The sequence below is a fragment of the Streptomyces sp. RK9 genome (genome assembly GCF_045070545.1).
Lineage (GTDB): Bacteria > Actinomycetota > Actinomycetes > Streptomycetales > Streptomycetaceae > Streptomyces > Streptomyces alboflavus.
This window is the reverse complement of record NZ_CP173704.1, coordinates 249612-363682: the sequence shown is the minus strand read 5'-3', so window position 1 is coordinate 363682 and position 114071 is coordinate 249612. Positions and strand designations below refer to the sequence as shown.

Genomic DNA, 114071 nt, shown 5'->3' with positions numbered 1-114071 from the left:
GCGGCGCCGGCCACGGAACCCGATCAGACGGCGCCGGAATCCGATCAGGCGGCGCCGGAACCCGATCAGATGGCGCCGGAACCCGGTCAGACGGCGCCGGAATCCTTCCGCGCCCCCGCCAGCACCGCGTCCAGCAACCCCGGATACCGCGCGTCCAGGTCCTCACGGCGCAGCGACAGCAGGTTCTCCCGGCCGGACGGCTCCTGCCGGATCACACCGCTCTCGCGCAGCACCCGCCAGTGGTGCGTCATCGTCGACTTCGACGGGGCGCCGAGGGTGTTGAGGACGCTGGTGCAGTTGTGGTCGCCGCCGGTCTCGTCGAGGAGCCGGACGACGGACAGCCGCAGCGGGTTGCCGAGGGCGGTCAGGACGCCGTCGACCCGGATCTGGTCCCGCTCGGGGTGGCGGTAGCTCATGGCGTCAACGGTACCTCTGTACGGCTACATACGGACTTTCTCCGTCGCCCGCCCCTTGCCGCGCACGGCGATCGTACGTAAGGATGCGTACGGTTAAGAGTACGTAAGAACACGTACAGTCGTACGGAAGCGTTCTGAGCACCCGAAAGGGCACCCTCGTGTCTGACAAGCGCCGTCCAGGCCTGATCCTCGTTCTGCTCGCCCTCGCCCAACTGATCTACTCCCTCGACCTGAACATCGTCTTCGTCGCACTCCCCGAGATCGGCTCCGACCTCGGATTCCCGGGCCAGACCCAGCAGTTGGTGGTCAGCGCCTACGTCGTCCTCGCGGGCGGCTTCCTGCTGCTCGGCGGGCGTGCGGCCGATCTGCTCGGGCGCCGCCGGATGTTCGTGCTCGCCCTCGTCCTGTACGGCCTCTCGTCCCTCGCGGGCGGCCTCGCGGACAGCGCGGGCGTCATCGTGGCGGCCCGCGCGGTCCAGGGCGTCGGCGGCGCGCTGCTGCTGCCCGCCACCCTGTCGCTGATCGGCGCCCTCTTCGAGGAGGGGCCGCGGCGCAACCGCGCGCTCGCCGTGTGGGGCGGGGCGGGCGCCAGCGGCCTGACCCTCGGCGCGCTGCTCGGCGGCGTCCTCACCGAACACTTCGGCTGGCCCGCCGTGTTCTTCGTGAACGTCCCCCTCGCCGGCCTCGTCGCCCTCGCCGCGCTGTACGTGATCCCGCGCGACGCGGCCCGCACCGAGCGCCGCCGCTTCGACCTGCCGGGCGCCCTCAGCGTCACCGGCGGCTCCACGCTCCTGGTCTTCGCCCTCGTCGAGGGGCCCGAACTGGGCTGGAGCGACCCGCTGGTGACCGGCGCGCTCGTCCTCGCGGCCGTCCTCGTCGCCGTCTTCCTGGCCGTCGAGGCCCGCAGCGTCGACCCGTTGATGCCCTTCCGGCTCTTCCGCAACCGCAGCCTCACCGTCGGCGCGAGCGTCACGTTCGTCTACATGGCGACCTTCGGCGTCCTGCCGTACTTCCTGACGGTCCTGCTGCAGAGCGTGCACGGCTACAGCGCCCTGCAGACCGGCCTCGCCTTCCTCGTCCCGTCCGTCGCCATCGCCGCGGGCACGCAGCTCGGCGAACGCCTCGCCACCCGCACCGGCACCCGCGCCACGCTCCTCACGGGCTTCGCGTCCGGCGCCGCGGGCACCGCCGTGCTCGCGCTCGGCTTCGACGCGGACGCCGGGTACGGGCTGCTCGCGCCCGGGCTCGTCCTCTCCGGCCTCGGCCAGGGCGTCGTCTGGACGGCCATGTGGATCGCCGCCGCCACCGGTACGCCCGCGCGGGAACAGGGCGTCGCCAACGGCATCGCGTCCACGGCCCTCAACATCGGCAACGCCATCGGGCTCGCGGTGTTCACGGTGGTCGCCGAGACCGGCACGGAGGGCAGGACGGGCGCGGCGCTTCGGGCGGCGACGGCGGACGGCGGCTTCGTCGTGGTGCTGCTCACGGCGGCGGGCATGGTGGCGGGCCTGGCCCTCACTCTCGCCCTGCCGCGCTCCCGGGCGGCCCGCACGGTGGACGGGGGAGCGGGGGCGACCCCGGCCGCGGCCGAAGGCCCCGAGACCGCCGCGACGAGCGCGACGACAGTCGCCCCCGCGACGCTCAACGCCCCAGGAAAATCGGGTTCGTGAGCGCCTTCATCGGCCCCGGGAGCGGCGGCGTCACCGCCGGCCCCCGGACCTCCGCGCGGACGTACGCCGCGTACGAGGCAGTCGTGCGCCACTCGGCGGACCCCGTCCCCGACTCGGGAATCACCGGGCTGGTGAACAGCACACCCTGGTCCGTGATGAACCGGACGGTGCAGCCGGGCACGCCCTTCACGTCGAGCCGGACCGTCACCGGGTCGTCGGCGTCGACGCGCAGCCGCCCGCCGATGCCCGCGTGCCGCCCCTTGCCGCCGGACGCACCGAAGGTCAGCTCGATGGCCTTGGACTCCGTGAGGTAGGAGCGGCCCGCGCGGATGCCCTCCTGGATGGCCTCGCGGGTCAGGTCGTCGGCGAGGACGACGGTCTGCGGGCGGCCGACGGGGTCGGGGTCGCGGTGGGCGTCGCTGTTGCCCATCGCCGGGGTCCAGCGGCGGCCGCCCCGCGCGGCGGCGACGAGCGCGTTGTCCCACTCGGAGATCGCCACCTCGTCCTCCGGCGAGAACGCGCCGTTCCACACCTCGACCGCGTCGGCCTCGCCGAAGCCGAACTTCCAGTTGCAGCCGACGCAGGTGGCGTGCGGGTGGGCGGGCACGACGAGGCCGCCGGAGCGGCGGATGTGGCGGGCGTAGTGGCCGAAGCGGTTGTCGCGGGCGCGGTAGCGCCAGTCGACGAAGGTGCCGGGGTCGGTGCCGAGGGCGAGGACGTGGCCGTTGCGGGTGGTGATCTCCTCGCCGAGCAGGACCAGCAGGTCGTCACCGGCGACCTCGGACCAGTGGGCGTGCGCGGAGTGGGTGTTGTGCTCGGAGGAGTTGATGAAGTCGAGCCCGGCGGCACGGGCGAGCGCGCCGATCTCGGCGGGCGTGCGGCGGCCGTCGGAGTACCAGGTGTGCAGATGGCAGTCGCCCCGGTACCAGGCGCGGCCGCGCCCCTTGGCGCGCTCCGGCGGGTACTTCGGCTTCGGCGTGCTCCCGGGCGCCCCGTACGTGAGGGTGATGGTCACCTCGTACGGCAGGCCCTGCGGGGCCACGGTGTAGGGCCCGAGGGCGATGTTCCAGGTCCCGGCGCGCACGGGCCCCGGGATGTAGCCGGGCGTCGCGTCGTCGGCCCGGATGAAGAACTCCGTGCGCGCCCCGCCCGACCAGCCACGGAACCCCTTGCCGCCGAGGGCCGTGCCGCGCTCGTCGAAGATGCCGATGTCGAGGGCGTTGCCGACGGTCCCGGGCGGCACCGTCACCCGCTCGTAGGCGTACGAGACGTGGATCTGCTGGACCCCGCGCGGGATCTCGACCGGCAGATACACGAAGTCGGGCGAGCCGGTGGGCAGCGTGCCCTTGACCGTCTTCGTCTCCTTGCCGGTCCGCCGTTCCTCGGCGCCGGCGCTGCTGGCGAAGGTCACACTGCCCAACGTAAGGGCGGTGGCCGCCCCCGTCACGAGCAGCGCGCGTCTGTTCAGGTGGCTTTCGTCCTCGCACATGCTGCGGCTCCCCAGGGATCGGCGTCGACGGCGTCGAGCGGTGCCCGACGGTGACTGCGTGGCGCGGGTGGTGCGTGCAACTCTGGTATTGAGCCGTGAACTCCCTTGTAAGGGAAGAGGGTCGGGGGGTTGCGCGCAGTCGTCGGGACGGGCTGTGGGGGTGGGGCCGGGGTGGCGGCCCCACCCCGGTCCCACCCCGGCCCCGCGCGGTGCCCCGGTGTTCCGGCCACCGGCCCCACTGCCTGTCGGATGTCGCTCGTATGCTCGGTGGCATGACCAACAGCGCCCCGCAGGATCCCGACCGGGCAGCGGCCCGGCCCACCGCCAACGCCATGCGGCGGGCGCTCCGCCGAGCCAGGGACGGGGTCGCCCTCGACGTGGCGGAGGCGGCGGTGCTGCTGCGGGCGCGGGGGGCGGACCTGGAGGACCTGTCCGCGTCGGCGGGGCGGGTGCGGGACGCGGGGCTCGCGGCCGAGGGGCGCGCGGGCGTCATCACGTACTCGAAGAGCGTGTTCATACCGCTGACGCGGCTGTGCAGGGACAAGTGCCACTACTGCACCTTCGTGACCGTCCCCGGGAAGCTGCGCCGGGACGGGCACGGGATGTTCATGTCGCCGGACGAGGTGCTCGACATCGCGCGCCGGGGTGCCGACCTTGGCTGCAAGGAAGCCCTCATCACGCTCGGCGACAAGCCGGAGGACCGCTGGCCCGAGGCCAGGGAGTGGCTGGAGGCGGCGGGGTACGACGACACGATCGCGTACGTACGGGCCATCTCCATCCGGATCCTGGAGGAGACCGGACTCCTTCCGCACCTCAACCCCGGGGTCATGAGCTGGACCGACTTCCAGCGGCTCAAGCCCGTCGCGCCCAGCATGGGCATGATGCTGGAGACGACGGCGGAGCGGCTGTGGAGCGAGCCGGGCGGGCCGCACCACGGCTCCCCGGACAAGGAACCGGCGGTCCGCCTGCGGGTCCTTGAGGACGCGGGGCGCTCGTCCGTGCCGTTCACCAGCGGGCTGCTCATCGGCATCGGGGAGACGTACGAGGAGCGGGCCGAGTCGCTGTTCGCGCTGCGCAGGGTGGCCCGGTCCTACCACGGCGTGCAGGAGCTGATCATCCAGAACTTCCGCGCCAAGCCGGACACGGCGATGCGCGGGATGCCGGACGCCGAGATGGACGAGCTGGTGGCCACGGTCGCCGTGGCCCGGCACATCATGGGCCCCTCCGGCTGCATCCAGGCTCCGCCGAACCTCGTCGACGGGGAGTACGGACGCCTCATCCGCGCCGGGATCGACGACTGGGGCGGGGTCTCGCCGATCACCATCGACCACGTCAACCCCGAGAAGCCCTGGCCGCGGATCGAGGAGCTGGCCGCGCGGTCCGAGGAGGAGGGCTTCCGGCTCGCGGAACGGCTGTGCGTGTACCCGGAGTTCGTACGGCGCGGCGAGCCGTGGCTCGACCCCCGGCTCCTTCCGCACGTGCGGGCGCTCGCCGACCCGGAGACGGGCCTCGCCGACCCCGACGCCCCCGTGCGCGGCCTGCCCTGGCAGGAGCCCGACGAGGGGTACGTGGCCTCATCGGGCCGGACCGACCTGCACCGCACCATCGACACGACCGGCCGCACCACCGACCGACGCGACGACTTCGACGAGGTGTACGGCGACTGGGAGGCGCTGCGCGAGCAGGCCGCACCCGGCATGGTGCCCTCCCGCATCGACGGCGACGTCCGCGCCGCCCTCGCCACGGCCGCCGACGACCCGACGAAGCTCACCGACGACGAGGCCCTCGCCCTGCTGCACGCCGACGGGCCCGCCCTCGACGCCCTCTGCTCCGTCGCCGACGACGTCCGCAAGTCCGTCGTCGGCGACGACGTCACGTACATCGTCACGCGGAACATCAACTTCACGAACGTCTGCTACACCGGCTGCCGCTTCTGCGCCTTCGCGCAGCGCCGCACCGACGCCGACGCCTACACCCTCTCCCTGGACCAGGTCGCCGACCGCGCCGCGCAGGCCTGGGACGTCGGCGCGGTCGAGGTGTGCATGCAGGGCGGCATCCACCCGGACCTGCCCGGCACGGCGTACTTCGACATCGCGCGCGCCGTGAAGGAGCGCGTGCCCGGCATCCACGTGCACGCCTTCTCGCCGATGGAGGTCGTCAACGGCGCGACACGCACGGGGCTCTCGATACGTGAGTGGCTGAGCCGCGCCAAGGAGTCGGGCCTCGACTCCATCCCCGGCACGGCCGCCGAGATCCTCGACGACGAGGTCCGCTGGATCCTCACGAAGGGCAAGCTGCCGGCCGCGACGTGGATCGAGGTCGTGAAGACGGCCCACGATCTTGGCCTGCGCTCCTCCTCCACCATGATGTACGGCCACGTGGACCAGCCGCGGCACTGGCTCGGGCACTTCCGTACGCTCGCCTCGATCCAGCAGGAGACCGGCGGCTTCACGGAGTTCGTGACGCTCCCCTTCATCCACACCAACGCGCCCGTGTACCTGGCCGGGATCGCCCGCCCCGGCCCCACCACCCGCGACAACCGCGCGGTGACGGCCATGGCCCGCCTCCTGCTCCACCCGCACATCCCCAACATCCAGACCAGCTGGGTGAAGCTCGGGGCGGAGGGGGCCGCGGAGATGCTGCGCTCCGGGGCGAACGACCTCGGCGGCACGCTGATGGAGGAGACCATCTCCCGGATGGCGGGCTCCAGTTACGGCTCCTACCGGTCCGTCGCCGACCTCGTCTCCATCGCGGAGGCGGCGGGGCGGCCGTCGCGGCCTCGGACGACGCTGTACGGGGAGGTCCCCGAGGAGCGGGTGCGCGCGGCGGCGGCGTCGGACGGGCATCTGCCGGAGCTGTTGCCGGTGCTGGACGTGTAGGTCGGGCGGGGGCGCCTGGATCCGCGAGGGCTGGGTGTCCCGTTCGGGTGGGACAGTCCTCCCCCGTACCGGCGCTCCGCGCCTCGTCCTCAATCGCCGGACGGGCTCTCTCCCACCCACCCGCCCCCACCATGCGTGCGATCGGGCAGTCGGCACCTTCAGGCCCGCCCCGCACCCTTCAGACTGCCCCGGCTGTATTTCAGCCCGTCCGGCGTTTGAGGACGAGGCGCGGAGCGCCGATAGCGGGGGAGGACTGTCCCACCCGCCACGGGACACCCACCCCCGGGGTCCAGGGGCGCCCCGCCAGGAACCTCAGCCCCGACCCACGTCCTGGCCGAACGTCGCCTTCACCTCCGGCGCCCCCAACCCCTTGGGCCCGAAGGACACGACCCCCGTCGCGGTGAGCCCGCCCCGCGCCCCGGGGAACACCCAGGCAGCCCCGGAGTCCCGGTACGTCCCGTCCTCACCGTGCGCGGTGACGGTCAGATCGGCCCGCCCGTCCCCGTCCACGTCGGACAGCAACACCCGGTGCCCGAACCGGTCCTTGGCCTCGGAGGCCCCCGGTACCCCCGGCTTCGACTGGTCGAAGGCCTGCGCCCCGGCCCCGCTCAGCCCGGCCCGGGCCCCCTTGAGCAGCACGAAGGCCCCGGCGTCGGCGACCTTCGCGGAGCCACTGCCGATGTCCTCGTTCGGCACGCCCACGGCGACATCGGCGTACCCGTCCCCGTTCACGTCCCCCGCACTGATGTCGGCCCCGAACTGGTCCCCGGTCTCCCCGACCCCGGGCACCCCCGCCGAGTCCTGAGTGATCTTCGCGGTGCGCCCGGCACCGGGCCCGTCCTTGCTGCCGTAGTCGACGCGGACGGTGCCCTTGTCGCTTTCGTTGTCGTCGTTGTTGGAGCCGTTGTCGCGGGTGACGAAGTCCCCGTACCCGTCCCCGTCGACGTCGGCGATCGCCCCGCCCAGCGAGGACTTGAGCTTCGTGGTGTCCTGGCTGAGCCCGTCCTTCGTGCCCTTCCAGACCCGGCTCGGGTACGCCGACTCCTCGAAGCCGTGGCTGGTGACGAGGTCGTCGACGCCGTCACCGGTCACGTCACCGGGGATCAGGTCGATGGGCCCGAAGGTCTGCCCGGTGTGGACGGCCTCCTGCCGCGCGGGCTCGCCCCCGCGCGTGAACGGCCCGTACGACAGGGTCATCCCGGCCCGGTCGTCCTCGTTCTCGGGGAAGTCGTGCGAGACGAGGTCCCGGTGGCCGTCGCCGTCGAAGTCCCCGGTGCCGAACCCGGCGGAGGTGGCGGGCAGTTCCGCGGCCCCCGCCCCGGTGAGCCCGTTCCGCGACCCCCACAGCACGAGCAGCTTGTCCCCGTACCCGCTGCCCACGACCAGATCGGTGAACCCGTCCCCGTCCAGGTCCCCGACGCTCACCTGCGACCCGAAGTTCCCGTCCTGGGTGATCTCGCCCGGCACCCCGGCGGTCCCGCGATCGATGATCGTCGGGTGCGCCGGGTCGGGGCCGTCCTTGGAGCCGTGGACGACGGTGACGTACCCGGCGTTGGTCTTGCCGCCGAGGGTGGCGTACGGGGCGGAGATCGCGAGGTCGGCGTAGCCGTCGTGGTCGAAGTCGGTGAGCGGGGTGCGGGGCGGGACGGGGGCGGCGGGCGCGGCGACGGCGGTGCCGCTCGCCGCGAGGGGCACGGCGAGCGCGGCGGCGGCCGTCGCGGCGGTGATCGCGAGGGCGGTCCTGAGGGAGCGTCGCACTGGTCCTCCTGTGACGGTGGGGGTTCCTGTGGGGGACGGGGGCTGCCACCTGAGGAGACGTGCGGGGCGAAGGGACGGTTGTACGGGGGTGAAGTCGCGGTGTACGGCGGGGCGTTCGTCGGCTCGGTCAGCGCAGTACGGCCGCCAGCAGATCGCTCCCCAGGGCCGTCAGGTCGGGCAGCTTGAGGGTGTAACGGACGTAACGGCCGTCCCGCTCGGTCGTGAGCAGCCCGGCGCGGCGCAGCACGGCCAGGTGCCGGGAGACCTCGGGCGGCGAGAGCTCCCAGGCGTGGGCCAGCTCGCGGGTGGTGTGCGGGCCGCGCGCGAGGGTGCGGAGGAGTCGGAGTCGTACGGGATGGGAGAGCGCCTCCAGGCGCAGGGTGACCGTCTCCAGGGACACCGGCTCCGCCGGGCCCGGCTCGGCGACGGGGTACTGCACCACCGGCTGCCACCCGGGCGCGTGCACCACGACCAGGTGCGGGCGGTTGAAGACACTCGGGATGAAGGTGACGCCACCGCCCTGGGCGGAGGTCGCCTTGTCCTGGAGCTTGTCCACGACGACGCAGTCCCCGTCCGGCGCGAGCGCGACCGCGCCGGACACCGACGCGAGGGCCGCGCCGAGGCCCTGGCGCCGCCGCAGGTCGTTCTTGAGGCGCAGGTCGGTGGCGAGGCGCACGGCTGCGCCCGCCCAGGCGGCGTCGAAGAAGGCGTCGGCGCACAGTTCGAGGGTGTGGCGCACCCGTGCCCGTACGGCGGCGGGGTCCGCGAGCAGCCGTTCCGCGAACGCCTCCTGGCGGGGGCCGCGTGCCTGCGCCAGGTCCAGCGCCCGCTCGCGCGCGGAGGCGTCGGTGAGCGGTGACGGGGCGGCGAGGTGGGCGCGGTTGCCGCCGCACGTGGTGATGAGCGCGGCCGTCACGTACGCCTCGTCGTCGATCAGGTCCACGTCGTCCAGCTCCTCGGCGAGGGTCCGCCGGGGGCGTGCGGGCAGCAGGAAGTCGGCCTGCGAGGACCGCCACAGGAACTCCGCCTCCCGCAACCGCTCGGCCGGCTCCTGGGCCAGGCCCGCCCATACGTCCGCTGCCCAGTCCGCGAGGTGCGGATGGTGCTCCGGCTCCGCCAGGACGTGCAGCATCGCGGTCAGTTCGGCGAGGGGGGAGGCGGCGAAGCGGAGGCCCTCCGGGGGGAGGCCGCTGATGTCGATGCGCAGCGTCATGGCGACATCATCGCTGGCCGGCTGGCCGGGCGGGGGTGGGTGTCCCGTGGCGGGTGGGACGGTCCTCCCCCGCAATCGGCGCTTCGCGCCTCGTCCTCAAGCGCCGGACGGGCTTTCTCCCACCCGCCCGCCCTCACCTGTTCGTTCGGTCGGGCAGAGGGCACCTTCAGGCCCGTCCCGCAGCGCCTCTCCGGCTCGCCCCCGGGGACGTGGTTTTCAGCCCGTCCGGCGTTTGAGGACGAGGCGCGGAGCGCCGATCGGGGGTGACCCCGGCCCACCCGAAGGGAACACCCACCCGGGGCCCAGGGGCGAAGCCCCGGTTTCGGGAAGGGGCGGGACTGGGGAAAGCCCCGCAGGGCCTACCCGGCCAGACACCCCCACTCCCGCCGATTGACGGTGTCCGTCAACCCACGGGCAGGGACCGGCGCCCCACCGCACCGTTGCCGCCATGCCAACCACCACCAAGACCCGCCCCCAAGCCCTGCTCAGAGCCTCCGGCGGCCCCCGCTACGCCACGGCCCTGGCCGTGGACTCCCTCGGCACCGGCCTCCTGCGCCCCTTCCTCCTCCTCTACGGAGTGACGGTCCTCGACCTGTCCGCCCCGGCCACCGGCATGGCCATGACGGCCGGCATCGTCGTGGGCCTGGGCTGCATGCCCGCGGTGGGCCACTGGCTGGACCGCGGTGCCCGCAGCGCGGTCGTGGCGGCGTCGATGCTGGTGCGAGCGGCGGGCGTGGTGCTGCTCCTGGCCACCCCGACGGGGCACGTCTGGCTGTTCGGGGCGGCCGCACTGGTCCTCGGCGTCGGCAACCAGGCCTGGCCCCCGGCCCACGCGGCGCTCGTGGCGACGGTGGCCCACGGCCGCGAACGGGACGCGGCACTCGCGGCGGGCCGGGCGCTGCGCAACGCCGGGATGGGGGTGGGGGCGCTCGTCGCGACGGCGTGCCTGGCGGGCGGGGCGGGGGCGTTGCAGGTGCTGGCGGGGCTGACGGGGGCGGCGTACCTGTGCGCGGCGGGGCTGGCGTGGTCGGTACGGGTGGATGCACGGGTGGATGCACGGGTGTCGGCCGGGAACGCCGGAGGCGAGGGCTACGGGAAGGTCGAACGCGAGGCCAACGCCGGACGCGGAGGCCAGCGCCACGGGGACGTCGGCCCCGAAGACACCACAGACACCACCCCCACCCCCCGCCTGCGCAAACTCCTCACCGCCAACATCATCTACGTCTTCTGCCTCAACGTCCCCGAAATAGCCCTCCCCTTGGTCCTGGTGACCCAACTCAACGCCTCCCCGGCCTGGTCGGCACTCATCTTCGTGGCCAACACGGTCCTCGTGGTCACCCTCCAGGTCCCCGTCACGGTTCTGATGTCCCGCCGCTTCACCCGGCGGACCGTCCTGGCCCTTGCCGGAGTCGTACTCACCGTGTCGTACGCGGGTTTCCTCGCGGCCACATCGCTGGGAGGCGGCTGGGGCGCCCCGGCCGTCGCCGCGGTGTCGGTGGTCTGCACGCTCGGCGAGATCGTGTACGCGGGCAGCGCCACCGCGCTCGTCACGGCGCTCGCCCCGCCCCACGCCCTGGGCCGCACGCTCGCCCGCTTCGAACTCTCCACGGGCTTCGGCCTGGCGGTCTCCCCGGCGGTGATCACCGCGCTGGCCCCGCACGGCCCGACGGCGCTGTGGGGAAGCCTGGCGGCGGCGACGCTGGTGTCCGCGTCGGCGGTGGCGACGGATCGAGACCTGACGCGAGAACCGACCTGAGAACCGCCCCGAGAGCTGACCCGAGAACCGCCCCGAGAGTTGACGCGAGAACCGACCCAAGAATTGACCCACAATTCAGCCTCTAGAATGACCTGTCCCAACGGTCACTCCGACGCATAGAGTCATGGTCATGAACACGGACAAGAACGCGAACGAGACCACGACCACCAGCGGAAACGCCCTCCTGACCCGCAGCGCGGAGGCCGAGACCTGCGCCGACCCGAGCAGCGTCATGACCCTGCTCGGCGAGTCGTCCGGCGCCGCCGGCTTCACGAGCTACCGGTCGACCTTCACGACGGGCGCGGTGGGCGCGCCGGCCCACTTCCACACCAAGGCGACGGAACTCTTCTTCGTCATCAGCGGCTCGCTCCAGGTCCTCGTGGGCGAGGAGATCACCGTCCTGAACGCGGGCGACTTCCTGGCGGTGCCGCCGCACACCCCGCACGCCTTCGCCGCGGCCCCCGGCTGCGAGGCGGACGTCATGTTCGTGTTCACGCCGGGCATGGACCGCTTCGACTACCTGCGTCTGCTCGGCCGGGTGCTGCGCGGCGAGGCGGACCCGAAGGAGATCGCGGAGTCGTCGGAGCGCTTCGACAACCACTACGTGGACAGCCCGGTGTGGCGCGCGGCGCTGGAGTCGGCGAAGACGGCGGCCGCGAAGACGGCGGACGCCGACTCCGAGGCCAAGAAGGCGGAGGCCGCGAAGTGATCACCCCCACCACCCACATCCGCGTGGCCCGCCCCTCCCGCGACATCGCGGCCGCCGAACGCTTCTACGTGGACGGCCTCGGCCTCGACGTCCTGTGGCGGACCACCGAGCGCGTCTCCGGCAAGCACGACCTGATCATGGTCGGCCCGCGCGGCGGCGGCTGGCACTTCGAGCTGACGAACGACCCCGAGGCCCCGCTGGACCCGACCCCGACGGTGGACGACCTGTTCGTGGTCTACCTCGGGGCCCCGGTGGACGAGGAGTTGGTGACCCGCCTGACGAGCAACGGCGGAACCCGCGTGGCCGCGCACAACCCTTACTGGGACGAGTACGGGGTGACGGTCGAGGACCCGGACGGCTACCGCCTGGTCCTGTGCGAACGCACCTGGGGCTAGGGCCTGTCCGGCCCGGCCGCCCGGTTTCCCGCTACGGCGCGGAGACCGGCGTGTTCTGCAAGCCTCGTACCTCAAGCGAGCTTGAGGTCAAGGGCGCCTCGGCGCGACGGCGAACGGGAATCGGATCGCCAGCAACGGGGTTGGTGGGGGGACGAGCCGACATTGGAGGGTCATGCGAGCGATTCAGGTGTACGAAGTGGGCGGTCCCGAGGTGCTGCGGGAGGCCGAGGTGGACCAGCCGCGGCCGGGTCCGGGCGAGGCGGTCGTGGAGGTCGCCGCGTCCGGGGTCAACTTCCTCGACGTCTACCACCGCGAGGGCCGGTACAGCCTCCCGCTGCCCTTCACCCCGGGCACCGAGGGCGCCGGCACGGTCGTCGAGGTCGGACCCGGCGTCGTTGACGTCGCGGTCGGGGACCGGGTCGGTTGGGCGGAGATTCCCGGCACGTATGCCGAGCGGGCCGTCGTGGACTCCTCCCGGCTGGTGCCGCTGCCCGACGACATCGGCTTCGAGACAGCCGCCGCCGTGCTCCTCCAAGGCATGACCGCGCACTATCTCGTCAAGGACGCCTACCCGGTTCAGGCGGGCGACACGGTGCTCGTGCATGCGGCCGCCGGTGGCATGGGGCTGCTTCTGACCCAGCTCATCACCCATCTCGGCGCCAGGGTGATCGGCACGACGTCGACCGCGGCGAAGGCCGAGCAGGCGAAGCGTGCCGGGGCCGCCGAGGTGATCGTTTCCTCCGCGGTCGACGATCTCGCAGCCGAGGTGAGGCGGCTCAACGGCGGTCAGGGACTGCCGGTCGTCTTCGACGGCGTCGGCGCGCACACCTTCGACGCGAGCCTCGCCAGCCTGCGAACCCGCGGCCGTCTCGTGCTCTTCGGCGCGGCAAGTGGTGCGGTGCCGCCCTTCGACCCCATGCGGCTCGCCCAGGGCGGTTCGCTGACCCTCATCCGGCCCAGCCTCGGGGACTTCATCGCCGATCGGTCCGAACTGCTCCGACGGGCCGCCGATGTGTTCGGGTGGGTGCGCTCCAAGGCGCTCGAGGTCACCGTGACGGGCCGCTACGCACTGTCCGAGGCCGCCCGGGCCCACAGCGATCTGGAGGCTCGGCGCACCACCGGCAAGCTGCTCGTCGTACCCGGTGCGGCCGCCGTGGGACGCCGCGAGGAGACGCAGAGCTGATCGCTCGGCGGAACACCTAGCGCACCGGGAACCCGAAGGAGTACCCCTGCTGCTTCAGCCAGGGCAGCAGCCGCCGCAGCGCCTCGACGGTCTGGGCGCGGTCACCGCCCGCGTCGTGGAAGAGGATCGTCGGGCCGTTGGCCACCTCCTTCTGGACCGTGGAGACGATGGCGTTCGTGCCGGGGAGTTCGAAGTCCTTGCTGTCCACGTTCCAGCCGAGGGGGCGCATGCCGCGGGAGGCGGCGAGCTTGCGGCTGTCAGGGGTGAAGGCGCCGCCGGGGGCCCGGTAGTACATCGGCCGGACGCCCCCGGACGCCTTGGTGATCATGCGCTCGGCGTCGAGGATCTGCTTCGAGCGGTAGGCGGCGGACTCCTTGTCCATGGCGGTGTTGTGCGACACCGAGTGGTCGCAGAGCCGGTGCCCGGCGGCGACGACCTTCTTGACGAGGTCGGGGTGGGCCTGGGCCTGCGTGCCCACCATGCAGAACGTGGCCTTCACCTCGTACTGCCGCAGCAGGTCCAGCATCTGTGGGGTCCACTTGGGGTCGGGGCCGTCGTCGATGGTGATGTTCACGCCGCGCTTGCCTGCGTCGGAGGCGTGCACGATGGTGTCCTCGACCGGCTTCACGGCACTGCTCGGCGTGCTCGGCTTCGGCGTCGGCTCGTCCGCGTCCCCGGCCTGCGCGGTCCACACGGACGCCCCGGTGGCGAGCATCATCACCCCGAGCGCAGCCCCGATGACCTTGCCGTACCAGCCCCGCCCGCCGCTGTGCCGTGCCATGTCCGCCCCTTTGCGAAGTCCCTCAGTGCGCCCCGGCCGCTCCCCGGCCACCAGGCAGGATGAGGCGGATGGGCCGGGGGATCCGTCTGTTACGGATCACGGACAATTCCGGGGAGGTACGCGGACAACTCGCGACGAACGCAGGCCGGAACCGTACTGGTTGGCTCGATCGGGCTGCTGCCGGTCACTGCATCTGTTCGGTGTGGGGGTGCTCGGGCGCCTTCGGGCAGACGTACAGCTGCTGCTTGTAGCCGCTGCCGATCTGGACCCGGGTGGGCTCACGGGGGTCGAAGTGGCCGACGCCGGTGGGCGGTTCCGCGCCCTGGTTCTCGTACGGGAACCACGTGCCGGTCGAGCGGTCGCCCTCGAACGTGGCGATGGTCAGGAGCGCGTCCATGTCGCTGCCGCAGTCGGGGCAGGGCCGAGGGCTGGGGTCGGTGGCACCCCAGGAGGGCCAGCCGCCGACCTTCCAGCCGGGTGCGACGGACAGCGCGCCCCAGTAGAACTCCTCCGGGCAGGACGCGTAGGAGCTGTCGAGCCCCGCACCGGCCGCCTCCCACAGGCCCCAGTTCCCCACCTGCTCCCGCAGTTCCTTGCTCAACTCCATGGTGCTCGGGTACTCGACGACCTGCTCCGGGGCGAGCAGACACGGCTCGGGCAGATAGCCGTCGAACTGCACCGCGGGCGGCTCCGGGGGCGTGGCGAGCACGTCCGTGACCGAGGCCGCCGACCGCCAGAACAGCGCCGTCCTTGGCATGATCGGGTGGTCGAAGGGGCACCACAGGACCTGGAGCAGGTCCGCTCCCTCCGGCGCGCGCAGATCAGGGATGTCCCGTACGTAGAGCTGCGCGACGGGCAGCATCGCCATAGAACCGTCGTACGGCCGCACCGCCACGCTGAGCGGAAGCTCCCTGGGGGGACGTATCCGCTCCAGGGTCTCCCGCTCCTCCGGAGTCAGGCTCCTGCCGCGCGCGGCGGCGTGGATCCGCCTCTCCAGCCGCAGGTCCCCCGGCGACAGGGCCAGGTTCATGCCGTCCACCTCATGCGGGCCCTCGCAGTGCGGCCACGGCTCGTCGGCGGGCCACAGCAGCGGTCCGCCGACCGAACTGTCGCGCGGCGAGGGCGCCCCCGGGCGGGGGTGCAGCCGGGTCGCCGTGCGGGCCAGCGGGGCCAGTTGGGGAAAGACGGCGGCGACGTCGACCGGCCGCGGGGGAGTGGTGGGGGTGCCAGGGCTGGCAGGAGTGGCGTTCATGGGTCGCGATCCTGCCAGCAGCCTGTGACAACGGGGCGTGTGGCCTCGGCGGTGATCAGGACGGCGTGGTGAACCCGAGGAAGTCCGCCCAGGCGGTGCCGGTGACGGTCAGGTGGGCGGCGCCCTTGTTCTTGGAGTCGCGTATGTGGACGGTGGCGTGGGTGGTGGCTATTGCGACTTCGACGCAGTCGGCGTCGTCGTTGCCGCTGTAGCTGCTCTTGCGCCACTGCATGGCGACCTCAACGCACGCAGGCCCGTCGTTGCCGCTGTAGCTGCTCTTGAACCACTTCAGGTCTGATGTCATGTCTCTACTCTCAGGACTTTCTCGATGAAGGCCAGCGAATGTCGGGGGGAGAGAGCCTGCGCCCGGATCATGCCGTAGCGCATTTCCAGGATTTGAACGTCCTGGGGAGCGCTGATCACTCGGTCGTGCAGCTGGGCCTCGACGTGCCCGAGCGTCTTTCCGTCCCGGAACTTCAGCAGCTGGAACGAGCCCATCATGGCCGCGTGGTCCTCCTGGTCCAGGGGCATGACCTGAATCGAGACGTGCCGCAACTGACCCATCTCCAACAGGTGTTCGAGCTGCTTCCGCAGCACCATTCTGCCCCCGATGGGTCGCCGTAGTGCCGCCTCTTCCTGGACGAAGGTGATCTCCGGGCGGGGCACGCGGTCGAAGACGGCCTTCCGTGCCATGCGGGCGGCAACGAGTCGCTCGACCTCGTCCTCTGTGTAGGCGGGCCGCCGCATCGCGTACAACGCCCCCGCGTACTCCGGCGTTTGCAGAAGCCCCTGGACGTGAAGGCTGGTGTACTCGCCCAGCTCCACCGCCACCGCCTCCAACTTGGCCAAGTCCCGAACATTCTTCGGGTACCGCGCCTCCTCCACATCCCGCTTCATCGCCGAGATCTTCCCGCCCGCCCCCAACGCCTCGTCCGCGTTGTCGAGGAACTCCGGCTTGGGGATCCGCCGCCCCCGCTCCACCGAGGACACCATCTCCTCGCCGTACCCGATGGCCGCGCCGAGTTCGGACCGGCGCATGCCCGCGGCCTCGCGCCACGCCCTGATCTGGCGGCCCACCGCCTTGAGCACCGCCGCGGCTTCCTCGTCCTCCATGAGGCCCACCTTCCGCGCTGAGTGATGAGACGTCGCACCGGGTCCTGGCCGTCCGCGACCCGGTCGGGCCCGACGCCAAAAGAAAAAAGAACCGGGGAAATTACCTACCCAACCCCACCAGCCCCGTCGCTCACTCTCGCGAGTGAAAACGGCCAACTCCACTGGCATATACGGCAGTCGATGGTGCAGCGTCAGCGGCGACAACCCAAGACATGAAACGGCCCTCGCCGGGACTGGCATCCCAGTGCGAGGGCCTGTTCACCAAGGAAGCAGAACCCTTCCTGATGACTGCACAGCAGCCTAGCGCGCCCACGCGCGCGCAGTCCGGCGCTTCCGCCGGACGTGTCAGCGCCGGACTCCATCACGTCACCGAGCGCCACCCCGACCGCTTCACCGTGGTCGGAAACCACCTCGCCCAGCACCACGAGCTGTCCCTCACGGCGATCGGCTTGGCCGTCCACATCCAGTCGCTGCCCGCCGGATCGCGGATCGGGGTGAAGGTGCTCGCCCAGCGCTTCCCCGAGGGCGAGATGCGCATCGCCGCCGCCCTGCGGGAGTTGGAGGCCCACGGCTACCTCGCCCGCACCAAGGAACGCCTCGCATCCGGCCGCATCGTCACGCGCACGGTTTCGTACAACATGCCGCAGGCGTACGTCCGCTCACAGGCGCCGATGCCGCAGCCGACGCCAGCCGCGACACCGGCCCCCGCCCTGGCCCCCGTACCCCCGGCGCGACCGGCCCCCGAACCGGCCCCCCAACCGGCACCCCCAGCCAACCCCACCGCCATCACCCTCCTCACGAGCCTCCGCGCCCACGACCCCCGCCTCCTCCTCGCCGAGGGCGACGTGCACCGCCTCGCCCCCGCCGTCACCGCCTGGCTGGCGCGCGGAGTGCCACCCGCCGTCGTACGGCACGCGCTCACCAGCGACCTCCCGCAGGACCCGCTCCGCCGCCCGGCCGCCCTCCTCGCGCACCGGCTCACGGAGCGGATGCCGCCACCCTTGCCCGAGGGGGCGGAGCCACGGGAGGCGGCCGCCAGACCCCTGCCGATGCAGACCTGCGACGGGTGCGAACGGGCCTTCCGGGGGGAGCGGCCGGGGCGGTGCAGGGACTGCCGCCCGAGCCGGGCGGCGGCGTAGGCGCGCCGGGAAACGAACGGAGTGAGTCCTCACTCATTGACGGAGTGAGGACTCACTCCGTACTCTCGGAGTCATGACAGCACCCAGGCAGAACCAGACGGGCCAGTCGAACCAGACGAGCCAGACGAGCCAGATGAGTCAGATGAGTCAGATGAGTCAGACGAGCCAGGCGGGCCAGGCGGGCCAGGCCGCCCGCCGCCGCGCCCCCGCCATGTCGCCGGAGCGGCGCCGCGAAATGATCATCCAGACCGCGATCCCGCTGATCGCCGAGTACGGGGCGGCCGTGACGACCGCGAAGATCGCTCGCGCGGCGGGCATCGGGGAGGGCACGATCTTCCGGGTCTTCGCCGACAAGGACGAACTGCTCCAGGCGTGCGTGGCCGAGGCGCTGTCCCCCGAGCACGCGGTCCGCGAGCTCGACGCGATCGACGCGTCCCAGCCGCTGCCCGACCGGCTCGCGGAGGCGGCCGAGGCGCTGCAGGCGCACCTGTCCAGGATGGGCGCGATCCTCGGCTCCCTGGGGCACGGCGGCGGCAAGCACCCCGGCACGGTGCGCGGCGCGGGCCGCGAGGAGTCGATGACGCGTGTCCGCGCGGCCCTCGTGGACCTCCTTGAGCCGGACAAGTCCGCGCTGCGCAGGCCGCCGGAGCAGATCGCGGCGCTCTTCTTCGGGCTGCTCTTCACCCAGCCGCGCACGGAGGACGAGCCCGACCTGACGCCGCAGGAACTGGTGGAGGTCTTCCTGTACGGGGCGGTCTCGGCGGACGCCAAGTGAGCACGGGCCGCAGGCGCCTGGGTGTGACGGCCTTGGCGGTCCTCGCCCCCGTCCTGGTGTGGCTGGTCGCGGACCCACTGCTGGGACACCGGTCGCGGATCGCCGACGGCGGGGAAACCCTCGACATCGGAGCCGTGCCCGTGGCGGCCGTCGCCCTGCTCGCATCGCTCGCCGGCTGGGGGCTCCTCGCCACCCTGGAACGCTTCGCGCCGCACCGCGCCCGCGCCCTCTGGACCGGGGCGGCCTGCGCCGGACTCGCCGTGTCCTTCCTGCCGTTCATCGGCGACGGCATGGACGGCGGCACCCGCACGACCCTCGCCCTGATGCACCTGGCGGTGGCGGCGGTCCTCATCCCCGGCCTCGCCGCCAGACCCTCCCGGTCCGGAGGCCCGGACGTGGCGTGACGGACCCTCACGAGGGTGTACGATCAATGCGTAACTTCGGTGCAGCGCACGGAAGTCACGCGTCTGTGGTCCAAGGAAAGACGCCCATCATCCGATGGGAAATGTAGGTGCAAGGCCTGCCGGGCGCTCCAGCAGAACGAAGGCCCCCTCGTCAGCGACGAGGGGGCCTTCGTCGTACCCGGGGGCGCCCCCACCCCGCACCTAAGCGACCGCTCGAACCAGCATGGTCCCTACCTGCCGCCCCGCCGGAGGTGCGATCACATCCGCCCGAACATCCCTGAACCCGTGACGGTGCAGCAAGTCGGCCCACTCCCCGGGAGAGTGATCGTGTCGGACCGCGGCCTTGCCCGACGCAATCTGCTGCGCTCCGGGCGGTAGTTGGGAGAACGCGAGGACGCCGCCCGGGACGAGCCGCGCACGGATCAGCGGCAGCAGCACAGGTGGGGCGACGAACCACACGGCGCCGAAGATCGAACACACGAAGTCGTAGCGGTCGCCGGACCGACTCAAGTGCTCGGTCGCCTCCGCCGTGCGGAACTCGAGCCCGGGAAGATGCCCCCATCGCTCCCGCGCCGTCCGCTCGCGGCTCGGCGCCACGTCCACGCCGACGCAGCGCGCCCCGAGCGTGGCCAGATGGGCGAGGTTGCCACCGGCACCGGAACCGAGTTCCAGAACCTCCCGACCAGCCACGTCACCCAGGACGCCTTCGTCCGGCCCATGGTCCGGATACTGCGTCCAGTTCAGCCACGTCGATGCCCCCTGGGCGTTCACGGCTCTGCGGGGGGACCTGCCGTCGGCGAACCGGTCCCATACGTCGGCAAGCGTCATCCCATGGTCCTTTCGAGCCGGAAGGCCCACCCTCAGGTTCGAGGCCGGGCCTGATCGCCGCACGGCTCTACTTCCCGCTCTCGCCACTGTTCGGTGAGTCGGTGCAGCCGGCGTAGCACTGGTTACGTGAACTGGTGGAACGGGATCGTGTCCAGCATGAAGGAGTGGACACCCTTGTCCACCTCCTTGGACGGGCCGATGAGGGTGTCGGGGTTCTCTCCCGCCGTCACGAAGTACGCGATCGTCTGGCCGAACACCCTCTCCGCTTTGTCCCGCCGGTCTCCTGGTCGCGCATGATCAGATTCACCTCCCGCTCCCACACGTCCGCCGATACGAATGTCCTCGGGTCGCGCAGCTTCACGGCTGTACTCATCGCGGGCTCTCCTGTTCGTCGTCGAGTGCGACAACCTCCAGGAAACCGGCGGGAGTTCAAGCGCTCCACGGCGTCGATGCGGCAGTCTTGAGGCAGCTCCGCGCACGTGAACGCCGCAGGTCTGGGGCAGAGGAAGGGGCCGTCATGGGACTGGCGGGACGGCGCAAGACCCTGGGCTACAGTCAGGAGGAACTGGCCGAGCTGCTCGGCGTGGACCGCACAACGGTCGGGCGCTGGGAAAGCGGCAGGATCAAGCCTCAGCCGCTCCAGCGACGAAGCCTGGCCGCGGCCCTTCAAGTCAGCCTCACCGAGCTCGACGCCCTCCTGGCGCCGCCACCGGCCACGGACCGGGAAGCCGCCGAACCTCAGACCAGTGACCACTCAGGCGCGGGAGACCCCGACGAAATGATCCGCCGCGAGTTCCTCCGCATCCTCACCGTCAGCGGCGTGCTGACCGGCCTGCCGCTCGATGAGGCAGAAGCCCTTGCCGAGGGAGTCCGCCGAGGCGCACCGGCCGACTTCGCGCGGATGAACAGCCACCTATGGCAGGTCTACCGGCTGGCTCGATCCAAGAGCGCCCTCCACCTCGTCGTCCGCGACCAACTCGCCACCCTGAACGACGCACTGGCGGCGCGGACTCCCGGCAGCTCCGGCCCGCTCCTGAACGCGGCAGCCGACCTCTTCCAACTGGCCGGCGAGGTCTCCTTCGACGCCAACCGCTACACCGACGCGGCCTCCGCGTACTCACTGGCCGCTTCCGTCAGCAAGGACGCCAGGGCGTACGACCTGTGGGCCTGCGCCCTTGTCCGGCACGCCTACGTGGACATGTCCGAACGTCGCTACCAAGAGGCGGCCCAGGTCCTCACGGCGGCTGAACGCGTCGCCGAGCGGGGTGACGGCGCCCTCGCGACCCGGTACTGGGTCGCATCGGTGCGCGCAGAGGCGCACGCAGGACTGGGCGACTTGGGAGCATGCGAACGGGCCCTGGCCCAGGCGGAAAAGGTGCAGGACCTCACCGCGGGCTGCGCGAACGGCGGCTGGCTGCGGTTCGACGGCGATCGGCTCGGCGAGGAGCGTGGGGCCCGGTACGTTCAGCTCGGCCGCCTCGACTTGGCGGAAGCGACGCTCAAGCGGGCGCTCGAACAGACCGCGTTGGCATCGGGCCACTCATATCGGCGCAGGGGAGCCGTGCTGACCGACCTCGCGGCGATCGGTGCCCGGCGAAGCGACCCCGAACAACTCGTCTTCTACGGCCGGGAGGCCCTCGGGCTGGCGCGAGCCTCAGCCTCCGGGTACGTCGCCCGTAGACTCCAAGCCCTGTGCGAGAAGTTCGGTCCCCTGGGCAAGGATCAGCGTGTGGCGGAGCTGGGGACGGACATCTCCATGCTGAACACGCCGTGACGAGAGGGATGGCATGTCGCAGATCGCAGGTGCACGACTGTTCCGGGAAACATGGATCGCAGGAGTGCACCGGCACTTCCCCGGCGAGCCCAAAGCCGGGTACGTGACCCCTTGGGACGACACGCCCCAGTGGGAGCGCGAGGCCGCAGGCGCCGTGTATGAGCAGGTCCGCCAGTTCGTCGAGATCAGCGGCGGTCACGCGTCCAGGCTCTCCCGCGAGCAGAAGAGCCGGTTCGTGGCGACATGCTGGACCGCACAGATGTACAAGCACTTCGAGGACCCGAAGCCGGGATATGTCGCTGACTGGCCCGAGCTGCCGCAGTGGCAGCAGGAGACCGACGCCGACATCTTCGAGGCCATCGAAAAGGCCTGACCAGCATTAGTCCAGCCGGGAGTGGAGCCGATGGCGTCGGACGCGGGTAGGCAGCCGTCCATGCAGGAGTTGATCCGGCTGCGCAGGCGGGCCGGATTTGTGGGGCGGCGGCAGGAACTCGCCGCGTTCCGGGGGAACTTCGACCTGCCGCCGGAGGACGAGCGGCACCGCTTCCTGTTTCACGTCCGTGGCAACGCGGGCGTGGGCAAGACATCCCTCGTACGGGAGATGCGGCAACTCGCCGACGAGCGGGGCGCCCTCACCGCCTACGTGGACGAGTCCGTGGGGAGTGTCGCGGACGCGTTGGGGGTGATCAGTGCGGAGTTCGGGCGCATGGAGGGCAAGGGGGGCAAGGGCGGTGGCGGTAAGGGGGGTCGGTTCAAGGAGTTGGACCGGCTGCTCGTCGCCCATCGGGAGCGGCGGTACGAGGCCGAGTCGGCGGCGGCCCTCGCGGCGCTGAACGGGGCGCAGGAGGAGCAGTCGCTCCAGCCGGGTCAGCCGGGTCAGCCGGGTCAGCCGGGTCGGCCGGGCCAGGCAGGCCAGCCGGGTCAGCCGGGCCAGCCGCCCCAGCCCTCCGCCGCGAGCATGACCGTCGCCCGCGCCGGCCTCGCCGGGCTCGGGCTGCTGCCCGGCGTCGGGATGCTCGCCGGAGCGGTCGACCCCGCCCAACTCGCCCAAGGCGCCGACCGGTTGCGCGCTGGGCTCGGCACCCGCTTCCGGAATCAGGACGACGTCCAGCTCGTCCTCTCCCCGGAGCGGGTGCTCACCCCCGTGTTCCTGAAGGAGCTGGGCGAGGTCGCCGCCTCCGTGCCCTGGATCGTGCTCTTCTTCGACACGTACGAGCGGACCGCCCCCTTCCTCGACGCGTGGCTGTGCGACCTCATGACCAGTGAGCGGTACGGGCAGCTGCCCGCGAACGTCGTCGCCGTGACCGCCGGGCAGCACGGGTTCGACGCCACCCGGTGGGGCGACTTCGCCGACTTCATGGTCGACGTACCGCTCGAACCCTTCACCGAACTGGAAGCGCGCGGGCTCCTCGCGGGCAAGGGCGTCGTCGCCGAAGCCGTCGTCGAGGAAGTGCTCCGGCTCTCCGGCGGGCTTCCCGTCCTCGTGTCCACCCTCGCCGAGAACCGGCCCGAGAGCGTCGACGACGTCGGCGACCCCTGCGCCTCCGCCGTCGAACGGTTCCTGAAGTGGGAACAGGACCCCGTCCGGCAGGCCGTCGCCCTCGCCTGCGCCCTGCCCCGCAGGCTCGACGCCGACGTCTTCGAGGCCGCCGTCTCGGGCGTGTGCGCGCAGAGCGACGCGGCGGAGCTCTTCGGGTGGCTGCGGGGGCTGCCGTTCGTGAGCGAGCGCGGCAACCGGCTCCAGTACCACGACGTGGTGCGGGCTCCGATGCTGCGGCTCCAGCGGACCCGGTCGCCCCGCTGGTGGGCCGGTACGCACCGGCAGTTGGCGGAGGCGTACGGCGAGTGGCGCGCCGAGGCCGGGGCCGGGCTCGACCCCGAAGGCCTCTGGGGCGACGAGCGGTGGCGGGAGCTGCGGCTCGCGGAGATGTATCACCTGCTGTGCTCGGGGGAGCGGGGTGCGCTGCCGGCTGCCCTGCGGAGTGTGGTCGAGGCGGGCGGGTGGGACGAGGAGGCCGCGCGGAGGTGTGCCGATGTGTTGGTGGCGGCTGGGGAGGACGCCGACGCGCGGGGCGTCGGGGGGCGGGGGAGCGATCTGCTGCGGGCCTTCGAGGGGGGTGGGTTGCTCGCAGCCCTTGAAGTGCTGCTCGATCGGGGCGGGCTCGACTCGGCGACGCGGGCTCTCGCGCATGCCGTGCGGGGGCGGGAGCTGCGCATCGGCCGGGATCACCCGGCCTCGATCGCGGAGTACGACCTGGCGCTCGCACTCGACCCGGCGCTGGTGCGGGCCTGGTACGGCCGGGGCTACGCCCGGTTCCTGACGCGAGCGTACGACGACGCCCTCGCCGACCTGGACCACGCCCACGCCCTCGCACCCGACGACGACTTCGTCCTCACCATGCGCGGTCAGGTGCACCGGACCATGGGGGCCTATGACGCGGCCCTCGCCGACCTGACCCGGGCTGTCGAATGCGCCCCCGGGCACGTGGACAGCTGGGCGGAACTCGGCGCGACCCACAATGCCCTCGACCAGCACGAGGAAGCCCTCGCCGCCCTGGACCGCGCCCTGCGCATCAAGCCGGAATACCTGTGGGCGCGGGTCCGCAGAGCGCGGGTGTGCCGCGGCCTCGGCGAGTTCACCGCTGCCCTCGCCGACCTGGACCGATGCGTCGAACTCGCCCCGGATTCCCCCTGGGTGGCCTGCGAGCGGGGCGACCTCCTGCGGATGTGGGGCCGTCCCGAGGACTCCCTCGGCGACTACGACCGCGCGATCGGTCTGCTCGACGAGTACGTGACGGCGCGCGCGAGCCGTGGCCTCGCCCTGCACCGCCTCGACCGGAACGAGGAGGCCCTCGCCGACCTCGACCGGGCCATCGAGCAGGACCCGGACTACGCCTGGGCCCTCATCCACCGCTCCTCGGTCCACCTGGCCTTGGACGCCACCGAACAGGCCGTCGCCGACGTCGACCGGGCCAAGTCCCTCCTGCCGGACAACGGCTGGATCCGCTACGAGCATGCCCAGGTGATGTACGACCTGGGCCGTGACGAGCAGGCCCTGGAAGACCTGGGCGAGACGGAGGCGCTGGAACCGGAGTCCTGTTCAGCCCTCGCCCTGCGCGGCGCCGTCCTGTACCGGCTGGACCGCTACCGCGAGGCGTACGTCGACCTGCGCCGGTGCGTGCAACTCGAACCGGACCTCGCCTGGCCCCACCGGCAGCGCGGCCTCGTCCACCTCGCCATGGGCCGCACGGACGAGGCCCGCGCCGACCTCGCCCGGTACGTCGAGACCGGAGGGGAGGACCTGGGGTGGGTGCGGCGCACCACCGCCGAGATCCACATGTGGTGCGGCCGCCCCGACCTCGCCCTCGCCGAGCTGGAAGCCGACAAGGACAGCGTGGCCGCCGACGAGTTGAGCAAGGCCTGCCGCATGGCCGGGCAGTGGGACCGCGCCCGCCGCGTCGCGCTCGCCGAGTGCGAGGACGACGAGGTGTACGGCCTGCACCTCCTCGCCCTCGCGGTGCTCGGCGCCGAGGGCTTCGCCGCCGCACGTCCCCTGTGGCAGCGGACCCGGCGGCTCGCCCTGGCCTCCGACGAGCCGCCCCCCTGGCACGACGACCTGCACGCCCTGATCGCCTTGGCCCTGTCCGACTGGACGGACGCGGACGCCCGCCTCACCCACGTCCTCGCCGCCGAAGCGCCCCACTGGGCCGACCTCGCCGACCTCGCTGACGACCTCACCACCCTCCTCCACGCCCCCGGCGCCGACCGCGCCCGCCTCGGCCCCCGCCTCGCCCGCGTGATCACCGCCAGGGACGCCGTCCGCGCCCAGTACGCCGACCTGTTCAGCGAGAGCGAGCCGGAGTCTGCACAAGCACCGCCCCGCCCCGAGGCTCAGGAGTGAGCAGAAGCGTCACGCCGTAGGGTGCCAACTCGCCGTCGGGCAGGGTCAGTTCGACGGTTCGCGGCGCGAAGTCCCCCACCGACCGGCAGTCCCACCACTCCTCCAGATCGGGCCGTTCGGCGCGCAGCCGGGACGTCAGCTCCCGGAAGCGCGCCGACAGCGGGTCGCGGTCCGCGCGGGTGCGGAAGTGGCGGTAGAGGTCCATCGCCAGCGGCTGCCAGGCGGGCAGGAGGCGCTGGTGGTGGGGGTCGCCGGTCAGGAGGAGCAGGAGGTTGCGGCGGTCGGGGGGTACGGCTGCGGGGTCGGGCCAGAGGGTGGCGTACGCGGTGTTCCAGGCGAGGAGGTCCAGGGCGGGGCCGAGGAGGAGGGCAGGGGTTGTGGGCCAACTGTCCAGGAGCAGTTGGTGGTTGAGCGCTACGGAGTCCGACGCATCGCGTGCGTCCGGGGCGTGGAGGCCGTCCGGCGCGGAGAGCCCGTCCGGGGCGAACCCCGCGAGCGCGAGCGCGTGCTCCCACGCCGCCCCGTCCATCCGCAGCGCCCGCGCCACCGCGTCGAGCACCTGCCGGGACGTGTCCACGCGCCCCTGCTCCAGCCACGTGTACCAGGCCACCGACACCCCGGAGAGCGCCGCCACCTCCTCGCGCCGCAGCCCGGACGTGCGCCGCCGCGGGGTGGGCGGCAGTCCCACGTCCGCCGGGGCGACAAGGCCCCGGTGCGCGCGCAGGAAACCGCCCAGCTCGCGCCGCAGCGCACCCCGTGCCCGCTGGGCCGTGTCCGTCATCCTGTGACCTCCGCTCACCCCATGAACACGCGCCTGGCAGCGCCCCATTCCCGGCCTGATGCTTGCCGCATGACCGAAGCAACCGGCACCCACGCCGTCACGAAGGACACCCCCACCAACACCCCCACCGAGACCCCAACCGACACCCCCGTCGTCATCCGCCGCCACAACGACTCCTCCCACCTCACCGAACCCCGCACCCTCATCCGCGTCTACACCCCGCCCGGCACCCTGGACTCCGTCACCGCCTTCTACGAGCGGCTCCTCGGCGTGGAACGGGACATGTACTTCACGTATCCCGCCAGGGAACTCACCCTCGCCGTCGTCGGAAGTTTTCTGCTCGTCGAGGCCACCGAGGAGGTCCTTGAGCCATTTCGGGCCACCGACGGGACGCTGCTCGTCGACTCCGCCGACGCCTATCTGACCCGGCTCGCCGCCGAGGAGGGCACGCGGATCCTGGTCCCGCCGCACCGCGTCCCCACCGGCACCGGCTTCACCGCACAGCACCCCGACGGCACCGTCATCGAGTACGTCGAACACCGGCCAACCCCTGACGGGAGTTAGGGAAAGGTCGGAGAAAGGGCACCTCCGTACAAACCACTTGGGCCCTGAACCCACCGTTCCCGTTCGATTACAGTGCTGCGGAGTCGGACGCCAGGGCACGGGAAAGGGGGTTCGGTGAGCACTGCAGCAGCCACCGGTGTGTGGGGCCGCACCGAGCAGCAGGACTTCCGCAGCCGGGTGCGCGGGACGCTGCTCGGCGCCGCCGTCGGCGACGCGCTCGGCGCGCCCGTCGACGGCCTCGGCCTCGGCGCGATCCGCGAGGCGCACGGCGCCGAAGGGCTCACCGAGCTCGCCGCGTCCCACGGCGGCGGACGCGGCACCGTCACCGCCGCCACGCAGCTGACGCTGTTCACCGTCGACGGGCTCATACGCGCGCAGGTCCGCCGCGACACCGGGGCCTGGCACCCGCCGACCGACCTGCACCGCGCCTACCGCCGCTGGGCCGCGACCCAGCGCGACTGGGGGCCCGACGAGCGCCGCAAGGAAGACGGGTGGCTGGCCCGCGAGGAGTGGCTGTACGCCCGCCGCGGGCCCGCCCGCGCCTGCCTCACCGGGCTCGCCGACGACCGCATGGGCACCCTCGACGTACCGAAGAACCCCGGCGACCAGGGGCCGGAGGCCGCCACCCGGTCCGCACCCTTCGGGCTCCTCGTCGGCTGGGAGCCGCAGCTCGTGCTGCAACTCGCCGTCGAGTGCGCCGTGCAGACCCACGGCCACCCCGTCGCCTACCTCACCGCCGGGGCCCACACCGTCCTCGTGCACGGCCTCGCCCGCGGCGAGTCCCTGGACGGCGCCATCCAGCGCACCCTCGCCCTGCTCGCCGCCCGGCCAGGACACCAGCCCGTCACCGACGCCCTGCGGCACGCGCTCGGCGCCGTCCGCCAGGGCATGCCCACCGCCGGGCGCGTGGAGGAACTCGTCGGCGAGGGCGAGGCCGTCGGGGCGCTCGCCGCCGCCGTGTACTGCGCCCTCGTCGGCGAGGACATCCGCCACGGCCTGCGGCTCGCCGTCAACCACAGCGGGGCGTCCGCCGCGTCCGGCGCGCTGTGCGGGTCGCTCCTCGGCGCCCTCCACGGCGAGACCGCGCTGCCCCCGGGCTGGCTCACCGAACTCGAAGGCCGTGCGACCGTCCTCGAGATCGCCGACGACTTCGCCATGGAGATGACGCAGGGACCCGCCCTGCACAGCCCCGCGGGCGCGGCGCCCGGCTGGCTCGCCCGCTACCCGCGCGCCTGAGCCCTCCTGCCGCCGGACTCGGGCCCGGCCCCCGTCCGGACCCGGGCCCGACCCCCGTCCGGGCCCCGTCCGGGTCCCGCTCGGGCCCGCGCGGCTCAACGCTGCGAGTCCTCCACGATCTTCAAGGCCCGCGCCTTCAGCTCCTCGCTCGCCTCCTGCGCGTTCCCGGCGTCGAACGGCGGCCTCGGGTCGTACTCCACGGCGAGCTGGATCGCCCTCGCCGTGTCCTCGTCGGTCAGCCGCGCCGCCAGGTACAGGGCCATGTCCAGGCCCGCGGAGACGCCCGCCGCCGTGAGGAACTTCCCCGACTCCACGTACCGTTCGGGCACGTACGTGACGTCGAAGGTCTTCTCCAGGTACGGCGCCGACGCCCAGTACGTCGTCGCGCGACGGCCGTCCAGGAGGCCCGTCGCCGCCAGGACCAGCGAGCCCGTGCACACGGACGTCGTGAAGCGGGTCCTGCGGTCCGTGTGCCGGATCCACCGCAGGAGCGTCCGGTTCTCCATCGCCGCGACGACACCGCGGTTGCCCGCGCCCGGTACGAGGAGCACGTCCAGGCGGCCCGCCTCGTCGAGGGTGCGCTCCGCCATCACGGCCACGTCCCCGGTGTCGGTCCGCACGGGGCCGCGGCGCTCGGCGATCATCGTGACGCTCGCGCCGGGGACGCGGGACAGGATCTCGGCGGGGCCCGTGGGGTCGAGGAGGCTGTAGCCGTCGTAGAGGAGGATGCCGATCCGGGGGCCTCGGGGCGGGGTGCCGGTACGGGCCCTTGAGGGGTTGTCGGAGGGGGCCGGGGTGGTGTCGGCCGCGTGGGCCGTCGGGGCGAGGGCCGTCGGGGCGAGGGCCGCCGTGGCCAGCGCGGCTGTGGCTGCGGCCGCCGTGCCGCGGAGGAGGGTGCGGCGGGTCGAGGACGTCGGGTCGGCCGGGGGTGTCCGAGGTGTCGTGCGCGGGGGCGTCTGAGGTGTCATGGGACGGGAGTTTCCGCGCCCTCCGGCGTTCGCGGGCGCGGCATGTCCGGCATCCTGCGAATCCTGTCCCCGCCCATGCCGTAGTGGTCGAGGAACGCCTGTCGTAACGTCTGCGCCGAGCCGAAGCCGCAGCGGCGCGCTATCGCCGCCAGCGGGAGTTCGCTGGAGCGCACCAGGTGCGCGGCCGCCTCCGTGCGGGCCGCACGCACCGCGCGTGCCGGAGTCGTGCCCAGGTGGGCCGAGAACAGCCGTGTCAGGTGCCGGGTGCTGACGCCCGCGCGGGCGGCCAGGGCCCTCGGGGACAGGTCGTCCGCCAGGTGCGCGTTGATGTGGCCCGACAGGTCGCGGACCAGGCGGTCGCCCGGGGGCGGGGCCGCCAGGAACATGCTGATCTGCGCCTGGTCCGCGGGGCGGTGCAGATACGAGACCAGCTCGCGGGCCACCGCGCGGGCCAGGGTCGGGCCGTGGTCGTCCTCGATCAGGGCGAGGGTGAGGTCCAGGGCGCTGGTGACGCCCGCGGAGGTGTACACGTTGCCGTCGCGTACGTACAGCGGGGCCACGTCCACCGCCACCGTGGGGTGGCGGGCCGCCAGGCGCTCCCCGTAGCCCCAGTGCGTCGTCGCCCGGCGGTGGTCCAGGAGGCCCGCGGCCGCCAGCACGTACGCGCCCGTGCACACGCTTGCCACACGGCGGCTGTGCTCCGCGAGCCGGTGGACCTGGGCGACCAGGCGGGGATCGGCCGCCGCCTCCTCGTAGCCCGCCCCGCCCACCACCATGAGCGTGTCCAACTCGCCCGTCACCGCCTCCAGTTGCTGACCCGCCGCCAGGGCGATGCCCGCCGAGCTGTGCGCCGGGCGGCGGCCCACCGTCCCCAGGTCGATCCGGTACGGGGGATCCGCGCCGAAGCGGTTGGCTATGTCCAGGGCCCCGCTCGGGCAGGCGATGTCCAGGATCTGGACGTTGTCGTACGCCACGATCAGCACGCGTCTCGCGGTCAGCATGGGGGCAATCCCACCACGAGGCTGCGCCCGCGGCTGCTTCTGCTCGCCCGACCTCGGCCCACCCGCCTCCGGCCGGTCGGCCGGCGCCGGGCGTGGGGGCCTGCCCCACCGCCTGCGGCAACCCGTCCGTTCCCCACCGCTACCGCGGCGGGTTGCTCCCCCACCCGCCCACCCGTTTCCACCCGACCGGACGGCGGGCGTCTCCCGTGGGCCCGCTCCGCCGTCGGCGTCTGCGACTGGCGGGCGGCCTCCCGCCGCTACCGCGGCGGTTGGTCTCCCACCCGCCCGCCCGTTTCCAGTCGGCCGGACGGCGGGCGTCTCCCGTGGGCCCGCTCCGCCGCCGGCGTCTGCGGGTGGTGGGTGGTTTTCCGCCGCTATCGCGGCGGTTGCTTTCCCACCCGCCCGCCCGTTTCCGGTTAGCCGGATGGTGGGTGTCTCCCGTGGGGCTGGTTCGCCGTTGGCGGCTGTGGCTGCCCGGTGGTTGCTCGCTGCCGCTGCGGGTGATCCCTCCCAAGCCCGCTGTCGCCAACGGTGATCCGCCCCCACAGGAGACGCCCACCGGCCGGTCGAGTGGAAACGGGCGGGCGGGTGGGGGAGCAACCCGCCGCGGTAGCGGTGGGATTTGGGGTGCGGGTCCTGGGGGCGGGGTCAGCCGACCGTTTTGGGTTGTGTGGGCTCCTGCTGGGTGGGGAGAACCGCCGAGGCCGAGTCGTCGTCGTCCGTGTTGATGCGTTCGATCAGGGCGTCCCGCTCGGGGGTGTCCTCCGGCTTGAAGTAGCCGATGGCGATGTAGAGGATCAGGGAGACGGCCAGGGGGATGGAGACCTGGTACTGGAGGGGCACGCCGCCGTCGACGTTCCAGTGGATGGGGTAGTTGACCAGCCAGAAGGCGAGCAGCCCGAGCGCCCAGCTGGTGAGCGCGGCCGTGGGTCCTGAGCGGCGGAACGGGCGGAGGAGGCCGAGCATCATCGGGATGGCGATGGGGCCCATGAGGCCGGCGACCCACTTGATGACGACGGTGATGATGTCCTTGAAGGCGGGCGAGTTGACCTGCGTGGCCACGGCCATGGACAGGCCGAGGAAGACGACGGTGGTGAGCCGCGCGGCGAGGAGCCCGGTGTGGTCGGTCCAGGCGCGGGCCCGCTTGGAGAGGACGGGCGCGACGTCGCGGGTGAAGACGGCCGCGATGGCGTTGGCGTCGGAGGAGCACATGGCCATGGTGTGGGAGAAGAAGCCGACGATGACGAGGCCGAGGAGCCCGTGGGGGAGCAGTTGCTCCGTCATCAGGGCGTAGGAGTCGGACCCGTCGGGCTTCTTCGCGTCGACGAGGAGCGGCGACATCCACATGGGGAAGAAGAGGACGAGGGGCCAGACGAGCCAGAGGACGGCGGAGAGCCGCGCGGAGCGGGTGGCCTCGCGGGCGTTGGCCGTGGCCATGTACCGCTGGGCCTGGTTGAGCATGCCGCCGTTGTACTCGAAGAGCTTGATGAAGAGGAAGGCCAGGAGGAAGACGGTGCCGTAGGGGCCGACCAGCGGTTTCGCGTGGCCGTCCAGCTCGGGCTCGTCCCAGACGCCGAAGAACCCGCCGTACGGTCCGAGCTTGGCGACCACCGCCACGAACATCGCGACACCGGCGAGCAGCTGGATGATGAACTGCCCCAGCTCGGTGAGGGCGTCCGCCCACAGCCCGCCGATGGTGCAGTAGATCGCGGTGATCACGCCGGTGATGAGGATGCCCTGGTTGAGGGAGACGCCGGTGAAGACGGACAGGAGGGTCGCGATCGCGGCCCACTTCGCGCCGACGTCCACGATCTTCAGGAGCATCCCGGACCAGGCGAGGGCCTGCTGGGTCTTCAGGTTGTAGCGGTTCTTCAGGTACTCGAGGGGCGAGGCGACGTGCAGGCGTGAGCGCAGCCGGTTGATGCGCGGCGCGAACAGCTTGGCGCCGATGGCGATGCCGAGGGCGATCGGGAACGACCAGGTGATGAAGGACGTGACGCCGTAGGTGTAGGCGATGCCCGCGTAACCGGTGAACATCACCGCGCTGTAGCCGGACATGTGGTGCGAGATGCCGGAGAGCCACCAGGGCATCTTGCCGCCGGCCGTGAAGAAGTCACTGACGTTGTCCACGCGTTTGTGGGACCAGACTCCGATCGCGACCATCACGCCGAAATACGCGATGAGCACGGCCCAGTCGAGACCGTTCATTGCCCCTCCCAGGGGTCCGACTTGTGAACTCGGTCAACTCCGCTGAAACGGCGCCCACTTCGTTGTGGAGGCGCCTGAACGGCCGCGAAGTGCCCGCTCATAGTCGGTTCGGCGAGAGGGCGCGGACAACCGCCCGCATGGTCAAGAGGAAGTAAAATCGTTCGAGTTGACGACCTTGGTTCATGTACGTGATTGAGAGAGGGTGGCAAAAGGCCCCTAAGGGGTACCTGTCGGCCACCCCTCGGGGGCGTCTCGCGGGGGTCTCCCGGGCGTCTCCCGGTGGCGGCCTCAGCGCATCAGCTCGCCCGCGTTCACAAGGAGCGACTGACCGGTGATGGCCCGCGCCCGGTCGGACGCGAGGAACACGCAGGCGTCCGCGACGTCCCCGTCGGTGGCCAGCTCCGGCAGCGCCATCCGCTCCGTGAGCCGCCGCTTCACCTCCGCCTCCGGCACGCCCTCGGTGTGCGCGGTGAACTTCACGTACGCCTCCACCGGCGGCCCCCACATCCAGCCCGGCTGGACGGTGTTCACCCGGATCCGGTGCGGGCCCAGCTCGCGGGCGAGGGAGTACATCGCCGAGACCAGCGCGCCCTTCGACGCCGCGTACGCCGCCTGCCGGACCTGCGAGGGCGCGGCCACCGACGACTGCGTGCCGATCAGGACGACCGAGCCGCCGCGCTCCTTGAGGTGCGGCAGACAGGCCCGGGTCATCCGCAGCGAGCCGAGGAGGTTCACGTCCAGGATGCCCTCCCAGGCGGCGAAGTCCGCGTCCTCCAGGCCGCCGAAGTAGCTGTCCCAGGCGGCGACCTGCACCAGCGCGTCGATCCGCCCGAACCGCTCCACGGCAAGCGCGGCCAGCGCCGCGCACTGGCCCTCGTCGGTGATGTCCGTCGGCAGGTGCGCCACGCGCCCGCCGTCCGGGTCGATCTCGGCGGCCGACCGCTCCAGGTTCTCCTTCGTGCGCGCGCCGAGCACGGCGTTGCCGCCGTCGCGCACCACGGCGGCGGCGACCTCGTGGCCGAGCCCCGCGCCGACCCCCGAGACGATCACGGTCCTGCCGTCGAGCAGTGACATGAGGAACCTCCGGACTCTGGCAGTTTTTCTGACGGAGCGTCAGAGTATGGGCGTCCAACGGAGGAAGGAAGGGGAGCCAAGTGACTGAGGACACCCGCGCCGAGGTGTACGGCGAGCTGGCCGCCGTCGGTCCCTACGGGGTGCGCCCGGGCCATGCGCTGATCACCATGGTCGAGCCGCACCCGGGCCAGGAGTACGCCTACAACCGCTGGTACGAGGACGACCACTACTACGCGGGCGCGATGGCGATGCCGTGGATGTACGCGGGGCGGCGCTGGGTGGCGACCCGCGAGCTGCAACTCCTGCGCCTGCCCGAGAAGTCGGCGGTCGCGCAGCCCGTGACGGCCGGCTGCTACCTCTCCACGTACTGGATCACCGAGGGCCGCTACGACCACCACATGAAGTGGACCGTCGGCATCAACAAGCGCCTCAACCGCGACGGCCGCGTCCACCAGGCCCGCACGCACGTCTTCACGGCCTTCCAGGACCACGAGGCCACCGTCTACCGGGACGGCGCCGCCGGGCCCCGCGACTTCCACGCCCTCGACCACCCCTACCAAGGGCTCGTCCTCGAAGTCATCGACGCCGAGAGCCCCGAGCGGCGACCGGAGCTCCTGGAGTGGCTGCTCGCCCGCAGGCTCCCGCGCGCCCTCGCGGGCTCACCGGCCGCCCTGGTGACGGTCTTCCGGCCGACACCGCTGCCGGGCGACCGGATGACGTACGTGAAGCAGGTCGAGGGCGTCGACACCCGGCTGACCCTGCTGTGGTTCCTGGAGGGCGATCCGCGCGCGTGCTGGGCCGAGCGGTTCGCCGGTGCCGTAGAGGAGGTCGCGGAGTCGGGGCTCGGGCGGGTGGAGCTGGTGGCGCCGTTCATCCCGACCGTGCCGGGGACGGACCGGTACGTGGACCAACTCCGCTAGCGGACGAGGCCGAGCCCCCTCGGCCAGGACGGCGGACCAGTCGAGAGGGCTCATGCGGTGGTGCTATGCGGTTGTGGTCGCGTCGGTGGCACGTATCACCCGCGGTCGTGGTTCCCGTCGCGGACCTGGGCCACGAAGACGTTCCAGGAGTCGGCGGGGAAGGCGATGACCGCGCCGTCGGTGACCTTGGAGTCCCGCACGGAGATCGCGTGCGTCACGGGGGACTTGACCTCGACGCAGGCGCCGTTCCCGGTGGAGTAGGAAGACTTGGTCCAAGCGTGCGAGGCACCTTGCTGGATTGCCATGTTTGCTCCGTTTTGCGCAGTTGGTGAATTGCTGTAACCGCCTGAGAGCGGTATACGCCAACGTTCTTGCTGTTGGCGTGAATGACGCTACTCGCCAACATCGACCGGCGGATGGGTCGTTCACTCAACCGGATGGCATATTCCAGAGGGGTCTTCCGTCGCGCTATGGCGAAGGTGTACTGTGCGGCACTTTCACCTGCCGGACCCCGATGGCCCTCAGCGGGCGTACTCCTTGGCGATGTCCGCGATCAGCTGACGGGATTGCTCCACATTCAGCGCCTGTGCCCGCAGATGCTCGTACATGACGCTGTACTGCTGCACGTCGTTCGCCTTTTCCAGATACAGGTCGCTCGTGACGCCCTCGATGTACACCACGCTGGAATCCGAGGCGTCCGGGAACTCGAGAATCGCGTACTGACCGTTCAGACCCGGATGCGCGCCCATGTCGAACGGGATCACCTGCACCGTGACGTGCGGCAGCTGGGACTGCTCCACCAGGTACTCCAGCTGCTCGCGCATCAGCGCGCGGGTGCCGACGACGCGGCGCAGCGCGGACTCGTCCAGGACGGTCCACAGGCGCAGCGGATTCTCCGGCGCCGCGATGCGCTCCTGGCGGCGCATCCTGACCTGCACCCGTTTCTCGATGTCGGTCGGGGTGGTCTCCGGCAGCGCGCCGGTGATCAGCGCCTCCGCGTACGGCCGGGTCTGGAGCAGGCCGGGGACGACCTGCGGATCGTAGACGCGCAAGGACGCCGCGTCCGTCTCCAGACCGATGTAGACGCTGTACGGGATGTCGCCGAACGAATGCCACCAGCCCTGCTGGCGGGAGTCCTTGGCCATCTGCATGAGCGAGTCGACGATCCGGTGGTCCTCGACCTCGTACACCCCGCAGAGGTCGCGGACGTCGCGCTGGCTGATCGAACGGCGGCCGTTCTCCAGGCGACTGATCTTCGACTGCGAGACCAGCAGCCGCTCCGCCACCTCTTCGGCTGTCATGCCTTTCAGCTCGCGCAGCCGACGCAGCTCCTGGCCGAGCCGGCGTCGCCTGACGGTGGGATTGACGTTGGACGCCACGGGACGTGCACCTCCGGCACTATGCCTCTACTTTGCGTGTCTGCTGCCATGCAGAGTGCCACCACGGGTCAACTCGGCGCTGGGAAACAGCAGAACAGCGGTGTGTGGGGGTGCCGGCGCGGCGTGCGCCGAGTGCGTCGGCCCAACAGGCGTGTCCCATGAGGCGGTTGCGGCCGCGCGGACGGGTCACCGGCGTCCTTCGTGGACGCCCGGTGTCCCGCCCGCGCGGCCGAGCGGCTCCCGAACCGGGTCTGGGGGACTGCGGCGCGGTGGCGCGGATGACGCGTGTGCTGCGGGTGTGGCCGGTTCAGTGGGCCACGGCGCGGGCCATGGCTCCCGCACCCCGGCGTGGCTGCATCGGAACCCTGCCGGGGTCCGGTGCGGTCCGCGCCGCCTGCGCGGGCTGCCGCCCGCCGCCCTGCCCCGCGGTCGCGGGGCTGCGGCGCGGTTGCGCCGCCACACCGTTCTGGACGTCCATCACGGCGTGTGCCACGAGGCCGCCCATCGGGTCGTGCCTGATCAGATCGCGCAGCCGGGAGCGGGACGAGCGTCCCTCGTTGCCCGGATACAGGTGCTTGCCGAGTCCGACCGCGTGGGCCAGCGCGGCGAGCGCCGCGGTCCGCGGGTCCGGCGGGACGCCGGTGCGGATCGCCGAATCCAGTCGGGACCTGATTTCCCGGCTGATCGCCGTGTCCGTCGCTTGATAGCGAGTCGTCGGCAGTACCCCGCACATCTGACCCGCCACGGCATGCACCATGCCGCACCGCTCCAGATGCGAAAGGTAGGTCTGGCGCAGCCCCAGGCGGGGCCCGCCGATCCAGTGGACGGCCCGGACCGGGCTGCCGCGCCTGCGCAGCAGTTCCAGTGCGGAGTCCAGAGTCGGATCTCCGGTCGGCCGTGGCATCACCACGGCGATACGATCCCCGTCAGGGGCTATCCGTCCGGCCAGTGCCAGCTCTACTAGCTGTGCGCCGGCCAGACCCAGGTCGAGCGACTGCGGCTGCGCTGTGGTACCCGTGGCCGGGTCCAGAGCGAGCAGCAGAAGCTCCTCCGGAATTGTTCTGCGGCTCCTGCCCATCCATGCCTCCCCGCGTGGATGAATGACAGGGTGACCCCTCTCACATTGGTCTGTCGAGAGTGCGTGGGCGGTACGTACGGGAACCAGTAGGTATGTCGTTCTCGTCTACCACGGGGGTTAAGCCCTCACACAGGACACTGGTACATGGTTCGGACAGCGGGTCCGGGCCATGGTTGGGCGTGGCGAGTACGGCAAGCACGAGGAGGCATCGGTGGCGGGCGAGTTCCCCGACGGGTCTAAGACGGTTTCTGGCGGGGGCGCCTCGGACGGTGCGGCCGACGCCTCGTCGGCGCCCGCTTCCACGGTCGGCTCCACGCCGGGCGACGCCAAGGGAGACGCACGACTGCGCGCCGCGGTTGCCGCGTGGGTCGCGGGATCCGAGGAAACCGAGTCGGGTGCGGAGTCCGGTGCCGGGTCTGCTTCTGGGGCGGATGAGGCTGCTGAGGGTTCCGGGGCGGCTGAGGGGGAAGGTTCCTCCTCGGGTGAGCCGGAAGGTTCCTCCTCGGACGTGGCCGGGTCCGCGGTCGACATGGCCACGGCCGTGTTCACGGCTGCGCGGCCCGAGACGCGGGCGGACGACGCCAAGGACGACGACGGTGCGCGGGGCGAGGGCGGGAAGTCCGAGGGTGCCGAGGCCGACGACTCCGCCGACGCCGAGCCGGAAGACCCCCGGGTCGACCGGGCCACCGCGGTGTTCACGACCGTACGGCCGGGTGGGAACGGCAAGTCCGACGCCGGGCCGAAGGCCGACGCCGAGCCCGAGAGCGCCGAGCCCGAGAGCGCCACGGATGCGGACTCCGACGCCGACGCCGAGCCCGCCGCCAAGGCCGAGCCCGCGCCGAAGGCTCCGGTGAAGTCCGACGCCACCCTGACGCTCACCGCGAAGGGCGCCGCCAAGCCGAACGCCGACGCCGAGCCCAAGGCCGACGCCGAGCCCGAGCCCAAGCCCAAGGCCGACGCCGAGCCCAAGGCCGACCCGAAGCCCGAAGCCGACGCCAAGGCCGACGCCAAGCCGAAGGCCGCCGAGAAGCCGAAGTCCGCCGACGCCAAGCCGAAGGCCGACGACGCAGAGCCGAAGGGCGACGACGCCGAGCCGAAGGCCGCCGAGAAGCCGAAGTCCGACGACGCCAAGCCGAAGACCGCCGACGCCGAGCCGAAGGGCGACGACAAGCCCAAGGCCGACGACGACAAGCCCGACGCCCCCAGCGGCCCGCTCGACCAGGCCACCGCCGTCTTCAAGGCCGTCCGCCCCGCCTCCGCGGGCGTGGACCAGCCGACGACGATGCTGAAGCTCGGCGACGTACCCGCCGAACGCAAGCCGAAGTCCGACGACGCCGCGAAGCCCGCGGCCAAGGCGGCCAAGGCAGCCGGGGCACCTGAGTCGGAGTCCGAGCGCACCAGCAAGTTCGTCGCGCTCAAGCCGCTCGACGAGCCCCGCGTGAAGCCCGAGCCGAAGGCGCAGCCCGCTCCGGGCACGAAGCCGGGCGCGAAGCCCGGCCAGGAGGGCAAGGCCCTGCCCGGACAGGCCGCCGCGCAGGCCTCGGCCCCGGCGGGCGCACCCGCACAGGCCCAGCAGGGAGCGGGCACCCCGGTCCAGGCGCCCCCGCCCGGAGACCGCACCAGCCAGCAGCCGATGCCCCCGCTGCCGCCGCTCGACCTGCTCGCCGAGCTGACGAACACGCCGCCGCCCCCGGAGACCCCGACCCGCACCATCGTGCGCCGGGTCAAGATCTGGACGCCGCTCGTCGTGCTCCTCGCGATTGTGTTCGCAGTCGCACAGGCGTTGCGTCCGCTTCCGGAGCCGAAGCTGACCCTGACGGCCGCCACCACGCACTCCTTCGAGGGCGGCAAGCCGTCGATCCCGTGGCCCGAGGACGGTCAGGCGGCCATGGACGTCGACGGCATCGGCAGCTTCGGCTCGTCCGGGAAGCAGAAGCCCGTGCCGATCGCGAGCATCGCCAAGGTGATGACGACCTATCTGATCCTGCGCGACCACCCGATCAAGAAGGGCGGCGACGGCAAGACCATCGAGGTCGACGCCGAGGCGCAGCGGCACTACGAGAAGGGCAAGCCGGCCAACGAGTCCGTGGTCAAGGTGACCGAGGGCCAGAAGCTCACCCAGTACGAGGCCCTGCAGGCCGTGATGCTGCCGTCGGCCAACAACGTGGCCCGGCTGCTCGCGCGCTGGGACAGCAAGGGTTCCGAGGACAAGTTCGTCGCCAAGATGAACAAGACCGCCAAGGAACTCGGCATGAAGAACACGCACTACACGGACCCCAGCGGCCTCGACAAGACGACCGTGTCGACCGCCGAGGACCTGGTGAAGCTCGGCCGCGTGGCGATGGAGAACCCGACCTTCAAGGAGATCGCGGGCCAGCGCAGCTACGAGGACATCAACGGCGACAAGCAGGACAACTACTTCGGTCTCGTCCCGACCGTCGCCATCGGCATCAAGACCGGCACCACGTCGGCCGCGGGCGGCAACATCCTCTTCGCTGCGGAGAAGCGCGTCGGCGGCAAGACCCACATGGTCATCGGCGCGGCCCTCGCCCAGTTCGGTTCGCAGGGCGTGGCCAACATCGACAAGGTCACCAACGTCACCAAGGACCTGATCGCGGCCGGGCAGGACGCCCTCAAGGCCAAGACCGTGGTGAAGAAGGGCCAGGTCGTCGGCGAGATCGACGACGGCCTCGGCGGCACCACGCCGGTCGTCGCCACCAAGGACGTCACCGCCGTCGGCTGGTCCGGCCTGACCGTCAAGGCGGAGCTCTCGGACGGCGGCAAGACGCCCCCGCACTCCGCGAAGGCCGGGACGGTCGTCGGCCGCCTGCTCGTCGGTGACGGCACCACCAGCGGCGCGATCAAGGTTCCGGTGGCCCTGCAGAAGGACCTCTCCGAGCCGGGCCTCGGCGCGAAGCTGACCCGCGTGAGCTGACGCGCGACGCGCACGAGAAGGGGGTGGGGGTGAGCCGGCCGGCCCACCCCCACCCCCTTCTCGTACTCCCGAAGACTTCTCGTACTCCCGAAGAGCAGGTCCCGCGCTAGTCCTTGTCGGGCTCCGGCTCGCACTTCGGCTGCGGCCCCGACGGGCCGCCGTAGTTCGATGCGATCCGCACATCACCGGGCTTCTTCACCGTCAGGCGCGTGAAGTCGCCCTCCTTGTAGAGGCAGCCGCCCTCCGCCCACAGCCACGGCGAGTAGGCGACGCGGACGGTGACCGAGCCGGGCTCGGACATGCGGACGGTGAGGTGGGCGCCGTCGGCGGTCACCACGGAGCCGGGCTTGTCGACCAGCGGGACGGCGTCCTTGACGCGGTAGATCCGCCAGTTGTCGTCGTGCCAGACCTGGTCCAGATAGCTCGGCTCGCTGGTCACCAGGTCGTGCTCGCGCTCGGCGGCGCCGTCGGGGCGGCCGTCGCCCTTGTAGAGCACCACGAAGCCGACGGCCCAGTGGTTCAGCCAGGCGCGGTAGGAGGACGACGAGAACATGCCCTCCTTGACCTCCGAGACCGGGCGGCCCTCGTAGAACAGGCGGCCGCGCTCCACGTCGGCCTGCCGGTTCCAGCCGCGCGCCATGTTGATGTACGGCGACAGGACGGCGGCCTCGCGGTGGTCGCGGGCCGGGACCACCTCGACGCGGGTGCGCTCGGCGCCCAGGCGGTTGAGCTCCTTGACGACGCCGTCGGTCTCGACGGCCCAGGTGGGCACCTTCGTGTACGCCACTATGTCGGCGGTCGTCTTCACCGACACCCAGATGAGGGACAGGACGATGGCACAGATCAGCACCGTGCGCTGCCAGATGTGCCGCGGACTGCCGCTCGGCCGCAGCAGCCGTACGGAGGGGAACGCCCGGTTCAGGAGGGCGGCGACCAGTATCGGCGGGGCGGCGATCTCGGCGAAGCGCTCCACATTGGTGCCGATCGGCGTGGGGATCAGCCAGGTGAGCACCACGCCCACCGCGTACACCCCCGCGCCCATCTTCAGGAGCTTCCAGGAGCGCGGCGCCGCCAGGATCACGACCCCGCACAGCAGCACCGGCGGAAAGATCCGGATGAACGCCATCGGCTGCTCCCCCTCGAAGGGGAACAGCCAGGTGGTCAGGCCGACCACGACGAACGGCGGCAGGATCAGGGCGAGCGCCGGGCCCCACTGGCGTTTCAGGAGGTGCGCGGCGCCCACCACGACGAGGAACAGGCCCGCGACCGGGCTGCCCATGGTCGCGAGCGCCGCGCAGGCCGTGGCGGCGGCGACCCGCAGCCTGTTGGTGGGGCCGGTGGCCGCGAGGACCGCGCCGACGCCGAAGGCGACGCCCAGCATGAAGGTGGCACGGCCGCACACGACCTGGCACCACAGCGAGAAGCCGACGACGATCGAGGGCCACAGCGGTTTGCGGATGCCGCTGCGCATGATCAGCGCGATGGCCATCCAGGTGGCGGCGAGCCCGGAGGCCGCGGCCACCGTCCGCACGCCGAACGCGGCCATGAGGTACGGCGAGATGACGCTGTAGTTGGCGGTGTGCAGGCCGCCGTACCAGAAGAGGCTGTACGCCGAGCCCGGGTAGCGCCGGGCGAAGCCCGCCCAGGCCTCCTGCGCGGCGAGGTCGCCGCCGCCGGTCGCGAAGACCGTCCACCACAGCAGATACAGCGGCAGCAGGCCCGCCATGATCATCAGTGGCATGCGGTACCGCTCGTACCAGGGTTCGCGCATGCCGCTGCCCCGGTCGGCTCGGCTGAGTGACGGGGAGGACAGTTCGGCAGAGGCCACGGTCGGCGGTCCGTTCGGCTGGCTGGGGCAACTCCTTCGGAGTAGACGCTAACCGCTGCGGAATGGTTGGCAGACAGCGACCCCAGGGGCCCGGTCCACGCCAGTATGCAACCGAATGTCTGTTCCCGCAGGTCGTTCCGGGCCTGGTCGGGCGGCGTCGCCGGGCGGGTGTGGGGCGGCTCACCCCGCCGGGGGCGCGCAGAGGAGGTCCGGGGTGAGGCCTCCGCCGCCGGTCTTCGCGCGGGCGGTGTCGAGCTGGCCGAGGAGGGTGTCGAGACGGGCGGCCGAGGGGTCGCGGAAGTAGCGGAGCACCGCGCGGTGGAAGGCGTCCCGCAGTGCGGGCGGCATCGCGTCCGAGGCGTCGAAGCAGAGCGCCTTCGCCCCGCCCGTGAGGATCGCCGCGACCTCGTCGCCGCCCGGGTCGGTCGGCCGGGGGTCGCCCGCGCCGGGGAAGAACGGCCGCAGCTCCGGCTCGGCCTCCTCGTGCCACAGCCGCCGTGCCTCGCCGCTCGAAAGCCGCTCGACCAGCTCGCGGGCCGCCGGGCCGCCCCGGAAGGCGGCCGCCATGTCGCCCGCGACCTCGTAGGTGTCGTCGTGGCCGGCGGGCCCGGGCAGGAACCGGGCCGAGGGATCCACCCGCACACCCCCGCCACCACCCCCTTTTGCGCCCTCTTTACCCTTCGCTTTCGCATACAGATAGCGGATGAAGGCGCTCTGGTGCTCATGCGTGCAGTCCAGCTCCGGCGAGTTGAGCAGCCCTCGGGGGCGCGGCCGCTCGGCGTCCGGGTCCTCGGTCCCCTCGTACGACGTGGTGAGCGACAGGTCGACCGACTTCCTCGACCGCTCGCCGAGCAGCCGCGCCCACGCGGTCCAGGCCCCCCGCACCTCGGGGCTGCTCCAGTCCAGCTTCCCGGTCGCCCACCGGGCGTAGGCGTCGGGCCCGGACCGGTGCAGCACCAGGTCCTCGATCCAGTCGGTGCCGGGCCACCCGGAGGTCGCCTGCGAGGCGAGCCCGACGCACCACCGGGGCACACGCTCCTCCCCGCCCCCCTTCCCCTGCTCCTTCTTGCTCCAGACCAGACTCTTCAGGTCGACCTTGAGGGGGACCCAGTAGGTGCGGTGGGAGCCGTCGACGTCGATGCGGGGGGCCCAGGGCGGGTGGCCGGGGGTGTCGAGGGGTTCGAGGAGGTTGGCGCGGGCGTACTCGGTCAGCTCGCCCAGGCTGTTGAGGACGGCGACGTCCGGCGGGTCACCGGCCTGCAGCTGGGCGACGAGGGTCTCCCGCAAGGAGCGGGTGCCGCGGTACGCGTACGTCTTGCCGGTGCCGTCGTCGAGCCGCTTCAGCATCGCCTCGAACGCGATGCCCTCCGCGCCGGTCCACGGGCCGAGGACGACGAGGGTGTCGCGCCTCTCGGCGGAGCAGCCGCCACTGGTGAGGGCGGCGACGAGGGCGAGGGCGGTGAGCCCGGAGGCCACGGCTCTGCGCCGGGTGCGGCGGGTCACGGGGCGGCTCCCGGGCGGGTGAGGCGGACGTACTCGCGGCGGTAGGAGTGCAGGGTGGCGCCGGTGACGGCGGCGCTGAGCAGACCCGCGGGGACCACCCAGGCGGGCGCGGGGCCGAGGAAGGCGAGGCGGCCCTCGGCCAGTTCGCGGTCCACGGAGTCCTCCAAGGCGGAGATGACGTACCGGTCGGGGGCGGCGAAGGGGTGGGCCTCGGCGGTGGACTCGATGCGCGGTGAGGTCTTCGTGGACAGGGCGCGGGCGGTGGACTCGGCGGCGCGCTGGGCCTTCTGTACGAGGACGGCGTCGGCGGCGAGGAGGGGCAGCGCGAGCAGCGGCAGGGCGGCGGCGAGCAGGGGCAGGCTGACGTGGAGCCGGAAGCGGTGGTGCAGGAAGACCTGGGTGCGCCACAGGCCGTGGACCAGGAGCAGGAACGCGACGCCGGAGACGGCGAACGCGGCGAGGACGTCGGCGCCGGGGTCCGCGCGGTCGGCGATGCGGTCCTGGAGGGCGCGTTCGAGGGCGGTCACGCGGTCGACGACGGCGGTGGCGGTGGAGCCGGTGGCGGGGCGGCAGACGAGGGTGACGGGGTCCACGCGGGAGGAGCACAGGATGCTGCGGGCGTACGCGAGGGAGGCCTCGCGCAGGGCGCGGTCGGAGGCGTTGGCCTGGGCCCAGGCGGTCCAGGTGCCGTAGTCGGCGACGAGGCCCGCGACGACGTCGAGGTCCTGGCGCTCGGAGGTGGAGAGGGCGCCGCTGCGGGCCACCTGGTTCAGGCGCTGGGTGGCGCGGGTGGTGCGGGTGCGGTAGCGCTCGCTGAGGCCGCTCAGCTCGACGGCGCGGCCCGCGCGCAGGCTGTCGGCGGCCTCGCCGTCGGCGATCTGGAGCGACGCGCGGGCGTCCGCGAGGTCGCCGAGGGCGGGGGCCGCGCGGTCCTGGATGTACGCGGCGTCGGCGCGGACGGTGGTGTGGGCCCAGGCGAAGGGGGTGAAGGCGAGGACGGTGAGGAGGGGGAGCGCGACCAGGCGCTCCCGCAGGTAGGCGTGGTTGCGGCAGCCCCGGACGCCGGGCGCCCACACCCACTTCCACAGGACGGAGGGCTTCACGGGCGCCTCCGGTCGGGGTGGGCGCGGGACCCGGTGGCGGTGTGGCGGGGCCGGGCCCCGGCGGTGCTGCCGCCGCGGACGCGCCGGGCCGTCGTGACCACCGTTCCCCGAGCCGTCGGCCCCGCCCGAGCGGGGAAGGACCCCGGCGCCCCGCGGGACGACTGCCCCCGGGGACGGCGGCAGGGTGGCGGCGAGCACGACCGGAGGGCGGTCGCGCTCGCTCGCGGCGCCTCGGTTCCCGCCGGCCCGGGGCGTCGGCCCTGCGGTGGGCGGCCCGCGGGGGCGGTCGAGGGGGATCTCATCGGGCGCCCCTGTGGTGGCGCAGGCCGAAGGGGCGGATGGCGTAGGCGCGGTCCAGGAGGAGCTCGGCGAGGGGGGTGTCGGAGCCCGCGGGGTCGCGGGCCGCCTGCTGGGCCAGGCCCACGCAGAAGCGGGAGAGGTCGACCCGGACCTGCCGTTCGGACACGGGGAAGCACAGCCTGACGTCCGCCCCGCGGGCGACGTCCCGCAGCCCCGCCGCGGACACCGCGCCCCCGCTCAGGAGCGCCCGCGCCACCTCCCACACCTGCGCCCGCATCCGCAGCCGCGCCTGCTCGTCGGTGAGCCCGTGCGCGTAGAAGAGCCGGCCGAGGCGCCGCACCACCTCCGCCAGGTCCTCCGCGCCCCGCGCGTGGTCCGCGCACACCCGCACCGCCCCGACCCGCGCCGCCGTCCGGTACCGCGAGTGCTGCGCCACCGCGTCCAGGGCCTCGACCGCGTAGGCGAGCGCCCGCGGCCCGCCGAGCGCGAGCCGTGCCCGCGCCGCCCCGAACGCCGCCCCGCCCAGCGAGGGATTGCGCACCCGCACCGCCTCGTGGAACGTGAGCGCCTCCCGCCACCGCCCGAGCCGCTCCGCGCAGTGCCCGAGCGCCAGCTTGGGCGCGTACTCGCCGGGGATCGCGGCGTACACCCGGTCGAAGTGCCCGCGGGCGAGCGGCACGTCGTCGGCGGCGAGCGCGAGCAGCCCGCGGTGCCAGGCGAGCCGCCAGTCGTACGGGGCCGCGCCGGGCCCGATCGCCCGCTCGGCGCGGACCAGGGCGACGGCGGCGTCGTCGAGGCGCGGCGGCACCTGCGCGTCAGGACGCAGCGCGATCCGCAGCAGCAGCCGGCAGCGCAGCAACTGCACCTCGGGCGAGCCCGGCCACTCCGTGGTGTGCTGGAGCAGCGCGGCCGGGTCGTCGTCGCCGAGGCGGCTCAGCTCGGCGTGGCGGGCGTCGTCGGGATCGGGCCGGGGGACGGGCAACTGCTGCGCCAGGTCCGAGGGTTCGGGGGCCTCGTAGGGGGCGGAGTCGGAGTCGGTCGTGCGGGCCACGCGGATGGCGGCATCCCCGGCATCCCCGGCATCCCCGGCCCACCGCGACAGCGGCGCGGGCACCCCGAGCCCGCCGTCCAGCGCGTACGCCGACTGGAGGAAGAGCGGCGACGGCTCGAACGTCTCCGCGCGCAGCCGCAAGGAACGCAACTCCCGGAAGACACCCCGCAGTTGCTCGTCCATCTCGCGGGCCGTGGCGAACCGGTCGGCGCGGTCGGGGCGGGTGGCCCGGCGCAGCGCGCGGGCGAGGGAGAGCAGGCCGAGGCCGAGGCCGTCGGGCGGCAGGGGCACCGTCATCAGCTGGGTGGCCCGGTCCTGCGGGGGCCCCGGCGGCTCGGGCGGGCCGTCCGGGCGGGGCAGCGGCGGGAGTCCGGCGAGGTCGTCCAGATCGCCGAGCCCGCACAGGTGGCGCAGCGTCTCACCGAGGCTGTACAGGTCGTCGGCGCCGGTGGACTCGCCGCACGGGCCGACGGTGGGCGCGCGGTAGTCCGTGGAGGTCAGGCCCGGCGCCCCGGCCCGCCGCACGCTGCCGACGTCGACGAACTTGACGGCGGACCCGTCGTGCATGACGTTCGACGGCTTCAGGTCCCCGTACACCTTGCCGCGTTCGGGCGCGTGCAGATACCCCAGCCCCGCCAGGAACCGCACCCCGTACGCGAGCACGAACTCGTAGAAGCGGGAGCCGCCGAACTCCTCCGGGTACAACTGCGCCCGCGCCCGCACCTCTTCGAGGGTCGGGCCGTCCACGTACTGCAGGACGAGGAAGTCGCCCACGTCCGGATGGTGCCCGTAGTTGAAGACCCGGATGATGTCCTCGTGGTTGAGCTCGACCAGCTCCTGGCGCTCGCGCGCGAGGGGGTGGTCGGGGGAGTCGGGCGCGGGCTGCGGGGCGCCACCGCCCTCGACGTTGTCCGGGCGCAGGATCTTGATGGCGACCTCGCGCCCGCCGACCTTCGTGTCGAGCGCCAGATACACCTCGCCCATGCCGCCGTAGCCGAGCGGCCGCACCACCCGGTACTGCCGGGCGAGCAGCCGGTCGGGCGGCAGCGGCAGGCCGTCGAGCGCGTCCGGGTCGTCGCCGCGCGAGACCGCCCGGTCCAGCAGGGTGATCTCGGGCAGGACGGTCGGGTCGGGGCTCTCCGGGGGCAGCTCCACGCGGGCGGCACGTGGCGGCGGCCCGGCGACGAACAGGGGCGGCAGGGAGGACTCGGGGGGCTCGGGGCGCGACTCGTCGCCCCAACCCGACCCGTGTCGCGTCGAGTTGGGGCCGGAGTCGGTCCCGTCCCCCTTCATGTCTCACCAGAATAGGTGTGGCGGGGGGACGTTGACGCCCGTGCGACATCAAGTGAAGTACGGGAGTCCATAAGGAATGTGACTGATCATCAAGCTGCGACCGCCGACGCCGACGCCGATGCCGACCGCCGACGCCGACCGGCATCCTCACGCCACCGGGTACGCCACATCGCACACGTCGTCCCCGGGCCCCGCCGCGTCCCAGTCCGTGAAGTACACCTCGCGGCACGGGCCCGCCTGGCGCAGGCCCTCCCGCGCGATCCACTCCTCGACGGCGTCGTACGCGCCGATGATCTGCGGATAGGCCACCTGCGCCTTGGTGATGCGGGCGTAGGCCAGGCGCCAGGCGGGCTCGACGCGGGCCCGGACGTCCCGCTGCCGCCCCTGCGCCTTTGCCCAGGCGCGGGCCGCCTCGGGGTCGGCGACGGGCACGCAGGCCTCGGCGGGGCCGTCGCTGTCCTCGGTGACCTCGGCGTGGTAGATGACGAACGGCGAGGTGGTGACGCCGCCGCAGAGCTCGTCGGCGACCTGCTCCAGGCGCCCGAGCGAGGCGTCGATCCAGGTGGACAGCTCATGCGTGAACACATGGCGCCGCTCGCAGAGGACGAAGGCCTCGGGGACGTCGGCGGTGCGGATCTCGAACGTGCCGTACATGGTGGGACTCCTTCCCGACAGCCGGCCACGGAGGTAGTCCACGAGGGTGCGCTGGGCGGCGATCCGCTCCTCGACACCGGCCCAGTACGCCCCGAGGGCCGCCGCCGCGGCCGCGTCGTCGAGCCCCATCAGCGCCCCGATGTCCGCGAGCGGCATGTCGAGGCGGCGCAGGAGCGCGACGGTGCGGGCCCGCTCGACCTGTTCGGGCCTGTAGTAGCGGTAGCCGGTCGCCTCGTCCACGTACGCCGGGGGCAGCAGGCCCTGGCGGTCGTACAGGCGCAGGGCCTTGGCGGACAGACGGGTGCGGGCGGCGAAGGCGCCGAGCTTGAGGAGGCCGGGCTCCCTGCCGGGTTCCGGCCTGCCGCCGGGTGTCGGTTCGCTGTCGCGTGCGTGCTCTCTGCCGGGTGCGTCCACGTGGTCATTCTCCGTGACCGGCGGTCACCGGTCGCCGAAGGCGGCTGCCTTCGACGCCCCGAGCTTCGACCCTGACCCAGGGGCAAGGTCAACGCCGAGCAGCGAGTCGCGCCAGATCCGCTCGGTGAGGGCGTTGCCGTGCCGCGACCCGCGCCCGCCGACGTCGGACAGCGGCTGGAGGAGCGGATCGCGCGGGCGCAGCCGGAACAGGGTCACGGCGGTGGACACCTTGGGCGTGTACCCGGCGAACCACGCCGACTTCAGCCGGTCCTTGTCGTTGGTGCGGCCCGCCGCGACGGGCGCCCCGTCGACGCCGGAGACCTTGCCGAGGCTGTCCCTGGCGACGTCCCGGAGCGCGGTGTCGACCTGGGTGGCGACGCGCGAGTCCAGGGCGCGCCGGGTGCGCGGCGGTTCGAGGCCCTCGATCTGCTCGCGCTCCTCACCGTCCCCCTCGGCGTCGCCGTCCCTGGTCACCGACGTCACCGAGTACGGGTCGTGCTGGAGGCCGCCGCGCGCGAACGTGCCGTACGCGCTCGCGAGCCGCACGGCGCTCGGCGTGGACGTGCCGAGCGCGAACGAGTCGTCGGACCGCGCCATGCTCGACTCCAGCATCCCCGCGTCCACGGCGACCTCCCGCACCCGCCCCATGCCGGTCTCCTCGCCGAGCTTCTGGTACGTGGCGTTGCCGCCCTCGACCAGGGCCTCGCCCGGAGTCATCCCGCCCGGGCCCTCGCTGTCGGCGCGCAGCCCGTCCTGGAGGGCGGCGGCGAACACGAACGGCTTGAACGCGGAGCCCGCGGGGACGCCGGAGGTGTCGGCGTTGTTGCTGAAGTGGCGGGTGGCGTCGGCGCCGCCGTAGGCCGCGAGGAGCGCGCCGTCCTGGGTGCGCACGGAGGCCGCGCCGATCTGGACGCCCTTGTCCTGCGGGCGCTTCTTCGGGTCGAGTCCGTCGAGCGCGCGCCGGGCGGTGCGGGCGAGCTGGTGCACGCGGCGCTTGTCGAAGGTGGTGTGGATCTTGTAGCCGCCGAGGGCGAGGTCCTTGTCGGTCAGGCCGGTGCGCTGCTTCAGGTACTTGTTGGCGATGTCGACGAGGTAGCCGGTCTGGCCGTAGTGCCCGCTGAGGCTGGTCGAGCGGGACTCCTTCTGCGGCTCGGGGAACTTCTTGTACCGGGCGCGCTCCTCGGCGCTCATCCGGCCGACGGCGACCTGCCGGTCCAGGATCCAGGCCCAGCGGGCCTTCGCCCGGCGGTGGTTGGCGGCGCCGCCGGAGGGGTCGTACATCTCGGCGCCCTTGAGGAGGGCGGCGAGGACGGCGCCCTGGCTGGCGTTCAGCTGGCGCGCGGGCACTCCGTAGTACGCGTGCGCGGCGGCCTCGATGCCGTAGGCCCCGCGCCCGAACCAGCTGCTGTTCAGATACCCCTGGAGGATCTCGTCCTTGGTCTTGCGCTGGTCCACCTTCAGCGAGATGACGAACTCACGGACCTTGCGCGTCATCGTCTGGTCCTGCGACAGGTAGGTGTTCTTCACGTACTGCTGCGTGATGGTGGAACCGCCCTGCGTCTCCTGGCCCTTGACCATGTTCATCACGGCCCGCCCGAGCCCCATCGGGTCCACCCCGGAGTCGGTGTAGAAGCTCGCGTTCTCCGCCGCGATGACCGCGTCCCGCACGGACTCCGGGATGTCGTCGAGCTTCACGTTCTGCCGGTCGACGTCCCCGGTGCTGACCATCTGGGTCCCGTCGGCCCAGTAGTACACGTTGGCCTCACGGCTGGCCGCGGCGTTCTCGTCCGGTATGTCCACGGTGACGTACACGTACGTGAAGACCCCCGCGAGCCCGCAGGTGCCGAGCAGGAAGGTCCCGAGCCACTGCCGCCACGACGGCAACCACCGGCGTGCGCCCCGGCGTCCTTGTCGCGGATAGTCGATGAGCCGCCGCCGACGACGCCGCGTCCGGGTCGTGATCTTCCTGGCGTGCGCGCGTACGCGTTGCGCGTGTGTCCCCATGATCCAAGAGAGTGCCCCTCGGGGAACGCGGGTTGTGCGTCAAGGTGTCAGCGGCACGTAACAGTGGGGCAGGGCGCGGTGACTTGAGGGCACTTGGGCTCGTCAGGCACCATCTCGTACGGCTGGCCCGCTCTCGTACCCTTGACCGTGTCGATCTTCGATCAGGGGAGCGCGCCATGAACGGTAACGGCAGCGGCGACGGCGTCGGTGACGGCGGTACGGGGACGACGGGCGGGGCATGTGAAGGCGAGGTGCTCTGGGCGGCCCGCACGGCGAGCCCCGGTCTGCACGCGCTCGCCGCGGTCGCCGGGGCGGTGGTCCTGGTCGCCCTCGCCCTGACGCTCGGCGGGGCGACGGCACCCCTGTGGGCCCTCGCGATCCCCTTCGCCGTCGTCGCCGTGACGACCCTCTGCTGCGCCTCCGTCCAGGTCGTCGTGACCGTCGACGGCCTGAAGGTGGCCTTCGGTCCCCTCGGCCTGCCCGCCCGCCGCTGGCGCGCCGCCGACATCGAGTCCGCCCACGCCGAACACCGCAGGCCGTCCCAGGTCGGCGGCTGGGGCTACCGCCTCAGCGGCCTTGGTACGACGGTGATGCTGCGGGCGGGGGAGTGCCTGGTGATCCGGGCCAGGGGGAAGGACTTCGCGGTGTCGGTGGACGACGCGGAGCGGGGCGCGGCGGTGGTGAACGGGCTGCGGGAGGGTGCGTGAACGCGCGGTGAAGGTGGTCGCCGGGATGCCTCAGGCCCCAACAGAAGGGAACTTCCCCGTCGTTGCCGGGGAACTCGCGGCACTCTTGAGGAGTGCCGGGCCGCTCGGGGGTACTCGGCGTGGGCCGTCGGCGACCCGGGAGAGCCCGGCACGTCGAACACCGAGGATGAGCGCGACGGGAACGACACCACACATGACATGACGCGACGCGCGTGAAGCGCGTCAGGGGGAACTGGGGGGAGCAGTCGCCCATGCGACGCAGCGATACCGATCCACGCGTCTTACCCGCCCTACGGGCCCGCACTGCGACCGGGATGTCCCTCGCGGAGCCTGTGGAAGGACGGTTGACCTGAGGTGGACATAACGAATCACAGGCCCGAGGAGCTGAGTCCGTCGCTCCGCGGTGCCTGGTACCGGGCGATGGAGGAGTCGCCCGAATACGCCAACCCGTTCCTGGCACCGGAGTTCGCGGCCGGTGTGGGCCAATGCCGCGGCGGCGCACGGGTGGCGATCATGCACGAGGGCGGGGAGCCGGTCGGCTTCTTCCCCTACGAACGGGGCCCCTTCGGCGTCGGGCGTGCGGTGGGCCTCGGCCTCTCCGACTGCCAGGGCCTGGTGCACCGCCCCGGGATCACCTGGGACCCCCAGGAACTCCTGCGGGCCTGCGGCCTGTCCGTCTTCGAGTTCGACCATCTCGTCGAGGAGCAGAAGCCGTTCGGCGAGTACGTCACGGGGACGTTCGCGTCGCCGGTCGTGGACCTGACGCACGACGAGGGCGGGGCGGACGACGGCGACGGCTACGCGCGCTGGCTGCGGTCCTCCTATCCCGGCCTCGCGAAGACGACCCTCAAGAAGGAGCGCCGTCTCAGCCGCGACCTCGGCGAGATGCGGTTCGTCTTCGACGACCGCGACCCGAGGGTGCTGCGGCAGCTCATGGACTGGAAGTCGGCGCAGTACCGCAGGACGGCCCGGATGGACCGGTTCGCGAAGCCGTGGATAGTGGACCTGGTCAACCACTTCTTCCAGGTCCGGCACGAGCACTTCACCGGGGTGCTGTCCGTCGTCTACGCCGGGGACCGGCCGGTCGCGGCGCACTTCGGGCCGAGGTCGAGCACGGTGTTCGCGGCCTGGTTCACGGCGTACGACCCCGAGCTGCGCTACTACTCGCCCGGACTCATCATGCACCTGAGAATGGCCGAGGCCGCGGGCCGCCGAGGCGTGCGGATCATGGACCTCGGGCGCGGCGACAAGGAGTACAAGGACTGGCTCAAGACCCGCGAACTCCGCGTCGGCGAGGGCTTCGCGGCCCGCCCGCACCCGGTCGCCCTGGCCCACCGCCTCTGGCGCCGCCCGGTCCGCGGCCTGCGCAACACGGTCCTCGCCCACCCCCGGCTCCGCAAGCCGGCGGACCGGCTCCTGAAGACGGTGGGGGCGGTGCGGACCTCGGGGGTCGTGGGGGCGGTGGGGCGGCGCTGAGACCTTGGGGGTGGGCCGTGGCCTGGCCGGCGGCCACGGTCCACCCGTGCGGCCATGGCCCCGAGCGTGCCTCAGCCGACCGTCTTGACCACCCGGGCGGGGACACCCGCGACCAGGGTGCGAGCGGGAACATCACGCGTGACCACCGCACCGGCGGCGACGACGGAACCAGCACCGATGGTCACTCCCTGCATGACCATGGCGGCCGCCCCGATCCAGACGTCGTCCTCGATGACGATCGGGGCGAAGGCAAGGTACTCGCGGCGCTCGGCGAGAGGCAGCGGGTGCCCGCCGGTGATGAGGCTGACCTTCGGGGCGATCATGACGCGGTCGCCGATGTGGATCCCGCCCTTGTCCATGAACGTGCACCCCTGATTGACGAAGACGTTCTCCCCGAACGTCGTGTTCAGCCCGTTCTCCGTGAAGAACGGCGGATAGATCGTCACCGTCTCCGGCAACGCCCCACCGAACACCACCGAAAGCAGCTCCGCCCGCCCCGCGCTGTCACTGAACGGCAGCACATTGAGCCGAGAGGTCGCATCGGTCACTTCCGCGATGCGCTCCGCGTGACGCGCGAACTCGGGTGTCCGGACGTAGAGGGTCTGATCTGTGCGAGTGGCCATACGGGGATCCCAGCACCCCGGGGAAGGCCCGATCAAACAACCTCAGGGGAGGCGAGACACAACCACTGGTTGTTTCGGCAGGCCGGCCGGGCCCGGATGCCTCATGAGCCGACGCCGAGCAACACCTCGGCTGGGACGCCTGCCTCGGCGTCCCCCGCCCCGACGGCTCCCCGTCCCCGCTCGCCTGCCGGGTGGTCCCGCCACGGTGACCGGGCGACGAGGCGGTCCGCCACGAGCCCGCCCGAACTCCCCTGTCACATCCCCGAGTTGCCCAGGAGCGACTGGTGGTGCACGACGTCGTGGGCGACGTCGAGGATGGGGCGGTCGTGGGTGAAGGCGTAGGCCCGCAGGCGGGCGAGGGCCTGGTCGATGGGGATGTCCAGGCGGACGGTGAGGGCGCCCGCCGCCTGGTGGATCAGGGCGCGGTGCAGGGGCAGCGGATTGTGGCTGCCCATGTCGTTGGTGCCCTCGGGGGTGAGCAGGATGAGGGTGGCCGCCTCGGCGAGGGCGAGGGTGTCGGTCATCTGCTCGCGGGTGAGGCGGCCGGGGGAGGAGTGGTGGCCGGTGAGGGCGCCGAGGCGGATGGCGCCCAGGTGCAGCGGCAGGGCGAAGACGGCGCGGATCGGCTGCTCGCGGGCGGCGGGCAGCAGGGCGGGCCAGCGGTGTTCGGGCAGGGCGCGCAGGTCCGGCACCAGGACGGGCTCGCTGGTGCGTGCGGCGTCGCAGGTGGGGCCCTCGCCGAGGGTGTACTGCAGGTCCTCGAAGGCGGTGCCGGTGCTGTCGGCGGGGTCGTGCCAGACCAGTTCGAGACCGGCCTTGTTGAGCAGGGAGATGGTGAGGCCGTCGAGGCCGAGCGCGGCGGCGCACCGGGCGGCGGGCAGGGCGGTGAACCCCTGGCCGGCCCGGGTGGCCGCGGCGAGCAGCGTGCTGAGGTCGGGAACGGGGGCGGGCACGGCGGGTACTCCTTGACTGGGGGACGCAGTGCGCGCGGCGATGCGGGCAGCGGTGGGCGGCGGGGATCAGGGCGGATGCGGGGCCTCGAGCGGCGTGGCGAACAGCCGGATGTTCGCGGTGCCTTCGACGACCTGTGCGCACAGCCGGGTCAGGGAACGCCGGTTGGCCCGCGCGTGCGCGCGGAGCCGGTCGAACGCCGCGTCGGGCGAGAGGTTGAGATGGGCGACGAGGACACCTTTGGCCTGTTCGATGACGATGCGGCTGTTGAGCGCGGTCTGCAGCTGGCCGGTCCGCTCGGCCTGGTCGTGGGCGAGGCGCTGGTGCAGGATGCCGATGGTCGCCGCGTCCGCGAGGGCCTGGCCGAGGCGCAGGTCGGCCGGGGTCAGGGAGTCGGGGCTGGTGTGGAAGAGGTTCAGCGCCCCGATCACCTCCTCGCGAAGCCGCAGCGGCACCACGGCGACCGCGACGAACCCGGCGGCGCGGGCCGCGTCGGTGAAGCGCGGCCACTGGTCGGCGGCCTCCGGCCCGGTCAGGTCCACGGGGCCGATCCGCTCGTGCTGGAAGCAGCAGTCCCGGCACGGGCCCTCGTCGAACTCCAGCTGTGCCTCTTCCAGTTGGTGCGCCGCATGCGTGGACGCCGTGACGTCGACGAGCCGCCCCCGCGCGTCGACCATGACCACCCCGGCCGCCGCCACATCCAGCAGCTCGACCACGTGCCCCGTCAGGACGTGCAGGAAGTCGACCAGATGGAAGCCGTCCACCAGCGAGTCCGCGAGCTCCAGAAAGGCCCGCGCCAGCCGCTCGTCCCGCTCGGGCTGCGCCATCTCGATCTCCCTCACGCCGCTCGGTGCGCACCTCGCCCGCTCCGGCGGGGGACGGTTCACACCCTGTGGCCATTCTGCTGCTCTCCGTGCGGCCCCGGTATGGGAACGGAACGATTTCGGCAGTGGAAGGGGGGCGAAGGCAGGCGCGCGGCGACGCAAGCCAGAGGCATGTCGCTCACGGGCTGACCGCTGTGACCGGTGCGTGGTCAGATACGCGGTCAGATCTGACCGAGGTCGATCTCCACCGGGAAGGGGGCCGCTGCCTTCAGGGCGCCGGTGAACACGTCTCCGTCCCGGTAGGCCTTCGTCGCGGGGTCGAGGACGTAGGTGTACACGAGCGGAACGCCTGTCGCGGCCTGCTCGATCCGCCAGTAGAAACCGATGCCGGCCTTGGCGTACTGGTCGACCTTCACGATCCGGTCGGTGGTCTCCGAGCCCGGCGACACCACCTCCGCGACCAGCAGCACGTGCTCGGGCCGGGTAGGGGTGATGTCGATCGTGTCAGCGCGGTACACGACGACGTCCGGGCGGCGGTTGGTGAGGGGGACGTCCTGAAGACGGACGTCGAAGTCCGTGTCGGCGTTCCAGTCCGGGCCGGATGCGGCATCCAGGGCGTTCGCCAGCACCCGGGCCAGCCTGTTGTGCCGCTTGGACGCGCTCGGACGCACGACGACCATCCCGTCCACGATCTCGATGCCGGCGCACTGTTCCTCGGACCAGGACTCGTACTCCTCCGCCGTGATCTGCTCATGCATCCACGCCGGGGCCACCATCTCGGCCGTCATGAGGCGCCTCCCTGGCACTGTGCTGCGGGGCCGATCCCGTTGGCTTCAGCGTACTGTCCGCCCCCTGGCAGGGGCGTGTGCTGCTCGGCCCCGCGGGCTGATCACTGGGCTCGGCCGGGCAGGGCGGTCTCGGCGCGGAGCGCCTGCAGGGTCTCGAGTTCGCGGTCGATGTCGCGCCGTTTGGCCTCCAGGCGCTCGGCCTCCTGGGCGAACAGCTGCTCCATGACGCCGTTGCGCTCGTCGAGCGGAGCCTCCATGCAGGGGAGGACTTCGTCGATGGTGGAGCTGCCCAGGCCGGCGGCGAACAGGTGCTGGATCATGACGACCCGCTCGACCATGGAGTCGTCGAAGTCGCGCCACCCGCCGGGGGTGCGCTCGGAGCGGATCAGCCCGTGCTGCTCGTAGTACCGCAGGGACCGGGTGCTGACGCCGCTGGCAGCCGCCAGCTCACCGATGCGCATGAGACCTCCTGAACCGTGCGCCGACTCCCGTTCCTTGAAGTTGACGCCGGTGTGAAGTTACACGATCTGGGTGTCGCACCCACCGGGGGTGCCCGGGGAAGCGGAGCTCGCCGTGACTGCTCAGATCCATCTGTGGTCGGACTACGTCTGCCCGTTCTGCCTGATCGCCGACGAGATGATCGAGCGCGCGATCGCCGGCAGGACCGATGTCGAGGTCGTCCACCACCCGCACGAGCTGCGTCCCCGTCCGACCCCCACGCTGCGACCGGAGGACCCGTACCTGCCCGACATCTGGGAGCGGGCCGTCTACCCCATGGCACGCCACCACCAGGTGCCGATGCGGCTGCCGACCGTCTCGCCGCAGCCTTACACCGAGTTGGCGTTCCTGGGCGCCCAGTACGCCGCGGAGCAGGGGCGGGCCCACGCCTACCACCGGCGCGTGCTGACGGCCTTCTTCCGCGAGGACCTCGACATCGGGGACCGCGCGGTCCTGGCCCGCGTGGCCGAGGAGGCCGGACTCGACCCGGCCGCCTACACGGCGGCGCTCGACGACCCGGTGTACGCCGAGCGGCACCGGCAGGAGCTGGCCGAGTCGGCGCGGATGGACATCACCGTCGTTCCCACGCTCGTCATCGGCACCCGGCGTGTCAACGGCGTCGCCACCGAGGGCGTGATCCGGCGGGCGCTGCGGGAAGCGGTCGCCGCATGAACGCCGAGGGTGGGCGTCGGATGACCGTGGAGGGCGGTCGCCGTACGACCTCCGTGAGTGGCCGTCGTATGACCGCGGAGGGCGGTCACCGTACGACCTCCGTGAGTGGCCCCCGTACGACCGCGGAAAGCGGCCCCCGCACGACCGCCGACACGGCCCGGCTCACCGCGCTGATGGCCGACGCCGTCGAGACCTGCGTCCGCCGGGTCCAGTCCGGCGGTGTCCCCTTCGTCGGACTGCTCGTCGCCGCCGACGGGTGGATCTCCGCACCCGGCGTGAACCTCGTCCACGAGACCGGCGACCCCACCGCCCACGCGGAGATCGTCGCCCTGCGCCAGGCCGTCCGGGACCGCGGCAGCTCCGCCCTGCGAGGAGCCACCCTGCTGGCGACGGGCGAGCCGTGTGCCCTCTGCTACCGCGCCGCCGCCGCTCACGGCATCGCCGCCGTCCACTTCGCCGTGGACCGCGACACCGCCGCCGCGTGGGGCTTCGACTACCGGGCCGGCTACGCGGCCGAGGCGACGGATCGGCTGCCCCTGGCGGCAGCGGCCACCCACCTGGCCGTGGACCGGGGCCTGGCCCCCTTCATCCGCTACGCCGACCTGCACGGCCACGACGTGACGCTCCCCTCATCACCCACGACCACGTAACGCACGACCACGCAACCCACGACCACGTAACCCACGACCACGCAACGCACCTAAGGACACCCGTCATGCACTGGCTCTACCTCTCCCTCGCCGTCGTCTTCGAGATCACCGTCGCCATCACCGCGGGCAGGGCGCAGGGCTTCACCCGGCCCGGCTGGACCGCCGCCACGCTGGTCAGCGGCGGCATCGCCACCTACCTCCTCAGCCAGGCGCTGCTGACCTTCGAGGTCGGCGTCGGCTACGCGATCTGGACGGCCGTCTCCGGCGTCGGAATCGTCGTGCTCGGGGCCCTCGTCTTCGGGCAGCGCCTGGACTGGCGCAAGTTCCTGGGCATCGCCGCGGTCATCGCGGGAGTCGTGGGCCTCCAGCTCAGCGGAGCGGCCTGACCCTCCCGGAACCTGCGCCAACTCCCAACCCCCGCCCCCTCCCCGCCGACAACATCCTGAGGAAGAAACTCACATGACCACCACCGCTGCCTCCACCTCTGCCACCAACGCCTCCACCACCTCCGCCACCACCGCCACCACCGAGAACGTCACAGCCCGCAGCGCCAGAGCTCGCGCCTGGCCGATCCTCCTCCTCGCCGGAGCCTTCGAGATCGCCTACGCCTTGGCGGTGGGAGGCAGCGAGGGCTTCACGGTGCTCTCCTGGTCCCTGATCGCGGTCGTCTTCTTCCTGCTGACGCTCTTCTCCCTGAGCCTGGCCCTGCGCACCATCGACGTGGGCATCGGCTACGCGGTCTGGGCCGGCATCGGCGCGGTGGGAGCGGCCCTGCTCGGCCCGGTCTTCTTCGACGAGACCCTCACCCCGGTCAAGGTCCTCTGGCTCACCCTGATCATCGGCGGCGTCGTCTGGCTCAAGCTCTCGGACCGCCCCCAGCAGCCGCAGACCGAGCAGTCCGCACACCAGCAGTGACCCCTGCGCGGCTGCCGCACCCCGCAGACAGAACGACTGAGGCCCAGGCCCGGAGCCCCACTCCGTGTCCTGGGCCGCAGTCGTTCTGACCCGGCATCGAGTCAATCGAGTCATTCGTCATGAGGGGCTTCCAGTTCAAGGAGCCGCTCGGAGATGTCGGCGGCCCACTCCTGAGCACATCTGCGCAGCCCGACGATCGCCTGTTCGTCGAGGTTGTAGGCGGCGAACTCGGTGTCGTCGATCCAGTCCGTTAAACAGGTGGACGCCAGAGGGCTTCCTTGAGGACGTCGACCTCGCGCTCCTCGCCGCTGTGCGGATCGGTGACGATCAACCGTGCGGAGAGTGGGTCGGTCTCCAACGCCCTTACCTGCCAGCCTCGTTCCTCAAGTCCGGCGCGCACGGTGGCAGCGATCTTCTCCATCGCCTCGGGATTCTCGGTGGCGACGTCGAGGTCCTGGCTGAGGCGGTCGACGAGGCCGTGGGCCTGGACGGCGTAGCCACCCGTGAGCGCGAGTGGATAGGGGGTGCCCACGGTCAGTACGTCTGCGAGCAGGCGCCGATGCAGTTCGGTCAGGTTCATGCGACAGCCTGGGTGCGCCGGGCCAGCTCGGGGAAGGCGGCTTCCCAGACATCGCGGAGGTCCCGGTTGATCAGTGTGCGCAGGGTTGGCCCCATGCTGACGAGCAGCTCCTGGTCGAGGTACTGGATCAGGTCGTCATGGAGGCCCTCGGCCAGGACGATGCGATAGCAGCTCATGCGTAGGCGCGGCTGTTCAAGGTCGAACTCGGTCAGCCCGGACCGTGCCAGGTGCAGCGGCAGGCTTACGGTCCCGTGGGCAGGACCGGCGAGCATCGCGAGCTCGCCGGGCAGCCGCCGGGCGAACTTGGCTCGGCGGAGCTCGGAGACGTCGGGCGGTGAGGCCATGCCTCGAATATTGCCTGAGGGGCCATGAGTCGCAGGTCGTTCGCGTATCACCCAAACGGAACGGGACGGCTGGACGGCCCGCTCTGGCCACACCAGCCATTCTGTGGCGATGGCAGGGACGCATGCGATGGCGGAGCTGAGAAGTACGGTGCGGTGGGTCCTGCTCGCAGTGGGGCTGTGTGCGACCGCGCTCGAATTGGGAATGCTCGGTGCGGCAGACGTGTCAGGCGCACTCACGTACGCCGGAAGGATCAGCGGTGTCGTATTTCTGGCGGCTGCGATCCTGGAGGTGTCGGCTCTTTTTGCCTTGGTCAATCTCCGGCGACCAGACGCAGCGAGGTATTCCGCTGCTCTTGTTCTCGTGGGTGTCTTGTCATCACTGCTTGCGAACCTGGTTCTGTTTTTCCTTCAGCTGGATGGTTGGGGTTACACGCACTACCTCTGGTTCTGGGCCGTGCTCCTGCCGTGGTCTTGCTGGGCTCTGTGGCGGCTGCACCGCGTCGGCATCTGGAGACTGATTCCCCATGCCAAGGGCTTCGCGGTAGGGGTGGCTCTGACCGGCGTCCTCGCGGTGGCCAACTTCACGCACACGCAGATCTACCAGCCCTACACCTCGCCGGCCATGCTCTCGAACTCGGTGGAGTTCGGAACGGCGACCGTGACCAACCGTGGTGTCAGTCTCCCCGTGCGAATTCGGACCCGGAACACGGGGAGTGTGGGTGTGTACGTCCTCGGCTCCCTGTACCAGGTGACAGGGCGGAAGGATTCCTTTGTGTCGGATCCGAGGAAAAAGCGGGAATGGCTCCAGGATCTCAACAGTCGCCAGCGGGAACTCATGCGGTACACGGATGTCAGAAAGGAAGGCTACGAACTCCTGGCGCAAGGGTCGTTCGTCGGCAGGAGCGTGCCGGCACATGTGTTGGAGCCAGATGCGGAAATGGTGACGGAGAAGGTCGTTCAGTTCCCGCCCGGAGCCGGCTACGACGTGCTGGGTGCCACCGCGAACATTACGTATCTGAGGAAGGACCGGGCGAAGCTCGTCGACAACTACAGCAGATCGGGGCGCAGTTCCTGGACCGAGAAGTACGAGTGCTGCTCCGACGCGGCGCCGCCGCGATGGGTCGCCAACGAGGGAGTACCCACCTTCCGCTTCCGGTCACGCATCATGCACAGCAGTGCCGTCCTCGAGAACACCAGAGCTCCGCACTACGTCACACTCTGGTGGGTGCTGAATGAACCTGCGTCCGAATCGCAATTCGGGCCGGATCTGGTGTCGATGATCGGACCCGAAGACGCCCAGAAGCGCGAGCCGACCCCCGCTGAGCTGCGCCGGATGAAGGACAGATACGGGCTGGCACACGCTCCCAGCGGGACGGTACAGAAGAGCCTGGCTGAACTCTTGGAAAAGGACCTATGAGCTCCCCCAGGGCAGCGGAGTCCAGTTCAGCCGTACCGTCGACGGCCGAGAGCCATAGACGGGGCTGCTCGCCGCGCGCTTCGTCGTCGTGCCCGAGGCCGATCTGCACGGACATCAAGAGGGCTTCGAGGCTCGGGCTCGTCTCTGCAGGAGCAGACAGACGCACCGGGGTGCTGACATGGCTCCCGACTGCCTCCGCGTGGGGATCGCGGGCGCACCAACTGGGGCACTCCTGCTCGGCCGGGTGCAGGGGCAGAACTGTCGTGGTGGACATGATGTCTCCTTTGCTGGGAGTGACTTCCTGTCCAGCAGTTTTGATCCCGCTCATGGGCATCACGCCCTAAACTCGCAAACTGGATATACGGTCCGTTCGTCCAGTTCAGGCTGTCCCCCGGGCGGCCGAAGGCCGCCGATGCGCTGCGACGGGGGAGAGGTAGGGGGCATCGTCGCTCCTCCTGGGCCCGAACCGTTGGCAGTGAGCGCTTTCCGCCTTGATGTGCCTCGTCCGCCCAGCATGTGAGCCCTGCGTCGGCGAGGCCTTCGTTGATCTCGTCCTGGAACGCCGCAGAAACGATCACCGACAACGCCCACCCATCCGAGCACGCACAAGGGCCGATGATCACCGAGATCACCGGCCCTTGGCCTACTGCTGATACATCCGGCACGGATGCCGTCCGTGCCCCCGGCAGGATTCGAACCTGCGACACCCGCTTTAGGAGAGCGGTGCTCTATCCCCTGAGCTACGAAGGCGGGCCTTGCCGGAACGTGGGGCGAAGCTTCGGTGGGATCACCGGGCCGCGTCCTGTCGCCGCAAGGGCCTGGGCTGCCGTGTGGCAGTTCAGGACAGCGTAGCGGATCGAGGTGTCGGGGCGGACGGTGGTGGTGGCGCGGGGTTCGGTCGGGTGGGGTGTCGGCCGGCCCGTCCGTGTCGGGCGCTGTCGCGGTGGTGCTGTCCGGGGGGGGGCGTTCGAGCCGGGGGGAGCGGGGGAGTGGGGGCGTTCGAGGGCGATAGGGGTGGTTTGGTGCGCTCGCCACTTCTGGAGGTTATTGAGTGGTTATCCACCAGCTCAGGTAAAGGTCAGGTACAGGACGGGCCAAAAGTCCCTATTTGATCTTGACCGTCCCGTGTTTGTATGCAGCGCGTAAGTCGATCACGGTGGTCACCTGCCGCTCCGCCAGGGGGCGGGGGCTGTGTCGCCGTGCCCTGAATTCCTGGAGTTATCACGTGAAGCGCAGTTGGCGTGCCCGCACCGCGGGGATGGCGTTGTTGACGGCCGGTGCCGTCCTGACCGCCACCCCGCACGCCATCGCACAGCCCGCGGCCGTGGCCGCGGACAAGGACGCCGCCGAGGTCGATCGGTTCCTCGCGGATCTGGAGCGGGAGGCGCGCCGGGGGGACAAGGGGCTCGAGACGTTCAAGTCCGCCCCGGTCAAGGAGGCCGAGAGCGTCGAGGCCGCACGCGTCGCGGCCGCCGTGCAGGGCCGCAAGGTCGAGGTGCTGCAGCTGCGCACCGAGACCGACACCGTGCACGCGAACCCCGACGGCACCCTCACCCGAGAGATGGCCGCCGGCCCCGTCCGGATGATCCGGGACGGCGAGTGGGTGGACGTCGACGTCGACTTCAAGGCCGCCGCGGGCGGCAAGGTGGCGGCCAAGGCGCACCCGCAGGACCTGGAGCTGGCCGGGAAGGGCGGCACGCTGCCGAAGTCCATCGAGGACGTGGCGAAGGCGCCGCAGGACGAGGCGCGTGACCTGGTCACCGTCGGCACCGGCGAGAAGCAGCTCGCCGTGCGGTGGAAGGGCGGCCTGCCCGCACCGAGCCTCAAGGGCAACGTCGCCACGTACAAGGACGCGGTCCCCGGCGGGGACTTGGTCGTGGAGGCCACCCGGACGGGGTTCGAGCAGTTCCTGAAGCTGCGCGAGGCGCCGGCGGACGGGGCCCCGATCGTCCTGCCCATGACGGTGCCCGACGGCATGACCGCCGAGCAGAACGCCGACGGGTCGGTGACCTTCACCGACGCCGAGGGCGAGGACCAGGTCCTGATGCCCGCCCCGGTGATGTGGGACGCCACGGTCGACAAGAAGTCCCTGGAGCGCACCAACACCAAGCCGGTGGAGATGAAGGTCGCCCAGCACGGCAACACCGTGGAGCTGACCCTCACCCCGGACGCCGAGTGGCTGAGCGACCCCAAGACCGCGTACCCGGTGACGATCGACCCCGCCACCGACACCCTGGACGTCCTCTTCGACACCTTCGTGCAGGGCGGCGACACCACCGACCAGTCCGCGAACACCGACCTCAAGCTCGGCTGGCCCGGCGACCACGCGGGCACCACCAAGCGCACCGCCCGTTCCTTCCTGACCTTCCGCACCTCGAACTTCGCCGACGCCCTGGTGTCCAAGGCGACGCTGAAGATGTGGAACTACCACTCCTGGTCGTGCGAGAAGCGCGGCTGGGAGGTGTGGGCCGCCGACCCGGCGGACAAGAACACCCGCTGGGCCAAGCAGCCCGCGCTGAAGGAGAAGGTCGCCACCTCCACCGAGACCAGGTCCGCCTCGTGCAAGAACGAGGGCTGGGTGAGCGCGGACGTCACCAAGCTCGCGCAGACCTGGTCCTCGGCCAAGGCCGAGCAGGGCTCCCTCGCCCTGAAGGCGGCCGACGAGTCGGACACGTACGCCTGGAAGCGGTTCCGCTCCTCCGAGGCCGCCGACCAGAACCAGGTGCCCACCCTCGAAGTCACCTACAACTACCGCCCCTACAACGGCATCAACCTCCAGGCCGGCACGCCGTTCCTGTCCCAGGGCGGCATCTTCAAGGTCAACTCGACCACGCCGACCCTCCGCTTCTCCGCCGAGGACCACAACGGCGAGGACCAGGTCACCGGCACCTTCGAGATCACCGACACCTCGACGAACAAGGTCGTCGCCACCCTCAACGCCGCCCCGGTGCCCTCCAACAGCACCTCCAGCCTGAAGGTCCCCGCCGGAAAGCTCGTCTCCGGCAAGACCTACAGCTTCCGCACCACCACCTACGACGGCACCCACTACGCCAACGGCTGGTCCGACCCCGTCCGCTTCACCGTGGACACGGCGTGGAAGCCGACCGCCGCCGAGAACTCCCTCGGCCTGGCCAACCTGTACTCCAACGCCGCGGACATCACGGCCGCCACCGCCTCCGACGGCACGTACGCCTCGATCGCCGCGACCGAGGAGACCACCGTCTCCATCCCCTGGGACGGCAAGAACAACGGCATCGACATCCACAACCAGCTGATGCCGAACACGCTGTCCATCCCCCAGGGCGGCACCAAGGGCACCCAGGTCGGCGGCAACGTCGTCTACACGTCCTCCGGCCCCGTCGACACCGTCGTCCAGCCCACCACCGACGGCGGCTCGCGCACGCTGAACATCATCAAGAACAGCTCCGCGCCGCGCGAGTACGAGACCGGCTTCGTCCTCCCCGCGGGCATGAAGGCCGTCACCCACGACGACGGATCCGTGTCCCTGTACTCGGCGGGGGACGACAACGCCGACAAGGCGCCGCAGAAGGAACCGGCGGGCTTCTTCGACGCTCCGTGGGCCAAGGACGCGAACGGCAAGGACGTCCCGACCAGTTACAAGGTCGTCGGCAACAAGCTCGTCCAGCGCGTCGACTTCGACGCGAACAGCGCCTTCCCCATCGTCATCGACCCGTCCTGGTGGTCCACCACCAAGAAGGTCCTCAAGTGCGCCACGTACGGCCTCGCCCCCTTCGTCCTCGGCTTCACCCCCGCGGGGTCGACGAAGCGGGTCATCACGGCCGTCCGTCTCGCCAAGAAGATCGGGTTCAAGAAGACCGCCAAGCTGATCTACAACTACTCCAAGCGCCGCAAGATGGAGCCCTCGATGCGGAAGATGGTCGGCGCGTTGATCGGCATCGAGACGATCAAGAAGAACTGCAAGTTCTGATCACGAGGGCCGACACATGCTCATCAACACCATCGCAACGGCCGTCCTCCTGGCGGAACTCGGCGTCATGATCCGGTTCCGGCTCGTCCGCGGCCGCCGGGAGCGCCCCGGCGACTGGCCCCAGCCGACCGACGCCCGCTACGGCCACCTCGCCGCGGCCCTGGCCGCCGCACTCGTCGGCTGGGCGGCGACCGGCGCGGACACGGACTGGGGCACCCTCGTCACCGTGCTGTTCCTCGGCGTCGTCATCCCGGCCCAGGCCGCCCTCGCGGCGGCCCTGCTGTGGCGGCCTGCCGTCGGCTGGGCCGTCTGCGCGGCGGGCGGGCTCGCCGCGGGCGTCGTCAGCCTGTAGCCGACCCGCGCCCCCGGCCCCCCGGCGTCCCTACCCCGTCTCACCCTCCAGCAGCGCGACCAGCGAGGTGAGCGTGGGCAGGGACGCCGAGGCCGTGCGGTAGATCATGACGATGTGCCGCTCCGGAGCCGGGGCCAGGGGAAGGACGTCCACCCGGGACGGGCGCAGGCGGAGCATCAGGTCCGTCACCGTCGCGACGCCGACCCCCGCCTCCACGAGCGCCAGCGTCGCCGCCGTGTCCGTCACCTCGTGGTGGACCCGGGGCTCGAAGCCCGCCCGGCGGCAGGCGGTGCGGATCGCCCTGCCGTAGTACGTGGACGGGGACGGCAGGATCCAGGGGAGCGGCTCGGCGGCGGCGAGGGGCAGGGGGGTGGGCGGGCGGTCGGCGTACGTCCCGGGCGGCACGGTCGGAGCGAAGCGTTCCGTGTACGTCCCCGGCGGCAGCGCCAGCGCGAAGCGTTCCGTGCGGAGGTGGCGTACGCGCAGGCCCGGGTCGCGGGGGATCGGCACGTCCGGGTAGTCCAGGCCGAGCGCCAGGTCCACCGTCCCCGACGCCACCGCGTCGTACACGTCGTCCACCTCCATGTCCCTGCTGCGCACCTCAAGGCCGGGGTGCGCCTCGCGGGCCCGGCGCAGGGCCTCGGGCAGGATGTCGGCCGCCGCCGTCGCGAACAGCGCCACCCGGAGGATCCCGGTGATCTCGGTGCGGGTGCGCTCCACGGCCGCCATCGCCTCCGCCTCCGCGGCCAGGATCCGCTCCGCGTGCTCGGCGAGCGTGCGGCCCGCCTCGGTCAGCTCGACCCTGCGGCCCGCCCGGCGAAGCAGCTCCCGGCCCGTGGCCCGTTCCAGGGCCGCGATCTGCTGGGACACACCGCCCGGCGTGTACCCGAGCGCGGCGGCCACCGCCGTGATCGTTCCCCTTCTGCCCAGCTCCACCAGGGAGCGCAGCTGGGCGCTGGTCCAGTTCACGGCGCGGGTCCGGGGCGCGGCGCGGGGCCGCGGTCGGGGGTCGGCATCGGGCGGCTCGCTCTCCTCGTTCACCGGCGCGTCCGTATAGCAGTCCTCAACGGTCACGCGCAGGATCTGTTCATGGACGTCAATGGTCGCCCTGCTGCACGATGACCGGTAGATCGAGTCGAGCCCCTGTTGACCGCCCCCTGTTGAGTGGGAGGGATCGCACCTTGACCTCTACGACCTCCACGTCGGCCGCAAGCCCGGGCGCACCCTCCGGCCCGCCCTCCCTCGTCATCGTCGGCGGCGGCGTCATGGGTGTCTCCATCGCCTTCCACCTCGCCGAGGCCGGGGTCAGGGACATCGTCGTCGTCGAGCGCGGCACGCTCGGGTGCGGCAGTTCGGGCAAGCCGATCGGCGGGGTACGGGCGCAGTTCTCCGACCCGGTCAACATCGAGCTGGGGCTGCGGAGCCTGCGGGCGTACGGGGACTTCGGGCGCAGGCCCGGCGGGGACATCCGCCTTGAGCGGGCCGGGTATCTGTTCCTGCTGAGCGACGAAGCGGATCTCGCCGCGTTCGAGGAGAGCGTCGCCACGCAGAACGCCCTGGGCGTGCCCAGCCGCGTCATCGGCCCGGAACGCGCGCGTGAGCTGTGTCCGTACGTACGGAGTGAGGGCCTCGTCGGCGCCGTCCACTCGCCGGACGACGGCCACGCCCGCCCCGGCCTCGTCATCCAGGGCTACGCCCGCGCCGCCGCCCGCGCCGGGGTCCGGTTCCGCACCGGCACCACGGTCACCGGCGTGGACCTCGACGACGCCGGCGGGCGCGTCACCGCCGTCCGCACCGACCGCGGCGTCATCCCCTGCTCCACCCTCGTGTGCGCCGCCGGGGCCTGGTCCGCCGGGGTCGGCGAGGCGGCCGGGGTGCGGCTGCCGGTGCGGCCCCTGCGACGCCAGATCGCCCTCACCCGGCCGCTGGACCCGCCCGCCCCGCGCATCCCCTTCACCATCGACTTCTCCTCGACCGCCTACTTCCACAACAGCGACGACGGCCTGCTCGTCGGGCTCGCCGACCCCGCGCAGGAGGAGGGGTTCGACACCACCTGGACCCCGGACTGGGTCGAGCTGTTCCGGGACGTGGCGCGGCGGCGCGCCCCCGCCCTCGCCGACCTGGAGATCGCGGGCGGATGGGCCGGCCTCTACGAGGTCACGCCCGACCGGAACGCCCTCATCGGACGGGACGCGCGCGTCTCCAACTTCCTTTACGCCACCGGGTTTTCCGGCCACGGGTTCCTTCAGGCCCCCGCCGTGGGAGAGGTTGTACGGGATCTTTTCCTCGGGCGGCGGCCGGTCGTCGACGTCACCCCGCTCGGCGCGGACCGCTTCCGCGAGGGCGACGGCGGCGCGGCCACCGGCGGCCGCCCCGAGGCCCACGTCGTGTGACGAGCAGGAATCGCAGGAATTGCAGGTCAGGTATCGCAGAAACTGCGGCAACTGACGGACAGGGAGGCAATGTGATGGAGCATCAGGCCGCGCACGAGGTGTCCGGCGCCGTCCCCGAAGGGGCCGCCTGGCTCACCCCGTGGCAGCTCCGCGCCGCCTTCGCCGCCCGCCTCTCCACCATGTACGGGCGCGAGGTCCCCGCGTACACCACCCTCGTCGACGTCTCGCGCGAGGTGAACGAGGACGTGCTGCGCGAGCGCGGCGCGGACGCCGAGCGGCTCGGGGCGATCGGGCGGGTCACCGCCGAGCGGCACGGGGCCATCCGGGTCGGGACGCCCGCCGAGCTGGCGCAGGTCGGCCGGGTCTTCGGTGCCCTCGGGATGCGGCCCGTCGGGTTCTACGACCTGCGCGAGGCCGCAGCCAGCGCCGTGCCCGTCGTGTCCACCGCCTTCCGCCCGGTCGGCGGCGTCGAGCTGGCCCGCAACCCCTTCCGCGTCTTCACCTCGCTGCTCACTCCGGCCGACCCCCGCTTCTTCGACGCCGACCTGCGGGCCAGGCTCGAACGGTTCCTGGGGGAGCGGGAGTTGTTCCCCGCCGAGCTGCTCGCCCTCGCCGACCGGGCCGAGGCGGAGCAGGGGCTGCCGGGCGGCGACGCCGAGCGGTTCCTGGAACTCGCCGTCGGTGCCTTCGAGTTGTCGCCCGAGCCGGTCGACCGGGCGTGGTACGAGACGCTGGAGCGGGTCTCCGCCGTCGCCGCGGACATCGGCGGCGTGCGCAGCACCCACATCAACCATCTGACCCCGCGCGTCCTCGACATCGACGAGCTGTACCGGCGGATGACCGACCGCGGCGTCCGGATGATCGACGCCATCCAGGGGCCGCCGAAGTGGGACGGGCCGGACGTGCTCCTGCGCCAGACCTCCTTCCGGGCCCTGGACGAGCCGCGCGCCATGCGGCAGCCGGACGGGAGCGTGGTCCCGGGGGCGCTGCGGGTGCGGTTCGGGGAGGTCGAGGCGCGAGGGATCGCGCTGAGCCGGCGGGGGCGGGCGCTGTACGACGAGTTGCTCGCGCGGCTCGACGCGGAGGGGGCCGGAGGGGCGGTGCGGGGCGGCGCCGCAGCTCAGGGCGCGACCGCGGCCCGGGACGACCGGGCCGACCAGGCCCCCGCCCCCGTCACCCGCGCCGACCGCGCCCGCGCCCTCTGGCCCGACCACTTCCCCGACACCGAGCACGCCCTCGCCGCCCGCGGCCTCGCCCACTTCACGTACCACGTCGTCCCCGACAGGCCCCGCGACGGCCGCACCCCGCCGCCGGACCTGCCCGGGCTGCTCCGCGAGGGCTGGGTGCGCGCCGACCCGATCGTGTACGAGGACTTCCTGCCCCGGTCCGCCGCCGGGATCTTCCAGTCCAACCTGGACGGCTCCGGCACCCGCAAGGACGGCGAGGCGGGCGCCGCGTACGACAGCGACTGGCTGTCCGGCGCCGTCGGCCGGGACGTACTCGATCCGTTCGCCCTGTACGAGGGGCAGCAGGAACGGTCCCTCGGGCGGGTCGCGGAGGAGCTGCGGCTCGACCGGGTGGAGGTGCCGCCGCCCGCCTGAGCCCTGCCCCGAGCCCGCCCTGCCCCGAGCCCGCCCCGCCCCGAGCCCGGCCCGCGCATCGCCCGGCCCGTCCGACCGGCCCCACAGCCCCCGGCCCGCACCCCTCGACCCAAGGAGCCCCATGCCCCGCACCCTCCCCACCACCGACGACCTCCGCACCCGGGCCCGCGCCGCCCTCGACCGCGTCGGCGTCACGCTCGACGAAGGCGTGGGTGGCGGCGGATCCGAGCGCGAGGTCTGTCACGCGCGCACGCCGATCACCGGCGAGCGCCTGTTCCCCGTGCCCGCCGCGAGCGCGGCCGACGTCGAGGAGGCCGTCGCCGACGCGCACCGCGCCTTCCTCGCCTGGCGGTCCACCCCGGCCCCGGTCCGGGGCGAACTGGTGCGCAGACTCGGCGAGTTGCTGCGCGAGCACAAGAGCGACCTCGCCGACCTCGTCACCGTCGAGGCGGGCAAGATCCGCTCCGAGGCGCTCGGCGAGGTCCAGGAGATGATCGACATCTGCGACTTCGCGGTGGGTCTGTCCCGGCAGCTGTACGGGCGGACCATCGCCTCCGAGCGGCCCGGGCACCGGCTCGCCGAGACCTGGCACCCGCTGGGCGTCGTCGGGGTCGTCTCCGCGTTCAACTTCCCCTGTGCCGTCTGGTCCTGGAACACCGCCGTGGCCCTGGCCTGCGGCGACACCGTCGTCTGGAAGCCGTCCGAGCTGACCCCGCTGATCTCCCTCGCCTGCGCGCGCCTGCTCGACCGGGCCGCCGAGGACGTCGGCGCACCCGACGGCGTGCACCGGCTCGTGATCGGCGACCGGGCCGTCGGCGAGCGGCTCGTCGACGACTCCCGCGTCGCGCTCGTCAGCGCCACCGGCTCCACCCGCATGGGGCGTGAGGTGGGGCCGCGCGTCGCCGCCCGCTTCGGCCGGACGCTGCTCGAACTCGGCGGCAACAACGCGGCCGTCGTCGCGCCCTCCGCCGACCTGGACCTCGCCGTGCAGGGCATCGTGTTCGCGGCGGCGGGCACGGCCGGACAGCGGTGCACCACGCTGCGCCGCCTCATCGTGCACCGCGACATCGCCGACACCCTCGTGGCCCGGCTCACCGCCGCCTACGCCAAGCTGCCCGTCGGCGACCCCTTCGACGACGCCACCCTCGTCGGGCCGCTGATCTCCACCGCCGCGCTGGACCGCATGCAGGAGTCCGTGGCGCGCGCCCAGGCCGAGGGCGGCAAGGTGCTCGCGGGCGGCGGCCGCCGGTTCGCGGACATCGCGCCCGACGCCGCGTACGTCGAGCCGGTGATCGTCCGCGTCGGCGCGCAGACCGGGGTCGTCCGCGAGGAGACCTTCGCGCCCGTCCTGTACGTCATGACGTACGAGACCCTGGAGGAGGCCATCGCCCTGCACAACGACGTGCCGCAGGGCCTGTCCTCCAGCATCTTCACCCGCGACCAGGCCGAGGCCGAGCTGTTCCTGTCCGCCGAGGGGTCCGACTGCGGCATCGCCAACGTCAACATCGGCACCAGCGGCGCCGAGATCGGCGGGGCGTTCGGCGGCGAGAAGGAGACCGGCGGCGGGCGGGAGTCCGGGTCCGACGCGTGGAAGGCGTACATGCGGTCCGCGACGAACACCGTCAACTACTCGGGGAGGCTGGCGCTGGCGCAGAACGTCAGCTTCCTGTGAGGCTCCGCTTCCTGTGAGGCCCCGCAGCCTTACGTAATGTCCCTGATATCCCTTACGTACCCCTGATCCCTTACGCGGTGTACCGTCGCCCGGACACGGCCCCTGTCCGGGCGACGCCCGTGAGGTCCCGGGTGTACGTGATGCCGGGGCGGCCGTCGAGCTCGATCTCGCCCGCGGGGACGAAGCCGCAGCGGGCGAGGACCGCCTCGGAGCCGGGGTTGTCGTGGGTCGTCGATGCGCGCAGGGACGTCAGGCCGTACTCGGTGGCCGCGAGGGCGCACACCTTCTCCACGGCGGACGTGGCGAGTCCCTGCCGGGCGGCCTTCTCGGCGATGCGGTAGCCGAGTTCGGCCGATCCTTCCGCCACGTCCACGAGGTTGACCCGTCCGAAGATCTCGCCGTCGCCGCCCACGAGGACGTGGAAGTGGCAGTCCCCGCTCTCCTGCTCGGCCAGGAGTGCCGCGTGCCGTGCGTCGAACTCGGCGAAGTAGGCGTCGCCGCGGTCCGGTACCGACGCGGCGAAGTACGCGCGGTTCTCCCGTTCGAAGGCGAGCAGGGCCGGGGCGTGGTCGGGGCGCAGGCGCTGGAGTTCGGGCATGGGAGAACGGTACGGCGGGGTGGGCCGGGAACGGCAGGGCGATCGGCCTGAGTTGTCGACTCTCTTGCGGTGATGGGGGGTTCTGGGGGCCTTTGTTCTAGTCCCCGGTGCGCGACTGGCTCCCGGCAGCCAGGGTCGCACGCGGCGTTCTGGTACCGCGTGCGACCCTCCCGCCGCCCGTGCCCACCCCCGCCCGGCTGCCCGTGGGGGGCGCAGTCGGGCGGGGCGGTCAGCTGTGGGACGGGCCGTCCGGGCGCCGGCCGACGCGCTCAGGGGCATCGGCCGACGCGGTTCGGGGGTGGTGCGGGAGTGTGCGGGGGGCTTCGGGGGTCAGGTCTTCCTGCCTGCGGGGTCGCACTGCGCGTCCCTCACGAGTACTGAACGTACTGGATCACGCACGTAGCGTCACCGGGCGTGCGGAGGCTCAAGATTCTCGGCGGATTGCGCCGTGGGCGCCGTCGGTGTGCTACGGTGCGGACAGCACGTGTGTACGCCCCCTCTGGGCGCCGGTGCTTCTTTCCCCGTTTCGGGTGTCGCCGTTTCTCGGGCGCTGGACTTCACCGCCCTTCTCCATCGCAGTACCGCACCACCTTCTGCTCCATCCCCTCGGCTCCACCCCGTACCGGGTCTCGTTCCCCTTCACGGCTCGCTCGTGGTCCGCGTTCCGCCGGCCGCGCTCCCGCCGAACCGCCCGTCGTACCAGGCGTGACTCTCCGCCGCGCGGGCCCCTTCATTCGCATGTCCGCGAAAGGACCCACACTCATGACCAGCCAGATCCTCCACAGCGGTGTCCTGGACATCGCACCCACCGGCGCGAACCGCGCGGCCAACAGCCGCAACGCCACCGGCCCCAACGGCGCCGGCGGCACCGCGAAGGACCGCAACGCCCCCAACGGGCACCTGCGCGGCGCCGGTTGCCTGCCCGGCCCGGACGACGTGCTCGTCCCCGCCGCCCTCATCCGCCGACTCGGCCTGCGCACCGGCGACTTCGTCGAGGGCACCTGCGGCGAGAAGCCGCGCGTGCTCGCCGAAGTCGCCCGCGTGAACGGCCGCGCGCCCCGAACGCCCGGCTCCCGGCCCGAGTTCGCCTCCCTCACCCCGCTGCACCCGCGCGAGCGGCTGCGCCTGGAACTGCCGACCGAGGCGGCGCCCGGCGCCCCCGCACCCTCCCGCACCACCCGAGGCGCGCTCGCGACCCGCGTCATCGACCTCGTCGCACCCGTCGGCAAGGGGCAGCGCGGCCTGATCGTCGCGCCGCCGCGCACCGGCAAGACCGTCCTGCTCCAGCAACTCGCCGCCGCAGTCGCCGAGAACCACCCCGAGTGCCACCTCATGGTCGTCCTCCTGGACGAACGGCCCGAGGAGGTCACCGACATGCGGCGCTCCGTACGCGGCGAAGTCCTCGCCTCCACCTTCGACAAGACCCCCAAGACGCACATCGCCCTCGCCGAACTCGCCGTCGAACGCGCCAAGCGGCTCGTCGAGGAGGGCCGCGACGTCGTGATGCTCTTCGACTCCCTGACCCGCCTGTGCCGCGCCTACAACAACTCCGCCGCGTCCGGCGGCCGCACCCTCAGCGGCGGCGTCGACGCGGGCTCCGTCCAGGGCCCCAAGCGCCTCTTCGGCGCCGCCCGCCTGGCCGAGGAGGGCGGCTCCCTGACCATCCTCGCCACCGCCCTGGTCGACACCGGCTCGCGCGCCGACGACTACTACTTCGAAGAGCTCAAGTCCACGGGCAACATGGAACTGCGCCTGGACCGCACCCTCGCCGACCGCCGCGTCTTCCCGGCCATCGACGTCACCCCGTCCGGCACCCGCCGTGAGGAACTCCTCGTACCGGCCACGGAGTTGACCGCCCTGCGCGGCCTCCGCCGCGCCCTCCACGCCCGCGAGGGCAGCGGCGGCCTGGAAGCCCTCCTCGAACACATCCGCCGAACCCCCAGCAACGCGGTCTTCCTGCGACAGGTACGGGAGACGGTGCCGGGGGCCGTGGCGGCGTGAGGCCCGCGGTGCGGGACAGTGGGCCGAGCCGGTGCCCCGATGTTTCCTCAGCGCTCGCCACGCGTGATGTGCACCCGATAATTCCCCTCCAGATCCGCCCCCGCCACCGTCACCCGCACCCCCGCGTCCCGGTCCCGGAACGTTTCGCCCGGGGTGTAGGGGGCGTCCGAGAGTTCGGCGTGGACGTTGGGGCTGCGGGTGCAGCCGCCGCTGTCGCGGGTGGCGTCGGAGACCGTGATGGGGCCGCGGCCGGTGTCGACGTCGGCGTCGACGCGGTAGATGAGGACGCCGGGGCGGCAGACGGCCTCGTCGTTGCCCGCCTGGGTGCGGACCTCGACGGCGTAGCCGGTCTTCTTGGTGAGGGGGATGAAGGCGAGCTTCGTGCCGCCGTTCCCGGCCAGCGGGCTGAGCAGGTGTTCCGTGGTGCCGGGGGACGCGGCGCAGTTCACCTGGGTGTCGTCGAGCCAGCCCAGCTTCCACTTGTGCCAGGCCAGGAGGTCGTTCCCCGCGCCCCAGTCCTCGCTCATGATGTCCCAGTGGCCGACCGCGCCCCCGCCGTCCTGCGTGTACAGGTCGGGCAGGCCGAAGACGTGGCCGTTCTCGTGCGGGAGCACGCGGTAGCCGGTCTGGTCGTAGCTCCCGGAGCCGTCGTCCTGGCGGCTGTAGACGAAGGACGCGTTGGAGACGGGCACGCCGTCGGCGACGGGCGCCTCGTGGTTGCCGGCGAACGTCACCGACAGGACCGTGTCGAGCGCGGAGGGGCCCGCGTTCGGGGTGACGAGGATGTTCACCAGGTCGTACTCCGAGAAGTCCACGTCCGCGTCGGCCGCGGCCACGATGTCGTCGACCAGCTCCCGGTAGCCGGGGTCGAAGGGGGCGCCCCGCTCTATCCCGTACTTCTTGAAGGGCTTCGGCATCCGCAGCCAGTCCTGGACGGGCGCCTCCGCGCGGTAGTCCACGCGGCCGTAGGAGCTGGTGCGGAACCAGTCCGTGGTCTGCGGGAAGAACTCCCCGAGCCGGTCGAGCGCGGAGCCCTCACCGGGGGCGTCCGAGAAGTCGATCATCAGGTTCAGGGCCCGCACCATGCCGGTCGAGCGGGCGTAGCCGGGGCCCGTGGGGATGCCCTCGGGCATCTGCACCCCGAGGTCCCCGCTGATCATGCACGGGCCGAGGGCGGTCGGCCGCGCCTGCGCCGTGGACCCCGCGGCCGACGGCGTCTCGGCCATCAGCCGTCCGGTGCTCGCCGACGCGGTCACCGCCAGGGCGAGGGCCGTGAGCCCGGCGAGGGCCGCCGTGCGCGGCGGGACCCGGCGGGCCGCCCTGGCCGCCCGATCGCGCGGGCGGGGGCGGGCTATCGGCTTCGGGGTCGGCTGCTGCATGCGTGAGCCCTCCACTCCGCGGCAGCCGCCGGTCCTGGCTGCACCCTGTTCGCTCACCCTGTGCCGGGGTGTGCGCGGGCGCTCGCTGAGCGCGACCGATCGTGGGTTTCTGCCGGTGGGAGGGGGTCCGTGCGGGGGGCGGTGCGGGGGCCCGCGACAGGGGGGTGGCCCCGCGCGGGGGCAGGGATGGCGGCCGGGGCGGGAGGGGAGGTGGTGTGTGATTCAGATGTGACGCAGGTCACATGGAGGCCGGGAAATAAGCGGGGATCGTTTCCCCGTTTAGACCGGTGTCCGTGCGAAACGGGGATCCACTCCCCGGATCGCACACCTCAGTTCTCCCACCGGGAAAATCGTTGGACCCGTCACCACGGGCCCTGCGAACCTGAGGCCTTTGACCGCTTCGAGGAGTGTTCGCCGTGGAAACCGCCACCGTCGCGCAGCGCCGTGTATCCCGTCCGCGGGCCGACGCCCTGCGCAACCGGGAGCGGATCGTCACCGCCGCCCGCGAGATGTTCGTCGAGCAGGGCCCCGACGTGCCCCTGGACGAGATCGCGCGCCGCGCCGGAGTCGGCAACGCCACGGTCTACCGCCACTTCCCCGACCGCGGCGAACTCGTGCACCACGTCGTCCTTTCGGTCACCGACCGCGTCACGGCCCAGGCCGACGGCGCCATCGCGGCCGCCGAGGCCGACCCCGGGGCCGCCTTCGAGGCGCTGCGGGGCTTCGTCCACGCCGCGGTGGACGAGCGCATCGGCGCCCTCTGCCCGATCCTTTCCGAGGCCATCGACCCCGACCACCCCGATCTGCACGCTTCCCGCATCCGGCTCGAAGACGCCGTCGAAGGGCTGATGGCGCGGGCCCGCGCCGCCGGGCAGCTGCGCACCGACATCGCCGTCGGAGATCTGATGGTCGCCCTCTCCCAACTGACCAGGCCGCTGCCCGGCGCCGGCTGCCTGGTGGACTTCGACCAGTTCGTCCACCGCCATCTCCAGCTGTTCCTGGACGGCCTGATGGCACCGGCGCGCTCCGAACTCCCGGGGCACGCCGCGACGTTGGAGGAGCTGCGTCGCGACATCGACGAGCGGCGGCCGCGCAACAGCGAGGAGGGCCTGGGTCAAAAGTAGGACCCGACCTCACGACCAGGGGCCCATGCGCTCGCACGCCCCTCAGGTGTCTCGTTTACCCCGTACTCACCTCTTTGTCTTCCTAGGTGGACCCACCCATGTCTCAATCACCCGTCACCCCACCCGCTCCCGACCCGATGCGCTGGAAGGCGCTCACCTTCATCGCGATCGCGCAGCTCATGGTCGTGCTCGACGCGACCATCGTGAACATCGCGCTGCCGTCCGCCCAGGAGGACCTCGGGATATCCGAGGGCAACAAGCAGTGGGTCATCACCGCTTACGCCCTCGCCTTCGGCGGTCTGCTCCTGTTCGGCGGCCGCATCGCCGACCTGTGGGGCCGTAAGCGCACCTTCGTGACCGGCCTCATCGGCTTCGCCGCGGCCTCCGCCCTCGGCGGCGCCGCGACCGGCGAGGCCATGATGCTCGGCGCCCGCGCGCTCCAGGGTGTGTTCGGCGCGCTGCTCGCGCCCGCCGCCCTGTCGCTGCTCGCGGTGATGTTCACCGAGGCCAAGGAGCGCGCCAAGGCGTTCGGCATCTACGGTGCGATCGCCGGTGGCGGTGGCGCCGTCGGCCTGATCCTCGGCGGCTTCCTCACCGAGTACCTGAACTGGCGCTGGACGTTCTTCGTGAACATCCCGTTCGCGATCATCGCCGCCGTCGGCGCGTACTTCGTGATCCGTGAGCCCTCCGAGGGCCGCAACCGCTCGCCGCTCGACATCCCCGGCGTGGTCCTGTCCACCCTCGGTCTGGTCGCGCTCGTCTACGGCTTCACCCGCGCCGAGTCCGACGGCTGGTCCGACGCCGTCACCGTGACGATGTTCGTCGCCTCCGTCGTGCTGCTCGCCGCGTTCGTCGTCACCGAGGCCAAGGTCAAGTCGCCGCTGCTCCCGCTGCGCGTCCTGACCGAGCGCAACCGCGGTGGCGTCTACCTCTCGCTCGGCCTCGCGATCATCTCGATGTTCGGTCTGTTCCTGTTCCTCACGTACTACCTGCAGATCGTCCAGAACTACTCGCCGGTCAAGACCGGCTTCGCGTTCCTGCCGATGATCTTCGGCATGATCGTGGGTTCGACGCAGATCGGCACCCGCCTGATGACCCGCGTCGCGCCGCGCCTGCTCATGGCTCCGGGCTTCCTGCTCGCCGCGGTCGGCATGCTGCTCCTGACGCAGCTCGAGGTCGACACCTCGTACGCCGGTCTGATCCTGCCCGCGCAGCTGATGCTGGGTCTCGGCATGGGTACGGCGTTCATGCCCGCCATGTCGCTCGCCACCCACGGTGTCGAGCCGCGTGACGCCGGTGTCGCCTCCGCGATGGTCAACACCTCGCAGCAGGTCGGCGGCGCCATCGGCACGGCCCTGCTGAACACCATCGCGGCCTCCGCGACCACCGCGTACCTCACCGACCACGCGGCCTCCGCCACCACCCCGGCGGCGCAGAAGCTGGTCGCGGCCCAGTCCATGGTGGAGGGCTACACGTCCGCCATCTGGTGGGCGGTCGGCATCCTCGTGGCGGCATCGGCGATCGCCTTCGTCCTGGTCAACACCGGTGCCGACGACGGCTCCGCGACGGCATCCAGCGACGGCGAGGGTGTCGAGGACGCGGTGAAGATCCCGGTCGTGGCGCACTGACGCCCCGTACCACCGCATGACACGGCGGGCCGGACCTGCCCGGCGCTCCTAACGGAGCCAGGGCAGGTCCGCCCCCACGTCCTTGGGCTGAAGTCCCTCGGCGACGATCCTCATGATCTCGCCGAGGGACTTCTGCTGTTGCGGGCTCAGCCGGTCGAAGAGGGCCTGGCGCACCGCGTGCACATGCCCCGGAGCGGTCTGGCGCAGCACCTCGAAGCCCTCGTCCGTGAGGATCGCGAACTGCCCGCGCTTGTCCGTCGCGCAGTCCTCGCGCCGCACCCAGCCGCTCTTCTCCAGGCGCGCCACGGCGTGCGAGAGCCGGGACCGGGTGATCTTCGAGCTCTTCGCCAGCTCGGTCATGCGCAGCCGCCGCCGGGGCGCGGCGGACAGCTGCACCAGCAGGCCGTAGTAGACGTGCGGCATGCCCGCGTCGCGCTGGAGCTGCCGGTCGAGGAAGTCCTCCAGGAGCGTGGAGGCGTGTATGTACGCCAGCCAGGTGCGCTGTTCCTCGTCGTCGAGCCAGCGCGGTCCTGTGGTGTCCGCGGCGTCCGCGGTCGCGGTGGATGGCGTGTCCATGTATCCCACTGTACGAGGCCTTTCTGTGTCCCCCGGAGCGGTGCCCGCATGTCCCCCGGAGTGTGCCTCCGCGTCTGCCTGGAGTGCGCCTCCGTTGCCTGGAGTGCGCCTCCGTCGTCCGCCCGGAGCGGCGCCCGCGGGACGCGTCGAAGCGCCCTGCCCCCGGGCGGGCGGTTCACCGCGGGGCAGGGCGCGCCGACTCGGTCAGAGCGTGGGCGGGTTGAGCTCCACGCCCCGCAGCGCGGCGGCCCGCGCCAGGCGGTCGCCCACGTCCAGGGCGGTGTCCGCGAACTTGATCGTGTGGTCGTCGCCGTGCGCCGCGGCCCGCGCGAAGACCTCGTCGAAGGTGCTGCGGCCCGCTTCCGCGTCGGCCTCGCGGTACGTCTGTGGGGTGGCCGGCGAGTAGGCCGCGGTCACCGCCGCGCTCGCCGCCCAGGCCGCGTCCAGGGAGGCGGGCCACAGCTCGCGGGGGAGCGCGGGCAGGGTGCGCAGGACGGCGTTGGGGGCGGTCGCCGCGTGCACCAGCATGATCGGCTCGCCGTGGCCGTGGGAGGCGAAGCGGTGCACGGCGGCGGTGACGAGGTCGGCGAGGCGGGCGCGGGCGGCCTCGGGGTCGGGGGTGCTCCCGGGCCACACCGGGACCTGGGTGAGCTGGGCGAAGCGGTCCGGCAGGCTGCCGTCCTGCACCGGGATCCGCTCGACCGCGGCGAGCGCGTCGGCCGCCCCGGCCGACGACGGCAGGACGACGGGGGTGCGCGCGGGCAGCGGGGTGTGCCGTGCGGCCCAGTAGCCGAGGCCGTGGGCCAGCTCGGCGACGCGGGGTGCGGTCTCGCCGCCGGGGCCGAGGAGGGTGCGCACGGCGTGGCCGACGCGGATCACCGGGTGCGTGGAGCCGCCCGAGATGCCCGGCAGGAACACCGGCCACCAGGCGGCGAGCACCTCGCGCCAGGGCCGCTCGGCGAGGGCGCGCTCGAAGTAGCCGATCCAGTCGGCGGCGCGCCGCGGATCGCCCAGGGCCGTGGGCCAGTCGGCGTCGGTGACCGGGGTCCCGGGCGCGGGCATGTCCTCCAGCTTGGCGCGGTAGTAGTCGAGCCAGCGGTGCACGGTGTGGCCCTGCCCGCCCCGTACCAGGGCCTCGACGGCCATCGGTCCGTGGTTGGTGAGCCGCCCCAGACGCTCGGGTCCGGAGGCGTGCAGGCGTTGCAGGGCTTCGTCGAGGATCCCGCTGGTGTCGGTCATGGCGGCACGGTAGGCGGGCGTTCCGGACGTCCGTAACGGTCTGCGGGCCTAGGCCCCTGGCCCCGGTCCGCGGACCGGGGCCGTAGGACCGAGCACCTGATACAGGAATGCCGGATTTGTCCTGCTGGGCAACCATCGGGCGGCGCGGGCCGTCTTCTGGGTGGGGGAACGGCCAAAGGCGGCACTCTCCCGGCGGGACCCCGGCAGGAATGAGCCTGCGTCGATGTGACGGCGGTCTCATGTGCATGGTGGTTGCAGTTGTCGGCGAGAACTCCGGGGCCGGCCTCGGATCCGGGTCTGACCTGCACCTCTGTACGTTCCGACGGCGGCTGCCCGTCCACTGCGGCGGCGCAGCATACTGCATGATCACGAAAACGGATGCGCGGCATGGGAATTCTGTCCGGATTCCAGTCGTTGTTTCCATCGGATGCAGAGCACCTGGGAAGGTGTGCCGTCCACCACAGGCCCGGCCCCCGGGCCCGGACCATCAGGGCCACCGGTCCATGACGGACCGACCAGTGACAACCACGCAAGGGAGCACGCATGGCAACCCGTGCCGTCGCCCGTCGCAAGTCCGCCGCCACCGGCGGGACCGACGCGGCACGCAGTGTTCGCGCCGTAGGCGGCGAGATCGCCGACCGCGACCTGGTCGGCATGTACCTCGACGAGATCGCACGCACCCCCCTGCTCGACGCCGCCAAGGAGGTCGAGCTGTCCCAGATCATCGAGGCGGGCGTCTATGCCCGGCAGATACTGGACGGGGTGCTGGGCCGCGACGCCGACGGGATCGAGGAGTCGGCCGTGACCGCCTCGCGCGAGGAGCTCGAAGCCCTCGTCGCCGACGGCGACCGCGCCAAGGACGTCTTCATCCGGTCGAACCTCCGCCTGGTCGTGGCCGTGGCCCGGCGCTATCCGCGCAGCGGCCTGCCCCTGCTCGACCTGATCCAGGAGGGCAACGCGGGCCTGGTCCGCGCGGTCGAGAAGTTCGACTACGCCAAGGGCTTCAAGTTCTCCACGTACGCGACCTGGTGGATCCGCCAGGCCATCACCCGCTCCATAGCCGACCAGTCGCGCACCATCCGGCTGCCCGTCCACCTGGTCGAGGAGCTGGGCCGGATCCGGCGCGTGCAGCGCGAGTTCAACCGCGAGCACGGCCGGGAGCCGGAGCCCGCGGAGATCGCCGCCGAGCTGGCGTCCACGCCCGAGCGCGTGGTCGACGTCCTCGACTGGGCCCGCGACCCCGTCTCCCTGAACATGTCGGTGGACGACGAGGGCGACACCCAGTTCGGCGACCTCCTGGAGGACACCTCCGCCGTCTCCCCCGAGCAGTCCGTCCTCACGCTCCTGCGCAGCGAGGAGCTGGACGACCTCATAGGCCGCCTCGACCAGCGCACCGCCTCCATCATCAAGATGCGGTACGGCATCGTGGACGGCCGCGAGCGGACGCTGACCGAGGTCGGCAAGGAGCACGGGCTCACGCGTGAGCGGATCCGTCAGATCGAGAAGCACGCGCTTCTGGAGCTGAAGAAGCTGGCTCGGGACACGGGCTTCGACGCGGCCGCCTGAGGCCGGCGGGGCGAGCAGGGGGGTTCGTCTTGGCTGGGCCCCGGCTTGCGGCGGTCCGCTCCCGGGGGTCCCGGTCACCGATACCGGCGCTCCGCGCCTCGTCCTCAAGCGCCGGACGGGCTGGGTGCGGCGTGGAGCCGCGATGAGTCCTTCGCCGGGGACGGCGGTTGGCCGCGGCCTCGGACCTTCCGTTCGACGGTGAACGGGATGGGGGTCCCCCCTGCTCTTTAAGAGCTTGGGGGAGGGTGGGAGAAACCCCCGCGCGGAGCGCGGGGGCACCACCCGCCGGCGGGCGGCCGGGACTCAAGCGCTGCCCGCAGCCGCGCACAGCCGCAGCCCCAACTCCCGCACGCGGCCGCGTAGTTCCTCCGGCCCGTGCACAACGAAATCGCTCTCGACCCACAGCAGCCGGGCCGCCACCCACTCCACGGGCTCGGTCACCGTTCCCCGCAGACGGCACCGGTCGGCACCGACGGCGGCCAACTCGCCCAGCGAGGCCGGAAGGCGCCCGCCCACGCGGTCGAGGGGGGCGTGGAACTCCACGTCCACCTCGTACGCCGCGCGTTCCTGCGGCCGCGCGAGGACACTCCGCCGCACATAGGCGTCCGCGCTGCCCCCGGGCAGCATCCGCTCGGTGAAACGGACCCCCGTGGCGAACGGCTCGGACACCCGGTCCACCCGGAACGTCCGCCAGTCCTGCCGCTCCAGGTCGTACGCGACGAGGTACCAGCGCCGCCCCGTGGACACGAGCCGGTGCGGCTCGGTGAGGCGCCGCGACGGCGTCCCGTCCTTCGCCTCGTACGCGAACCGCAACTGCTCGTGCGCGGCCGTCGCCGACGCCATCACGGTCAGCGTCTCCGGCGCGATCCGCACACCGTCCCCCGTGGCGAGCGACATCGTCGCGGCCCCGAGCGCGGACACCCGGTGCCGAAGCCGCGACGGCAGCACCTGCTCCAGCTTGGCGAGCGCCCGCACCGACGCCTCCTCGACGCCGTCCACGGCATGCCCGGCCCCGGCCCGCAGCCCCACCGCGATGGCCACCGCCTCCTCGTCGTCGAGGACCAGCGGCGGCATCGCCTTCCCCGCGACCAGGCGATAGCCCCCGCTCGCGCCCTGCGTCGCCTGCACCGGATACCCCAGCTCACGCAGCCGGTCGACGTCCCGCCGCACCGTGCGCCGGCTGACGCTCAGCCGGTCGGCCAGCTCACCGCCCGGCCACTCGCGCGGGGTCTGCAACAAGGAGAGGAGCTGGAGCAGCCGTGCCGGTGTGTCCGTACTCATGAGAGGCCTCCCGTACGCCGTGGTCCGACATCCGTCCCGAACCTGATCCCAGGATCCCGTACATCTAGGACGTGAACTGACCTATATGGCCCCTAGCCTTACGGCATGACTTCTTCCAGCAGCACCTCCACGTCAGCGGGGCTCGAGCCCACGTCAGCGGGGTCCCCGACGGACCGGCGCCGCTGGTTCGCCCTCGCGATCGTCATGACGGCCGCCTTCATGGACCTGGTCGACGTGACGATCGTGAACATCGCGATCCCGTCCATCCAGCGGGACGAGGGCGCCTCGTTCAGCCACATCCAGTGGATCACCGCGGGGTACGCGCTCGCGCTCGGCGCGGGCCTGATCACCGGCGGGCGGCTCGGCGACATCTACGGCCGCAAGAAGATATTCCTCGTCGGCATCACGGGCTTCACGATCGCCTCCGCGCTGTGCGGCTTCGCCGCCAACCCGGACATGCTGGTCGCCTCCCGCATCCTGCAGGGCGCGATGGCCGCCCTGATGGTGCCGCAGGTCCTCTCGATCGTGCACGCCACCTTCCCGGCGCACGAGCGCGGCAAGGTCTTCGGCCTGTTCGGCATGGTCGTCGGCCTCGGCGCGGTCTCCGGGCCGCTGCTCGGCGCGCTCCTGACGGAGTGGAACATCCTCGGCCTCGAATGGCGCCCGATCTTCCTCATCAACCTCCCCGTCGGCATCGCGGGCCTGATCCTCGGCCGCAAGTTCATCGAGGAGTCCAAGGCCCCGAAGGCCCTCAAGCTGGACCTGGTCGGCGTCGTCCTGGTCACGGCGGGCGCGCTGATGCTGCTCTACCCGCTGACGCGCGGCCGTGAGCTGGACTGGCCGGTATGGGGGTACGTGATGATGGCGGGCGCGCTCGTCGTCTTCGCCGCCCTCGTGGCGTACGAGAAGAAGAAGGCCAAGAAGGACGGCTCGCCGCTCATCGAGCTGTCGCTGTTCAAGGTGAAGAGCTTCGCCGGCGGCATCGCCGTGCAGACCGTCTTCGGTGTCTCGCTCGGCATCTTCTTCCTGGTCTGGACGATGTACATGCAGGTCGGTCTCGGCTGGAGCGCGCTGCGCGCCGGTGTGACGGGCGTGCCCTTCTCCATCGCGGTGTCCGCCGCGGCCGGTCTCTCCGTGCAGGTGCTCGTGCCCCGCTTCGGCCGCAAGGTCCTGCAGGCCGGTGCGCTGACCATGGCCGCGGGTGTCCTCATCTACATCTGGGAGGCCGACCGGTACGGCACCGGCATCGCGTCCTGGCAGATGGCGCTTCCGCTGGTCGTCATGGGCCTCGGCATGGGCCTGATCGTGGCGCCCCTGACGGACGCGATCCTCTCCGAGGTGCCGCGCGAGCACGCAGGTTCGGCGTCCGGCCTCCTCAACACCGTCCAGCAGATGGGCAACGCGTTCGGCCTCGGCCTGGTCTCCGTCGTCTTCTACGGCGTCATCAACGAGAAGGTGACCCCGGACCGCATCCCGGCGGAGTTCATCAACGGCTTCCAGCACGCCCTGTGGTGGGTCGTGGCCGTCCTCGTCGCCATCTTCCTCCTGATGCTCACCCTCCCGAAGCGCCCGAAGCAGCACATCGAGGGAGCGGACGCCTCCGGCGAGGAAACGGACGCCCCGACCGGGTCCGTGTCGAAGACCCGCGAGCCCGCACTGATCCCCTGACCCGCGGCTCCACAACGAGACAGCCCCACCCCGACCCGGGGTGGGGCTGTCTCGTTCCCCTGCACCCGCCCGCGCCCACCCGCACCAGGACCAAAGCCCGAACATGCCCACTGCATGCCCGTTCATGTTTACTTCCGACGATCGGAGTCGTACGCTCCAGGTGAACCAACGTAATCGGGCAAAAGCAGGAGGCCCCCAGCCATGTACGGCCCAGAACGCCAACAGGAAATCCTGCGCCTCGCCAGAGAGGGAGGCCGCGTGGACGTCCTCTCCCTCGCCACCGAGTTCCAGGTCACCGCGGAGACCATCCGCCGCGACCTGAAGGCCCTGGACCGCGCGGGCCTCCTCCGCCGAGTGCACGGCGGCGCCATCCCGGCAGGCCGCCTGGACTTCGAACCGGACCTCGCGGAACGCGAGAGCACGGCAGCCGACGAGAAGGACCGCATCGCCCACGCCGCCCTCGCCGAACTGCCCGCCGAAGGCAGCGTCATCCTCGACGCGGGCTCCACGGTGGCCCGCATGGCCGCCGCCCTCCCCCTGGAGGCGGAGATGACGGCCGTCACGCACAGCCTCCCCACGGCGGCCCGCCTGGCCGACCACCCGGGCATCCAGCTCCACCTGGTGGGCGGCCGCGTGAGGCACCGCACGCGAGCGGCCGTGGACGCCTGGTCCCTCCGCGCCTACGGCGAGATCCGCGCCGACGTCCTCTTCCTCGCCGCCAACGGCTTCTCCACGGCCCACGGCCTGACCACCCCCGACCTGGCCGAGGCCGCCGTGAAGCGCGCCGCCGTCGCCGCGGCCCGCCGCGTGGTCCTGCTCGCCGACTCCGGCAAGCACGGCCAGGAGCACTTCGCCCGCTTCGGCGACCTCACCGACGTGGACCTGCTCATCACGGACACGGGCCTCGACCCGGCCGACGCCGCCGCGATCGAGAAGGCGGGCACGGCGGTCGTACGCGCATGACCACGCACGACGCAGCAGGCACCGCCCGCGACCCAGCAGCAGAAGGCACCGCCCGCATGATCCTCACCGTCACCCCCAACCCCTCCCTCGACCGCACCTACGAGGTCCCCGCCCTCGACCGCGGCGAGGTCATCCGCGCCACCGGCGAGCGCATGGACCCCGGCGGCAAGGGCGTGAACGTCTCCCGCGCCGTCGCCGCCGCAGGCGTCCGCACCCTCGCCGTCCTCCCGCTCGGCGGCGCCCCCGGCGCCCTCGTCGCGAGGCTCCTCGACGAGCAGGGCATCGAGGTCGCCCCCGTCCACGTGGCGGGCCAGACGCGCTCGAACATCTCCGTCGCCGAACCGGACGGCACCCTCACCAAGATCAACGCGCCCGGCCCCGAACTGACCCCCGCCGAGCGGGAGTCGCTGCTCACCACCGTCGGGGAGCACTCACCGGGCGCCGACTGGATCGCCTGCTGCGGCAGCCTCCCGCGCGGCCTCGCTCCCTCCTGGTACGCCGACCTGGTCGCCCGCTGCCACGCCGCAGGAGCCCGTATCGCCCTCGACACCTCGGGCCCGGCCCTCCTCGCCGCCCTCGCCGAACGCCCCGACGTCGTCAAGCCCAACGCCGAGGAGCTCGCCGGAGCCGTCGGCCGCCCCCTCGCCACCGTCGGCGACGCCGTCAAGGCCGCCGAGGAGCTGCGCGAACGGGGCGCCCGCGCGGTCCTCGCCAGCCTCGGCGCGGACGGCCAACTCCTCGTCGACGACTCCGGCACGTACTTCGGATCCGCCCGCGTCGACGTCGTACGCAGCAACGTCGGCGCGGGCGACAGCTCCCTGGCCGGATTCCTGATCGCCGGCGGCACCGGCCCCCGCGCCCTCGCCTCGGCCGTGGCCCACGGCGCCGCCGCGGTCCGCCTCCCCGGCAGCGCCATGCCCACCCCGTCCGATCTGTCCCCGCACACCGTCACGGTCACCCCCGAAGTTCCCCTGGACCGCACCCTGACGGAACCCGCCCCCTGACCCAGTCCTTTGTGACCCCCCGTCCCCCGCCCTCATCCCCGCCCCGAGGGATACGCGTGCGAAGGAGCCCGCGATGAGCAGCGAAATGATCACCGCGGACCTGGTCGACCTCGAACTCGACCGGTCCGCCGACACCAAGGAGGCGGCGGCCCGCGCCCTCGCCACCCGCATGGTGACCCTCGGCCGTGTGACCGACCTCGACGGCTTCCTCGCCGACGTGGCGGCCCGCGAGGCCCAGATGCCGACGGGTCTGGACGGCGGCATCGGCATCCCGCACTGCCGCAGCGCCCATGTCACGCAGCCGACGCTGGCCTTCGGCCGCTCCACCACAGGCATCGACTTCGGCGCCCCCGACGGCCCCGCCGACCTCATCTTCCTCATCGCGGCCCCCGCGGGCGCGGACGACGCCCACCTGACGATCCTTTCGTCCTTGGCCCGCCAACTGATGAACCCAGAGTTCACAGACGCGTTGCGCGCAGCGGCCGAAGCGGAGTCGGCAGCGGCCTTGATCCGCGGCGAGGACCAGCCGACACCTGCCTCCACTGCTGTGGGCAGCAGTTCCGCTGGGGCGGAACGGGTGGGCACAGCCCCCGGTTCCGGCCCGCCGGAGTCCAACGCAGATCAGACGACCTCGGCCTCTACCAGGCCCTTCCGGATAGTGGCCGTCACCTCCTGCCCCACAGGAATCGCCCACACCTACATGGCAGCCGAGTCCCTCGAAAACGCGGCCCGCGAGGCAGGCGTGGACCTCACCGTGGAAACCCAGGGCTCCGCAGGCTTCACCCGCCTCACCGCGGAGACCATCGAAGCCGCCGACGCAGTCGTGTTCGCCCACGACGTCCCCGTAAGGGACAAGCCCCGCTTCGCGGGCAAGCCCACAGTCGACGTAGGCGTGAAAGCAGCGATCAACCGCCCGGCGGAACTCCTCGCGGAGGCAAGGGAGAAGGCGGCCCGAGGCGAGGTGACGACCCCGTCGAGCCCGACCCCGGTCGACAACGCGGGGGACAGCGGCGACAGCTACGGCACCAAGCTGCGCAAGTGGCTGATGTCGGGCGTCAGCTACATGGTCCCCTTCGTGGCGGCCGGCGGCCTCCTCATAGCCCTCGGCTTCGCCATCGGCGGCTGGAAGATCGACAAGGCCCCGTCCGTGGCGGACCACTTCATCTGGACCGACCACACCAGTTGGGCGGCCCTCCTCTTCCAGATCGGCGGCCTGGCGTTCGCCTTCCTGGTCCCGGTCCTCGCGGGCTACATCGCGTACGGCATGGCGGACCGCCCCGGCCTGGTCCCCGGCTTCGTGGGCGGCTCGGTCGCCGTCACCATCGACGCGGGCTTCCTCGGCGGCCTGGCCGCAGGCCTCCTCGCGGGCGCGGTGGTCCTCGGCATCCAACGGGTCCGCATCCCACCCGTCCTGCGCGGCATCATGCCGGTCGTGGTGATCCCCCTGATCTCCGCGGCGGTCGTCGGCTTCCTGATGTTCCTCGTCGTCGGCAAGCCCATCGCCTCGCTGCAGAGCGCGCTGACGGACTGGCTGGAGGGCCTGAGCGGCGCCAACGCGATCATCCTCGGCGTCATCCTCGGCCTGATGATGTGCTTCGACCTCGGCGGCCCGCTCAACAAGGTCGCGTACGCCTTCGCGATCGGCGGCCTCACCCACCCGACGGACGGCTCCCTGAAGGTCATGGCCGCGGTGATGGCGGCCGGCATGGTCCCACCGCTTGCGATGGCTCTCGCGACCACCGTACGGGGGCGGCTCTTCACCAGGACCGAGCGCGAGAACGGCAAGGCGGCCTGGTTCCTGGGAGCCTCCTTCATCACGGAGGGCGCAATTCCGTTCGCGGCCGCCGACCCGCTGCGCGTCATCCCCGCGTCGATGGCGGGCGGCGCGGTCACCGGCGCCCTGTCGATGGCGTTCGGCTGCACCCTGCGCGCCCCGCACGGCGGTGTCTTCGTGGTCCCGCTGATCGGGCAGCCACTGCTGTACCTGGTCGCCGTCGCGGCGGGCGTCTGCGTGTCGACCGTCGTGGTCGTCCTCCTGAAGGGCGCGCTCCGGACCGCGGACCCGGCCGGTGACGGCGGCGCGGGCGCCGCGGCGGCGGACGAGGCCCGGGTGCCGGTGGCCGCCTGAGCACGCGGCGTACGAGCGGGGTGTGAAGGGCGCGTCGGCACCGGCGTGCCCTTCACCCGTTCCCGGACGCCCCACGCGTGGGCATACTGCTGGTACTGCGGTTCGAACCCGGGTACGGGCACTGGCAGGGGCCAACGTGAGCCACCTTCAGCAGAGTCACCTCACAAGCCTGCTCGACATGGTCGGCCAGCTCACCGAGCAGGCACAGGCCGGCCTCCAGACCGACACGGAGGCGGCACGTGTCTTCCTCGCGGTCTACTCCGGCTTCCTCATCGAGACCGGCACGGGCATCCGCTGGATCCTCGAACCGGATCTGATCGAGCACGCCACGGAGGTCATCGCCCGTCGCGCCCCCGACGCCGGTCCCGCGAGCGCCGACCTCGCCGCCCGCCTCCTGGCCACCCTGTGGGCGAGCTGCGTCCTCGCGGGCGTCGACACCGAGGACTGGGCCCGCGAGGCACCCGAACTGCCCGCGATCTGCATCCGGATGGCTGGTTTCCTCACCGGCGAACGTGAAGCGGGACCGGAGAAACGGACAACGGAACCGGAGAAACGGACAAAAGGCATGCGGGACGGCTGAGCCGTGATGTGCGAGATGCGTCACTTCAGGACCAAAGGCCCATTAACACCTCTGTTGTAGATCCGGCCGCTGTTGTCTACTGAGCGGCATGTTCCAGGGTGCATCGATCGTTCAGCAGACAGGCGTGGTCCTGCTCGCCGCGCTGACCGCCATCTGGGCCGTCACGTTCCTGCATGTGCAGCGCCGCCGCGCGGCGGAACCCGCGACCGGCAACAGCCCCTCGCTGGGCTCGCTCCCGGTCCAGTCCGGGCCACCGCGCGCGGAGTCCGTCGAGCTGACCCCGGACGAGCGTGCCGCGTTCGCCGGTCTGATACGTCAATTCGGGCGTGGGCGGCCGTAACTGGCGGGACCGTGGCTAGCGAGACTGGCGGGACCGTAGCTAGCGAGCCCTGGTCGCCGGATACGTCCGGGCCCGGCGCGCCATCGCCGACCGTGCCGCGCGCTCGCTGGTGTACACCTCGCACATGTGCCGGCCGTCGGTCGTCGCCGTGTGCTCGACCTCCCAGAGGCTGACCTCGGAGCCGTCGAACAGCAGGAACGCGTGCTCGTACAGCGAGAAGCCGAGCCGGGGTTCGCCGCTGAGGCCCGTGCGGCCGAAGGCCTGCGTGATCTGGTGGGCGAACGCCGAGCGCAGCAGGCGTGCCATGTCGTCGCCGGGGCGGTCCGCGCCCGCCGGGTTCTCCGCGCGGCGCAGCAGCCTGCGGGCGTGGTCGGCGGAGTCGTCGGGGACGTAGGTGTGCCGGGGCTCGGGCGGCGGGGCCGTCTGGAGCAGGACGGGCAGGTCGCTCACGGGGGTGTCCAGCGGGAGCGGCAGCCGGGCCGTCGCGACGCCCGCCTCCTCCTCGTCGAGATACAGCTCGTACTGCGCGTGGCTGCCGGGTCCTGTGTTGTGCGCCAGCTCCCAGAGGGTGAGCGCCTGGCCGTCGGCGAGCAGCCACGTGTGGCGGTAGGTCTCGCGGTGCAGGCCCGCGCTGTGGTGCGCGGAGTGCAGCGAACTGTCGTACGCCAACGCCCGCTCGAGGCGCCGGACGGCCTCGTCCGGCAGGTCGAAGGAGTTCAGGGCGCGGCTGAGCAGTCGCTCGAGGTGCTCCTCGGGGGAGGCTGGCTCGGGCGACTCTGGTGGTTCGTACGCTGTCTCGTACGGAACGCTCACGGATACTCCCGGATGCTTCCGGCGTTGCTGCATGTCACCTTGTGCGTGCATACCGTAGCCCCTGGGTCCGACATCATGTCCGGGAACAGGAAAACGATCGAGCCGCACGGCAAGTTCCCGTGCGGCTCGTTCCGTTGGCGCCCAAAGGGCATCATGTGCGCCCTTGCGGGACATCGAACGCGCCCCGCGCTGTGGGCCTTTCAGTCCCTTCGGTGCCCTGGGGCACCTTCCGGTCAGACGGCGCTGCCCGCCGTCCACTGGCTCCAGGACATGTTCCAGCCGTTCAGGCCGTTGTCCGGGGCGATGGTCTTGTCCGGCGAGCCCTTGACCGTCACGACGTCGCCGACGAGGGAGTTGTCGTAGAACCACTTGGCGACGGTGTCGCCCTGCGCGCCCTGGACGTCCCGGAGGCCGACGCAGCCATGGCTGGTGTTGGCGCTGCCGAAGATGGAGGGGGAGCTCCAGTAGTTGCCGTGGATGAAGGTGCCGGACGTCGAAAGACGCATGGCGTGCGGTACGTCCTTGATGTCGTACTCACCGCCGAAGCCGACCGTCGAACCGTTCATCCGCGTCTGCGTGAACTTCTCCGAGATCACCATCTGCCCGTTGTACGTGGGGTTCTCGGGGCTGCCCGCGGAGATCGGGATGGTCTTGATGACCTTCCCGTCGCGCTCGACCGTCATGGTCCGCGCCTTCACGTCGACGGTGGAGACCTGGGCGCGGCCGACGGTGAACGTGACGGTCTTGTCCTGCACACCGGTGGCGTTCGCCGCGCCCTTCACGCCGTCCAGCTCGATCTTCATCGTGACCTTGGAGCCGGCCTTCCAGTACTCCTGCGGGCGGAAGTCCAGGCGCTGGTTGCCGAACCAGTGGCCGACGACCTTCTGGCCGGTGCTCGAGCTGACCGTGATGTGCGACTGCACGGCCTTCTTGTCGGTGATCGCCTTGTCGAAGGTGAAGGACACCGGCATGCCCGCGCCGACCGTGGTGCCGCCGTCGGGCGTGTACGTGCCGATGAAGCTGTTGGCGTTCGACACCGTCGTGAACGTGGCGTTCTCGGTCGCCGGGCGGCCTTCGGAGTCCTTGGCGTTCGCGGTCACCTTGTACTTGGTGCCGCGCTCCAGCTGGGCCTTCGGCTTCCAGGTGCCGCCGTCGGCGGATATGGAGCCCTCGACGGCCGCGCCGGAGGCCATGTCCGTCATCTTCACGTTCGTGAGCTTGCCGTCCTTGACCTTCACGCCGGTGGCGTTGATCGAGGCGTCGGTCGCGCCGTCCTTGGACGAGATGGCGATGCGCGCGCCGGACGCGTCCTTGGACGTGTCGGACTTCTTGTCGCCCTCGGCGTCGGCGTCGCCGCCGCAGGCCGAGAGGGTCAGCGCGCCGACGGCCGCGAGCGCGGCTGTCGCCAGCAGTACCCGCCGGCGGCGACGGGGCTGAGGCTGCTGCGCTGCTGTGTCCGGCGTTGTCACGAGCTGCTCCAAGTGCGTCGTCTGGTCCAGTACGAGTAAAGAGCGCCCGGGTGGCGGAACGGTTCCGACCAGGGGGTGTGAGTGCACGCACACCGGAGCGCCCCCGCACGACGCTAACAAGACGAGATGAAAAGGGACTTAATATCCCTTGCGGATGGTTCGCCGACGACTGGGCTATTGCTGATAAAGATCCCGATATGCCGGGAATGTGCCCGCCGGTGTCTCCACCGACTCCGCCGCGAGCAGCGCCCCGACGATCGCCTCCGTGACCATGTCCGCGCCCGCCGCCAGGACCTCGTTGAGCGCCAGCGGGTCGGCCTCGTCCAGCGACCGGGTGCCGGTCGCCAGGGCGAACACCGTGTCGCCGTCGTTCAGCAGGTGCACCGGCCGCACGGCCCGCGCCATGCCGTCGTGCGACGTGCCCGCGAGCTTCTGCGCCTGCGCCTTGGTGAGCGCCGCGTCGGTGGCGACGACGGCCAGCGTCGTGTTCAGCGGCGGCGCCACGTTCCGCGCCGCGGCCTCGGCGAGGCGCCGCAGCGCGGCCGCGTGCACCTCGGGCGGGGGCGGGGTCGCGAGGGCGGCGGACGCGGTGGCTCCGGCTCCGGCTCCGGCGGGACCGTCACCCGCGTCGGCGCCCGCGCCGACCCCGCCCCCCCTCGGTCCCGCCCCCGGCCCCGAAGAGCTGTCCGTACAGCACCCCCGTCCGCGGGTCGATCCCCGACCCCGCCGCGTTCGCCACCGCCAGCGCGGCCACCGTCACCCCCGAGCCGAGCACCGTGCTCGCCGTGCCGACCCCGCCCTTGACCTGCCCGACCACCGCCCCGATTCCCGCGCCCACCGCGCCCACGTCCACCGTGTGCCCGCTCTCCCTGGCCGCCGCGTCCGCCACCGCCGCCCGCCCCGTCGCCGCGTCGGGCCGTGCCCTGAAGTCGCCGCCCCGGCCCAGGTCGAACACGCACGCCGCGGGCACCACCGGCACCACATGCGCCGGGTCCGGGCCGACCCGCACCCCGCGGCCCCGCTCCTCCAGCCACGCCATCACCCCGCACGCCGCGTCGAGCCCGTACGCGCTGCCGCCCGTCAGGACCACCGCCTCCACCCGCTGCACCAGGTTCCGCGGGTCCAGCGCGTCGGTCTCCCGCGTGCCGGGGCCGCCGCCGCGCACATCCACGGCTGCGACCGCCCCGCCCTCGGGGGCGAGCACGACCGTCGTGCCGGAGAGCCAGCCGCCCCCGGCGCGCCCCGCGTGCCCCACCCGCAGCCCCGCCACGTCGGTCAGCCCTCCGGCCCGCCCGGAACCCATCGGTACGTCACGTGTCGTCATACACCATGCGTATCACGCGCGTTGGCGACGCTCGGGCGAGGTCGCACGGCATCCGGCCGGCGACACTCGGCACCCGGTCGACGTCGCGTGACCTCCGGGCGAGGTCACGCCGACTCCGCCCGCACCATCCGCGACGTCAGCGTCACCCCGGTCGCGACAGCGAGCGCCGCCACCACCCCCGCCGCGAACACCGCCCAGCGGCCCGCGAACGTGCACGCGAGCACCGCCAACGCCGTCACCGGAAGCACCAGTTGCTGCGCCAGGCCGACCTTGAAGTAGCGCGAGTGCAGCAGCCACACCGCGAACATGTACACCGCCGCCGGGATCGTCACCGCCGCCGACGCCGCAGTCTCCGAGATGTGCGCCTTGCCGACGGCCTGCTCCACCGCCACCTCGATGCCCGCCCCGATCGCCGCCGCCGACGCGAAGATCACGAAGTGGCCGTAACCCCACAGGAAGGCCTGGCTGTTGGAGCGCAGATGGCCGTGGATCGGCACCACGAAGTAGATCCACCAGGCGGCGAAGACGAGGAGGAGCCCGCCCGCGGCGATCGGCAGGACCTCGCCGAGCGCGTCGTTCTCGTCGATGCCCGACTTCACCGCGACCGTCGCCGCGGCGATCGTCTCGCCGAGCACGATGATCGTGAACAGGCCGTACCGCTCGGAGATGTGATGCGGGTGCCAGGGCGTCGTCCGGGTCCGCTCCGCCCACGTCGGCACCGCCATCTCGGCGATCGCCATCACCAGGAACAGCCACCCCCGCGCCCCCTCCGGCAGGAGCAGCAGCCCCAGCCAGCCGACCTGGCACAGCGCGACCCCGCCCGCGTACCGCAGCGCCGTGCGCCGCTCGTCCCCCGTCGTGGAGGCCGCCGCCCGCAGCCACTGGGTGATCAGGGCGAGCCGCATGATCAGGTAGCCGAGCCAGACGACCAGGAACTCGTGGTCCTGGAAGGCCTTCGAGACCCCGGCCGCGAGGACCAGGACACCGGCGATCTGGACGAGCGTCACGACCCGGTACAGCGTGTCGTCGTTGTCGTACGCCGACGCGAACCAGGTGAAGTTCATCCAGGCCCACCACATCGCGAAGAACACCATCGCGTAGTTGAGGACCCCTTCGCCCGGATGCCCCTCGGCGACCGCGTGCACCAGCTGCACCCCGGCCTGGGCGACCGCCACCACGAAGCACAGGTCGAAGAAGAGCTCCAGCGGCGTCGCGGCGCGGTGCTCCTCCTCGCGGCCGCGGGCGACCATCGGACGCAGTGGGGGAGGCGGGGCGGGCGGTGCGGTCGCGGCACCCGGCGGGGGAGTGGTCGACGTCATGGGCCAACAACAGCAGAGCCCGGCGGCCAGTCCCCCCGGCGCGAGCCGTGTCGGGGCCGGAGCACCCGAGTGGGCGGTGGCGACACCCCCTCGGGAAAATATTGTGAACGCTTTCACAAGCGAACACGGGACCAAAGTCCCCCGAGAACCCCCAGCTCACCCCGTGTCCCCGCGCGAAAGCCGCGCCGCCGACGGGACTTGTGGCCCTCAAGCCGGGACCAACGCGGCGCCCCGGACCGCCCGCGCGGGAGTGCAATGGAGCCGTAGCGACACGGCGACTCGGAAGGTGCGGGCGATGACTGCGACTCCTGCGGATGCGACTCCGGCGGAAGCGACTTCTGTGGATGCGGCCCCTGTGGACGTGACTCCCGCGGACCCGGCTCCCGCGGACGCGACTTCCGCGGACGCGACGGGGCACGGCGGGGCCTGGGACGGCTTCAAGGGCGGCCTGTGGCGCGACTCCATCGACGTCCGCGACTTCGTGCAGCACAACTACGCCCCGTACGAAGGCGACGCGGACTTCCTCACCGGCCCCACGCCGCGCACCACCGCCGTCTGGCAGCGGCTCCTCGCGATGTTCCCGGAGGAGAACGAGCGCGGCGTGCACGACGTCGACATCGCGACGCCCTCCCGCATCGACGCCTTCAAGCCCGGCTACGTCGACGGCACCGCGGCCGACCACAAGGACCTGATCGTCGGCCTCCAGACCGACGCCCCGCTGAAGCGCGCCATCATGCCCAACGGTGGCTGGCGCATGGTCGAGAGCGCGCTCAACTCCTACGGCTACCCGGCCGATCCCGCCGTCAAGGACATCTACACCCACCTCCGCAAGACCCACAACGAAGGCGTCTTCGACGCCTACACGCCCGAGATCCGCGCCTGCCGCTCCGCCGGCATCATCACGGGCCTGCCCGACGCCTACGGCCGCGGCCGCATCATCGGCGACTACCGCCGCGTCGCCCTCTACGGCGTCGACCGCCTCATCGCCGCCAAGGAGGCCGACAAGGCCCGGCGCTGCCTCGACTGGCCCACCGAGCACGTCATCCGCGACCGCGAGGAGATCTCCGAGCAGATCAAGGCCCTCGGCGAACTCAAGGCCATGGCCCTGTCCTACGGCTACGACATCTCCGGCCCCGCCCGCACCGGCCGGGAGGCCGTGCAGTGGCTGTACTTCGGCTACCTCGCCGCCGTGAAGGAGCAGAACGGCGCGGCCATGTCGATCGGCCGCATCGACAACTTCCTGGACGTCTACCTCCAGCGCGACCTCGACCGCGGCCTCATCACCGAGTCCGACGCCCAGGAGTTCATCGACGACTTCGTCATCAAGCTGCGCATCGTCCGCTTCCTGCGCACCCCCGAGTACAACGAGGGCTTCTCCGGCGACCCCACCTGGGTCACCTGGTCCATGGCGGGCATCGGCGAGGACGGCCGCCCGCTGGTCTCCCGCACCACCTTCCGCGCCCTGCAGACCCTCTACAACCTCGGCCCCGCCCCCGAACCCAACCTGACCGTCTTCTGGTCCGGCCGACTGCCCCGCGCCTTCAAGGACTTCGCCGCCCGCGTCGCCATCGACACCTCGGCCATCCAGTTCGAGTCCGACGAGCTGATGCGCCCCAAGTACGGCGACGACACCGCGATCGCCTGCTGTGTCTCCGCGATGGCCGTCGGCAGGCAGATGCAGTTCTTCGGTGCCCGCGTCAACGTCGCCAAGGCCCTGCTCTACGCCATCAACGGCGGCAGGGACGAGCTGACCGGCAAGCTCGTCGTCGAGGGCTTCGAGCCCATCGAGGGCGACCACCTCGACTACGACACCGTCGCTGAACGCTACGACGCCATGCTCGGCTGGCTCGGCAAGACCTACGTCCACGCGCTCAACGTCATCCACTACATGCACGACAAGTACGCCTACGAGCGCCTGGAGATGGCCCTGCACGACCAGGACGTCCTGCGCACCATGGCCTGCGGCATCGCAGGCCTGTCGGTCGCCGCCGACTCGCTCTCGGCCATCAAGCACGCCCGCGTCAAGGCCGTCCGCGACGAGACCGGCCTCGCCGTCGACTACGAGATCGAGGGCGACTACCCGGCCTACGGCAACAACGACGAGCGGGCCGACGCCCTCGCCCAGCGGATCGTCTCCGACTTCATGGGCAAGATCCGCCGGCACCCCACCTACCGCGACGCCGTCCACACCCAGTCCGTCCTGACCATCACCTCGAACGTCGTCTACGGCAAGAAGACCGGCAACACCCCCGACGGCCGCCGCGCGGGCGAGCCCTTCGCCCCCGGCGCCAACCCCATGAACGGCCGCGACGCACACGGCTACATCGCCTCGGCCCTGTCCGTCGCCAAGCTCGACTACGACGACGCCGAGGACGGCATCTCGCTGACCAACACCATCACCCCGGACGCCCTCGGCCGCACCCCCGACGAGCGGGTCGCCAACCTCGCCGGAGTCCTCGACGGCTACATGGCGAGCGGCGGCTTCCACATGAACGTCAACGTGCTGAACAAGGCCACCCTCCAGGACGCCATGGAGCACCCCGAGCACCACCCGCAGCTGACCATCCGCGTCTCCGGCTACGCGGTCAACTTCGTCCGCCTCACCCGCGAACAGCAGCTCGACGTCATCAACCGCACCTTCCACGGCTCCCTCTGAGCCCCGGGCGCGCCCCGGGCCGCACCCCCGCCGCGCCCCACCGACTCGCGGCCCCGGAGCCGGGCCCTCACCCCGGCCCCGGGCGCCGCGACCACCACGTCCCGCCGACAGAAGTCCGGGAGACCCGCCATGACCGCCCTGCTCGCACCCGGCACGACCACCGCCACGAGGGCCACCACGGAACACACGAACAAGCCCCCGGCCGCCGCCGCTCCCGTCCCCGCCGCGACTCCCGCGGCCGCCGCCACCCGCCGCCCCGTGACCGGCTCCGTGCACTCCTGGGACCTGTCCACCGGCGTCGACGGCCCCGGCACCCGCTTCGTCACCTTCCTCGCGGGCTGCCCGCTCACCTGTCTGTACTGCCACAACCCCGACACCTGGCGGATGCGCTCGGGGCGCCGGAGCACCGCCGACGACGTGCTCGCGGAGGCCGCCAAGTACACGGAGTTCATCGCGGCCGCGGGCGGCGGCGCCACCGTCAGCGGTGGCGAACCCCTCCTCCAGCCCGTCTTCACCGGCGAGCTCCTGCACCGGCTCAAGCACCAGCTCGGCCTGCACACGGCCCTGGACACCTCCGGCTTCCTCGGCGTCCGGGCCACCCACGCCCTGCTGCGCGACGTCGACCTGGTCCTGCTCGACATCAAGTCCTGGGACCGCGAGACATACCGCAGGGTCACCGGGCGCCCGCTGCGGCCGACCCTCGACTTCGCCGACCGCCTCGCCGCCCTCGGCAAGGACGTCTGGGTGCGCTTCGTCCTCGTGCCGGGACTGACCGACGACCCGGCCAACGTCGACGGCGTCGCCCGCTTCGCCGCCGGGCTCGGCAACGTCTCCCGCGTGGACGTGCTGCCCTTCCACAAGCTCGGCACCGCGAAGTGGGACGCCCTCGGCAAGGACTTCACCCTCCGGGACACTCCCGCGCCGACGCCGGGGCAGCTCTCGGCGGCCAGGGAGACCTTCGCCGCACGGGGCCTGCGGGCCGTCTGACGACTCCCGCCGCCCCGGCGGCCCCGGTCGCCCCGGCAGCTCCCGGACCCCCCGCTGCTCCCGGCCGACGTACGCTGGAGACATGAGCACCGCCCCCGCCCCCGAACCGCGCGATCCGAAGGACGCGAAGCCCCGGCAGGACGCCAAGAAGCCGGCGAACGCGCTGATCTTCGACGACCCGCTGGCGCAGCAGTCCGCGGACGACACGGACCGAGGGTGGGGTGAGCGGCCGACGTCGTCCGGCGACAGCGCCGCCGACCTCGCCCGCTTCCTGGACGAGAAGCCGCCCCACCACATCTGAGCCCGCCGGAGCCCCCGGGCCCACCATGGCCTCCCGGCCCCGGCTCCGGCTTCGAGCCGGGCTACAGCACCGAGCCGGGCTAGAGAACCGGGCCGCCCGGCCTGCCCTCGCCGCCGGATGTCTCGTCGCCGCCGGGCCGGTCGCCCCCGGCGCCGCGCTGGGCGACCAGCACGTCGCGGATCTCCTTGAGCACCTCCAGCTCCGAGATCTCGATGACCTCCTGCGTGCCCTCCTTCGCCGCCTGCCGCGCGGCCTGCTTGGCCAGGTACTTCGCCATCGGCATGACCATCAGGAAGTAGACGACGGCGGCGGTGATCACAAAGCTGAGAGTGGCGCTGAGCACCGAGCCCCACAGGATCGGGATGCCGCTGACCGCCTCGCCGTTCTTCACCTCGCACGGCGATTTCAGGCAGGAGCTGTAGTGGTCGAGATCCTTGGTGCCCAGGGCGCCGACCAGCGGGTTGATGACGCCCTTCACCACCGAGTTCACGATGTTCGTGAACGCGGCGCCGATGACGACCGCGACGGCCAGGTCGACGACATTGCCGCGCATCAGGAAGGCTTTGAAGCCCTGCCAGATGCCCGGATCCTTCTTCTCGCTCACCACTGAGCCTTTCGTTGCATGTGCGGATTGTGCGGCAAACCGCCTTGCAACCTACGGCAGTGCGTGGCAGCCCTGTCCAATTCCATAACGCGAACGAGCGACTTGACGGGCGGTCAGCCGTGTCGTACACGCTTCTGCCCGTCGGGCGGGTATGTACCCCGTTCATCGCAGGGTCACCGCGAGCCGGGCCGTCGCGCTCGCTCCGGCGAGCCGTGCCGCCGTCGCGCGCGGCACCGCGAGGACGACCAGTGCCCCGCCCTCGGCCACCGCGTCGGAAGGCTCCGGCACCTCCGACACCCGCGCCCCGGCCGCGACCACCCGCGCCGCCCCGCCCGGTCGCGCCCCCGCCGGACCCGCAGGTCCCGCCCCCGTGCCGTCCACCCCCGCGCCGTCCGCGGCCACGACGTCCACCCGATCGCCGGGCCGCAGCAGCCGCACCGTCGCCGCGTCCGCGATCCGCACCGGCGCCGTCACCAACCGGGCGGCCCGCCGCGTCCGTTGCGGCGCCGGGTCCTCCCCGTGCTCCTGGGCGGTCACGGGTGCCGCGGACCCCTGCGGCTGCGGTCGCCCCGGCTCACGCGGCCCCGAGGCCACCAGCGCGGCCGCCGTCATCGCGAGGCCCACGGCCAGTGCGCGCCGCCGGTGCCGCAGCAGCCGTCGCAGCCGCTGCCGTCCGCCGCGCACATGCAGCGGGGAGAAGTGCGGCACCTGGCAGGGCGGCGGCGCACCGCTGCCCGGGCCGGAGCTCGACGGCGCGGAATCGTGGAAAGCCGTACGTGCGGACGTACGCGAAGGGATCTGCGTCATGACGACCACCGCCTGCTGCGAGAAGTTCGAATCCCGGTCCGGATTCCGCTCTCACGATGCAGGCCCCCGCCAGATCCCGCTGAGCCCCGTGCACTACTCGCCGGTTGTGGACAACTCCCTCACCCGAAGGGGAGGTTCCGCCCTCCCGCGCGCCGCAGCGGCACCGCGCCGCCCGCCCCCCAGCTCACCCCAGCCCTCCCCGCAGCCCCTACGGCAGCCGAATCCCCGTCTCCAACCCACCCAGCGCCCCCACGCACAGACAGTCCCGCTCCGCGTTCGCAGGCAGCCCCGCCACCGCGTCGAAAAGGACCGTCCGCAGTCGGCCCACATTGGCGGCGAAGACCTGGAGCACCTCCTCGTGCGAGACGCCCTCGCCGGACTCGGCGCCCGCGTCGAGGTCGGTGACGAGGGTCAGCGACGCGTAGCAGAGCTCCAGTTCACGGGCGAGGATCGCCTCGGGGTGGCCGGTCATGCCGACCACGGACCAGCCCTGCGCCGCGTACCAGCGCGACTCGGCGCGGGTCGAGAACCGGGGCCCCTCGATCACCACGAGCGTGCCGCCGTCCACCGGCTCCCAGTCGCGGCCGCGCGCGGCCTTGAGGGCGGCGGCGCGGCCCGTCGGGCAGTAGGGGTCGGCCAGCGACACGTGCACGACCTTCGGCGTGCTGCCGTCGGCCAGCGGCAGGCCGTCGAAGTAGGTCCCCGGGCGGGACTGGGTGCGGTCCACGAGCTGGTCGGGCACCAGGAGCGTGCCGGGCCCGTACTCGGGCCGCAGCCCGCCGACGGCGCACGGGGCGAGCACCTGGCGCACGCCGACGGAGCGCAACGCCCAGAGGTTGGCGCGGTAGTTGATGCGGTGCGGAGGCAGATGGTGGTCGCGGCCGTGGCGCGGCAGGAAGGCGACCCGCCGTCCGGCGATCTCGCCGAGGAACAGGGAGTCGCTGGGGGAGCCGTAGGGGGTGTCGACGTGCACTTCGGTGACGTCGTCGAGGAAGGAGTAGAAGCCGGAGCCGCCGATGACGCCGAGCTCGGCCTGAGTCGCGTTCGCCGTATTCACCATGGCCAGCACAGTAGCCGGGGCCGGATACGCCGAGGACCCCGCCGTCGTACGACAGCGGGGTCCTGGGAAGTGCGGAGGGCCGGAGCGAACCGGCAGTCCCTGTGGGGCCCGGTCAGGCCGCCGAGGAGCTCGTCGACGACGAGGAGGAACCCGACGACGAGGACGAGGAGGAAGACGTGGAGGACGAGGAAGACGACGTCGTCGACGAGGAGGACGACGAGCTGTCCGACGACTTCGACGAGGAGGCCGAGGACGACGTCGACGCGGGCGAGCTGCTGGACGACGAGCCGCGGCTGTCGTTGCGGTAGAAGCCGGAGCCCTTGAAGACGATGCCGACCGCCGAGAACACCTTCTTGAGGCGTCCGTCGCAGTTCGGGCACACGGTCAGGGCGTCATCGGTGAACTTCTGCACCGCCTCGAGGCCCTCGCCGCACTCGGTGCACTGGTACTGGTACGTCGGCACTTGCTTCCTCCTGGCACTCTCACTCGATGAGTGCTAACGACGGTCCATAGTGACGTATTCCGCGGGATCAGTCCACCGTCACCGGCACGCGGTGACCGACGCCACGTGCCACGGTGCGGCCCGGGCTCTTCGGAGTGAGGCGGGAGCGCAGCGACAGGAGCACGGCCAGGGCGAGCGCCGTGCCGCCGAGGGGCACCAGGAATCCGGCGCCGTCCCAGAAGCGGTCCTCCAACTGTCCCGCGACCGTGACGGCCGCCGCCTGCCCGAGCGCGACCGCGCCGGTGAGCAGGGTGAACGCCTCCGTGCGCGCGGTCGGCGCGACCAGGCTGTCGACCAGCGTGTAGCCGGTGATCAGGGCGGGCGCGATGCAGACGCCGACGAGCAGGCCGAGACCGGCGAGCAGCAGCACGGAGTGCGCGGCCCACAGGCCGGACGCCATCAGCGTCAGTCCGGCGTACCCGAGGACGAGCCGCCGCTGCGGGGCGATCTTCCAGGCGATGGCGCCGCAGGCGATCCCGGAGAGCATGTTGCCCGCCGCGAACGTGCCGTACAGGACGCCGTTCAGTCCGGGCTCCCCGATGGACTCGGTGAAGGCGGCCAGGGAGACCTGCATGCCGCCGAAGACGGTGCCGATGCCGAGGAAGGCGACGATCAGGACGCGTACGCCGGGCACCCGCAGCGCCGAATCGTGCGCCACGCGCGCGTGGCCGGCGGCGGCGGGCTTCGGCTGGGTGGACTTCTGGGCGGCGAACAGCAGACCGCCGACGAGGGTGAGGCCCGCCTCCGTGAGCAGTCCGGCCGCCGGGTCGATGCCGGTGCACAGCGCGGTGGCGACCAGCGGGCCGAGGACGAAGGTCAGCTCGTCGGTGACGGACTCGAAGGCCGCGGCGGTCTGCGCGAGCGGGGTGCCCTGGAGCTTGACGCCCCAGCGTGCCCGCACCATCGGCCCGATCTGTGGGGTCGACGCACCCGTCGGCACGGCGGCCACGAAGAGTGCCCACAGGGGGGCGTCGGTGAGCGCGAGCACGGTCAGCGTGACGCCGGACGCGGTGTGCACGAGGACGCCGGGGAGCAGCACGGCGCGCTGCCCGAAGCGGTCGGCGAGCTTGCCGGTGAGGGGCGCGAACAGGGCCATGGAGACGCCGGTGACCGCCGACACCGCACCGGCGGCCCCGTACGAGCCGGTGGTGTGCTGCACGAGCAGCACGATGGAGATGGTGAGCATCGCGAACGGCTGCCGCGCGGCGAATCCCGGAAGCAGGAAGGTCCAGGCGCGAGGGGTGCGCAGAAGTTGTCCGTAGCCCGGGCGGGTTTCGGTGACCGTGGACACCACGGCCCTTGCCTTTCTGCTGCCTGGTAGCGCGGCCGCCTTTCCGGGGCGACGGCGCCGAGAGCTGTCCTCTTGCGCAGAACTGCGGTAGATACCGGTCGCCCACTGCGAGGGGCGCCGCGGCCGCCATACGGTCGCGCCAGCTCTGCGTCAGACAGAGTTGGTTCGATCAGTGTCCGTACCGAGTGCCCGATGATTCGATGCGTCGGTACGTTCAGAAGTGTGCCTTCATCGTACAGGTGCTACGTAAAACGCACCTGGGATTACGAGAAGTGAGACCCCCACCACCTGCGATTGCCCCCGCACTGCCCCCGAGACGCCCCCACGCCTGCCTGCTCCGGGCTCCGCCCGGCCGTGCGCCGCCGCGACCGTCAGGCCGCGAGCCCCCTCATCGCTGCCCGCCCGGCAGCCCCAGCCAGCCCACCAGCTTGCCGCCCTGCGCCACGGCCCGCAGCCGCTGCTCGGCCGCGTCGCGCACCGGGTCCGTGGCCACCACCAGGAGCTCGTCGTCCTGCCGCAGCACTGTCGTGGGACCCGGTACGAATGATGTGCCCTCGCGCACGATCAGGGTAACGGCGGACCCCGTGGGCAGCCGCAGCTCGCTGATCTCGACGCCGTGCAGGCGGGACCCCTCCGGGACGGGCACCGAGAGCAGATGGCCGCGCAGGCGTTCCAGGGGAGCCGACTCGATGCCCAGGTCGGAGGCCTCCGTTCCCTTGCCGATGCCGAGGAGTCTGGCGAGTCCGGGCAGGGTCGGGCCCTGCACCAGGGTGTAGACGACGACGAGCACGAAGACGATGTTGAAGATCTCCTCGCTGTTGTCGACGCCGTTCACCATCGGGATCGTGGCGAGAATGATGGGCACGGCGCCGCGCAGCCCGGCCCAGGACATCAGCGCCTTCTCCTGCCAGGGCATCCGGAACGGCAGCAGGCCCACCACGACGGACAGCGGCCGGGCTACCGCGGTCAGGATGAGGCCGATGATCACCGCGGGCCAGATGTCGTCGAGCAGCCGGTGCGGCGTGACCAGCAGGCCGAGCAGGACGAACATGCCGATCTGGGCGATCCACCCGACGCCTTCGGCGAAGCCGCGGGTGGCCGCCCAGTGCGGCAGCTTGGCGTTGCCGAGCACCATCGAGGCCAGGTACACGGCGAGGAACCCGCTGCCGTGGGCGATGGCCCCGGCGGCGTAGGCGGCGACGGCGATGGCCATCACCGCGATCGGATAGAGACCGGACGCGGGCAGCGCCACATGCCGGAGCCCGTACGCGCCGAGCCAGCCCACCGCGAGCCCGATGGCCGCGCCGATGGCCAGCTCCAGGGCTATCTCCCCGACCAGGACGTACCAGTGGTGCACCGGCCCCGCGGTGGAGAAGGCCACGACGAGGATCACGACCGGGGCGTCGTTGAACCCCGACTCCGCCTCCAGGACCCCCGTGATCCGGGACGGCAGCGGCACCCTGCGCAGCACCGAGAAGACGGCTGCCGCGTCGGTCGAGGACACCACCGCGCCGATGATGAACGCCTGCCGCCAGTCGAGCCCGACCAGGTAGTGCGCGCCGGCGGCCGTCACGCCGACGCTGACCGCGACGCCGACGAGGGCCAGACAGGCCGCGGCGGGCAGGGCCGGCTTGATCTCTTTCCACTTGGTGCCGAGGCCGCCCTCGGCCAGGATCACGACGAGCGCCGCGTAGCCGATGACCTGGGTGAGCTGGGCGTTGTTGAAGGTGACGTTGCCTATGCCGTCCTGGCCCATGGCGACGCCGATGCCGAGATAGAGCAGCAGGCTCGGCAGCCCACTGCGCGAGGAGAGGCGCACCGCGACGACCGCGACGAGCAGGACGAGTGAGCTGATGAGCAGAAGCTGGTTGAGGTCGTGGACAGACAGGGGCTGATCCTTCCGTCGTGCGAGCCGTGATGCTTCGTTACGTTACCTAAGCTTTAACGCGCTCTTGACGCACGCCCCCGCACTCCGCCTAGCATCTCCGAACCTTCGTTCGATGCCGGTTTCCGACTCCGCGTCCGGGGCCGTATCGCCCTGCGCCTATGGTTGCTCCAGCACTTCAGGACCCGCACAAGCCCCGCCCTGCCGCTCGCGAAGGACAGCAAGGACAGCGATGCCCTCCAACACCAACGCCTCTTCCGGTCGCAAGTCCGGTAGGAAGAAGGGGCGCCGAGCCCGACTGATCGTGATCGTCCTGGTCCTGGCCGTCGTAGGAGGCATCGGTTTCGGCGCGTACTGGAGCATCAGCACCGTCCGCGCCTCCTTCCCGCAGACCAAGGGCTCCATCGACCTGAAGGGCCTGTCGGGCACGGTCGAGGTCAAGCGCGACGGCAACGGCATTCCGCAGATCTACGCCGAGTCCGACGAGGACCTGTTCATGGCACAGGGCTTCGTGCAGGCGCAGGACCGCTTCTGGGAGATGGACGTACGCCGCCATATGACCTCCGGCAAGCTCTCCGAGATGTTCGGGAAGAGCCAGGTCAAGACCGATGAGTTCCTGCGCACTCTCGGTTGGCACCGCGTGGCCAAGAAGGAGTACGACTCCAAGCTCTCGCCGAAGACGAAGAAGTACCTCCAGGCGTACGCCAAGGGGGTCAATGCCTACCTCGACGGCAAGGGCGGCAAGGAGATCTCCGTCGAGTACGCGGCGCTCTCCTTCGAGAACGACTACAAGCCGCAGCGGTGGACGCCGGTCGACTCGATCGCCTGGCTGAAGGCCATGGCCTGGGACCTGCGCGGCAACATGCAGGACGAGATCGACCGCGCCCTGATGACGAGCCGCCTCGGCCCGTCGCAGATCAAGGACCTGTACCCGGAGTACCCCTTCGACCTGCACAAGCCCATCGTGCAGGAGGGCCGCTACAACGAGGTCACCGAGAAGTTCAGCGGCGACGACTCGACGGGCGGACAGTCGGGCACGGGTACGGGCACCGGGACGGGAACGGGTACCGGGACCGGTACGGGTACCGGGACCGGCACGGGTACGGGCACAGGAACCGGCACAGGCACCGGTACGGGCACGGGAACGGGCACCGGCGCGGGAACCGGCACCGCGGGCACGGGCGGCGCCCAGAACCCCGCCAGTGGCCTCCAGTCCCAGCTCTCCGGCCTCTCCGACGTCCTCGACAAGATCCCGGACGCGGGCCTCGGCTCGAACGGCAACGGCATCGGGTCGAACTCCTGGGTGGTCGCCGGGGCGCACACCATCACCGGCAAGCCGCTCCTCGCCAACGACCCGCACCTCGCGCCGCAGCTGCCCTCCGTCTGGTACCAGATGGGCCTGCACTGCAAGTCGGTGTCGGCCAAGTGCCAGTACGACGTCAGCGGCTACACCTTCTCCGGCCTGCCCGGCGTGGTCATCGGCCACAACAAGGACATCGCCTGGGGCATGACGAACCTCGGCGCCGACGTCACCGACCTGTACCTGGAGAAGTTCACCGCCGACGGCTACCAGTACGACGGCAAGATCGTGCCGTTCAAGCCGCGCAAGGAGAAGATCAAGGTCGCGGGCGGCAAGACCAAGACGATCACGGTCCGGGAGACGAACAATGGCCCGCTGATCTCCGACCGCGACGACGAGCTGGTCAAGGTCGGCAAGAAGGCCCAGGTCGACGCGTCCGCGCCGGACCGCGGCGACGGCTACGGCATCGCCCTGCGCTGGACCGCCCTGGAGCCCGGCAAGTCCATGGACGCCGTCTTCGAGCTGAACAAGGCGAAGAACTTCAAGGACTTCCGCAAGGCCGCCACCGACTTCGAGGTGCCCTCGCAGAACCTGATCTACGCCGACACCAAGGGCAACATCGGCTACCAGGCGCCCGGCAGGATCCCCACCCGCGGCAAGGGCGACGGCTCGCTGCCCGCGCCCGGCTGGGACCCCGACTACCGCTGGGGCGACCCGATCCCGCAGGACGCCCTGCCGTACGAGTACAACCCCAAGCGCGGCTACATCGTCACCGCCAACCAGGCCGTGATCGACGACGACGGCGGCAAGAAGTACCCGTACAAGCTCACGTCGGACTGGGGCTACGGCGCGCGCAGCCAGCGCATCGAGGACCTCATCAAGTCCAAGACGAAGAACGGCGGCAAGATCTCCACGGAGGACATGCGGCTGATGCAGACGGACAACAGCAGCGAGATCGCCCGGCTGCTGGTGCCCAAGCTGCTGAAGATCGACATCAACGACAAGCACGTCCGTGAGGCCCAGAAGCTCCTGGAGGGCTGGGACTACACCCAGGACGCCGATTCGGCCGCCGCCGCGTACTTCAACGCCGTCTGGCGCAGCATCCTGCAGCTCGCCATCGGCAACAAGCTCCCCAAGGAGCTGCGCGTCAAGGGCCAGTGCCTGTCCGTCGAGCCGACGGGCAACACCCGCCCGGCCGACGAGGAGAACCGGGTCCGCGAGTGCGGCGAGCGCGACGCGGACTCCGCCCAGCCCGACGGCGGCGACCGCTACTTCGAGGTCATCCGCAAGATCCTCGACGACCAGGACAACGACTGGTGGAAGACGCCGGGCACGCGCCTCGACAAGGAGACCAAGAACCGCGACCAGCTGTTCGCGCGGGCCATGGAGGACGCCCGCTGGGACCTGACGGCCAAGCTCGGCAAGGACATCGACACCTGGAGCTGGGGGCGTCTGCACACCCTCACACTGAAGAACCAGACGCTCGGCACCGAGGGGCCCGGCTGGCTCCAGTGGGTGCTCAACCGCGGCCCCTGGAAGCTCGGCGGCGGCGAGGCCACGGTCAACGCCACCGGCTGGAACGCGGCCGGCGGCTACGGAGTGATCTGGGTGCCCTCCATGCGGATGGTCGTGAACCTGAAGGACCTCGACAAGTCCCGCTGGATCAACCTCACCGGCGCCTCCGGACACGCCTACAGCGACCACTACACCGACCAGACCGGCAAGTGGATCAAGGGCGAACTGCTGCCGTGGGCCTACTCCGAGAAGGCCGTCGAGGACAGCACGAACGACACCCTGGTGCTCAAGCCCTGACGGGCGCACCACGGACCGGATGACAGGGAAAGGGCCCTCCACGCGCGCGTGGAGGGCCCTTTCGCCGTACGGGACGCACTGCGGGGGCGTGCCCGCGGGTCAGGCGAAGCGGCGCACCGCCGACGGCGTCACCACGGCGTGCACCGGCCGGTCGTGCGCCTCCTCGGGGACGTACGCGACCACTTCGGCGTCGTACAGGAGCACCACCAGGGCGGGGGAGAGGGCCGCGCGCTCCAGGCGGGCGAGCACCCGGTCGTAGGAGCCGCCGCCGCGGCCGAGCCGCATCCCGCGCGCGTCCACGGCGAGCCCCGGGAGCAGCACCGCGTCGGCCTCCAGGACGGCGTCCGGTCCCAGGCGCGGGCCCGCGGGCTCCAACAGCGTCATCTTTCCGGAGTGTTGGACGGCGGCGAGCGATGCGGGTCCGTCGTACGCGGCCCAGTCCAGGTCGTTGTCCGGGAGCAGGACGGGCAGCAGGACCCGTGTCCCGCGCGCGTGGAGGGTGTCCAGGAGGGCGCGGGTGCCGGGTTCGGTGCCTACGGAGACATACGCCGCGACCGTGCGGGCGCCGGAGAGTTCGGGCAGTTCCAGGGCGCGCTCGGCGAGGGCGGCGGCCGTCTTCTGGGTGTCACCGGGCGTCAACCCGCTTCTTACCGTGAGGATCTCCGCGCGCAATGTGCGCTTGTTTCCCTTGCCCGGGCCGGGTTGATCCATGGTGAACTCACAAATCCTTCCTATTGTGCGCACATGTGGGCCTATATTCCGGAGCCACAGATTCCACACATAGGCACCGGTTAAGGTAACGCTCATGACTGAGTCTCCCCCCAAGATCACCAAGGCTGTCATCCCCGCAGCTGGACTTGGCACTCGCTTCCTGCCCGCCACGAAGGCGACGCCCAAGGAGATGCTGCCGGTCGTCGACAAGCCGGCGATCCAGTACGTGGTCGAAGAGGCTGTCGCCGCGGGCCTGGACGACGTCCTCATGATCACGGGCCGCAACAAGCGCCCCCTGGAGGACCACTTCGACCGCAACTACGAGCTGGAGTCGGCCCTCGCGAAGAAGGGCGACGAGTCCCGGCTCGCGAAGGTCCAGGAGTCCAGCGACCTGGCGACCATGCACTACGTCCGCCAGGGCGACCCCAGAGGACTCGGTCACGCCGTCCTGTGCGCCGCCCCGCACGTCGGCAGGGAGCCGTTCGCCGTGCTCCTCGGCGACGACCTGATCGACCCGCGCGACCCGCTGCTCGCGCGCATGGTCGAGATCCAGGAGCGGCACGGCGGCAGTGTCATCGCGCTCATGGAGGTCGCGCCCGAGCAGATCCACCTCTACGGCTGCGCGGCCGTCGAGCCCACCGCCGACGGCGACGTCGTGAAGGTGACCGACCTGGTCGAGAAGCCGGAGGCGGCGGACGCTCCGTCGAACTACGCGATCATCGGCCGCTATGTCCTGGACCCCCACGTCTTCGACATACTGCGCAAGACCGAGCCGGGCCGCGGCGGCGAGATCCAGCTCACCGACGCGCTCCAGCAGCTCGCGGCCGACGAGAAGATCGGCGGGCCGGTGCACGGCGTGGTCTTCAAGGGCCGCCGCTATGACACCGGCGACCGCGGCGACTATCTGCGTGCCATTGTCAGACTCGCGTGCGAACGTGAAGACCTGGGTCCTGACTTCAAGGCCTGGCTTCGCAGTTACGTCACCGAGGAGATGTAGCACTTGAGCAGCAGCGGCACGACGACGCACCACACCGCGGGGCGGGACCGGCTCTGGTCGGTGGACGAGCACCTGGACGACGTCCTCGCGACCGTCCGCCCCCTGGAGCCCATCGAGCTCCAGCTCCTCGACGCCCAGGGCTGTGTCCTGATCGAGGACGTCACGGTGCCCGTCTCGCTGCCGCCGTTCGACAACAGCTCCATGGACGGGTACGCGGTGCGGGTGGCCGACGTCGCGGGCGCGAGCGAGGAGTTCCCGGCCGTCCTCACGGTCGTCGGGGACGTCGCCGCGGGCCAGGGCGAGCAGCCCGCGGTCGGCCCCGGCGAGGCCGCCCGCATCATGACCGGCGCCCCGCTGCCGCCCGGCGCCGAGGCCGTCGTGCCCGTGGAGTGGACCGACGGCGGGCTCGGCCAGGGCCCCGCCACCGGCATGCGCGCCCACAGCGCGGCCCCCGAGGGCGCCTCCGGCGAGGTCCGGGTGCACCGCCCCGCCGAAGCGCGCGCCCACGTGCGCGCGAAGGGCAGCGACGTCCGCGCCGGAGACCGCGCCCTCACCGCGGGCACGGTCCTCGGCGCCCCGCAGATCGCCCTGCTCGCCGCGATCGGCAGGGGCACGGTCAAGGTGCGCCCGCGCCCGCGCGTGGTCGTCATGTCCACGGGCAGCGAACTGGTCCAGCCCGGCGAGCAGTTGGCCGACGGTCAGATCTACGACTCCAACAGCTTCGCCCTCACCGCCGCCGCCCGCGAGGCCGGAGCCATCGCCTACCGCGTCGGCGCGGTCACCGACGACGCCGAGATCCTGCGCTCCACCATCGAGGACCAGCTGATCCGCGCCGACCTGCTCGTCACCACGGGCGGCGTCAGCGTCGGGGCGTACGACGTCGTCAAGGAGGCCCTGGACTCCATCGGCGACCCGGACGACGAGGAGGGCCTGGGCGCGGGCGGCGGGGTGGAGTTCCGCAAGCTCGCCATGCAGCCGGGCAAGCCGCAGGGGTTCGGCACCATCGGCCCCGACCACACCCCGATCCTGGCCCTGCCGGGCAACCCGGTGTCGTCGTACGTCTCCTTCGAGATGTTCGTACGGCCCGCCGTGCGCGCCCTCATGGGCCTGCCGGACGTCCACCGGCCCACCGCCCGCGCCCGGCTCACCGCCGACAAGGCGCTGACCTCGCCCGCCGGGCGGCGCCAGTTCCTGCGCGGACGCCACGACGCGGACGCGGGCACGGTCGCGCCGGTCGGCGGCTCCGGGTCGCATCTGATCGCCGCCCTCGCCCACGCGGACGCCCTGATCGTCGTCCCCGAGGACACCACGTCCGTGGAGCCGGGCACGGACGTCGACGTGGTGCTGCTCGGCTGACGGGCCCCGTGTCCGGGCGGGCGTGCGGCTCGGGCGGGGCGGCGCCGGGGCGGTACTGTGTCGCGCACAGCAGGCCCGCGCACCGCACCGCGCGGGGCCCGGACCGGGAGCGCCACAGCACATGAGCACGCAGCAGCGACTGACGCACATCGACGAGGCGGGCGCCGCCCGCATGGTCGACGTATCCGAGAAGGACGTGACCGCCCGCACCGCGCGCGCGAGCGGCCGCGTCCTGGTCTCGCCCCGTGTGATCGAGCTGCTGCGGGGTGAGGGCGTACCGAAGGGCGACGCCCTCGCGACCGCCCGCATCGCGGGCATCATGGGCGCCAAACGCACCCCCGACCTGATCCCGCTGTGCCACCCGCTGGCCGTCTCCGGAGTGAAGGTCGACCTGAGCGTCGCCGACGACGCCGTGGAGATCCTGGCCACCGTGAAGACGACCGACCGCACCGGCGTCGAGATGGAGGCCCTCACCGCGGTCACCGTCGCCGCGCTCACCGTCGTCGACATGGTCAAGGCCGTCGACAAGGGCGCCGTCATCACGGACGTGCGGGTCGAGGAGAAGACGGGCGGCAAGTCCGGCGACTGGAACCGGCGGGGAGCGGGGGCATGACCCACCCCGCGCCCGCCGACGCCGGGGCCGCGGCCGAGGGGAGCGAGGGCACGGCGTACCGGGCACTCGTCGTCACCGCGTCCAACCGCGCCGCCGCGGGCGTCTACGCCGACAAGGGCGGCCCGATCCTCGCCGAAGGCCTTGCCGCCCTCGGCTTCGCCGTCGACGGTCCGCGGGTGGTGCCGGACGGCGACCCCGTCGAGCGGGCCCTGCGCGAGGGCGTCGCCGCCGGGTACGACGTCATCCTCACCACCGGCGGCACCGGCATCTCGCCCACCGACGCCACCCCCGAGGCGACCCGCCGCGTCCTCGACCACGACGTCCCCGGCATCCCCGAGGCGATCCGCGCGTACGGCCGCGAGAAGGTGCCCACCGCCGTGCTCTCCCGGGGCCTCGCCGGGGTCGCGGGGCGCACGCTGATCGTGAACCTGCCGGGCTCGAGCGGCGGCGTGCGCGACGGAATGGCCGTCCTCGCGCCCCTGTTGATCCACGCCGTCGACCAGCTGCGCGGCGGCGACCATCCGAGAACCGACGGGGGTGCGAGCTGAACAGCCCCAGCTGGCCCGCCGAGCTGACCGACGGCGATGTCGTCCTGCGCCCGATAAAACTGCGTGACCAGCGCGCCTGGCGCGAGGTCAACCGGCGCAACCGCGACTGGCTGCGCCCCTGGGAGGCCACGATCCCGCCGCCCACCCCCAGCGGCCCGGTCGCCCACCGCCCCACCTACCGGCAGATGGTCCGGCACCTGCGCGCCGAGGCGAACGCGGGCCGCATGCTGCCGTTCGTCATCGAGTTCCAGGGCCGCCTCGTCGGGCAGTTGACGATCGCCGGGATCACCTGGGGGTCGATGTGCTCGGCCCATGTGGGCTACTGGGTCGACGAGTCGGTCGCGGGGCGCGGGGTGATGCCGACCGCCGTGGCGCTCGCCGTCGACCACTGCTTCCGCACCGTCGGGCTGCACCGCGTCGAGGTCTGCATTCGGCCCGAGAACGCGCCGAGCCGCCGGGTCGTGGAGAAACTCGGATTCCGCGAGGAGGGGCTCAGGCCCCGCTATCTCCACATCGACGGGGCCTGGCGCGACCACCTGGTGTTCGCGCTCACCGTGGAAGAGGTGCCCGAAGGGCTGCTGCACCGCTGGCAGCAGGCACGTCCGCAGAACACCGCGTGACACCGCGTGACGTCCTCCGCGGAGCGTGGAACGGGCGCCTGACGGACCGTCGCGCCCCCGCAGCGGCACAATGCTGCCACTCTCATAAATGAAATACCTGTTCGAAATTGATCGGTGAGTGACCGTTAAATTCGGTGCCGCGTCGGCCTGTTGATCGCATCAGTCACAAAAAAAGTTCGAGATATCAGCCAGATCGTGCGACACACCGGCTCAATTGGCGGATGGCCTCGACAAAACCCCTCTACCGTGTGAGGCGTGAGCAGCAGCGGCCTCATCTACGCAGTCATCGTCGGGGCCTGGGCCGCCTACTTGGTGCCGATGTGGCTCCGTAGGCAGGACGAGCTCAACGAAGCTCGTCCGACGGAACGCTTCAGCACCGCCATCCGGCTGCTGTCCGGACGGGCGGGAATGGAGCGCCGGTACGCCAAGGACCTGCAAGCGCGCTCGCCTGAGGAGGAGGAGTCGCGCAGCGACCCGGACGCCGTGACCGACTCGGTCGACGTCCGGGCCTTCGCCGTGCCTCCGGGACAGGAACGCGAGGGGCGCGCCACGGACTCCCGCGGCCGCCCCCCGGCCGGCAGGCCCCAGGCCCGCGCCTCCGCCGCCGAACAGGCCAAGCCCGGCGCGCAGGCGCGCGTCGGCGCGCGCCCGGCCGCCAAGCCGGGGTCCGGACAGGGCCCGCGGACGGCCGGGGGCTCCGGCGCGGAGCGGGGTCAGGGGCAGGGTCAGGCGCACGGCCAGGGTCAGGCGCACGGCCAAGGGCAGGTGCACGGCCAGGGGCACGGCCAGGGGCACGGCCAGAACCAGGGCCAGGGCCCGTCCGCCGCCGCCCGGCGCGCCGCCGCTGCCGACGCCGCCGCACGGGCCCGGCGCACGAAGGTGCTCGCGCGCCGTCGCCGCACCACGGTCATGCTGTTCCTCACGTTCACGGTCGGCACGATCGTCGCGGCGGTCGGCGGCTTCGCGTTCCTGTGGGCGCCCGCCGTCCCGGCCGCGCTGCTGAGCGCGTACATCGTCTATCTCCGCCGCCAGGAGCGGCGCCGCTTCACGTACACGATGGACCGGCGCCGGGCCGAGGCCGCCGCGCGACGGCTGCGCGAGCGGCAGCCGCGCGGGCGCGAGGCGAGCGCCGAGCCCGCCGCCGAGGAGCCCGCCCCGGAGTCGGAGACCGGCCTGTCGGCGCTCGCCGCCGACCGCCGCGCCCTCGTCGAGCAGACCGACCACGCCGAGTGGGTCGACCAGCAGCGCGAACGCCAGCACGGCCCCGGCCGCGCCGACAGCTGGGACCCGGTCCCCGTACCGCTGCCGACGTATGTGACGGCGCCGGTCGCCCCCCGCGCCCCCGGCAGCGTCGACCTGGGCGCCCCCGACACCTGGAGCTCGGCCCGCTCCAGCGCCGCCGAGCCCGCCGCCGACCGCGGGCACGCGCCCGAGGCGGCGGCGCCCGCCGACGAGCAGCGGGCCGACGACGCCGAGGGCGACGAGAGCGGAGCCGACGGCGGCCGCAGCGACGCCCGCCGCGCGGCCTCCGCCCGCCGCTCCCGCGAGCGCGGCCGCACCCCCCTGTTCGACCAGTACGACGACGGCGCCGACGGGCGCCCCCGCGCCGCCAACGAGTGACGGGCCTGACCAGCACGGGAACGGATTTCCAAGCACCCGGATGGGGATGCTAGAGTTTCACTCGTTGCAAGGGCCTGTGGCGCAGTCCGGTAGCGCACCTCGTTCGCATCGAGGGGGCCAGGGGTTCAAATCCCCTCAGGTCCACTGCACAAGGAGATCCCGTCCGATCGAAAGATCGGGCGGGATCTTCTCGTTGTGTCCTGTGTACGTCGGCCAAGCATCCTGCCTGCGTCGGCAATTGACGTGATGACACAAGGAGACCCCCGCATGTGGAACGGCGACGCACTCGACCTCGACGCCTATCTGGCGCGCCTCGGGCACGAAGGGGACCGCTCGCCCTCGCTCGCGACGCTGCGCGCCCTGCACCGGGCGCATGTGCTCTCCGTTCGCTGGGAGAACATCGAGGCGGTGCTCCGCAAGTACCGGCCGCTTGACCTGGAGTCCGTCCAGGCCAAGCTGATCGGCTCCCGCCGCGGCGGGACCTGCTTCGAGCACGTCACCCTGTACGCGGCCGCCCTGGAACGCCTCGGCTTCCGGTTCGTCGTGGTGCAGGGGCGGGTGCAGATGGGCGAGACGAAGATCAGGCCCGAGACGCACGCCGCGGTGATCGTGGATCTTGACGGGAAGCGCTGGCTCAGTGACGTCGGGTTCGGGGCCAGCCCGCTGGAGCCCATCGAGGTGACCGACGCGACGGACGTGAACGACGGCACCTGGGCGTACCGGCTGCGGCGCCAGGAGGTCACGCCCGGTGCCGACGGCTGGGCGCTCTACCAGCCCGCGGGCAAGGGTCGTCCCGACAACTCCGGCGACGGCTGGACGGTCCGGCACACCTTCACGCTCCACCCGCAGTACCCCACCGACCTGCGCGTCACCAACCACTTCGGCGCCAGCAGCCGCCACTCGGCCTTCAGCGACCGCGTCTTCGTGCAGCGCCTGCACCCGGACCGGCTGCACCTCCTGGACAACCGGCAGCTGACCACGGTCACGCCGGGGCGGCCCGGCCCGCCGGAGAGCCGGGAGCTCCAGGCGCGCGAGGTGCCCCAGGTGCTCGCCGACGTCTTCGGGATCGAGCTGTCGGCCGAGGACGCCGAACTCCTGCTGCCCAAGCTGGTCTGAGGCGACTTCTCCTTTCCGGGGCGCCCGGCCGTCAGTCCGGGAGTACGGCGAGCGTCAGGCCGCGCAGCCGCGACGGCGCCGAGACGACCTCGTACGACGTGATCCTGCCCGCGCGCACCGTGACGGTGAGGGCGAGCAGGAGGC

General features: G+C 72.0%; 96 protein-coding genes, 2 tRNA genes and 3 pseudogenes (1 of these 101 only partly in view). 50 read left to right on the top strand and 51 right to left on the bottom strand.

Translation table 11 applies throughout. The annotated features are described in order from the left end of the window. Positions 1-86: 86 nt before the first annotated feature. The gene (locus AB6L24_RS21725; RefSeq protein ID WP_405657574.1) at positions 87-416 is read right to left on the bottom strand and encodes an ArsR/SmtB family transcription factor; all 330 of its coding nucleotides are present in this window, start codon (positions 414-416) and stop codon (positions 87-89) included. A 158-nt stretch (positions 417-574) separates the two neighbouring features. On the opposite strand from AB6L24_RS21725, the gene AB6L24_RS21720 reads away from it, so the two are divergent. Further along, the gene (locus AB6L24_RS21720) at positions 575-2086 is read left to right on the top strand and encodes an MFS transporter (protein ID WP_405657573.1); all 1512 of its coding nucleotides are present in this window, start codon (positions 575-577) and stop codon (positions 2084-2086) included. On the opposite strand, the gene AB6L24_RS21715 is transcribed toward AB6L24_RS21720, so the two are convergent. Beyond that, positions 2058-3575, bottom strand: coding sequence for a CehA/McbA family metallohydrolase (locus AB6L24_RS21715; protein WP_405657571.1), 1518 nt, complete (start codon positions 3573-3575; stop codon positions 2058-2060). The genes AB6L24_RS21720 and AB6L24_RS21715 overlap by 29 nt on opposite strands. A gap of 272 nt (positions 3576-3847) precedes the next feature. Between AB6L24_RS21715 and AB6L24_RS21710 the strand changes: the two genes are divergently transcribed. Further along, on the top strand, positions 3848-6454 hold the full coding sequence (locus AB6L24_RS21710) for a bifunctional FO biosynthesis protein CofGH (RefSeq protein ID WP_405657570.1): 2607 nt from the start codon (positions 3848-3850) through the stop codon (positions 6452-6454). A 312-nt stretch (positions 6455-6766) separates the two neighbouring features. Here AB6L24_RS21710 and AB6L24_RS21705 read toward each other — a convergent pair whose 3' ends face one another. Then, positions 6767-8212, bottom strand: coding sequence for an FG-GAP and VCBS repeat-containing protein (locus tag AB6L24_RS21705; RefSeq protein ID WP_405657568.1), 1446 nt, complete (start codon positions 8210-8212; stop codon positions 6767-6769). A 127-nt stretch (positions 8213-8339) separates the two neighbouring features. Further along, on the bottom strand, positions 8340-9425 hold the full coding sequence (locus tag AB6L24_RS21700) for a DUF5937 family protein (RefSeq protein WP_405657566.1): 1086 nt from the start codon (positions 9423-9425) through the stop codon (positions 8340-8342). Positions 9426-9873: 448 nt separating this feature from the next. Between AB6L24_RS21700 and AB6L24_RS21695 the strand changes: the two genes are divergently transcribed. From AB6L24_RS21695 to AB6L24_RS21680, 4 genes are all read left to right on the top strand, one after another. Beyond that, positions 9874-11181: an MFS transporter gene (locus AB6L24_RS21695; protein WP_405657565.1), complete on the top strand. Its 1308-nt coding sequence runs from the start codon at positions 9874-9876 to the stop codon at positions 11179-11181. A gap of 130 nt (positions 11182-11311) precedes the next feature. Further along, positions 11312-11890, top strand: a complete 579-nt coding sequence (locus AB6L24_RS21690) for a cupin domain-containing protein (RefSeq protein WP_405657563.1) — start codon at positions 11312-11314, stop codon at positions 11888-11890. Next, positions 11887-12285, top strand: coding sequence for a VOC family protein (locus tag AB6L24_RS21685; protein WP_405657561.1), 399 nt, complete (start codon positions 11887-11889; stop codon positions 12283-12285). Before AB6L24_RS21690 ends, AB6L24_RS21685 begins: the two co-directional genes overlap by 4 nt. A gap of 172 nt (positions 12286-12457) precedes the next feature. Then, positions 12458-13468, top strand: a complete 1011-nt coding sequence (locus tag AB6L24_RS21680) for a quinone oxidoreductase family protein (protein ID WP_405657559.1) — start codon at positions 12458-12460, stop codon at positions 13466-13468. A 16-nt stretch (positions 13469-13484) separates the two neighbouring features. Here AB6L24_RS21680 and AB6L24_RS21675 read toward each other — a convergent pair whose 3' ends face one another. From AB6L24_RS21675 to AB6L24_RS21660, 4 genes are all read right to left on the bottom strand, one after another. Continuing rightward, the gene (locus tag AB6L24_RS21675) at positions 13485-14249 is read right to left on the bottom strand and encodes a polysaccharide deacetylase family protein (RefSeq protein ID WP_405657558.1); all 765 of its coding nucleotides are present in this window, start codon (positions 14247-14249) and stop codon (positions 13485-13487) included. 184 nt (positions 14250-14433) lie between these two features. Further along, complete coding sequence (locus tag AB6L24_RS21670) at positions 14434-15501, bottom strand: hypothetical protein (RefSeq protein WP_405657557.1); 1068 nt, start codon at positions 15499-15501, stop codon at positions 14434-14436. Positions 15502-15556: 55 nt separating this feature from the next. After that, complete coding sequence (locus AB6L24_RS21665) at positions 15557-15805, bottom strand: DUF397 domain-containing protein (RefSeq protein WP_405657556.1); 249 nt, start codon at positions 15803-15805, stop codon at positions 15557-15559. Then, complete coding sequence (locus AB6L24_RS21660; protein WP_405657555.1) at positions 15802-16614, bottom strand: helix-turn-helix domain-containing protein; 813 nt, start codon at positions 16612-16614, stop codon at positions 15802-15804. Before AB6L24_RS21660 ends, AB6L24_RS21665 begins: the two co-directional genes overlap by 4 nt. A 284-nt stretch (positions 16615-16898) precedes the next feature. Between AB6L24_RS21660 and AB6L24_RS21655 the strand changes: the two genes are divergently transcribed. From AB6L24_RS21655 to AB6L24_RS21645, 3 genes are all read left to right on the top strand, one after another. After that, positions 16899-17753 (top strand): helix-turn-helix domain-containing protein, encoded by an 855-nt coding sequence (locus tag AB6L24_RS21655; protein ID WP_405657554.1) that lies wholly within the window; start codon positions 16899-16901, stop codon positions 17751-17753. Between the two features lie 235 nt (positions 17754-17988). Next, the gene (locus AB6L24_RS21650) at positions 17989-18528 is read left to right on the top strand and encodes a TetR/AcrR family transcriptional regulator (protein ID WP_405663217.1); all 540 of its coding nucleotides are present in this window, start codon (positions 17989-17991) and stop codon (positions 18526-18528) included. Then, entirely contained in the window at positions 18525-18932 is a 408-nt protein-coding gene (locus AB6L24_RS21645) for a DUF6069 family protein (RefSeq protein ID WP_405657552.1), read from the top strand. The genes AB6L24_RS21650 and AB6L24_RS21645 overlap by 4 nt, the downstream gene beginning before the upstream one ends. A gap of 201 nt (positions 18933-19133) precedes the next feature. Here AB6L24_RS21645 and AB6L24_RS21640 read toward each other — a convergent pair whose 3' ends face one another. Next, positions 19134-19760: a class I SAM-dependent methyltransferase gene (locus tag AB6L24_RS21640; protein ID WP_405657551.1), complete on the bottom strand. Its 627-nt coding sequence runs from the start codon at positions 19758-19760 to the stop codon at positions 19134-19136. A 122-nt stretch (positions 19761-19882) separates the two neighbouring features. Next, positions 19883-20017, bottom strand: a complete 135-nt coding sequence (locus AB6L24_RS21635; RefSeq protein ID WP_405657549.1) for a hypothetical protein — start codon at positions 20015-20017, stop codon at positions 19883-19885. A gap of 203 nt (positions 20018-20220) precedes the next feature. Here AB6L24_RS21635 and AB6L24_RS21630 point away from each other — a divergent pair, with 203 nt between their 5' ends. The 3 genes from AB6L24_RS21630 to AB6L24_RS21620 are packed head-to-tail and all read left to right on the top strand — an operon-like array spanning position 20221 to position 25435. After that, complete coding sequence (locus AB6L24_RS21630) at positions 20221-21534, top strand: helix-turn-helix transcriptional regulator (protein ID WP_405657547.1); 1314 nt, start codon at positions 20221-20223, stop codon at positions 21532-21534. 13 nt (positions 21535-21547) lie between these two features. Continuing rightward, positions 21548-21907, top strand: coding sequence for a hypothetical protein (locus AB6L24_RS21625; protein WP_405657546.1), 360 nt, complete (start codon positions 21548-21550; stop codon positions 21905-21907). Between the two features lie 60 nt (positions 21908-21967). Beyond that, positions 21968-25435: a tetratricopeptide repeat protein gene (locus tag AB6L24_RS21620; protein WP_405657545.1), complete on the top strand. Its 3468-nt coding sequence runs from the start codon at positions 21968-21970 to the stop codon at positions 25433-25435. Here AB6L24_RS21620 and AB6L24_RS21615 read toward each other — a convergent pair. Further along, on the bottom strand, positions 25377-26216 hold the full coding sequence (locus AB6L24_RS21615) for a helix-turn-helix domain-containing protein (protein ID WP_405657543.1): 840 nt from the start codon (positions 26214-26216) through the stop codon (positions 25377-25379). The genes AB6L24_RS21620 and AB6L24_RS21615 overlap by 59 nt on opposite strands. Positions 26217-26285: 69 nt before the next feature. On the opposite strand from AB6L24_RS21615, the gene AB6L24_RS21610 reads away from it, so the two are divergent. Together AB6L24_RS21610 and AB6L24_RS21605 are read left to right on the top strand one after the other, a co-directional pair. Further along, complete coding sequence (locus tag AB6L24_RS21610; RefSeq protein ID WP_405657541.1) at positions 26286-26780, top strand: VOC family protein; 495 nt, start codon at positions 26286-26288, stop codon at positions 26778-26780. Between the two features lie 114 nt (positions 26781-26894). Then, positions 26895-28016 carry an ADP-ribosylglycohydrolase family protein gene (locus tag AB6L24_RS21605; protein WP_405657539.1) on the top strand — a complete coding sequence of 374 codons (1122 nt, stop codon included), beginning with the start codon at positions 26895-26897 and terminating at the stop codon, positions 28014-28016. A gap of 95 nt (positions 28017-28111) precedes the next feature. Here AB6L24_RS21605 and AB6L24_RS21600 read toward each other — a convergent pair whose 3' ends face one another. The 4 genes from AB6L24_RS21600 to AB6L24_RS21585 form a co-directional block, all read right to left on the bottom strand. After that, a complete protein-coding gene (locus tag AB6L24_RS21600; protein WP_405657537.1) occupies positions 28112-28984 on the bottom strand; it encodes a DJ-1/PfpI family protein in 873 nt (290 codons plus the stop codon). After that, entirely contained in the window at positions 28981-29967 is a 987-nt protein-coding gene (locus AB6L24_RS21595; protein ID WP_405663214.1) for a GlxA family transcriptional regulator, read from the bottom strand. The genes AB6L24_RS21600 and AB6L24_RS21595 overlap by 4 nt, the downstream gene beginning before the upstream one ends. Before the next feature lie 666 nt (positions 29968-30633). Next, positions 30634-32193 (bottom strand): sodium:solute symporter family protein, encoded by a 1560-nt coding sequence (locus AB6L24_RS21590; RefSeq protein ID WP_405657535.1) that lies wholly within the window; start codon positions 32191-32193, stop codon positions 30634-30636. Between the two features lie 288 nt (positions 32194-32481). Next, entirely contained in the window at positions 32482-33267 is a 786-nt protein-coding gene (locus tag AB6L24_RS21585) for an SDR family oxidoreductase (protein ID WP_380845808.1), read from the bottom strand. 80 nt (positions 33268-33347) lie between these two features. On the opposite strand from AB6L24_RS21585, the gene AB6L24_RS21580 reads away from it, so the two are divergent. Continuing rightward, positions 33348-34187 (top strand): hypothetical protein, encoded by an 840-nt coding sequence (locus AB6L24_RS21580; protein ID WP_405657533.1) that lies wholly within the window; start codon positions 33348-33350, stop codon positions 34185-34187. A 95-nt stretch (positions 34188-34282) separates the two neighbouring features. Here AB6L24_RS21580 and AB6L24_RS21575 read toward each other — a convergent pair whose 3' ends face one another. From AB6L24_RS21575 to AB6L24_RS21565, 3 genes are all read right to left on the bottom strand, one after another. Next, on the bottom strand, positions 34283-34492 hold the full coding sequence (locus AB6L24_RS21575; RefSeq protein ID WP_380845802.1) for a DUF397 domain-containing protein: 210 nt from the start codon (positions 34490-34492) through the stop codon (positions 34283-34285). Positions 34493-34708: 216 nt separating this feature from the next. Beyond that, positions 34709-35566 carry a helix-turn-helix transcriptional regulator gene (locus tag AB6L24_RS21570; RefSeq protein WP_030359360.1) on the bottom strand — a complete coding sequence of 286 codons (858 nt, stop codon included), beginning with the start codon at positions 35564-35566 and terminating at the stop codon, positions 34709-34711. A gap of 307 nt (positions 35567-35873) precedes the next feature. Then, a complete protein-coding gene (locus AB6L24_RS21565) occupies positions 35874-36644 on the bottom strand; it encodes a GPP34 family phosphoprotein (protein WP_405657532.1) in 771 nt (256 codons plus the stop codon). Between the two features lie 508 nt (positions 36645-37152). Between AB6L24_RS21565 and AB6L24_RS21560 the strand changes: the two genes are divergently transcribed. Further along, a complete protein-coding gene (locus AB6L24_RS21560; RefSeq protein WP_405657531.1) occupies positions 37153-39579 on the top strand; it encodes a D-alanyl-D-alanine carboxypeptidase in 2427 nt (808 codons plus the stop codon). A gap of 106 nt (positions 39580-39685) precedes the next feature. Here the strand turns inward: AB6L24_RS21560 and AB6L24_RS21555 are convergent, their stop codons facing one another. The 6 genes from AB6L24_RS21555 to AB6L24_RS21530 all read right to left on the bottom strand — a co-directional run bounded on the left by AB6L24_RS21555 (position 39686) and on the right by AB6L24_RS21530 (position 49729). Beyond that, complete coding sequence (locus AB6L24_RS21555) at positions 39686-41350, bottom strand: hypothetical protein (protein WP_405657530.1); 1665 nt, start codon at positions 41348-41350, stop codon at positions 39686-39688. A 237-nt stretch (positions 41351-41587) separates the two neighbouring features. Beyond that, positions 41588-42910, bottom strand: a complete 1323-nt coding sequence (locus AB6L24_RS21550; protein WP_405657529.1) for an alpha-glucoside ABC transporter substrate-binding protein — start codon at positions 42908-42910, stop codon at positions 41588-41590. Next, positions 42907-44013 carry a hypothetical protein gene (locus tag AB6L24_RS21545; protein WP_405657528.1) on the bottom strand — a complete coding sequence of 369 codons (1107 nt, stop codon included), beginning with the start codon at positions 44011-44013 and terminating at the stop codon, positions 42907-42909. Before AB6L24_RS21545 ends, AB6L24_RS21550 begins: the two co-directional genes overlap by 4 nt. A 298-nt stretch (positions 44014-44311) precedes the next feature. Then, positions 44312-46657, bottom strand: coding sequence for a tetratricopeptide repeat protein (locus AB6L24_RS21540; RefSeq protein ID WP_405657527.1), 2346 nt, complete (start codon positions 46655-46657; stop codon positions 44312-44314). Positions 46658-46804: 147 nt separating this feature from the next. After that, positions 46805-47725 carry a MerR family transcriptional regulator gene (locus tag AB6L24_RS21535; RefSeq protein ID WP_405657525.1) on the bottom strand — a complete coding sequence of 307 codons (921 nt, stop codon included), beginning with the start codon at positions 47723-47725 and terminating at the stop codon, positions 46805-46807. 24 nt (positions 47726-47749) lie between these two features. Next, positions 47750-49729 (bottom strand): transglycosylase domain-containing protein, encoded by a 1980-nt coding sequence (locus tag AB6L24_RS21530; RefSeq protein WP_405657524.1) that lies wholly within the window; start codon positions 49727-49729, stop codon positions 47750-47752. Positions 49730-49905: 176 nt separating this feature from the next. On the opposite strand from AB6L24_RS21530, the gene AB6L24_RS21525 reads away from it, so the two are divergent. Both AB6L24_RS21525 and AB6L24_RS21520 read left to right on the top strand, forming a co-directional pair. Continuing rightward, entirely contained in the window at positions 49906-50436 is a 531-nt protein-coding gene (locus AB6L24_RS21525) for a hypothetical protein (RefSeq protein ID WP_405657523.1), read from the top strand. 354 nt (positions 50437-50790) lie between these two features. Next, the gene (locus AB6L24_RS21520; protein WP_405657522.1) at positions 50791-51912 is read left to right on the top strand and encodes a GNAT family N-acetyltransferase; all 1122 of its coding nucleotides are present in this window, start codon (positions 50791-50793) and stop codon (positions 51910-51912) included. A gap of 71 nt (positions 51913-51983) precedes the next feature. Here AB6L24_RS21520 and AB6L24_RS21515 read toward each other — a convergent pair whose 3' ends face one another. The 5 genes from AB6L24_RS21515 to AB6L24_RS21495 form a co-directional block, all read right to left on the bottom strand. Continuing rightward, on the bottom strand, positions 51984-52535 hold the full coding sequence (locus AB6L24_RS21515) for a sugar O-acetyltransferase (protein ID WP_405657520.1): 552 nt from the start codon (positions 52533-52535) through the stop codon (positions 51984-51986). A gap of 254 nt (positions 52536-52789) precedes the next feature. Further along, positions 52790-53488 (bottom strand): GAF and ANTAR domain-containing protein, encoded by a 699-nt coding sequence (locus AB6L24_RS21510; protein WP_405657519.1) that lies wholly within the window; start codon positions 53486-53488, stop codon positions 52790-52792. A 66-nt stretch (positions 53489-53554) separates the two neighbouring features. Next, the gene (locus tag AB6L24_RS21505) at positions 53555-54328 is read right to left on the bottom strand and encodes a GAF and ANTAR domain-containing protein (protein WP_405657518.1); all 774 of its coding nucleotides are present in this window, start codon (positions 54326-54328) and stop codon (positions 53555-53557) included. A gap of 203 nt (positions 54329-54531) precedes the next feature. Continuing rightward, a complete protein-coding gene (locus AB6L24_RS21500) occupies positions 54532-55098 on the bottom strand; it encodes a Uma2 family endonuclease (protein ID WP_405657517.1) in 567 nt (188 codons plus the stop codon). A gap of 101 nt (positions 55099-55199) precedes the next feature. Next, positions 55200-55559 (bottom strand): MerR family transcriptional regulator, encoded by a 360-nt coding sequence (locus AB6L24_RS21495; protein ID WP_405657516.1) that lies wholly within the window; start codon positions 55557-55559, stop codon positions 55200-55202. Positions 55560-55671: 112 nt separating this feature from the next. On the opposite strand from AB6L24_RS21495, the gene AB6L24_RS21490 reads away from it, so the two are divergent. From AB6L24_RS21490 to AB6L24_RS21475, 4 genes are all read left to right on the top strand, one after another. Further along, on the top strand, positions 55672-56268 hold the full coding sequence (locus AB6L24_RS21490; RefSeq protein WP_405657515.1) for a DsbA family protein: 597 nt from the start codon (positions 55672-55674) through the stop codon (positions 56266-56268). 101 nt (positions 56269-56369) lie between these two features. Beyond that, complete coding sequence (locus AB6L24_RS21485; protein ID WP_405657514.1) at positions 56370-56918, top strand: deaminase; 549 nt, start codon at positions 56370-56372, stop codon at positions 56916-56918. A gap of 65 nt (positions 56919-56983) precedes the next feature. Beyond that, a complete protein-coding gene (locus AB6L24_RS21480) occupies positions 56984-57304 on the top strand; it encodes a DMT family transporter (RefSeq protein WP_380845754.1) in 321 nt (106 codons plus the stop codon). 73 nt (positions 57305-57377) lie between these two features. Then, the gene (locus AB6L24_RS21475) at positions 57378-57833 is read left to right on the top strand and encodes a DMT family transporter (RefSeq protein ID WP_405657513.1); all 456 of its coding nucleotides are present in this window, start codon (positions 57378-57380) and stop codon (positions 57831-57833) included. Positions 57834-57943: 110 nt separating this feature from the next. Here the strand turns inward: AB6L24_RS21475 and AB6L24_RS21470 are convergent. Together AB6L24_RS21470 and AB6L24_RS21465 are read right to left on the bottom strand one after the other, a co-directional pair. Further along, positions 57944-58413, bottom strand: a pseudogene (locus AB6L24_RS21470) (nucleotidyl transferase AbiEii/AbiGii toxin family protein). Further along, entirely contained in the window at positions 58410-58757 is a 348-nt protein-coding gene (locus AB6L24_RS21465; RefSeq protein WP_405657512.1) for a transcriptional regulator, read from the bottom strand. Before AB6L24_RS21465 ends, AB6L24_RS21470 begins: the two are co-directional and overlap by 4 nt. A gap of 127 nt (positions 58758-58884) precedes the next feature. Here AB6L24_RS21465 and AB6L24_RS21460 point away from each other — a divergent pair, with 127 nt between their 5' ends. Continuing rightward, positions 58885-60174, top strand: a complete 1290-nt coding sequence (locus AB6L24_RS21460) for a hypothetical protein (protein ID WP_405663624.1) — start codon at positions 58885-58887, stop codon at positions 60172-60174. 52 nt (positions 60175-60226) lie between these two features. Here the strand turns inward: AB6L24_RS21460 and AB6L24_RS21455 are convergent. Both AB6L24_RS21455 and AB6L24_RS21450 read right to left on the bottom strand, forming a co-directional pair. Then, positions 60227-60448 (bottom strand): annotated as a pseudogene (locus tag AB6L24_RS21455) (hypothetical protein); the annotation flags it as partial. 403 nt (positions 60449-60851) lie between these two features. After that, positions 60852-60924, bottom strand: a tRNA-Arg gene (locus AB6L24_RS21450). Positions 60925-61399: 475 nt separating this feature from the next. Between AB6L24_RS21450 and AB6L24_RS21445 the strand changes: the two genes are divergently transcribed. Together AB6L24_RS21445 and AB6L24_RS21440 are read left to right on the top strand one after the other, a co-directional pair. Then, entirely contained in the window at positions 61400-64123 is a 2724-nt protein-coding gene (locus tag AB6L24_RS21445) for a DNRLRE domain-containing protein (protein ID WP_405657511.1), read from the top strand. 16 nt (positions 64124-64139) lie between these two features. Continuing rightward, entirely contained in the window at positions 64140-64475 is a 336-nt protein-coding gene (locus tag AB6L24_RS21440) for a hypothetical protein (RefSeq protein WP_405657509.1), read from the top strand. A gap of 30 nt (positions 64476-64505) precedes the next feature. Here AB6L24_RS21440 and AB6L24_RS21435 read toward each other — a convergent pair whose 3' ends face one another. Next, entirely contained in the window at positions 64506-65444 is a 939-nt protein-coding gene (locus tag AB6L24_RS21435) for a LysR substrate-binding domain-containing protein (protein ID WP_405663212.1), read from the bottom strand. Between the two features lie 212 nt (positions 65445-65656). Between AB6L24_RS21435 and AB6L24_RS21430 the strand changes: the two genes are divergently transcribed. The 3 genes from AB6L24_RS21430 (at position 65657) to AB6L24_RS21420 (ending at position 70141) form a co-directional block, all read left to right on the top strand. Beyond that, complete coding sequence (locus tag AB6L24_RS21430; protein WP_405657507.1) at positions 65657-66868, top strand: NAD(P)/FAD-dependent oxidoreductase; 1212 nt, start codon at positions 65657-65659, stop codon at positions 66866-66868. 74 nt (positions 66869-66942) lie between these two features. Further along, positions 66943-68469, top strand: coding sequence for a 2-oxoadipate dioxygenase/decarboxylase family protein (locus AB6L24_RS21425; RefSeq protein ID WP_405657506.1), 1527 nt, complete (start codon positions 66943-66945; stop codon positions 68467-68469). A gap of 121 nt (positions 68470-68590) precedes the next feature. Further along, a complete protein-coding gene (locus AB6L24_RS21420) occupies positions 68591-70141 on the top strand; it encodes an aldehyde dehydrogenase family protein (RefSeq protein ID WP_405657505.1) in 1551 nt (516 codons plus the stop codon). A gap of 70 nt (positions 70142-70211) precedes the next feature. Here AB6L24_RS21420 and AB6L24_RS21415 read toward each other — a convergent pair whose 3' ends face one another. After that, positions 70212-70739 carry a GNAT family N-acetyltransferase gene (locus tag AB6L24_RS21415; protein ID WP_405657504.1) on the bottom strand — a complete coding sequence of 176 codons (528 nt, stop codon included), beginning with the start codon at positions 70737-70739 and terminating at the stop codon, positions 70212-70214. 762 nt (positions 70740-71501) lie between these two features. Here AB6L24_RS21415 and rho point away from each other — a divergent pair. Beyond that, on the top strand, positions 71502-72740 hold the full coding sequence (gene rho, locus AB6L24_RS21410; protein WP_405657502.1) for a transcription termination factor Rho: 1239 nt from the start codon (positions 71502-71504) through the stop codon (positions 72738-72740). A gap of 47 nt (positions 72741-72787) precedes the next feature. Here the strand turns inward: rho and AB6L24_RS21405 are convergent, their stop codons facing one another. Continuing rightward, a complete protein-coding gene (locus AB6L24_RS21405; RefSeq protein WP_405657501.1) occupies positions 72788-74119 on the bottom strand; it encodes a M6 family metalloprotease domain-containing protein in 1332 nt (443 codons plus the stop codon). Between the two features lie 416 nt (positions 74120-74535). Between AB6L24_RS21405 and AB6L24_RS21400 the strand changes: the two genes are divergently transcribed. Then, positions 74536-75243: a TetR/AcrR family transcriptional regulator gene (locus AB6L24_RS21400; protein WP_405657499.1), complete on the top strand. Its 708-nt coding sequence runs from the start codon at positions 74536-74538 to the stop codon at positions 75241-75243. Between the two features lie 98 nt (positions 75244-75341). Further along, on the top strand, positions 75342-76871 hold the full coding sequence (locus tag AB6L24_RS21395) for an MFS transporter (protein ID WP_405657498.1): 1530 nt from the start codon (positions 75342-75344) through the stop codon (positions 76869-76871). Positions 76872-76919: 48 nt separating this feature from the next. Here AB6L24_RS21395 and AB6L24_RS21390 read toward each other — a convergent pair whose 3' ends face one another. Together AB6L24_RS21390 and AB6L24_RS21385 are read right to left on the bottom strand one after the other, a co-directional pair. Further along, complete coding sequence (locus tag AB6L24_RS21390) at positions 76920-77447, bottom strand: MarR family winged helix-turn-helix transcriptional regulator (protein ID WP_380845700.1); 528 nt, start codon at positions 77445-77447, stop codon at positions 76920-76922. Between the two features lie 204 nt (positions 77448-77651). Further along, a complete protein-coding gene (locus tag AB6L24_RS21385; RefSeq protein ID WP_405657497.1) occupies positions 77652-78686 on the bottom strand; it encodes a questin oxidase family protein in 1035 nt (344 codons plus the stop codon). 543 nt (positions 78687-79229) lie between these two features. Here AB6L24_RS21385 and AB6L24_RS21380 point away from each other — a divergent pair. Beyond that, positions 79230-80252 carry an RNA polymerase sigma factor RpoD/SigA gene (locus tag AB6L24_RS21380; RefSeq protein WP_380845694.1) on the top strand — a complete coding sequence of 341 codons (1023 nt, stop codon included), beginning with the start codon at positions 79230-79232 and terminating at the stop codon, positions 80250-80252. A gap of 303 nt (positions 80253-80555) precedes the next feature. Here the strand turns inward: AB6L24_RS21380 and AB6L24_RS21375 are convergent, their stop codons facing one another. Continuing rightward, positions 80556-81533, bottom strand: coding sequence for a helix-turn-helix transcriptional regulator (locus AB6L24_RS21375; protein ID WP_405657495.1), 978 nt, complete (start codon positions 81531-81533; stop codon positions 80556-80558). 105 nt (positions 81534-81638) lie between these two features. Between AB6L24_RS21375 and AB6L24_RS21370 the strand changes: the two genes are divergently transcribed. From AB6L24_RS21370 to AB6L24_RS21345, 6 genes are all read left to right on the top strand, one after another. Further along, complete coding sequence (locus AB6L24_RS21370) at positions 81639-83201, top strand: MFS transporter (protein WP_405657494.1); 1563 nt, start codon at positions 81639-81641, stop codon at positions 83199-83201. Positions 83202-83402: 201 nt separating this feature from the next. Continuing rightward, positions 83403-84164 (top strand): DeoR/GlpR family DNA-binding transcription regulator, encoded by a 762-nt coding sequence (locus AB6L24_RS21365; protein ID WP_405657493.1) that lies wholly within the window; start codon positions 83403-83405, stop codon positions 84162-84164. Between the two features lie 56 nt (positions 84165-84220). Further along, the gene (gene pfkB / locus AB6L24_RS21360; RefSeq protein WP_405663211.1) at positions 84221-85168 is read left to right on the top strand and encodes a 1-phosphofructokinase; all 948 of its coding nucleotides are present in this window, start codon (positions 84221-84223) and stop codon (positions 85166-85168) included. A 73-nt stretch (positions 85169-85241) separates the two neighbouring features. Continuing rightward, complete coding sequence (locus AB6L24_RS21355) at positions 85242-87296, top strand: fructose-specific PTS transporter subunit EIIC (RefSeq protein WP_405657491.1); 2055 nt, start codon at positions 85242-85244, stop codon at positions 87294-87296. Positions 87297-87432: 136 nt separating this feature from the next. Then, complete coding sequence (locus AB6L24_RS21350) at positions 87433-87876, top strand: hypothetical protein (RefSeq protein WP_405657489.1); 444 nt, start codon at positions 87433-87435, stop codon at positions 87874-87876. A gap of 88 nt (positions 87877-87964) precedes the next feature. Next, a complete protein-coding gene (locus AB6L24_RS21345) occupies positions 87965-88216 on the top strand; it encodes a hypothetical protein (protein ID WP_030359405.1) in 252 nt (83 codons plus the stop codon). Between the two features lie 39 nt (positions 88217-88255). Here the strand turns inward: AB6L24_RS21345 and AB6L24_RS21340 are convergent, their stop codons facing one another. From AB6L24_RS21340 to AB6L24_RS21325, 4 genes and pseudogenes are all read right to left on the bottom strand, one after another. Further along, positions 88256-89029, bottom strand: coding sequence for a DUF6227 family protein (locus AB6L24_RS21340; protein ID WP_405657488.1), 774 nt, complete (start codon positions 89027-89029; stop codon positions 88256-88258). Between the two features lie 233 nt (positions 89030-89262). Next, positions 89263-90498, bottom strand: a complete 1236-nt coding sequence (locus AB6L24_RS21335; RefSeq protein ID WP_405657487.1) for an Ig-like domain-containing protein — start codon at positions 90496-90498, stop codon at positions 89263-89265. Between the two features lie 174 nt (positions 90499-90672). Continuing rightward, positions 90673-91801 (bottom strand): annotated as a pseudogene (locus tag AB6L24_RS21330) (P1 family peptidase). 125 nt (positions 91802-91926) lie between these two features. Then, positions 91927-93141 carry a low temperature requirement protein A gene (locus AB6L24_RS21325; protein ID WP_405657485.1) on the bottom strand — a complete coding sequence of 405 codons (1215 nt, stop codon included), beginning with the start codon at positions 93139-93141 and terminating at the stop codon, positions 91927-91929. A gap of 295 nt (positions 93142-93436) precedes the next feature. Here AB6L24_RS21325 and pflB point away from each other — a divergent pair, with 295 nt between their 5' ends. The 3 genes from pflB (at position 93437) to AB6L24_RS21310 (ending at position 97085) form a co-directional block, all read left to right on the top strand. Beyond that, the gene (pflB, locus tag AB6L24_RS21320) at positions 93437-95797 is read left to right on the top strand and encodes a formate C-acetyltransferase (protein WP_405657484.1); all 2361 of its coding nucleotides are present in this window, start codon (positions 93437-93439) and stop codon (positions 95795-95797) included. Between the two features lie 129 nt (positions 95798-95926). Then, positions 95927-96784 carry a pyruvate formate-lyase-activating protein gene (pflA, locus tag AB6L24_RS21315; protein ID WP_405657483.1) on the top strand — a complete coding sequence of 286 codons (858 nt, stop codon included), beginning with the start codon at positions 95927-95929 and terminating at the stop codon, positions 96782-96784. An 82-nt stretch (positions 96785-96866) separates the two neighbouring features. Then, positions 96867-97085, top strand: coding sequence for a hypothetical protein (locus tag AB6L24_RS21310; RefSeq protein ID WP_030359411.1), 219 nt, complete (start codon positions 96867-96869; stop codon positions 97083-97085). Between the two features lie 79 nt (positions 97086-97164). Here AB6L24_RS21310 and mscL read toward each other — a convergent pair whose 3' ends face one another. From mscL to AB6L24_RS21280, 6 genes are all read right to left on the bottom strand, one after another. Further along, entirely contained in the window at positions 97165-97689 is a 525-nt protein-coding gene (gene mscL, locus AB6L24_RS21305; protein WP_405657482.1) for a large conductance mechanosensitive channel protein MscL, read from the bottom strand. A gap of 162 nt (positions 97690-97851) precedes the next feature. Next, on the bottom strand, positions 97852-98496 hold the full coding sequence (locus AB6L24_RS21300; protein ID WP_405657481.1) for an RcpC/CpaB family pilus assembly protein: 645 nt from the start codon (positions 98494-98496) through the stop codon (positions 97852-97854). A 208-nt stretch (positions 98497-98704) separates the two neighbouring features. Further along, entirely contained in the window at positions 98705-99556 is an 852-nt protein-coding gene (locus tag AB6L24_RS21295; RefSeq protein ID WP_405657480.1) for an S-methyl-5'-thioadenosine phosphorylase, read from the bottom strand. 112 nt (positions 99557-99668) lie between these two features. Further along, positions 99669-100019, bottom strand: coding sequence for an FmdB family zinc ribbon protein (locus AB6L24_RS21290; RefSeq protein WP_405657478.1), 351 nt, complete (start codon positions 100017-100019; stop codon positions 99669-99671). A gap of 67 nt (positions 100020-100086) precedes the next feature. Continuing rightward, a complete protein-coding gene (locus AB6L24_RS21285; RefSeq protein WP_405657477.1) occupies positions 100087-101352 on the bottom strand; it encodes an MFS transporter in 1266 nt (421 codons plus the stop codon). Positions 101353-101737: 385 nt separating this feature from the next. Then, a complete protein-coding gene (locus AB6L24_RS21280) occupies positions 101738-103237 on the bottom strand; it encodes a potassium/proton antiporter (protein ID WP_405663209.1) in 1500 nt (499 codons plus the stop codon). Positions 103238-103466: 229 nt separating this feature from the next. On the opposite strand from AB6L24_RS21280, the gene AB6L24_RS21275 reads away from it, so the two are divergent. Next, on the top strand, positions 103467-106346 hold the full coding sequence (locus AB6L24_RS21275; protein ID WP_405657476.1) for a penicillin acylase family protein: 2880 nt from the start codon (positions 103467-103469) through the stop codon (positions 106344-106346). A 99-nt stretch (positions 106347-106445) separates the two neighbouring features. Here AB6L24_RS21275 and AB6L24_RS21270 read toward each other — a convergent pair whose 3' ends face one another. Beyond that, a complete protein-coding gene (locus AB6L24_RS21270; protein WP_405657475.1) occupies positions 106446-107057 on the bottom strand; it encodes a 5-formyltetrahydrofolate cyclo-ligase in 612 nt (203 codons plus the stop codon). Between the two features lie 94 nt (positions 107058-107151). On the opposite strand from AB6L24_RS21270, the gene galU reads away from it, so the two are divergent. From galU to AB6L24_RS21230, 8 genes are all read left to right on the top strand, one after another. Next, the gene (gene galU, locus AB6L24_RS21265) at positions 107152-108054 is read left to right on the top strand and encodes a UTP--glucose-1-phosphate uridylyltransferase GalU (RefSeq protein WP_030359420.1); all 903 of its coding nucleotides are present in this window, start codon (positions 107152-107154) and stop codon (positions 108052-108054) included. A 3-nt stretch (positions 108055-108057) separates the two neighbouring features. Continuing rightward, entirely contained in the window at positions 108058-109410 is a 1353-nt protein-coding gene (glp, locus tag AB6L24_RS21260) for a gephyrin-like molybdotransferase Glp (protein WP_405657474.1), read from the top strand. Positions 109411-109531: 121 nt separating this feature from the next. Beyond that, the gene (moaC, locus tag AB6L24_RS21255) at positions 109532-110023 is read left to right on the top strand and encodes a cyclic pyranopterin monophosphate synthase MoaC (protein ID WP_030359422.1); all 492 of its coding nucleotides are present in this window, start codon (positions 109532-109534) and stop codon (positions 110021-110023) included. Beyond that, positions 110020-110571, top strand: a complete 552-nt coding sequence (locus tag AB6L24_RS21250; RefSeq protein WP_405657472.1) for a molybdenum cofactor biosynthesis protein B — start codon at positions 110020-110022, stop codon at positions 110569-110571. The genes moaC and AB6L24_RS21250 overlap by 4 nt, the downstream gene beginning before the upstream one ends. Next, positions 110568-111191 carry a GNAT family N-acetyltransferase gene (locus AB6L24_RS21245; RefSeq protein WP_405663206.1) on the top strand — a complete coding sequence of 208 codons (624 nt, stop codon included), beginning with the start codon at positions 110568-110570 and terminating at the stop codon, positions 111189-111191. Before AB6L24_RS21250 ends, AB6L24_RS21245 begins: the two co-directional genes overlap by 4 nt. Positions 111192-111446: 255 nt before the next feature. Beyond that, on the top strand, positions 111447-112811 hold the full coding sequence (glpR, locus tag AB6L24_RS21240) for a gephyrin-like molybdotransferase receptor GlpR (RefSeq protein ID WP_405657470.1): 1365 nt from the start codon (positions 111447-111449) through the stop codon (positions 112809-112811). A gap of 70 nt (positions 112812-112881) precedes the next feature. After that, a tRNA-Ala gene (locus tag AB6L24_RS21235) sits at positions 112882-112955 on the top strand. 123 nt (positions 112956-113078) lie between these two features. Next, complete coding sequence (locus tag AB6L24_RS21230; protein WP_405657468.1) at positions 113079-113927, top strand: arylamine N-acetyltransferase; 849 nt, start codon at positions 113079-113081, stop codon at positions 113925-113927. Positions 113928-113958: 31 nt separating this feature from the next. Here the strand turns inward: AB6L24_RS21230 and AB6L24_RS21225 are convergent, their stop codons facing one another. After that, on the bottom strand, positions 113959-114071 hold the end of the coding sequence (locus AB6L24_RS21225; protein ID WP_405657467.1) for a sigma-70 family RNA polymerase sigma factor. Its footprint extends 829 nt past the window's final position; 113 of the gene's 942 nt are visible here — the last part of the coding sequence; its start codon lies off the right edge, out of view — the gene reads right to left on this strand; its stop codon occupies positions 113959-113961.

What these genes read in the sequence shown, in the direction of transcription:
- AB6L24_RS21725 (WP_405657574.1), bottom strand. Translation starts at nt 416, where the DNA reads ATGAGCTACCGCCACCCCGAGCGGGACCAGATCCGGGTCGACGGCGTC.
- AB6L24_RS21715 (WP_405657571.1), bottom strand. Translation starts at nt 3,575, where the DNA reads ATGTGCGAGGACGAAAGCCACCTGAACAGACGCGCGCTGCTCGTGACG.
- AB6L24_RS21710 (WP_405657570.1), top strand. Translation starts at nt 3,848, where the DNA reads ATGACCAACAGCGCCCCGCAGGATCCCGACCGGGCAGCGGCCCGGCCC.
- AB6L24_RS21700 (WP_405657566.1), bottom strand. Translation starts at nt 9,425, where the DNA reads ATGACGCTGCGCATCGACATCAGCGGCCTCCCCCCGGAGGGCCTCCGC.
- AB6L24_RS21695 (WP_405657565.1), top strand. Translation starts at nt 9,874, where the DNA reads ATGCCAACCACCACCAAGACCCGCCCCCAAGCCCTGCTCAGAGCCTCC.
- AB6L24_RS21690 (WP_405657563.1), top strand. Translation starts at nt 11,312, where the DNA reads ATGAACACGGACAAGAACGCGAACGAGACCACGACCACCAGCGGAAAC.
- AB6L24_RS21680 (WP_405657559.1), top strand. Translation starts at nt 12,458, where the DNA reads ATGCGAGCGATTCAGGTGTACGAAGTGGGCGGTCCCGAGGTGCTGCGG.
- AB6L24_RS21675 (WP_405657558.1), bottom strand. Translation starts at nt 14,249, where the DNA reads ATGGCACGGCACAGCGGCGGGCGGGGCTGGTACGGCAAGGTCATCGGG.
- AB6L24_RS21670 (WP_405657557.1), bottom strand. Translation starts at nt 15,501, where the DNA reads ATGAACGCCACTCCTGCCAGCCCTGGCACCCCCACCACTCCCCCGCGG.
- AB6L24_RS21665 (WP_405657556.1), bottom strand. Translation starts at nt 15,805, where the DNA reads ATGACATCAGACCTGAAGTGGTTCAAGAGCAGCTACAGCGGCAACGAC.
- AB6L24_RS21660 (WP_405657555.1), bottom strand. Translation starts at nt 16,614, where the DNA reads ATGGAGGACGAGGAAGCCGCGGCGGTGCTCAAGGCGGTGGGCCGCCAG.
- AB6L24_RS21655 (WP_405657554.1), top strand. Translation starts at nt 16,899, where the DNA reads ATGACTGCACAGCAGCCTAGCGCGCCCACGCGCGCGCAGTCCGGCGCT.
- AB6L24_RS21650 (WP_405663217.1), top strand. Translation starts at nt 17,989, where the DNA reads ATGATCATCCAGACCGCGATCCCGCTGATCGCCGAGTACGGGGCGGCC.
- AB6L24_RS21640 (WP_405657551.1), bottom strand. Translation starts at nt 19,760, where the DNA reads ATGACGCTTGCCGACGTATGGGACCGGTTCGCCGACGGCAGGTCCCCC.
- AB6L24_RS21625 (WP_405657546.1), top strand. Translation starts at nt 21,548, where the DNA reads ATGTCGCAGATCGCAGGTGCACGACTGTTCCGGGAAACATGGATCGCA.
- AB6L24_RS21620 (WP_405657545.1), top strand. Translation starts at nt 21,968, where the DNA reads ATGCAGGAGTTGATCCGGCTGCGCAGGCGGGCCGGATTTGTGGGGCGG.
- AB6L24_RS21615 (WP_405657543.1), bottom strand. Translation starts at nt 26,216, where the DNA reads ATGACGGACACGGCCCAGCGGGCACGGGGTGCGCTGCGGCGCGAGCTG.
- AB6L24_RS21610 (WP_405657541.1), top strand. Translation starts at nt 26,286, where the DNA reads ATGACCGAAGCAACCGGCACCCACGCCGTCACGAAGGACACCCCCACC.
- AB6L24_RS21600 (WP_405657537.1), bottom strand. Translation starts at nt 28,984, where the DNA reads ATGACACCTCAGACGCCCCCGCGCACGACACCTCGGACACCCCCGGCC.
- AB6L24_RS21590 (WP_405657535.1), bottom strand. Translation starts at nt 32,193, where the DNA reads ATGAACGGTCTCGACTGGGCCGTGCTCATCGCGTATTTCGGCGTGATG.
- AB6L24_RS21585 (WP_380845808.1), bottom strand. Translation starts at nt 33,267, where the DNA reads ATGTCACTGCTCGACGGCAGGACCGTGATCGTCTCGGGGGTCGGCGCG.
- AB6L24_RS21575 (WP_380845802.1), bottom strand. Translation starts at nt 34,492, where the DNA reads ATGGCAATCCAGCAAGGTGCCTCGCACGCTTGGACCAAGTCTTCCTAC.
- AB6L24_RS21565 (WP_405657532.1), bottom strand. Translation starts at nt 36,644, where the DNA reads ATGGGCAGGAGCCGCAGAACAATTCCGGAGGAGCTTCTGCTGCTCGCT.
- AB6L24_RS21555 (WP_405657530.1), bottom strand. Translation starts at nt 41,350, where the DNA reads ATGCGCGAACCCTGGTACGAGCGGTACCGCATGCCACTGATGATCATG.
- AB6L24_RS21540 (WP_405657527.1), bottom strand. Translation starts at nt 46,657, where the DNA reads ATGAAGGGGGACGGGACCGACTCCGGCCCCAACTCGACGCGACACGGG.
- AB6L24_RS21530 (WP_405657524.1), bottom strand. Translation starts at nt 49,729, where the DNA reads ATGGGGACACACGCGCAACGCGTACGCGCGCACGCCAGGAAGATCACG.
- AB6L24_RS21525 (WP_405657523.1), top strand. Translation starts at nt 49,906, where the DNA reads ATGAACGGTAACGGCAGCGGCGACGGCGTCGGTGACGGCGGTACGGGG.
- AB6L24_RS21515 (WP_405657520.1), bottom strand. Translation starts at nt 52,535, where the DNA reads ATGGCCACTCGCACAGATCAGACCCTCTACGTCCGGACACCCGAGTTC.
- AB6L24_RS21500 (WP_405657517.1), bottom strand. Translation starts at nt 55,098, where the DNA reads ATGACGGCCGAGATGGTGGCCCCGGCGTGGATGCATGAGCAGATCACG.
- AB6L24_RS21495 (WP_405657516.1), bottom strand. Translation starts at nt 55,559, where the DNA reads ATGCGCATCGGTGAGCTGGCGGCTGCCAGCGGCGTCAGCACCCGGTCC.
- AB6L24_RS21480 (WP_380845754.1), top strand. Translation starts at nt 56,984, where the DNA reads ATGCACTGGCTCTACCTCTCCCTCGCCGTCGTCTTCGAGATCACCGTC.
- AB6L24_RS21475 (WP_405657513.1), top strand. Translation starts at nt 57,378, where the DNA reads ATGACCACCACCGCTGCCTCCACCTCTGCCACCAACGCCTCCACCACC.
- AB6L24_RS21465 (WP_405657512.1), bottom strand. Translation starts at nt 58,757, where the DNA reads ATGGCCTCACCGCCCGACGTCTCCGAGCTCCGCCGAGCCAAGTTCGCC.
- AB6L24_RS21460 (WP_405663624.1), top strand. Translation starts at nt 58,885, where the DNA reads ATGGCGGAGCTGAGAAGTACGGTGCGGTGGGTCCTGCTCGCAGTGGGG.
- AB6L24_RS21440 (WP_405657509.1), top strand. Translation starts at nt 64,140, where the DNA reads ATGCTCATCAACACCATCGCAACGGCCGTCCTCCTGGCGGAACTCGGC.
- AB6L24_RS21425 (WP_405657506.1), top strand. Translation starts at nt 66,943, where the DNA reads ATGGAGCATCAGGCCGCGCACGAGGTGTCCGGCGCCGTCCCCGAAGGG.
- AB6L24_RS21420 (WP_405657505.1), top strand. Translation starts at nt 68,591, where the DNA reads ATGCCCCGCACCCTCCCCACCACCGACGACCTCCGCACCCGGGCCCGC.
- AB6L24_RS21415 (WP_405657504.1), bottom strand. Translation starts at nt 70,739, where the DNA reads ATGCCCGAACTCCAGCGCCTGCGCCCCGACCACGCCCCGGCCCTGCTC.
- rho (WP_405657502.1), top strand. Translation starts at nt 71,502, where the DNA reads ATGACCAGCCAGATCCTCCACAGCGGTGTCCTGGACATCGCACCCACC.
- AB6L24_RS21405 (WP_405657501.1), bottom strand. Translation starts at nt 74,119, where the DNA reads ATGCAGCAGCCGACCCCGAAGCCGATAGCCCGCCCCCGCCCGCGCGAT.
- AB6L24_RS21395 (WP_405657498.1), top strand. Translation starts at nt 75,342, where the DNA reads ATGTCTCAATCACCCGTCACCCCACCCGCTCCCGACCCGATGCGCTGG.
- AB6L24_RS21390 (WP_380845700.1), bottom strand. Translation starts at nt 77,447, where the DNA reads ATGGACACGCCATCCACCGCGACCGCGGACGCCGCGGACACCACAGGA.
- AB6L24_RS21385 (WP_405657497.1), bottom strand. Translation starts at nt 78,686, where the DNA reads ATGACCGACACCAGCGGGATCCTCGACGAAGCCCTGCAACGCCTGCAC.
- AB6L24_RS21380 (WP_380845694.1), top strand. Translation starts at nt 79,230, where the DNA reads ATGGCAACCCGTGCCGTCGCCCGTCGCAAGTCCGCCGCCACCGGCGGG.
- AB6L24_RS21375 (WP_405657495.1), bottom strand. Translation starts at nt 81,533, where the DNA reads ATGAGTACGGACACACCGGCACGGCTGCTCCAGCTCCTCTCCTTGTTG.
- AB6L24_RS21370 (WP_405657494.1), top strand. Translation starts at nt 81,639, where the DNA reads ATGACTTCTTCCAGCAGCACCTCCACGTCAGCGGGGCTCGAGCCCACG.
- AB6L24_RS21365 (WP_405657493.1), top strand. Translation starts at nt 83,403, where the DNA reads ATGTACGGCCCAGAACGCCAACAGGAAATCCTGCGCCTCGCCAGAGAG.
- pfkB (WP_405663211.1), top strand. Translation starts at nt 84,221, where the DNA reads ATGATCCTCACCGTCACCCCCAACCCCTCCCTCGACCGCACCTACGAG.
- AB6L24_RS21355 (WP_405657491.1), top strand. Translation starts at nt 85,242, where the DNA reads ATGAGCAGCGAAATGATCACCGCGGACCTGGTCGACCTCGAACTCGAC.
- AB6L24_RS21345 (WP_030359405.1), top strand. Translation starts at nt 87,965, where the DNA reads ATGTTCCAGGGTGCATCGATCGTTCAGCAGACAGGCGTGGTCCTGCTC.
- AB6L24_RS21325 (WP_405657485.1), bottom strand. Translation starts at nt 93,141, where the DNA reads ATGACGTCGACCACTCCCCCGCCGGGTGCCGCGACCGCACCGCCCGCC.
- pflB (WP_405657484.1), top strand. Translation starts at nt 93,437, where the DNA reads ATGACTGCGACTCCTGCGGATGCGACTCCGGCGGAAGCGACTTCTGTG.
- pflA (WP_405657483.1), top strand. Translation starts at nt 95,927, where the DNA reads ATGACCGCCCTGCTCGCACCCGGCACGACCACCGCCACGAGGGCCACC.
- AB6L24_RS21310 (WP_030359411.1), top strand. Translation starts at nt 96,867, where the DNA reads ATGAGCACCGCCCCCGCCCCCGAACCGCGCGATCCGAAGGACGCGAAG.
- AB6L24_RS21300 (WP_405657481.1), bottom strand. Translation starts at nt 98,496, where the DNA reads ATGACGCAGATCCCTTCGCGTACGTCCGCACGTACGGCTTTCCACGAT.
- AB6L24_RS21295 (WP_405657480.1), bottom strand. Translation starts at nt 99,556, where the DNA reads ATGGTGAATACGGCGAACGCGACTCAGGCCGAGCTCGGCGTCATCGGC.
- AB6L24_RS21275 (WP_405657476.1), top strand. Translation starts at nt 103,467, where the DNA reads ATGCCCTCCAACACCAACGCCTCTTCCGGTCGCAAGTCCGGTAGGAAG.
- AB6L24_RS21270 (WP_405657475.1), bottom strand. Translation starts at nt 107,057, where the DNA reads ATGGATCAACCCGGCCCGGGCAAGGGAAACAAGCGCACATTGCGCGCG.
- galU (WP_030359420.1), top strand. Translation starts at nt 107,152, where the DNA reads ATGACTGAGTCTCCCCCCAAGATCACCAAGGCTGTCATCCCCGCAGCT.
- moaC (WP_030359422.1), top strand. Translation starts at nt 109,532, where the DNA reads ATGAGCACGCAGCAGCGACTGACGCACATCGACGAGGCGGGCGCCGCC.
- AB6L24_RS21250 (WP_405657472.1), top strand. Translation starts at nt 110,020, where the DNA reads ATGACCCACCCCGCGCCCGCCGACGCCGGGGCCGCGGCCGAGGGGAGC.
- AB6L24_RS21230 (WP_405657468.1), top strand. Translation starts at nt 113,079, where the DNA reads ATGTGGAACGGCGACGCACTCGACCTCGACGCCTATCTGGCGCGCCTC.